Annotated in this window: 108 protein-coding genes and 1 pseudogene (2 of these 109 only partly in view); 28 read left to right on the top strand and 81 right to left on the bottom strand. The window is 54.1% G+C overall.

Annotated features, from left to right (window positions below; genetic code table 11):
• The 9 genes from cysA to HV041_RS03525 all read right to left on the bottom strand — a co-directional run.
• Positions 1–66, bottom strand: partial view of a sulfate/thiosulfate ABC transporter ATP-binding protein CysA gene (gene cysA, locus HV041_RS03565; protein WP_005121940.1) — the 5' portion only. Its footprint begins 1,032 nt before the window's first position; 66 of the gene's 1,098 nt are visible here — the first part of the coding sequence; the start codon lies at positions 64–66; its stop codon lies beyond the left edge, outside the window.
• Positions 56–931 carry a sulfate/thiosulfate ABC transporter permease CysW gene (gene cysW, locus HV041_RS03560; RefSeq protein ID WP_121584874.1) on the bottom strand — a complete coding sequence of 292 codons (876 nt, stop codon included), beginning with the start codon at positions 929–931 and terminating at the stop codon, positions 56–58. The genes cysA and cysW overlap by 11 nt, the downstream gene beginning before the upstream one ends.
• Positions 931–1,764 (bottom strand): sulfate/thiosulfate ABC transporter permease CysT, encoded by an 834-nt coding sequence (gene cysT / locus HV041_RS03555; RefSeq protein WP_003038061.1) that lies wholly within the window; start codon positions 1,762–1,764, stop codon positions 931–933. Before cysT ends, cysW begins: the two co-directional genes overlap by 1 nt.
• Positions 1,765–2,781 carry a thiosulfate/sulfate ABC transporter substrate-binding protein CysP gene (cysP, locus tag HV041_RS03550; protein ID WP_005121936.1) on the bottom strand — a complete coding sequence of 339 codons (1,017 nt, stop codon included), beginning with the start codon at positions 2,779–2,781 and terminating at the stop codon, positions 1,765–1,767.
• Positions 2,782–2,938: 157 nt separating this feature from the next.
• The gene (ucpA, locus tag HV041_RS03545; RefSeq protein ID WP_165712465.1) at positions 2,939–3,730 is read right to left on the bottom strand and encodes an SDR family oxidoreductase UcpA; all 792 of its coding nucleotides are present in this window, start codon (positions 3,728–3,730) and stop codon (positions 2,939–2,941) included.
• 172 nt (positions 3,731–3,902) lie between these two features.
• Positions 3,903–4,802 (bottom strand): porphyrinogen peroxidase, encoded by a 900-nt coding sequence (gene yfeX / locus HV041_RS03540; protein WP_165712467.1) that lies wholly within the window; start codon positions 4,800–4,802, stop codon positions 3,903–3,905.
• Between the two features lie 93 nt (positions 4,803–4,895).
• A complete protein-coding gene (locus HV041_RS03535; protein WP_016150735.1) occupies positions 4,896–5,471 on the bottom strand; it encodes an RpoE-regulated lipoprotein in 576 nt (191 codons plus the stop codon).
• Positions 5,472–5,530: 59 nt separating this feature from the next.
• Positions 5,531–5,980, bottom strand: coding sequence for a DUF2919 domain-containing protein (locus HV041_RS03530; protein WP_121584875.1), 450 nt, complete (start codon positions 5,978–5,980; stop codon positions 5,531–5,533).
• Entirely contained in the window at positions 5,967–6,392 is a 426-nt protein-coding gene (locus tag HV041_RS03525) for a GNAT family acetyltransferase (RefSeq protein WP_048210972.1), read from the bottom strand. Before HV041_RS03525 ends, HV041_RS03530 begins: the two co-directional genes overlap by 14 nt.
• A gap of 212 nt (positions 6,393–6,604) precedes the next feature.
• On the opposite strand from HV041_RS03525, the gene amiA reads away from it, so the two are divergent.
• Both amiA and hemF read left to right on the top strand, forming a co-directional pair.
• Positions 6,605–7,474 (top strand): N-acetylmuramoyl-L-alanine amidase AmiA, encoded by an 870-nt coding sequence (gene amiA / locus HV041_RS03520; protein ID WP_005121924.1) that lies wholly within the window; start codon positions 6,605–6,607, stop codon positions 7,472–7,474.
• A 2-nt stretch (positions 7,475–7,476) separates the two neighbouring features.
• Positions 7,477–8,376 carry an oxygen-dependent coproporphyrinogen oxidase gene (gene hemF / locus HV041_RS03515; RefSeq protein ID WP_121584876.1) on the top strand — a complete coding sequence of 300 codons (900 nt, stop codon included), beginning with the start codon at positions 7,477–7,479 and terminating at the stop codon, positions 8,374–8,376.
• Positions 8,377–8,450: 74 nt separating this feature from the next.
• On the opposite strand, the gene eutR is transcribed toward hemF, so the two are convergent.
• The 18 genes from eutR to maeB all read right to left on the bottom strand — a co-directional run bounded on the left by eutR (position 8,451) and on the right by maeB (position 25,684).
• Positions 8,451–9,503 carry an HTH-type transcriptional regulator EutR gene (gene eutR, locus HV041_RS03510; protein ID WP_061068308.1) on the bottom strand — a complete coding sequence of 351 codons (1,053 nt, stop codon included), beginning with the start codon at positions 9,501–9,503 and terminating at the stop codon, positions 8,451–8,453.
• A 48-nt stretch (positions 9,504–9,551) separates the two neighbouring features.
• Positions 9,552–10,082 carry an ethanolamine utilization microcompartment protein EutK gene (gene eutK, locus HV041_RS03505; RefSeq protein WP_048210969.1) on the bottom strand — a complete coding sequence of 177 codons (531 nt, stop codon included), beginning with the start codon at positions 10,080–10,082 and terminating at the stop codon, positions 9,552–9,554.
• A gap of 11 nt (positions 10,083–10,093) precedes the next feature.
• The gene (gene eutL / locus HV041_RS03500; RefSeq protein ID WP_040233508.1) at positions 10,094–10,753 is read right to left on the bottom strand and encodes an ethanolamine utilization microcompartment protein EutL; all 660 of its coding nucleotides are present in this window, start codon (positions 10,751–10,753) and stop codon (positions 10,094–10,096) included.
• A 9-nt stretch (positions 10,754–10,762) separates the two neighbouring features.
• Positions 10,763–11,659 carry an ethanolamine ammonia-lyase subunit EutC gene (gene eutC, locus HV041_RS03495; RefSeq protein WP_048210968.1) on the bottom strand — a complete coding sequence of 299 codons (897 nt, stop codon included), beginning with the start codon at positions 11,657–11,659 and terminating at the stop codon, positions 10,763–10,765.
• 20 nt (positions 11,660–11,679) lie between these two features.
• Complete coding sequence (gene eutB / locus HV041_RS03490; RefSeq protein WP_003038029.1) at positions 11,680–13,041, bottom strand: ethanolamine ammonia-lyase subunit alpha; 1,362 nt, start codon at positions 13,039–13,041, stop codon at positions 11,680–11,682.
• 11 nt (positions 13,042–13,052) lie between these two features.
• The gene (gene eutA, locus HV041_RS03485; RefSeq protein WP_121584877.1) at positions 13,053–14,456 is read right to left on the bottom strand and encodes an ethanolamine ammonia-lyase reactivating factor EutA; all 1,404 of its coding nucleotides are present in this window, start codon (positions 14,454–14,456) and stop codon (positions 13,053–13,055) included.
• Positions 14,453–15,685, bottom strand: coding sequence for an ethanolamine utilization protein EutH (eutH, locus tag HV041_RS03480; RefSeq protein ID WP_003038023.1), 1,233 nt, complete (start codon positions 15,683–15,685; stop codon positions 14,453–14,455). The genes eutA and eutH overlap by 4 nt, the downstream gene beginning before the upstream one ends.
• Before the next feature lie 27 nt (positions 15,686–15,712).
• Complete coding sequence (gene eutG, locus HV041_RS03475; protein ID WP_165712471.1) at positions 15,713–16,900, bottom strand: ethanolamine utilization ethanol dehydrogenase EutG; 1,188 nt, start codon at positions 16,898–16,900, stop codon at positions 15,713–15,715.
• Positions 16,890–17,729: an ethanolamine utilization protein EutJ gene (gene eutJ / locus HV041_RS03470; protein WP_061068310.1), complete on the bottom strand. Its 840-nt coding sequence runs from the start codon at positions 17,727–17,729 to the stop codon at positions 16,890–16,892. Before eutJ ends, eutG begins: the two co-directional genes overlap by 11 nt.
• A gap of 12 nt (positions 17,730–17,741) precedes the next feature.
• The gene (locus HV041_RS03465; RefSeq protein ID WP_048210963.1) at positions 17,742–19,145 is read right to left on the bottom strand and encodes an aldehyde dehydrogenase family protein; all 1,404 of its coding nucleotides are present in this window, start codon (positions 19,143–19,145) and stop codon (positions 17,742–17,744) included.
• Positions 19,146–19,156: 11 nt separating this feature from the next.
• Positions 19,157–19,444, bottom strand: a complete 288-nt coding sequence (eutN, locus tag HV041_RS03460) for an ethanolamine utilization microcompartment protein EutN (protein WP_005121909.1) — start codon at positions 19,442–19,444, stop codon at positions 19,157–19,159.
• Between the two features lie 121 nt (positions 19,445–19,565).
• On the bottom strand, positions 19,566–19,859 hold the full coding sequence (gene eutM / locus HV041_RS03455) for an ethanolamine utilization microcompartment protein EutM (RefSeq protein WP_005121908.1): 294 nt from the start codon (positions 19,857–19,859) through the stop codon (positions 19,566–19,568).
• A 41-nt stretch (positions 19,860–19,900) separates the two neighbouring features.
• A complete protein-coding gene (gene pta / locus HV041_RS03450; protein ID WP_048210962.1) occupies positions 19,901–20,917 on the bottom strand; it encodes a phosphate acetyltransferase in 1,017 nt (338 codons plus the stop codon).
• Positions 20,914–21,717, bottom strand: a complete 804-nt coding sequence (gene eutT, locus HV041_RS03445) for an ethanolamine utilization cob(I)yrinic acid a,c-diamide adenosyltransferase EutT (RefSeq protein ID WP_048210961.1) — start codon at positions 21,715–21,717, stop codon at positions 20,914–20,916. Before eutT ends, pta begins: the two co-directional genes overlap by 4 nt.
• 9 nt (positions 21,718–21,726) lie before the next feature.
• The gene (gene eutQ / locus HV041_RS03440; RefSeq protein WP_165712473.1) at positions 21,727–22,440 is read right to left on the bottom strand and encodes an ethanolamine utilization acetate kinase EutQ; all 714 of its coding nucleotides are present in this window, start codon (positions 22,438–22,440) and stop codon (positions 21,727–21,729) included.
• Positions 22,418–22,897: an ethanolamine utilization acetate kinase EutP gene (eutP, locus tag HV041_RS03435; protein ID WP_096756223.1), complete on the bottom strand. Its 480-nt coding sequence runs from the start codon at positions 22,895–22,897 to the stop codon at positions 22,418–22,420. The genes eutQ and eutP overlap by 23 nt, the downstream gene beginning before the upstream one ends.
• A 12-nt stretch (positions 22,898–22,909) precedes the next feature.
• Positions 22,910–23,245, bottom strand: a complete 336-nt coding sequence (gene eutS / locus HV041_RS03430; protein WP_003037995.1) for an ethanolamine utilization microcompartment protein EutS — start codon at positions 23,243–23,245, stop codon at positions 22,910–22,912.
• A 159-nt stretch (positions 23,246–23,404) separates the two neighbouring features.
• On the bottom strand, positions 23,405–25,684 hold the full coding sequence (maeB, locus tag HV041_RS03425; RefSeq protein WP_048210958.1) for an NADP-dependent oxaloacetate-decarboxylating malate dehydrogenase: 2,280 nt from the start codon (positions 25,682–25,684) through the stop codon (positions 23,405–23,407).
• Positions 25,685–25,963: 279 nt separating this feature from the next.
• On the opposite strand from maeB, the gene tkt reads away from it, so the two are divergent.
• Positions 25,964–27,958 carry a transketolase gene (tkt, locus tag HV041_RS03420; RefSeq protein WP_121584880.1) on the top strand — a complete coding sequence of 665 codons (1,995 nt, stop codon included), beginning with the start codon at positions 25,964–25,966 and terminating at the stop codon, positions 27,956–27,958.
• 82 nt (positions 27,959–28,040) lie between these two features.
• On the opposite strand, the gene HV041_RS03415 is transcribed toward tkt, so the two are convergent.
• The 3 genes from HV041_RS03415 to aegA all read right to left on the bottom strand — a co-directional run bounded on the left by HV041_RS03415 (position 28,041) and on the right by aegA (position 31,920).
• Positions 28,041–29,084, bottom strand: coding sequence for a DUF1176 domain-containing protein (locus tag HV041_RS03415; RefSeq protein ID WP_048212548.1), 1,044 nt, complete (start codon positions 29,082–29,084; stop codon positions 28,041–28,043).
• 124 nt (positions 29,085–29,208) lie between these two features.
• The gene (nudK, locus tag HV041_RS03410; protein ID WP_061068315.1) at positions 29,209–29,784 is read right to left on the bottom strand and encodes a GDP-mannose pyrophosphatase NudK; all 576 of its coding nucleotides are present in this window, start codon (positions 29,782–29,784) and stop codon (positions 29,209–29,211) included.
• Positions 29,785–29,940: 156 nt separating this feature from the next.
• Positions 29,941–31,920 carry a formate-dependent uric acid utilization protein AegA gene (gene aegA, locus HV041_RS03405; protein WP_121584881.1) on the bottom strand — a complete coding sequence of 660 codons (1,980 nt, stop codon included), beginning with the start codon at positions 31,918–31,920 and terminating at the stop codon, positions 29,941–29,943.
• 264 nt (positions 31,921–32,184) lie between these two features.
• On the opposite strand from aegA, the gene narQ reads away from it, so the two are divergent.
• The gene (gene narQ, locus HV041_RS03400; protein WP_048210954.1) at positions 32,185–33,882 is read left to right on the top strand and encodes a nitrate/nitrite two-component system sensor histidine kinase NarQ; all 1,698 of its coding nucleotides are present in this window, start codon (positions 32,185–32,187) and stop codon (positions 33,880–33,882) included.
• A gap of 184 nt (positions 33,883–34,066) precedes the next feature.
• Positions 34,067–37,180, top strand: coding sequence for a multidrug efflux RND transporter permease AcrD (gene acrD, locus HV041_RS03395; protein ID WP_121584882.1), 3,114 nt, complete (start codon positions 34,067–34,069; stop codon positions 37,178–37,180).
• Positions 37,181–37,254: 74 nt separating this feature from the next.
• Here the strand turns inward: acrD and ypfM are convergent, their stop codons facing one another.
• A complete protein-coding gene (gene ypfM / locus HV041_RS03390) occupies positions 37,255–37,314 on the bottom strand; it encodes a protein YpfM (protein ID WP_001386977.1) in 60 nt (19 codons plus the stop codon).
• 388 nt (positions 37,315–37,702) lie between these two features.
• Here ypfM and HV041_RS03385 point away from each other — a divergent pair, with 388 nt between their 5' ends.
• Genes HV041_RS03385 through HV041_RS03375 form a run of 3 tightly spaced genes read left to right on the top strand, consistent with a single transcriptional unit; the run spans position 37,703 to position 39,418 of the window.
• Positions 37,703–38,059, top strand: a complete 357-nt coding sequence (locus HV041_RS03385) for an ArsC family reductase (protein ID WP_115601680.1) — start codon at positions 37,703–37,705, stop codon at positions 38,057–38,059.
• A 3-nt stretch (positions 38,060–38,062) separates the two neighbouring features.
• Positions 38,063–39,190 (top strand): succinyl-diaminopimelate desuccinylase, encoded by a 1,128-nt coding sequence (dapE, locus tag HV041_RS03380; RefSeq protein ID WP_116360853.1) that lies wholly within the window; start codon positions 38,063–38,065, stop codon positions 39,188–39,190.
• A gap of 27 nt (positions 39,191–39,217) precedes the next feature.
• Positions 39,218–39,418, top strand: coding sequence for a YpfN family protein (locus HV041_RS03375; protein WP_003835080.1), 201 nt, complete (start codon positions 39,218–39,220; stop codon positions 39,416–39,418).
• A gap of 98 nt (positions 39,419–39,516) precedes the next feature.
• Here HV041_RS03375 and ypfH read toward each other — a convergent pair whose 3' ends face one another.
• From ypfH to dapA, 6 genes are all read right to left on the bottom strand, one after another.
• The gene (gene ypfH / locus HV041_RS03370; RefSeq protein WP_121584883.1) at positions 39,517–40,215 is read right to left on the bottom strand and encodes an esterase; all 699 of its coding nucleotides are present in this window, start codon (positions 40,213–40,215) and stop codon (positions 39,517–39,519) included.
• A gap of 73 nt (positions 40,216–40,288) precedes the next feature.
• Positions 40,289–42,304 (bottom strand): GNAT family N-acetyltransferase, encoded by a 2,016-nt coding sequence (locus tag HV041_RS03365; protein ID WP_121584884.1) that lies wholly within the window; start codon positions 42,302–42,304, stop codon positions 40,289–40,291.
• Positions 42,305–42,319: 15 nt separating this feature from the next.
• The gene (locus HV041_RS03360; RefSeq protein ID WP_048210948.1) at positions 42,320–43,186 is read right to left on the bottom strand and encodes a neutral zinc metallopeptidase; all 867 of its coding nucleotides are present in this window, start codon (positions 43,184–43,186) and stop codon (positions 42,320–42,322) included.
• A 128-nt stretch (positions 43,187–43,314) separates the two neighbouring features.
• A complete protein-coding gene (purC, locus tag HV041_RS03355; RefSeq protein WP_003835086.1) occupies positions 43,315–44,028 on the bottom strand; it encodes a phosphoribosylaminoimidazolesuccinocarboxamide synthase in 714 nt (237 codons plus the stop codon).
• A 111-nt stretch (positions 44,029–44,139) separates the two neighbouring features.
• Positions 44,140–45,174, bottom strand: coding sequence for an outer membrane protein assembly factor BamC (bamC, locus tag HV041_RS03350; RefSeq protein ID WP_048210947.1), 1,035 nt, complete (start codon positions 45,172–45,174; stop codon positions 44,140–44,142).
• Between the two features lie 16 nt (positions 45,175–45,190).
• Positions 45,191–46,069: a 4-hydroxy-tetrahydrodipicolinate synthase gene (dapA, locus tag HV041_RS03345; RefSeq protein ID WP_005121885.1), complete on the bottom strand. Its 879-nt coding sequence runs from the start codon at positions 46,067–46,069 to the stop codon at positions 45,191–45,193.
• Between the two features lie 145 nt (positions 46,070–46,214).
• Between dapA and HV041_RS03340 the strand changes: the two genes are divergently transcribed.
• Together HV041_RS03340 and bcp are read left to right on the top strand one after the other, a co-directional pair.
• A complete protein-coding gene (locus HV041_RS03340; protein WP_197081302.1) occupies positions 46,215–46,787 on the top strand; it encodes a glycine cleavage system transcriptional repressor in 573 nt (190 codons plus the stop codon).
• Positions 46,787–47,257 (top strand): thioredoxin-dependent thiol peroxidase, encoded by a 471-nt coding sequence (bcp, locus tag HV041_RS03335; RefSeq protein WP_048210945.1) that lies wholly within the window; start codon positions 46,787–46,789, stop codon positions 47,255–47,257. Before HV041_RS03340 ends, bcp begins: the two co-directional genes overlap by 1 nt.
• 153 nt (positions 47,258–47,410) lie before the next feature.
• Here the strand turns inward: bcp and iadA are convergent, their stop codons facing one another.
• The 4 genes from iadA to HV041_RS03315 form a co-directional block, all read right to left on the bottom strand.
• Positions 47,411–48,574 (bottom strand): beta-aspartyl-peptidase, encoded by a 1,164-nt coding sequence (iadA, locus tag HV041_RS03330; RefSeq protein WP_121584885.1) that lies wholly within the window; start codon positions 48,572–48,574, stop codon positions 47,411–47,413.
• Positions 48,575–48,585: 11 nt separating this feature from the next.
• A complete protein-coding gene (locus tag HV041_RS03325) occupies positions 48,586–49,047 on the bottom strand; it encodes a YjiG family protein (RefSeq protein ID WP_003037948.1) in 462 nt (153 codons plus the stop codon).
• A 1-nt stretch (position 49,048) separates the two neighbouring features.
• Positions 49,049–49,708 carry a nucleoside recognition domain-containing protein gene (locus HV041_RS03320; protein ID WP_121584886.1) on the bottom strand — a complete coding sequence of 220 codons (660 nt, stop codon included), beginning with the start codon at positions 49,706–49,708 and terminating at the stop codon, positions 49,049–49,051.
• A 166-nt stretch (positions 49,709–49,874) separates the two neighbouring features.
• Entirely contained in the window at positions 49,875–50,939 is a 1,065-nt protein-coding gene (locus HV041_RS03315) for an AI-2E family transporter (protein WP_116360859.1), read from the bottom strand.
• 226 nt (positions 50,940–51,165) lie between these two features.
• Between HV041_RS03315 and bepA the strand changes: the two genes are divergently transcribed.
• Positions 51,166–52,629 carry a beta-barrel assembly-enhancing protease gene (gene bepA, locus HV041_RS03310; protein WP_121584887.1) on the top strand — a complete coding sequence of 488 codons (1,464 nt, stop codon included), beginning with the start codon at positions 51,166–51,168 and terminating at the stop codon, positions 52,627–52,629.
• 12 nt (positions 52,630–52,641) lie between these two features.
• Positions 52,642–53,001 (top strand): arsenate reductase (glutaredoxin), encoded by a 360-nt coding sequence (arsC, locus tag HV041_RS03305; protein ID WP_003037937.1) that lies wholly within the window; start codon positions 52,642–52,644, stop codon positions 52,999–53,001.
• A gap of 34 nt (positions 53,002–53,035) precedes the next feature.
• Here the strand turns inward: arsC and HV041_RS03300 are convergent, their stop codons facing one another.
• The 4 genes from HV041_RS03300 to HV041_RS03285 form a co-directional block, all read right to left on the bottom strand.
• Positions 53,036–53,737 carry a DnaA inactivator Hda gene (locus tag HV041_RS03300; RefSeq protein ID WP_211924219.1) on the bottom strand — a complete coding sequence of 234 codons (702 nt, stop codon included), beginning with the start codon at positions 53,735–53,737 and terminating at the stop codon, positions 53,036–53,038.
• A 95-nt stretch (positions 53,738–53,832) separates the two neighbouring features.
• Entirely contained in the window at positions 53,833–55,122 is a 1,290-nt protein-coding gene (gene uraA, locus HV041_RS03295; protein WP_003037932.1) for a uracil permease, read from the bottom strand.
• A 96-nt stretch (positions 55,123–55,218) separates the two neighbouring features.
• Complete coding sequence (upp, locus tag HV041_RS03290; RefSeq protein WP_003037929.1) at positions 55,219–55,845, bottom strand: uracil phosphoribosyltransferase; 627 nt, start codon at positions 55,843–55,845, stop codon at positions 55,219–55,221.
• A 183-nt stretch (positions 55,846–56,028) separates the two neighbouring features.
• Positions 56,029–57,459: a 6-phospho-beta-glucosidase gene (locus tag HV041_RS03285; RefSeq protein WP_121584888.1), complete on the bottom strand. Its 1,431-nt coding sequence runs from the start codon at positions 57,457–57,459 to the stop codon at positions 56,029–56,031.
• 420 nt (positions 57,460–57,879) lie between these two features.
• On the opposite strand from HV041_RS03285, the gene purM reads away from it, so the two are divergent.
• The 4 genes from purM (at position 57,880) to ppx (ending at position 63,382) form a co-directional block, all read left to right on the top strand.
• Positions 57,880–58,917: a phosphoribosylformylglycinamidine cyclo-ligase gene (gene purM, locus HV041_RS03280; RefSeq protein WP_003838485.1), complete on the top strand. Its 1,038-nt coding sequence runs from the start codon at positions 57,880–57,882 to the stop codon at positions 58,915–58,917.
• Entirely contained in the window at positions 58,914–59,555 is a 642-nt protein-coding gene (gene purN / locus HV041_RS03275) for a phosphoribosylglycinamide formyltransferase (RefSeq protein ID WP_121584889.1), read from the top strand. Before purM ends, purN begins: the two co-directional genes overlap by 4 nt.
• A 214-nt stretch (positions 59,556–59,769) precedes the next feature.
• Positions 59,770–61,836, top strand: a complete 2,067-nt coding sequence (gene ppk1, locus HV041_RS03270; protein ID WP_101741994.1) for a polyphosphate kinase 1 — start codon at positions 59,770–59,772, stop codon at positions 61,834–61,836.
• 4 nt (positions 61,837–61,840) lie between these two features.
• Positions 61,841–63,382 (top strand): exopolyphosphatase, encoded by a 1,542-nt coding sequence (ppx, locus tag HV041_RS03265; protein WP_061068325.1) that lies wholly within the window; start codon positions 61,841–61,843, stop codon positions 63,380–63,382.
• Here ppx and HV041_RS03260 read toward each other — a convergent pair.
• Positions 63,362–65,632 carry a sensor domain-containing phosphodiesterase gene (locus HV041_RS03260; RefSeq protein ID WP_121584890.1) on the bottom strand — a complete coding sequence of 757 codons (2,271 nt, stop codon included), beginning with the start codon at positions 65,630–65,632 and terminating at the stop codon, positions 63,362–63,364. The genes ppx and HV041_RS03260 overlap by 21 nt on opposite strands.
• A 366-nt stretch (positions 65,633–65,998) precedes the next feature.
• Between HV041_RS03260 and HV041_RS03255 the strand changes: the two genes are divergently transcribed.
• Both HV041_RS03255 and mscS read left to right on the top strand, forming a co-directional pair.
• Positions 65,999–66,202 carry a YfgG family protein gene (locus HV041_RS03255; protein WP_071887371.1) on the top strand — a complete coding sequence of 68 codons (204 nt, stop codon included), beginning with the start codon at positions 65,999–66,001 and terminating at the stop codon, positions 66,200–66,202.
• Positions 66,203–66,565: 363 nt separating this feature from the next.
• A pseudogene (mscS, locus tag HV041_RS03250) lies at positions 66,566–67,444 on the top strand (small-conductance mechanosensitive channel MscS).
• A gap of 206 nt (positions 67,445–67,650) precedes the next feature.
• On the opposite strand, the gene HV041_RS03245 reads toward mscS, so the two are convergent.
• The 6 genes from HV041_RS03245 to HV041_RS03220 all read right to left on the bottom strand — a co-directional run bounded on the left by HV041_RS03245 (position 67,651) and on the right by HV041_RS03220 (position 73,077).
• Positions 67,651–68,349 (bottom strand): competence protein CoiA family protein, encoded by a 699-nt coding sequence (locus tag HV041_RS03245; protein WP_064157305.1) that lies wholly within the window; start codon positions 68,347–68,349, stop codon positions 67,651–67,653.
• Positions 68,346–68,534 carry a hypothetical protein gene (locus HV041_RS03240; RefSeq protein ID WP_085451423.1) on the bottom strand — a complete coding sequence of 63 codons (189 nt, stop codon included), beginning with the start codon at positions 68,532–68,534 and terminating at the stop codon, positions 68,346–68,348. The genes HV041_RS03245 and HV041_RS03240 overlap by 4 nt, the downstream gene beginning before the upstream one ends.
• A 63-nt stretch (positions 68,535–68,597) precedes the next feature.
• On the bottom strand, positions 68,598–69,422 hold the full coding sequence (locus HV041_RS03235) for a hypothetical protein (protein WP_001565717.1): 825 nt from the start codon (positions 69,420–69,422) through the stop codon (positions 68,598–68,600).
• Positions 69,423–69,607: 185 nt separating this feature from the next.
• Complete coding sequence (locus HV041_RS03230) at positions 69,608–70,615, bottom strand: PIN domain-containing protein (RefSeq protein ID WP_064157306.1); 1,008 nt, start codon at positions 70,613–70,615, stop codon at positions 69,608–69,610.
• 132 nt (positions 70,616–70,747) lie between these two features.
• Positions 70,748–72,700 carry a TraI/MobA(P) family conjugative relaxase gene (gene traI / locus HV041_RS03225; RefSeq protein WP_085451424.1) on the bottom strand — a complete coding sequence of 651 codons (1,953 nt, stop codon included), beginning with the start codon at positions 72,698–72,700 and terminating at the stop codon, positions 70,748–70,750.
• Entirely contained in the window at positions 72,697–73,077 is a 381-nt protein-coding gene (locus tag HV041_RS03220; protein WP_000896705.1) for a conjugal transfer protein TraJ, read from the bottom strand. Before HV041_RS03220 ends, traI begins: the two co-directional genes overlap by 4 nt.
• 344 nt (positions 73,078–73,421) lie before the next feature.
• Here HV041_RS03220 and HV041_RS03215 point away from each other — a divergent pair, with 344 nt between their 5' ends.
• The 7 genes from HV041_RS03215 (at position 73,422) to HV041_RS03185 (ending at position 77,411) form a co-directional block, all read left to right on the top strand.
• Complete coding sequence (locus tag HV041_RS03215) at positions 73,422–73,664, top strand: TraK family protein (protein WP_016943286.1); 243 nt, start codon at positions 73,422–73,424, stop codon at positions 73,662–73,664.
• Between the two features lie 91 nt (positions 73,665–73,755).
• Positions 73,756–73,965: a TraC family protein gene (locus HV041_RS03210; RefSeq protein ID WP_000101796.1), complete on the top strand. Its 210-nt coding sequence runs from the start codon at positions 73,756–73,758 to the stop codon at positions 73,963–73,965.
• A 2-nt stretch (positions 73,966–73,967) separates the two neighbouring features.
• The gene (locus tag HV041_RS03205) at positions 73,968–74,192 is read left to right on the top strand and encodes a hypothetical protein (protein ID WP_000844753.1); all 225 of its coding nucleotides are present in this window, start codon (positions 73,968–73,970) and stop codon (positions 74,190–74,192) included.
• Positions 74,193–74,459: 267 nt separating this feature from the next.
• On the top strand, positions 74,460–75,251 hold the full coding sequence (gene trbJ, locus HV041_RS03200) for a P-type conjugative transfer protein TrbJ (RefSeq protein WP_117051170.1): 792 nt from the start codon (positions 74,460–74,462) through the stop codon (positions 75,249–75,251).
• Positions 75,252–75,253: 2 nt separating this feature from the next.
• Positions 75,254–75,436 (top strand): hypothetical protein, encoded by a 183-nt coding sequence (locus HV041_RS03195; RefSeq protein ID WP_029402692.1) that lies wholly within the window; start codon positions 75,254–75,256, stop codon positions 75,434–75,436.
• Between the two features lie 2 nt (positions 75,437–75,438).
• Positions 75,439–77,082: a P-type conjugative transfer protein TrbL gene (trbL, locus tag HV041_RS03190; protein ID WP_085451425.1), complete on the top strand. Its 1,644-nt coding sequence runs from the start codon at positions 75,439–75,441 to the stop codon at positions 77,080–77,082.
• A gap of 2 nt (positions 77,083–77,084) precedes the next feature.
• The gene (locus tag HV041_RS03185; protein WP_029402218.1) at positions 77,085–77,411 is read left to right on the top strand and encodes a hypothetical protein; all 327 of its coding nucleotides are present in this window, start codon (positions 77,085–77,087) and stop codon (positions 77,409–77,411) included.
• A 530-nt stretch (positions 77,412–77,941) separates the two neighbouring features.
• Here HV041_RS03185 and repC read toward each other — a convergent pair.
• From repC to guaB, 6 genes are all read right to left on the bottom strand, one after another.
• Positions 77,942–78,841, bottom strand: coding sequence for a replication protein C, IncQ-type (gene repC / locus HV041_RS03180; RefSeq protein WP_085451426.1), 900 nt, complete (start codon positions 78,839–78,841; stop codon positions 77,942–77,944).
• Entirely contained in the window at positions 78,828–79,694 is an 867-nt protein-coding gene (locus HV041_RS03175) for a helicase RepA family protein (protein WP_085451427.1), read from the bottom strand. Before HV041_RS03175 ends, repC begins: the two co-directional genes overlap by 14 nt.
• Positions 79,695–79,697: 3 nt before the next feature.
• A complete protein-coding gene (locus HV041_RS03170) occupies positions 79,698–79,928 on the bottom strand; it encodes an AlpA family phage regulatory protein (protein WP_016941854.1) in 231 nt (76 codons plus the stop codon).
• Between the two features lie 284 nt (positions 79,929–80,212).
• A complete protein-coding gene (locus HV041_RS03165) occupies positions 80,213–81,421 on the bottom strand; it encodes a site-specific integrase (protein ID WP_024248387.1) in 1,209 nt (402 codons plus the stop codon).
• 308 nt (positions 81,422–81,729) lie between these two features.
• Positions 81,730–83,307 carry a glutamine-hydrolyzing GMP synthase gene (gene guaA / locus HV041_RS03160; protein ID WP_048224996.1) on the bottom strand — a complete coding sequence of 526 codons (1,578 nt, stop codon included), beginning with the start codon at positions 83,305–83,307 and terminating at the stop codon, positions 81,730–81,732.
• A 63-nt stretch (positions 83,308–83,370) separates the two neighbouring features.
• Positions 83,371–84,837 (bottom strand): IMP dehydrogenase, encoded by a 1,467-nt coding sequence (gene guaB, locus HV041_RS03155; RefSeq protein ID WP_048210934.1) that lies wholly within the window; start codon positions 84,835–84,837, stop codon positions 83,371–83,373.
• A 160-nt stretch (positions 84,838–84,997) separates the two neighbouring features.
• Here guaB and xseA point away from each other — a divergent pair, with 160 nt between their 5' ends.
• Positions 84,998–86,371 carry an exodeoxyribonuclease VII large subunit gene (xseA, locus tag HV041_RS03150; protein WP_121584904.1) on the top strand — a complete coding sequence of 458 codons (1,374 nt, stop codon included), beginning with the start codon at positions 84,998–85,000 and terminating at the stop codon, positions 86,369–86,371.
• On the opposite strand, the gene HV041_RS03145 is transcribed toward xseA, so the two are convergent.
• The 13 genes from HV041_RS03145 to HV041_RS03085 all read right to left on the bottom strand — a co-directional run bounded on the left by HV041_RS03145 (position 86,368) and on the right by HV041_RS03085 (position 106,042).
• Complete coding sequence (locus tag HV041_RS03145) at positions 86,368–86,583, bottom strand: zinc ribbon domain-containing protein (protein ID WP_048210932.1); 216 nt, start codon at positions 86,581–86,583, stop codon at positions 86,368–86,370. The genes xseA and HV041_RS03145 overlap by 4 nt on opposite strands.
• Positions 86,584–86,635: 52 nt before the next feature.
• Positions 86,636–87,670, bottom strand: coding sequence for a Gfo/Idh/MocA family oxidoreductase (locus tag HV041_RS03140; RefSeq protein WP_121584905.1), 1,035 nt, complete (start codon positions 87,668–87,670; stop codon positions 86,636–86,638).
• Between the two features lie 63 nt (positions 87,671–87,733).
• Positions 87,734–89,275, bottom strand: a complete 1,542-nt coding sequence (locus tag HV041_RS03135) for a peptide MFS transporter (protein ID WP_048210930.1) — start codon at positions 89,273–89,275, stop codon at positions 87,734–87,736.
• A gap of 289 nt (positions 89,276–89,564) precedes the next feature.
• Positions 89,565–91,037, bottom strand: coding sequence for a ribosome biogenesis GTPase Der (gene der, locus HV041_RS03130; RefSeq protein ID WP_048210929.1), 1,473 nt, complete (start codon positions 91,035–91,037; stop codon positions 89,565–89,567).
• Positions 91,038–91,155: 118 nt separating this feature from the next.
• Positions 91,156–92,334: an outer membrane protein assembly factor BamB gene (gene bamB / locus HV041_RS03125; protein WP_048210928.1), complete on the bottom strand. Its 1,179-nt coding sequence runs from the start codon at positions 92,332–92,334 to the stop codon at positions 91,156–91,158.
• A gap of 10 nt (positions 92,335–92,344) precedes the next feature.
• Positions 92,345–92,965 (bottom strand): YfgM family protein, encoded by a 621-nt coding sequence (locus HV041_RS03120; RefSeq protein WP_005120429.1) that lies wholly within the window; start codon positions 92,963–92,965, stop codon positions 92,345–92,347.
• A 13-nt stretch (positions 92,966–92,978) separates the two neighbouring features.
• Positions 92,979–94,253: a histidine--tRNA ligase gene (gene hisS / locus HV041_RS03115; protein ID WP_121584906.1), complete on the bottom strand. Its 1,275-nt coding sequence runs from the start codon at positions 94,251–94,253 to the stop codon at positions 92,979–92,981.
• Positions 94,254–94,363: 110 nt separating this feature from the next.
• Positions 94,364–95,482 (bottom strand): flavodoxin-dependent (E)-4-hydroxy-3-methylbut-2-enyl-diphosphate synthase, encoded by a 1,119-nt coding sequence (ispG, locus tag HV041_RS03110; protein ID WP_040233471.1) that lies wholly within the window; start codon positions 95,480–95,482, stop codon positions 94,364–94,366.
• Between the two features lie 26 nt (positions 95,483–95,508).
• Positions 95,509–96,486 carry a cytoskeleton protein RodZ gene (rodZ, locus tag HV041_RS03105; protein ID WP_121584907.1) on the bottom strand — a complete coding sequence of 326 codons (978 nt, stop codon included), beginning with the start codon at positions 96,484–96,486 and terminating at the stop codon, positions 95,509–95,511.
• Between the two features lie 285 nt (positions 96,487–96,771).
• Positions 96,772–97,938, bottom strand: a complete 1,167-nt coding sequence (locus HV041_RS03100) for a bifunctional tRNA (adenosine(37)-C2)-methyltransferase TrmG/ribosomal RNA large subunit methyltransferase RlmN (protein WP_003037713.1) — start codon at positions 97,936–97,938, stop codon at positions 96,772–96,774.
• A gap of 290 nt (positions 97,939–98,228) precedes the next feature.
• On the bottom strand, positions 98,229–98,660 hold the full coding sequence (ndk, locus tag HV041_RS03095; protein ID WP_003037710.1) for a nucleoside-diphosphate kinase: 432 nt from the start codon (positions 98,658–98,660) through the stop codon (positions 98,229–98,231).
• A 137-nt stretch (positions 98,661–98,797) separates the two neighbouring features.
• Positions 98,798–101,110 carry a peptidoglycan glycosyltransferase PbpC gene (pbpC, locus tag HV041_RS03090; protein ID WP_165712730.1) on the bottom strand — a complete coding sequence of 771 codons (2,313 nt, stop codon included), beginning with the start codon at positions 101,108–101,110 and terminating at the stop codon, positions 98,798–98,800.
• Positions 101,111–106,042, bottom strand: a complete 4,932-nt coding sequence (locus tag HV041_RS03085; protein WP_165712732.1) for an alpha-2-macroglobulin — start codon at positions 106,040–106,042, stop codon at positions 101,111–101,113.
• A 206-nt stretch (positions 106,043–106,248) separates the two neighbouring features.
• On the opposite strand from HV041_RS03085, the gene sseA reads away from it, so the two are divergent.
• Positions 106,249–107,100 (top strand): 3-mercaptopyruvate sulfurtransferase, encoded by an 852-nt coding sequence (sseA, locus tag HV041_RS03080; RefSeq protein ID WP_071697608.1) that lies wholly within the window; start codon positions 106,249–106,251, stop codon positions 107,098–107,100.
• A gap of 339 nt (positions 107,101–107,439) precedes the next feature.
• Positions 107,440–107,568 carry a small toxic inner membrane protein TimP gene (timP, locus tag HV041_RS24965; protein ID WP_342672938.1) on the top strand — a complete coding sequence of 43 codons (129 nt, stop codon included), beginning with the start codon at positions 107,440–107,442 and terminating at the stop codon, positions 107,566–107,568.
• A 36-nt stretch (positions 107,569–107,604) separates the two neighbouring features.
• Here the strand turns inward: timP and sseB are convergent, their stop codons facing one another.
• From sseB to iscR, 10 genes are all read right to left on the bottom strand, one after another.
• Complete coding sequence (sseB, locus tag HV041_RS03075; RefSeq protein ID WP_003037698.1) at positions 107,605–108,381, bottom strand: enhanced serine sensitivity protein SseB; 777 nt, start codon at positions 108,379–108,381, stop codon at positions 107,605–107,607.
• A gap of 70 nt (positions 108,382–108,451) precedes the next feature.
• Positions 108,452–109,735, bottom strand: a complete 1,284-nt coding sequence (pepB, locus tag HV041_RS03070; RefSeq protein WP_121584911.1) for an aminopeptidase PepB — start codon at positions 109,733–109,735, stop codon at positions 108,452–108,454.
• Between the two features lie 61 nt (positions 109,736–109,796).
• The gene (iscX, locus tag HV041_RS03065) at positions 109,797–109,997 is read right to left on the bottom strand and encodes a Fe-S cluster assembly protein IscX (RefSeq protein ID WP_003037694.1); all 201 of its coding nucleotides are present in this window, start codon (positions 109,995–109,997) and stop codon (positions 109,797–109,799) included.
• Between the two features lie 11 nt (positions 109,998–110,008).
• On the bottom strand, positions 110,009–110,344 hold the full coding sequence (gene fdx, locus HV041_RS03060; RefSeq protein ID WP_003037690.1) for an ISC system 2Fe-2S type ferredoxin: 336 nt from the start codon (positions 110,342–110,344) through the stop codon (positions 110,009–110,011).
• A gap of 1 nt (position 110,345) precedes the next feature.
• The gene (gene hscA, locus HV041_RS03055; RefSeq protein ID WP_115601662.1) at positions 110,346–112,196 is read right to left on the bottom strand and encodes a Fe-S protein assembly chaperone HscA; all 1,851 of its coding nucleotides are present in this window, start codon (positions 112,194–112,196) and stop codon (positions 110,346–110,348) included.
• A gap of 15 nt (positions 112,197–112,211) precedes the next feature.
• Positions 112,212–112,727, bottom strand: a complete 516-nt coding sequence (gene hscB / locus HV041_RS03050; RefSeq protein ID WP_003838436.1) for a co-chaperone HscB — start codon at positions 112,725–112,727, stop codon at positions 112,212–112,214.
• Positions 112,728–112,835: 108 nt separating this feature from the next.
• Positions 112,836–113,159, bottom strand: coding sequence for an iron-sulfur cluster assembly protein IscA (gene iscA, locus HV041_RS03045; protein ID WP_003037681.1), 324 nt, complete (start codon positions 113,157–113,159; stop codon positions 112,836–112,838).
• Between the two features lie 20 nt (positions 113,160–113,179).
• On the bottom strand, positions 113,180–113,566 hold the full coding sequence (gene iscU, locus HV041_RS03040) for a Fe-S cluster assembly scaffold IscU (protein WP_002913991.1): 387 nt from the start codon (positions 113,564–113,566) through the stop codon (positions 113,180–113,182).
• A gap of 25 nt (positions 113,567–113,591) precedes the next feature.
• Positions 113,592–114,806, bottom strand: a complete 1,215-nt coding sequence (iscS, locus tag HV041_RS03035) for a cysteine desulfurase (RefSeq protein ID WP_121584912.1) — start codon at positions 114,804–114,806, stop codon at positions 113,592–113,594.
• Between the two features lie 112 nt (positions 114,807–114,918).
• Positions 114,919–115,343, bottom strand: the 3' portion of a protein-coding gene (iscR, locus tag HV041_RS03030; protein WP_003037674.1) for a Fe-S cluster assembly transcriptional regulator IscR. 67 nt of this gene lie beyond the right edge of the window; only the last 425 of its 492 coding nucleotides appear in the window; its start codon lies off the right edge, out of view; the stop codon is at positions 114,919–114,921.

The following is a 115,343-nucleotide window of genomic DNA, read 5'->3' as shown; positions in this document are numbered from 1 at the left end:
CGAGATATCGTTCAGCACCTGGGTGCGACCAAAAGACTTCTTAATATTGGCAATCTCAATGCTCATGATTTTCCTCCTGCTGCGCGCGTTTCTCCTGGTTCTCCAGACGCCATTGCAACATGCTCTTCAAAAACAGGGTAATAATCGCCATCAGCGTTAACAGCGCCGCGGCGGTAAAGGAGCCGACCGTGTTGTAGTCTTGCTCCAGTAATTCAATTTGTAGCGGCAGAGACAAGGTTTCGCCGCGAATCGAGCCGGAAACCACCGACACCGCGCCAAATTCGCCAATCGCACGGGCATTAGTCAGCACCACGCCGTACAGCAACGCCCAACGAATATTCGGCAGCGTCACACGGCGGAACATCTGCCAGCCGGATGCGCCAAGCAGAACCGCCGCTTCGTCTTCGTTACTGCCCTGACTCAACATCACCGGCACCAGTTCGCGCACCACAAACGGACAGGTCACGAACACCGTGACCAGCACCATTCCCGGCCAGGCAAACATAATTTGCAGATTGTGTTCATCCAGCCATCCACCCAGCGGACCGTTAGAGCCGTAAAACAGCAGATACACCAGGCCGGCGACCACCGGCGAGACGGCAAACGGAATATCCAGTAAGGTCAGCAACAGCTGGCGTCCGGGGAAGTTAAAACGGGTCACCAGCCACGCCAGCAGCACACCAAACACCAGGTTCACCGGCACCGCAATCAGCGCAATCAGCACCGTCAACCAGATAGCGTGAAGCATGTCCGGGTCGGCCAGGTTCTGTAATACCGGCATTAATCCCTTGCTGAACGCCTGCACGAAGATGTAAATCATCGGCACCAGCAAAATAAACGCGGACACCAGCATACCGATGCCGATCAGAAACCATTTCCCCCAGTTAATGCGGGGCGCGCCATAGTGTTTCAATTGGGTAATCTCTGCCATCAGTGACCTACCACGCGTCGACCAAAGCGACTTTGCAGGGTGTTAATTGAAAACAGCAGCAACAGCGACGCCCCGAGGATCACAGAGGCAATCGCACTGGCAGCCGGATAGTCAAACTCCTGCAAGCGAACAAAAATCATCAGCGAGGTGACTTCCGTTTTCCATGCAATGTTGCCGGCGATAAAGATAACGGCACCAAACTCACCGAGGCTGCGGGTAAACGAAAGCGCAACCCCCGCCACCAGCGCGGGAGACAGCTCCGGTAACACCACTTTACGAAAGCTCTGCCAGCGCGTGGCACCGAGCGTTTCCGCCGCTTCTTCATATTCCGGGCCTAACTCTTCCAGCACCGGCTGCACAGTTCGCACCACAAACGGAATACTGGTAAACGCCATCGCCACCGCGATACCGAGCCAGGTGTAAGTCACCTTAATATCCAGCTTCGCCAGCCACTCGCCGTAGAAACCGTTGACCGAAAACAGCGACGCCAGCGTCAGACCCGCCACCGCCGTAGGCAGCGCGAATGGCAGATCCATCAGCGCATCCAGCAGCGTCCGACCCGGAAAACGATAGCGGGTTAAGATCCACGCCATCAGCAGGCCAAACACGCCGTTAAAAATCGATGCCACAAACGCCGACAGCAGCGTCACTTTATACGCCGCCACCACCTGCGGGTTGGTAATCACATCCCAGTATTGCGCCCAGCTCATTTGCGCCAGTTGCATCACCAGCGCGCTAAGCGGCAGCAGCAATATCAGGCAGACAAACAGTAGGCTGGTGCCCAGGCTTAAGGTGAAGCCGGGCAACACGCGTCGGGAAGAAACAGCAAACATTTACTTGCGCCCCGCCGCCAACAGCTTGTCCAGCTCACCACCGCTGACAAAGTGTGTCTTCATCACTTCAGGCCAGGAGCCGAACTTGTCTTCTACGCGGAACAATTCAGTCTGCGGGAATTTATCTTGCTGTTTGTCCATCACCTGCGGGTTATTCACGCGGTAGTAGAAATCGGTAATGATGGTTTGCGCCTGCGGGCTGTACAGCCAGTTCAGATACGCTTTAGCCGCTTTTTCAGTCCCGTTGGCCTGCACGTTTTTATCTACCCAGGCTACCGGGAATTCGGCGAGGATATTGGTTTTCGGGATAACCACTTCAAAACCCTGCGCTTCATACTGTTTGCGAATGTTGTTCACTTCTGATTCGAAGCTGATCAGCACATCGCCCAGGCCGCGCTCTGCAAAGGTGGTGGTAGCACCGCGGCCGCCGGTATCAAACACTTCGACGTTTTTCAGAAACTGGGTCATGAACTGTTCAGTTTTGGCTTTATCGCCACCGTCAGCTTTATCCGCAGCACCCCACGCCGCCAGATAGGTATAGCGCGCGTTACCGGAGGTTTTTGGGTTCGGGAAAATCAGTTTCACATCAGAACGCACAAGGTCATTCCAGTCATGAATATTCTTCGGGTTCCCCTTACGCACCAGGAAGCCCATGGTGGAATAGAACGGCGAGCTGTTATTCGGCAGACGACTTTGCCAGTCGGCCGGGATCAGCTTGCCTTTGTCATGCAGGATCTGCACGTCGGTGACCTGGTTATAGGTCACCACATCGGCTTTCAGCCCCTGCAGAATCGCCAGCGCCTGTTTTGATGACCCGGCATGAGATTGTTTAATCGTCAGTTTGTCACCGCCGTTATCCTTCGCCCATTGCTGTTCAAACGGCGGATTAAGGGCGGCAAAAAGCTCACGGGAAACATCGTATGAACTGTTCAGCAGTTCCGTTGCCTGCGCCTGCCCCACCAGCAACAGCATGGCTGCCAGCGTCAGTGTTCTTTTTTTCAGTAAGTTAACGGCCATTGCGCACCCTTATAAATTTAATGACTTTCTTATGGTCATCATATTTATAACCAGTGCTAAAGGAGTAACGGTTTTATATACCGTTTGATGATTTGAAAGTTGAAAAGAGAATAAGAGAATCCCTCCCCACACCGAGTGAGGAGGAGACCGGCATCAATCAGACGCCGACGCTAACGCTTTCAGGCAGGGTGCTACCGCCATCAATCACGTTTTGCGTGCCAGTTAAGTAACTGGACTCATCCGACGCCAGGAACGCCGCCAGTTCACCGACCTCAAGCGGACAGGCCAGACGACGCATCGGGATCGCTTTCGCCATTTCGACTAAAACGGATTCAGGATCTTCCGGGTTAGATTGACGCGCAATGCTTTCCGCCATCGGCGTACGAACGTAGCCTGGGCAAATGGCATTAACGCGAATGCCTGACTGCGCATATTCTACCGCCAGGGATTTGGTCAAACCGATGATTGCGGCTTTCGACAGTGCGTAGGCCGTTTCGCCCGGGTCGGCAACCATATCGCCGGTCACTGATGACATCATCACGATGCGCCCGTCTTTGCGCGCAATCATCTCCGGCAGAACGGCTTTCGTCACATTCCAGACGCCTTTAATGTTGATATCAATGTGGAAATCGCGATCTTCATCGCTCATATCAAGGAAGTTGCCGAGGCGGCATACGCCGGCATTGTTCACCAGAATATCGATTTTGCCTTCAATCTGCTTCGCGCGCATCACCGCTTCCTTGACCGACGCAAAATCTCTGACGTCAGCGTGAACGGCTGTGCAACGGTGCCCTCGCCCAGCCAACTCATCCGCCAGTTTTTCAATCTCATCGGAGATATCCAGCAGAATTAAGTTCGCACCATGGCGGGCAAACGTTCTGACGATACCCTCGCCAATACCCTGAGATGCGCCCGTAATCAATGCTGTTTTGCCCGTGAGTTTTCCCATTTCAATATTCTCCTTTTGAATATGAAGCCTTCGCTTCATTCACGCAGAAGATACAGCAATAACAAATTAGTGCTGAGGAATAGCTCACTAAATCAGGTTAATCTCAGGTAAAAAAAATCCCCGACGATGCGGGGATGTCTATTTCGTGGCCGATAACAGGATCAGCTCGCCATTACAGCGCCATTAAACGGTGCAGTGACGGTGCAAAGTAATAGCCGCCGGTTACCGGTTTGGTGAAGCGCAGCATTGCATCACGCTTACCGTCGGTGTCACCAAACATGCTCAGCAACTGTTGTTCAATGTTGTGCAGACGGGCGCAGTAGGCGCAGAAATAGAGACCATGCGTGCCGCTGGCAGTGCCGTATGGCAGGCTCTGGCGCACAATTTTCAGCCCTTTACCGTCTTCTTTGAGGTCAACACGGCTCAGGTGAGAGGTGACCGGACGATCATCACCGTCGATCTCTTCGTTGGCTTCCTTGGTGCGGCCAATCATCATTTCCTGGTCATGGATGCTCATGCGATTAAGCTGCTTCAGGTTATGTTCCCAACGCTGCACAAACACATAGCTGCCACCGGCATCCACACCATCTTTGATAACGGCGACTTCACGGCGCGTTTCTTCGCCTGCCGGGTTTTCCGTACCGTCAACAAAGCCGCTGAGATCGCGCTCTTCGACCCAACGGAAACCGTGGATTTCTTCTTTGACTTCAATACAGTCGCCAAATGCTTCCATTGCCGCCTGCGCAACGGAGAAATTCACGTCATGACGCAAAGAGAGAATATGGATCAACACGTCATATTGGGTTGCTGGTGCCAGACCTTTACCGTAAGGGATAAAGTCTTTTAACTCTTCAGCACCGACGCCGCCGCTCAATGCACGCCAGGTGTTGTTGCCAAAAGCGACAACCGCGCCCAGATGCGCATCCGGGAACTTAGCTTCAAAGGTCGCCAGCTTATCGGCGAAGGTTTTGCTGGCCGCACGCAGGGCCTCAACGTCGCCTTTAACATTGGCTTCAATCCAAATCGCCGCACGGCAATGTTCTGGCAAAATGCCACTCTGAACCTGAGACATTGTTCCTCCTGAAAAAAAGATGCCACGACATCGTGGCATTGATGGGCGCTATTCTACCTGTTTTTTTAACAAGCCGATTTGTTCAGACGCAAATTAACGCCGCCAGATAATTTTGCTTACTTTCCACGCTTTCAGCGTGTCGTCAGACGGCATTATATCCTCAGGCCCGCTCCATTCACCGGAAAAAATATAGCTAATATGTTGACTTCCTTCAGCTTTACACTCAACGCCCGCGCTGTCATCGCCGGTTGCCTTTTGGCAATTACCGAAAGCTTTAGTGTAAAGGTCGCTAAACGGTGTACCGATTTCGACACCCGCGACTGACGAAATATCGTGGTCTAACACATCAATACGACTAATGGTTCCCTGGCTGCCATTGATGACTATCGCCAGCTTGTCGTCTTTCATCGCTTCATAGAAGCGCACCACATTTCCGTTATCAGTCTTCATCCCGCTACGCAGGCGGTAATCACCGTCCAGCGCATCAGCAATGGCTTTTTCATCCAGCGGTGTCGCGCCCGTTAACGCTCCGACGCCCTGCTCTGTGACCTGCGTTGAAGAACCAAACCAGTTCCACGGATTAGCGGCAGACCAGTTCACCGAGGACAACGTTGAACATCCGGCCAGTAGCAGCGGCATCGCGCATAAAGTCAAACGCAGTGATTTCATTTCACTTCCTTCCTTATTTATCAACGTTGCTTGGAGTCCGGTTTCCCCAAAAAGTGCCGTTATTCTTTCTCAAGGGAAAAACAGGCGCGCAGACGTTGATTGGTTAACAGCCAGACCAGCGCGACAATATCCGCCACCAGCAGCGCCAGACCAACGCCGTTGACCGGATCGCCCCCCAACCACAGCATCGGCTGCCAGCACAGCAGCACCAGTTGAGCGAGAATCAATAATCCGCGCAGCCTGTGCCACAAAACGGGGAACGCAAAACGCCGCCCGCTGAGTAAAAACGCCAGCACGGCGGGAACGCCGGGGAGCAAACCCAGCCAGAACGCGTCATGATCGGGATAAAACAAATTCAGCAACGTGTTGCCCTGCTCACGGGAAGAACCCGCAATCACAAACAAAACCCAGGTGCGTGCCTGCAACAACAGTACGCACCAGAAGAGAAAAGGCAAGCGCAGACGCCCATGACCGTCATAGTCGGCGGGATGGAACTCAGTACTCTTCATCTTCGATTAAACGTTTACCCAGATGGAGTACATCGGTATGTTCATAGCCCAGACGCTCATACATACCCAGCACAACGTCATTATCGTCACGCACCATGATTTGAATCTTTGGACAACCACGGGCAATGAGCTTTTTCTCCAGTCGGTTCAGCAGCGCATTAGCAATACCGCGCCCCCTGAACTCAGGATGCACGCCAAGGTAATAGGCGGAGCCACGATGACCGTCATAGCCCCCCATCACTGTGCCGACCACCTCGCCGTTCACTTCTGCGACCAGAAACAAGCTGACGTCATGATTGACCTTGCGTTCAATGTCCATTTCCGGGTCATTCCATGGACGCAGCAGATCACAGCGCTCCCAGAGGGTGATCACCTCTTCGAAATCTTCCTGGCGAAATACGCGTATTTCCATGGTATTGGTTTCCTTTTCAGGACGTTAAAAAGCGATTATGGCGCGAACCACTGATTTAGCCAATATCTGACGCGAAGCGACGGAAAAAATGGCATAATACGGAATTGTCACGTATTGAAATGAAAAGTAAAACAATTCTTATCCCGATCCGTCGCAACGGACAACGCGATACGATATAACGTTTAGAACCTTTTTTTTACAACTCAGGCCGTATGAGCACTTTTAAACCACTAAAAACACTCACATCGCGCCGCCAGGTGTTGAAAGCCGGGCTGGCCGCCCTGACGCTGTCAGGCATGTCGCAAGCCATCGCTAAAGAAGAAGCGCTTAAGACCAGCAATGGTCACAGCAAACCGAAAGCGAAAAAAGCCGGCGCTAAGCGCGTAGTTGTCCTCGATCCGGGTCACGGCGGGATTGATACCGGCGCCATTGGTCGCAACGGTTCAAAGGAGAAGCACGTGGTGCTGGCGATTGCCAAAAACGTACGCTCGATTCTACGCAACCAGGGGATTGATGCACGCCTGACCCGCTCCGGCGATACGTTTATTCCACTGTACGATCGCGTCGAGATAGCCCATAAGCATGGCGCCGATCTGTTCATGTCGATTCACGCCGACGGTTTCACCAATCCGAGCGCCGCAGGTGCGTCGGTCTTTGCGCTGTCTAATCGCGGTGCCAGTAGCGCCATGGCGAAATATCTGTCCGACCGTGAAAACCGGGCCGATGAAGTAGCCGGAAAGAAAACCACCGATAAAGACCATTTGCTGCAGCAGGTATTGTTCGATCTGGTGCAAACCGACACCATTAAAAACAGCCTGACCTTAGGCTCGCATATTCTCAAGAAGATCAAGCCAGTACATCGTCTGCACAGTCGTAGCACGGAACAGGCCGCCTTCGTGGTGCTAAAATCACCGTCAATTCCGTCGGTACTGGTCGAAACCTCGTTCATTACCAACCCGGAAGAAGAGCGACTGCTGGGCACGACGGCGTTTCGTCAAAAAATCGCTACCGCTATCGCCAATGGCATCATTAGCTATTTCCACTGGTTTGATAACCAGAAAGCACACTCGAAGAAACGTTAATCATGAAGCCCGATGCACAGCGCGTAAAACAGTTCCTGCTTAGCCTGCAGGATGATATTTGTCAGCAGTTATCCGCCGTCGATGGCGCAAAGTTTGTTGAAGATAACTGGCAGCGTGAAGCGGGCGGCGGCGGTCGTAGCCGGGTGCTGCGTAACGGTGGTATTTTCGAGCAAGCGGGCGTCAACTTCTCCCACGTCCACGGCGATGCAATGCCAGCATCGGCTACTGCACATCGCCCGGAGCTTGCCGGGCGCAGCTTTGAGGCGATGGGTGTCTCGCTGGTGGTGCATCCGCAGAATCCTTACATTCCGACCAGCCATGCCAACGTACGGTTTTTTATCGCGGAAAAACCGGGCGCCGACCCGGTGTGGTGGTTTGGCGGCGGCTTTGATTTAACGCCCTACTACGGCTTTGATGAGGATGCGATTCACTGGCATCGCACCGCGCGTGATCTGTGCCAGCCGTTCGGAAATGACGTTTACCCACGTTACAAGAAGTGGTGCGATGACTACTTCTTTCTCAAGCACCGTAACGAGCAGCGCGGCATCGGCGGACTGTTTTTCGATGATTTAAATACGCCAGATTTCGACCACTGCTTCGCCTTTATGCAGGCGGTCGGGCAAGGTTACACCGAAGCGTATCTGCCAATCGTCGAACGCCGCAAAGCGATGAGCTGGGGCGAGCGCGAGCGAAACTTCCAGCTTTATCGTCGCGGACGCTATGTGGAATTTAATCTGGTGTGGGATCGCGGCACGTTATTCGGTTTACAGACCGGCGGGCGCACGGAATCGATTTTGATGTCGATGCCGCCGCTGGTACGCTGGGAATATGACTGGCAGCCGGAAGCGAACAGCCCGGAAGCCGCCCTTAGCGACTTTATTCAGGTGCGCGACTGGGTGTAATGGCCGGATAAGCAACGGCAAAACCCGTAGGCCGGATAAGACGTGTTAGCGTCGCATCCGGCACAATAATCTCATCACGCCCACTGACGCATGCGCTGATGCAGCGTCAGCGACGGTTTCTCCGCAAACAACTGCTGGTAATCGGTAGCAAACTGCCCTAAATGCCAGAATCCCCACTGCATCGCAGCGTCTTTCACCGTCGCACTTTGCGACCACGGGCTAATAAGCTCCCGGCGCACGGCATTCAGACGAATACGTTTTAACCAGGCATTCGGTCCGATACCGAGGATTGCGTGAAACGCGTTTTGCAGCGTGCGACGACTCACATGTAGCTGGTTGCACAAGTCGAGTACGGTCAGCGGCTCTGACATATTTTCCAGCACATATTCGCGCGCCCGCGATAGCAGGCGGCGATAGCTCTGATGGCTGATGCTTTCAGCGGTCATAATCGGCTGAGCGTCTTCCAGCATGGTGCCCATCGCCAGCAGCAGGTTATCACCCAACACTTTGCGCACCGCCGGCTGATGAAGGTTCTCAGGATTCTCGCTAAACGTCGCCAGCGCCTGTTGCACAAAGCCCCATAGCGCGGCTTTATGCTGTTCTTTTACCTCCAGCGCCGACTGGTTGCGCAGCATATGCAGCACCCTTTCCGGGTTATGCAGGAAGTTCGCCTGACGCGCAATGGTGTCTTCAGAGATAACGACCCCAAGAATGGTGTAATCATCGGGTGTGCTCAGCTCAAACTCCGTTCCGCCTGGGCGGGTCGCAATTTCAGCACTGCCAAGGCATTGCGTACCAATAAATCCCTGCTCGCCGCGGGTGGCCGGAATACCAAACCAGAACGAGTTCGGCCAGACCAGGCATGACTGGCGCAGCGCAAGACCGGTGTATTCACGGAACACCTGAATATCATCAAGCAGGATTTCCGTGAACTCGCCATGAAATTTTCCCGGATGCAGTTGATCGTAAATCTGCTGCCAGGCGGTAATCGTCAGGGCATGCTCATACACATCTGTTGTTCGCCGTTGGTGAACGTTGTCCACCTCGACCTTCGGCGTAAGTTTAACGTCTTCGGGTAATGCTTCATGATAAAGATGGTGCAGGTTTGCAGTACGGGTCTTTTTCATGATCTTTTAAGCCGGAAGCTTCAACGAAGCCCCCGGCCCTCCGACAGGTTAATTTTTTAAGCGATAGCGACTACTGCGTTTACGCAACGCTCCGTCAGAAAAGAGCTGTTCCAGCGCCTTTCTGGCTTCATCAAGTGACCAGCCAAAGTGCGCGGCCACTTCCCCTGCCGTCATTCCTTGACGGGTTGATGCCAACAACGCCAGGAGTTCATCAGAAGATTCAGATGTCACAGGCGTGTCCTGCGTCTTTTCCGCTTTGTCTTCTGGCATCATTTCTGGCTTCGGTGCGGGTTTCTTCGGCTGGCGCGTAAAACCGCCGATCAGCCACTGGGTGTCATCATCCGGCCGCCCTATCTCCTTGCGGCTGACAACACGTCCTGTACGCGCTGCGGCAGCGCTTCCGGCATCCAGCGCTGCACGACACGCGGCCAGATCGCCTTCCACCACCAGAGTCAGCCTGCCAGGATCCAGCACCTGGTGACTGAGCAGACGCACGTTCGCGGCTTTCAGCATGGCATCTGCCGCGTCTACGGCAGCCACCATGCCATCCACTTCCAGTAATCCCAGTGCATTGATCATCACAACCTCTCTTACGCGCGTTGTACCGGATTTCGGGCAATATCCAGAACAGCATCAGCGAAAGCATTACAGGCAGCTTTACAGGCAGCCTGGCTACCAGTTAAAAACGCCGCTGAGTAGTTGGTTTCTGACGGCGGCGGCACGTAGGTGACAATCTGTACATCGGCAGATTTGAGCGCAGCATCAATACCAAACGTTGCTTCCAGCGGCGGAGCCACCAGATACGCCATCGGATCGCCAAGTCGGCATCCTGCGGTCGCCGAGAGATACGAACCGGTACGCGAAACCACGTGCGCAAGGAAGGCGGTATCTTCTGCGTCATTGGCCCACTGGAACGCCGCGCCGCTTTCGATATTGGCGACCATCGCGTCCAGGCCGGCGCGAACTTCGGCCGGGTTAGGTCCACCGAGCATGATCAGCACTTCGCCCGAGGTTGGAGAGGGACTGTGCGCCGCGCCGGCATACAGCGAGCGGCCATAAACCACTTCCACCATCGCCTGTTTTGTCGCTTCGTCTGCAGCAATATACGCCACGTCATCAGAATCTGCTGTGATGAGTCCGAGACTACGTATATGTGGCGGTAATTTAAGTTCACGGGCAAAACCGTCATTTACCGAGGCAATCACGCGCATTGCGGTGACTGAAGGTCTAATCAAATCTAATGCTGGCATGATGCCTCCTTAACGGGTCATATTGATGCCGGACGCTTTTTGCTCCAGCATGCGCTTGGCCAAATCCACAATCACCGCCGCCGCTTCAACCGGTGGCGTACCGCCCTGGTGAATATTCGAGATACAGGTACGGTCAGCTTCAACGGTTGTCGCCACGCGTGGCGAATAGACGGCATAGCAAGAAAGACTTTCCGACTGGCCGAGGCCCGGACGTTCACCAACCAGCAGGATCACCGCTTTTGCACCCAGCAGTTCGCCGATCTGATCTTCAATTTTCACGCGCCCATAGCGCACAAAGAACGGCGTCCCGACCTTCAATCCGGCCTGTTTTAAGCCCGACAACAGCGGCGGCAGGATCTCTTCGTAGTTAGCGGTGATGGCGTCGGTAGACAGGCCATCAGAGATAATCACCTGCACATCCGGATTCATTACACACTGTGATTTCAGCGCTTCAATGGCTTCTGCGCTCAGACGACGCCCCATGTCCGGGCGCGTCAGATACAGGTTTTTGTCGCTGATTTCCGAGCGTACTTCCAGCAAGCCTTGCGCTTTCACCCACTCTTCCGGGACTTCTTTCAACACTGTGTCTTTTGAACGCGAGTGGTCGGCCAGGAAGCGCAGCAGCGCCTGAGTGCGCGGGCGCGGACCGGCACGACCGGTACATACACGCGCGGCGGTGCTGCGGCGCAGCTCGGTCAGCACTTCGGCACGGTGCGGGTTCTCAACGCCAATCCACGCTTTCGCTTCGGCTGAACCTAAGTCCATCGCACAGCTTTCACCCGTTGGTGCGGCGCACTGCGTAGTGCTGCATTTCGCTTCTGGTGACGGCGCTTGAGCCTGCGGCTGTGACTCCCCCATTGACGCCATTACACTGCGTACAATTTCTTCAATCTGTTTTTGATCCATCGTATGTCATCCCCGCGTCATCAGAAGAACAGTGACGGATCGCCCGCCCGTTTGGTCAGGCGACCGTTTGCCATAATGCCCATGGTTTCCAGCCAGCGTTCAAACTCCGGTGACGGACGCAGGTTCAGCAACTGACGCACGGTCGCGGTGTCGTGGAAGGCGGTGGTCTGGTAGTTGAGCATGATGTCGTCACCGAGCGGCATGCCCATGATGTAGTTGCAGCCAGCGGTGGCGAGCAGAATCATCAGGTTTTCGTTAAGGTTCTGGTCAGCATCAGCATGGTTGGTGTAGCAGCAGTCGCAGCCCATTGAGATGCCGCTCAGCTTGCCCATGAAGTGATCTTCCAAGCCCGCGCGAATAATCTGACGGTCGTTGTAGAGATATTCCGGCCCGATAAAGCCCACCACGGTGTTCACCAGGAACGGATCGTAGTGACGCGCCAGCCCGTAGTTACGCGCTTCCATCGTCACCTGATCGGCACCAAAGTTAGCGCCAGCGGAGAGCGCAGACCCTTGCCCGGTTTCAAAGTACAGGCAGTTTTCCCCGGCGATGCGGTTGAACTCCGCGCCCACTGCACGCGCCTCATCCAGCATCGCCAGCTCAACGCCAAATTCTTTTAAACCTTTCTCACTGCCGCAGATACTCTGGAAAATCAGCCCGCCCGGTGCGCCGCGACGAATCGCTTCGATCTGGGTGGTCACGTGCGCCAGTACGCAGCCCTGGGTCGGAATATTGAACTTGTCGATAACGCCATACACGGTATCGAGCACGCGGCTTAAGTTTTCCACGTCATCCGTGACCGGGTTGACGCCAATTACCGCATCGCCCGCACCGAAGGACAGCCCTTCATAGATTTGTGCAGCAATACTCTGCACGTCATCACGGGTGTCGTTCGGCTGTAAACGACAGCTGAAGGTGCCCGGCAAACCGATGGTGGTGTTAGCCTTTTTGATCACCGGCATTTTCTTACCGCCGTAGATCAGGTCCGCGTTAGAGCAGATTTTTGCTACCGCGGCGACCACTTCCGACGTTAACCCTTTGCGCGTAAACGCAATGTCATCCACGGAGGTTTCATCGCTCAGCACGTACTCGCGCAGCTCGCTGATACTCCAGTTTTTGATGCGGTTATAGGCCGTTTCGTTGACGTCATCCTGAATAAGACGCGTCACGCAGTCCTCTTCATAGGAAATCACCGGGTTGTTGCGGATATCCGCCACCGTCATTTCCGACAATACCTGCTTAGCCGCCACGCGCTCTTGCGAACTGGTTGCAGCCACGCCTGCCAGCACATCCCCCGAACGCAGTTCGTTGGCTTTTGCCAGCACCTCTTTAACATCCTTAAACTGATAAACATTGCCGAACAATGTGGTCTTTAGTTTCATAAGTCGTTCCCTCAGGAAGGAAATGCGAGTGATTTCACCGTCACCGGCACAACCGATCCGCCAAAAAGAGGCGTACCAATGTCGATATAGTCCCCCGCCCGGACAACCACCTCATCGATGACCGCCAGCGGGTGTTGCTGTAACTGTGGGCGTAACAGCATGCCCAGGGCTTTACCAAAATCCTGCTCGGCTACCACCAGCAGGGGATGCGGATTAGGATAGCGCGCGACAAAGGCCAGCAGCGCATCAATCACCGTTAACAGCGCGGCGTAGCGCACCGGTAGCGAACCGGGCAGCGCCAGCACGTAGGCGTCGGTTTTCGGATCAAGGTCGAGCTGCAGCAGCGCCTGCTGCCAGGCCGCCACCAGATCAGACTCATCAACCGGAATCGCCACCGGCAGATTGCGCAGCGGAAGCGCCACACCCTCCAGCCAGATAGTGCTGCCTGAAAGCGACAGCGTATGCGCACCGGCGCCAATCACCGTGGCGCGCACGGTTTGCGCCGGAAACTGCACGTTCATCTCACGCAGGCGCGGATGTTCATGCAGCGCCGTTGCTAACAGCGGCCCAATGTCGGAAAAACAGAACGGATCGGCAGGTTGGTTGCGGTAGCACTCGCCCACCCCGCCGGACAACGTAATCACTTCAGGCTTCACGCCAACAGGCAGCAGACCGGTTTGCATCAGCGCCTGCGCCAGCGGTGAAAGCGTGCCGTCAATCACCTCCACAATCAGCGCCGCCATCCGTCGGGCCACCTGAACAAGCTGCGCCGCATTGAGGGTTCGGGCATCAGTGCCTGGACCAAATACGTCATCAACAATCATCTGCCCCGGCTGATGCGCATGTACTACGCGCCCCTGACCGTCCGTTTCCAGTAGCCGCCCGCCGACGTTCAGGCAGGCCGAGCCGCTGACTTTTCCCGCGTCGAACAGGACGTAATTCGACGTACCGCCGCCGATGTCGATATTCAGTACGCGGCACAACTTCTGCTCGGACAGGGTTTGTGCCCCCGCACCGTGACCGGCAATCACCGATTCCAGATGCGGACCGGCGCTGGCAACCACGAAATCCCCCAGCGACTGGGAGAGCGCCATCACCGCCGGGCGCGCGTTGCGCGTTTTGGCGCTTTCCCCGGTAATGATGATCGCGCCGGAATCGACGGTCTCTGGCGCAATCCCCGCCGCCTGATACTGGGCGAGGATCAGGGCTTTCAGTTCGGCCTCTTTCAACCCGCCCTGCTTATCAACGGGGGTAAAGAACACCGGGCTTTGCCAGCTAATTTCGCGTTTGATGAATTCGTAGCGCGGCACCTGCGACACTGCCGCACGGTTAACCAGCTCAAGGCGGGAGAAGATCACCTGAGTGGTGGTGGTGCCGATATCGATACCGACGCTGAGTAGCTGGCGAGTATTCACGATTGCGCCTCCGGATTGGTTTCTGCTGGTGCCGGAACATCTTCGTCTTTCGGTACTAACAGCATAGCCACGCCAATCGCCGTCACGCCGCCGATCAGCTTGCCGACAATCATCGGGAAGATCATGGCGTTCATGTTGGCAGCGGCGAAGCCTAAGTGGTCACCCAGCGCGAAGGCCGCTGAGACCGCGAACGCGCAGTTGATCACTTTGCCGCGGGTATCCATGTTTTTCATCATGCCGAACATTGGGATGTTGTTGGCAAGCGTTGCCACCATACCCGCAGCCGCAATGTTATTGACTTTTAACAGGTTGCCGACGCTCATCAGCGGTTTTTCAAACCAGCGGGTCAGCAGCAGCACCATTGGGTAGGCACCCAGCAGCACACAGGAGATAGAACCGATAACTTCGATGGCGCGCATCACTTCACCCGGCTTGTCGCCTGGCGCCATGAAAATAGGATCAAGACCTGGGATCAGCTCCCAGCCGAGCAGGAACTTGATGACTGCCGCAGCCAGACCGAGGGTGATCAGCGCTACCAGGAACTTGGCGAAGATCTGGAAGCCGTTGATCATTTTTTCCGGGATGAATTTCAGTCCCAGCGCCACCAGCACGGCCACGATCAGCACCGGGATCATGTTCATCAGGATCAGCGCAAAGGTGAACTCCACCGGCTGACCGTTGATTTCCACGCCGGAGTACATCGCGACCAGACCACCCGCAATACAGCCAATCGGAATGGTGACGATACCGGCCAGCACGCCCAGCGCCAGATAACGACGGTCAGACGGTTCAATAATTCCCAGCGCAACCGGAATGGAGAACACCAGCGTCGGTCCCATCATCGCGCCAAGGATCAGGCCAGAGTACAACCATGCCGCCACGTCGCCGCCCGCCAGTTCTTTCGCCAGGAAGAAGCCGCCCATATCGCACGCCAGCAGCGTTCCGGCAAACATCGACGGGTTCGCGCCCAGCATTTCATACAGCGGAATAATTACCGGCCCGAGCACATGCGCCAGTACCGGCGCCAGCGCGGTCATACCGACCATCGCCAGGCCCAGCGCGCCCATTGCCATAAAGCCTTCTTCAAACTGACCGCCCGATCCCTCAATGCTCTTACCGAACTTACCGAGGAAGCGCGCCGAACCGCCGAACTGCGACAGGATCCTGTCCACGGCGGCAATCAGCATAAAGAACATCATGATGTACATGATGATTTCGTTAATTCCCATAGCCTTCACTCCCTGTCATATGTGTATTTATTGTGCCGCCGCATACAACGCGATAATTTCGGCCTGCGTGGCGGTGCGTGGGTTACTGCGAATACAAATATCCTCCAGCGCGGCGTGTGCCCATGCGCTGTAATGCTCGGGTTTTGCCCCAACGTCTGAGAGCCGTTTGGTCTGGCCCACTTCGGCGATCAGCTCGCTGACCGCGCTGATGGCGTCACGATCGTCTGATTTCTTATTGGTTAACGCCCTGCCGATATGGCTGAAGCGCTCACGACACACCATGCGGTTGAACCCCATTACCGTGGGTAGCAGCATGGCGTTAGCCTGTCCGTGTGGGATGTGCAGCGTCGCACCCGGCTGGTGCGCCATCGCGTGACACAGGCCCAGCCCCGCGCTGGAAAACGCCATTCCCGCCATGCAGGACGCCAGTAACATGCTTTCACGCGCCGCCAGATCGTGGCCGTAGCCCACCGCTTTCGGCAGCGATTTGCCGATCATCGCAATCGCGCCAATCGCCAGGCTGTCGGTAAACGGCGTCGCGTTCAGCGCGCTGTACGCTTCAACGGCATGGGTCAGCGCGTCAATGCCGGTCATTGCCGTCACGTGCGCCGGAACGCCTTCCGTTACCGCGGCATCCAGAATGGCGACGTCCGGCATCAGGGTTGCGTGGGCCAGCACTTTTTTGAGTCCGGTGGCGGCGTCGATAATCACCGTAACGTTGGTGGTTTCTGACCCGGTCCCGGCGGTGGTTGGCACGGCAATCAGCGGCAGACGCGGGCGCAGCACGCTGTGCTCGGTCATGTCAGCCAGCGTTTGCGTCGGGTTGGTCACCAGCAGCGCCACTGCTTTAGCGGCATCCAGTACCGAGCCGCCGCCAAAGGCCACCACGCCGTCACATTTTGATTCGCGCAGTTGCGCGACCGCCGCGCAGACGTCAGTGATGCACGGTTCGCCTACCGGACATGGCCACAGCGTCATCGCCACGCCTTTCATCGCCAGGCTGCGTTCCAGTGCGGCGGTCATTCCCGCCTGATGCAGGAAGCTATCAACCATGATGAACATATGCGTCAGTCCGCGCGTTTGCGCTTCCTGTCCGCAGGTGCTGAGCGCTCCCAGTCCGCATAATGTGACCGGTGGAGCGCTGAACGTTTTTACGCGTTGCAGATTCAGGGCATCGAATGCCTGAAAGAGCGCGGTCTGCAATTCAGCTTGCATAGATTCCTTCCGCTTTTACTTTTCCGCTATTGGCAATCGCCAGCGGGGTCATAAACAGACTGTGCTGCGGTAAATGCACCTGCAGCTCCGGGAAACGCTTACGAAAAAGCTCATCAACACCCGGCTGCATACAGGACCCACCGGCCAGCCATAAATCCGTTATCCCTTGTCCGGCAATATGATGGGCGACGATTTCCGCCATCTTTTCGTAAACCGGCTTAACCACCGGCCAGATTTCTTTGCCGTTGCTGCGTTTGAACTGCTCGGCTTCTTCCAGTTGAATACGACGGTTCCCGGCAAGCGTCAGGGAAATGTGGTGCCCACCGGTCGCTTCATCGGCGGAGTAAGTCACTTTGCCCTGTTTCACAATGGCGATACCGGTCGTACCACCGCCGATATCGACGACTCCGGCGTTATCAAGCGCCAGCAGATCCGCCACGGCGGTTGGCTCATCCAGCACATGGCTCACCTCAAGCCCGGCAGACTCCAGCACGTTGATAGAGATACGCGGGTCAGTGCCCGGCGGGAATGAGGTAGCCGCATGAGTAAAACGGCAACCCAGTTGTTGCTCGAGCGTATCGAGATGGCGACGAACAATGGTCACAGCACCGAAGAAATCCCAGACGATGCCATCGCGCACGACGTCAGCCCAGTCCAGACAAACCGCAACCGGCTGCCCATCGCTGTCAACAACCATCGACACCACATCACAGGTCCCCAAATCAACGCCCAGCCACAGCGGTGAATCGCTTACGGCAGGCGTCTGGTTACACAGCGATGCCGCTTTTTGCAGTCTGGGTGTGAGCCACAGTTGTTCGTCATGCGCCATCTCTTTCACTCCTTATACGATGCGAAACGCATCCACCAGCACACAGCGACGCAGGCGTACAAACGTGCGCGCACTGGTCACCCCTTCCCCGGTTGGCGTGGTAATGGTCATGGTCGTCCAGCCTTCGCCGCCAAGCCCAAGACCGGCAATGCACGGTCCGTTCTTGACGAAAATGCTGGTGTCGATGGCGTTAGCCATACGGTTCATGTTGTCGATGTTGCGTGAGTGCATCGCCGCCGTATGGTGACAACCACCTTCGAGCGTAACGGCCAGCGCAATGGCTTCGTCAACGTTAGCCACCCGCACCACCGGCAGCACCGGCATCATCAGTTCAGTCACAGCAAACGGATGCGTGGCGGAGGTTTCAACGAACAACAAGCGGGTTTGCTCCGGAACATTCAGGCCGATCGCCGCGGCGATTTTTGCCGCATCGCGCCCGACCCAGTCACGGCTGACTGTGCCTTTACCGCGCTCATCGACATTTTTCAGCAGTACCGGTTGCAGCTGTTCAGCCTGGGCGGTCGTCAGTTTGACCGCGTGCTGGCCTTCCATCAGACGCATCAGTTCATCAGCAACGCTATCCACGACAATCAGCACTTTTTCATCGGCACAGATAATGTTGTTATCAAACGATGCGCCTTTGACGATGGACTGCGCGGCGCGGGTCAGATCGGCCGTTTCATCCACCACCACCGGCGGGTTACCGGCACCAGCGGCAATCAGACGCTTGTTGGTATGCTTACGCGCAGACTCCACCACCGCTTCACCACCGGTGACGACCAGCAGTCCGATGCCCGGGTACTTGAACAGACGCTGTGCGGTTTCGATATCCGGGTTAGCAACGGTAACCAGCAGGTTTGCCGGACCACCTGCGGCGACTACCGCCTGGTTAAGCAGGCCGATCGCGCGCTGAGAAACGCCTTTTGCTGCCGGATGCGGCGCAAAGACGACGCTGTTACCCGCGGCAATCAGGCTGATGGCGTTGTTAATGACGGTCGCCGCCGGGTTGGTGGACGGCGTTACCGAAGCCACCACGCCCCACGGTGCGTTTTCAATCAGCGTCAGGCCGTTATCGCCGGTCAATACCTGTGGAGACAGGCATTCCACGCCCGGGGTACCGCGAGCCTGCGCCACGTTTTTGGCAAATTTATCTTCAACGCGCCCCATGCCGGTTTCACTGACGGCAAATTCCGCTAATTCTCTGGCGTGTTTTTCGCCCGCTTCACGAATGGCGTGAATGGCCAGTTGGCGCATAGCGACGCTTTTCAGCCCCTGCTGGGCCAGTTTTGCTGCCGCCACTGCGTCATCCAGGGAGGCAAAGACGCCCATTTCTTGAACGGCACTGACGGGTTGACTGCTGTCTTTCATTTTCAGCAGCACCGCTTTCACGACCTGTTCAATATCCTGTTGATTCATGATTTTCTGCCTTATTTGTGAAATACCACTTTCCCACCTGCCACCACTTCATCGACGATGCCAATCACGCACAGATCGACAGGCGATGAGTCGTTATGGTGCGCCTGGCGGGCTGAGCTTCCACTGACCAGCAGCACCCACTCTCCGGTTCCCGCCCCGATGCTGTCTATCGCAACAGCGCACTGCCCGTCGGGATTTCCCTGGGCATCAATCATTTCCACCATCAGCAACTTGTCGTGCGCGAGCCCCTGATGGCGAACGGTACAAACAATTTGTCCTGTGACGATTGCCAGTTTCATACCCGCCTCCGTGGCATATTTCAGGTAAAACCTCCCCCTACCCTCCGCAGAAGGTAATGTGAAAAGGAGAGAGGGTGACGCCAGCTTTCTCTTAACGATCCAGTGGCGTCACATGGACGACTTACATATCGTTGCTGTCGCCTTTGAAGCTGATCGGGAACACTTCTTCCAGATCGCCATGCGGACGCGGGATAACGTGTACAGAAACCAGTTCACCGATACGCTGCGCGGCAGCAGCACCAGCATCCGTAGCCGCTTTGCAGGCTGCAACATCACCACGAACCATGGCAGTACACAGGCCGCCACCGATCTGCTTCACGCCAACCAGTTTCACGCGTGCCGCTTTAACCATCGCGTCAGAAGCCTCAATCAGTGCAACCAGGCCCCGGGTTTCAATCATTCCTAATGCTTCCATTGTGCTTTCCTCTTAATCAAAGGGGTCCAGAACGGGACCGTTCATTCAACCAGTGTTTGCGAGACGCTTTCACGGCTCACGTCAGTCTGGCGCGGCACAGCTGCCACCAACGCCAGTTCGATAATTTCCTGTACGCTACAGCCGCGAGAGAGGTCGTGGAGTGGTGCGGCAAGTCCCTGAATCAAGGGGCCAACGGCACGATACCCTCCCAAACGCTGGGCGATTTTATAACCAATATTGCCTGCCTCCAGCGATGGGAAAACCATCACATTGGCATTGCCCTTTAACGGACTGGCGGGCGCTTTTTGCGCGGCGACATCCGGCACAAAGGCAGCATCAAACTGCAGTTCCCCATCCACGGTAAGCTGTGGAGCGCGCTCACGAACGATCTCGGTCGCCTGCTGCACGTTAGCGACATTGGGATGACGAGCACTGCCGTTGCTGGAAAACGACAGCATGGCGACACGCGGTTCTTCACCGGTAATCGCTTTCCAGGTTTCAGCGCTGGCGATGGCGATGTCCGCCAGCTGTGCAGCGGTGGGCTGCGGCACAACGCTACAATCTGCAAACCCTAATGACGGCCCGAGATACTGCGGCAGCATCAGGAAAATTGACGACAGCGTTTTGCAACCAGGTTGTAATCCAATAATGCGCAATCCTGCGCGCAGCACATTTGCCGTTGACGACAGGTTGCCCGCAATACACACATCGGCTTTACCGGCGCTGACCATCGCGGCGGCAAACATCAGCGGATCGTTGAGCTTCTCTCGCGCATCCGGCGGCGTTTTTTCGCCCGCGCGGGCCAGCCAGCGCAGAGCAAACTCTTCACGCATCTGTACATTGCTTTGTGGATCAATAACCTGAATACCGTCCATGGCTACGCGATGGCTGAGCGCAAACTGACGCAGCGCAAACGGGCTGGCGACGAGAATGGGGCGTGCCAGACCATGCTGGTGCAGGTAATTGGCGGCTTTCAGCACCCGTACATCCAGCGCATCCGGGAACACCACCCGAGCCGGCGTTTGTTTAGCGAGTTGGCGAGCACGTTCAATGATCATGACTTCTCCCCCAGTCGCTGTTGGATTTGGCTGACGCTTAGCGGATGCTTCGCTACGCTCAGAATCATCATCACGTAAACCGTGCTGGAAAGACGGTTGAGCGCCTGCAGAATGTCTGGCCGCATAACGTCAAAACTGCGGGTGATAAACACCTGAGCGGCCACCGTTTCCGTTTCGCGGACTTTGGTACGCAGCAGATTAAGCAACGCGCAATCACGTCCGTGGCTGGCTTCCGGCACCAGATGATCGTGGTCCAGGTAACGCAGCGGCTGGTGCGAGAGCCGGTGTAAATCTTCGTCGCTTAAGCCAACGATGGCCTGTGCGGCCAGCGGTTCGTCCACAGCATCAGCACGCATAATGTTGCCCAGGCGCGAGCGAATATCCGCCAGCCACGGCTGCCAGGGTTCCGCCAGTTCAATTTGCAACCACACGGCCAGACCAATGGTGCTGTCCAGCGCGGCGCGAAATCCAAGTCTGGGGTCACTTTTGGCGACCATTTTGTCCGCCGTCAGATGTGTCAGTGTGTCAGGTTTCTTCGCCACCGGTTGATGACACAGTTCACAGGTCGCCTGCGGATGTGTATCGCTGCTGGTCAAACCATGTACCGGCTGCGGCTGCTGTTCCTCGTCGTCAACAAACAAGCTTCCCTGCTCGTCGATATACTTAATGCGCAGACGACGGCTTTCCAGCAGCTCCCGGGCAGACGGCGTCAGGCGGGCATCAGCGGGGAGATGAATTTCAGCCCCTTCGCTGAGCGTATGATTCGCTCTGAGCCATGCTTCGGTAATGAAATCCTTCATACATCCGCCTTAGCAGGACTGCCAGATCGCAGGCCAGGCCACATACAGGAACTTCACTGTTGATGGCGTACCAAATTCGATGCTGGAGCCTTTCGGGATAAACATCACGTCCCCGGCTTTGGCAATCATGGTTTCGCCTTCATGGCGAACGTGCAGCTCGCCTTCCAGAATCATGTCGATTTCGTCGTAGTTCAGCGTCCATGGGAAAAATGCGTTATCCCACTGCATAAACCCGGCGGCCATGCTGCTACCGTCCTGGTCAGTGACTAAGTCGGTTAAGCCGACGCAGTGCGGTTGCGCGCCATCAAAACGGCCAAACTTCACACTGCTGCCGTCGATGACTTTCACGCCGCCTTTACCGGTCACCGAGTTAAAACTCGGCTGCATTCCGCCCTGCTCCAGCGACTGCTTTTCCTTCATCACTTTGTCCATCAGTTGCGCGACCAGACTTTCGGTAAACTGTCCTTCCGGCAGTTGTGCAATGATGGTTTCGCGAATACGTTGGCTTTCCGTTTTGCCGTCATCCACCGCAGCAGGCGCTGCTGTAGTGGCCGACACAGTGGCCGGAGCGGATTCATCGCATTCAGTGATAGTGACGCCCAACAGCGCCGCAACTTCGCGCGCCTCCGGGGTGATGATGCTGGCGCGCAGAACAACCGATACGTCCTGTTCGCCGCGTGCGTGGGCCGCACGAATATCGTTAGCTGTGATGAGTTTTTTCACCTGCCCTTTCCTCCTTTTGGCTGAGCTCAGTCAGATAATCCACCAGGTGCTGCACACTGCTTGGGTCGTGGCTATTGAGCTCAAAAATCGGCTCCTGAAACCCTATCCCGCGAAGTAATTGTCGCGTTGCGGCGACATTGGCATCCGGCACATCCGTTTTGCTGATAACGGCGATTTGTCGTTTACTGGCGCCGATATCCAACAGCCCGGCAGGTAAGCGACTTTCTAGATCATTTGCCGCATGTATATAAATCAACGTATCGACATCCTGCAGCGTGGTAATTAAGGCGTGATACCAGCGCGGATGGCTAAAATATTCTCCTGGCGTATCGATATCGCCGTTTTCATTAAACTCCACGGCCTGTGTTTTTCTGGCGAGGGAATAATTCCCCTGTAGCGCATTAAAGAGCGTTGTTTTCCCCGCCCCCACCGTACCGACGAATGCAATACGTTTCATCGCCGCCTCTGATTAACTTTTTGTCAGGTTGCACAAAGTGAAATTTAATAATCGCCCCAGACCGCTTACCGTCTGTAATAACGCTTCCTCTACCGCGCCAACCGAGCCGTAGATCACCAGCGCGCCGCTGAATCTATCGAGAAAGCCGATGTGTACATCCGCCGCTTTCATGGCTAAGTCACCAGCAATCATTGCGGTTTCACCTGGCGTCAGCGTCATAATACCGATAGCGCCCGCTTCGGGAACGCCGATCTTTTTCGCCAGTTCCTCACCGGGGTGCGCAATGAGATGCGCCAGCGTGACCTGTTTCCCCGGCACAAATTCCTGAATAATGCGTTCTTTTTCCATTGCTCACCGCCTCCGCTAAAACTGCCCCCATCGTGGCAATTTTTTGTCAGAGTAAATAACAAAATTCGGCAACCAGGTTTAAAAGGTGAAGTGGATCACTAAGAAAAGGGAAATAAAAAGGCGCGGGAGAAACCCGCGCCGGAATTAATTAAAGTGAAATTACAGCGGCTGAGTCTGTGCTTCAACGACCGCCAGCGCCACCATATTAACGATACGACGAACAGAGGCGATCGGTGTTAATACGTGAACCGGTTTCGCTACGCCCATCAGTACCGGGCCAACCGTTACGCCCTCGGAACTTGAAACACGTAGTAAGTTGTAACTAATACGCGCGGCTTCCATATTCGGCATCACCAGAATATTGGCGGAGCCTTTCAGCGGGCTGTCCGGCATCCGGTCATTACGAATACTTTCCACCAGCGCGGCGTCACCGTGCATTTCACCGTCAATCATCAGTTCTGGCGCACGTGCCTTAATCAGCGCCAGCGCTTCGCGCATTTTGCTGGCCGACGGGCAGTTAGATGAACCAAAGTTGGAGTGCGACAGCAACGCTACCTTCGGTTCGATACCAAAGCGACGCACGGTTTCTGCCGCCATAATGGCGATTTCAGCCAGTTGATCCGGCGTCGGGTCGTCGTTGACGTAGGTATCGGCGATAAAGGTATTACCGCTTGGCAGCAGCAGCGCGTTCATTGCCCCCGCCGTATGCACACCGTCACGGTGACCGAATACCGCGTTCACCACGCTGAAGTGCTCGTGGTAGTCGCCGATCGTACCGCAGATCATCGCATCCGCTTCACCGCGCTGCACCATGATCGCACCAATCACCGTGGTATTAGCAATCACCGCCCGCTGCGCCTGCTCCTGGGTGATCCCACGGCGCTTCATGATCTGATAATACTCACTCCAGTACTCTTTAAAGCGCGGATCGGATTCATTGTTGACTATTTCAAAATCAACGCCCGCTTTGATCTGCAGACCCAGTTTCTGGATGCGCATCTCGATCACGCTCGGACGACCAATCAGGATCGGCTTCGCCAGACCTAAAGTGATCAATTCCTGGGTGGCGTGCAGCACACGCGCCTCTTCCCCTTCCGTCAATACCACGCGCTTCGGCGCTTTGCGTGCCAGCGAGAAAATCGGCTTCATGAACAAGTTAGTTTTGTAGACAAACTCACTCAGCTTATCGATGTAAGCATCAAAGTCGGCAATCGGGCGCGTCGCCACGCCAGAGTCCATCGCCGCCTTCGCCACCGCAGGCGCTATTTTGACGATCAGGCGCGGGTCGAACGGTTTAGGAATAATATATTCCGGGCCAAAGCTCAGGTCCTGATCGCCATAGGCTGAGGCCACAACTTCGCTCTGCTCGGCATGCGCCAGTTCCGCAATCGCATGTACCGCGGCCAGCTTCATCTCTTCGTTGATGGCGGTAGCACCGACGTCCAGCGCGCCGCGGAAGATGAACGGGAAGCACAGCACGTTGTTAACCTGGTTCGGATAATCAGAGCGGCCGGTGCAGATGATGGCGTCGGGACGTACCTCTTTTGCCAGCGGCGGCAGAATTTCCGGTTCCGGGTTAGCGAGTGCAAGAATCATCGGCGCGCGCGCCATTTTCTTGACCATTTCCTGGGTCAGCACTTTCGGGCCGGAGCAACCGAGGAAAATGTCTGCGCCATCAATCACGTCGTCCAGCGTGCGCTTACCGTCATCCACCACCGCGTAGGCCGCTTTGGTTTCGGCCATATTCGGTTCACGATCTTTATAAATCACGCCTTTGGAGTCGCAGACCACAATGTTGTGTTTCTGCATGCCCAGCGCCACTAGCAGGTTCATACAGGCAATCGCCGCCGCGCCTGCGCCAGACACCACCATGCGCACGTCGGAGATATTTTTCTCCACCACCCGCAGACCGTTAAGAATGGCGGCGGTACTGATGATTGCCGTGCCGTGCTGATCGTCGTGGAAGACCGGAATATTCATGCGCTCACGCAGCTTTTGCTCAATGTAGAAGCATTCCGGCGCTTTGATATCTTCGAGGTTGATACCGCCAAACGTCGGCTCAAGAGCCGCGACCACGTTGATAAATTTATCCGGATCGAGTTCATCAACTTCGATGTCAAACACGTCAATTCCGGCGAATTTCTTAAACAGAACGCCTTTCCCTTCCATCACCGGCTTGCCAGCCAGCGCGCCAATGTTGCCCAGCCCCAGCACCGCCGTACCGTTGGAAATAACCGCAACCAGATTACCGCGCGCGGTGTATTTGTAGGCGGCCAGCGGGTCTTTTTCAATTTCCAGACACGGAGCTGCAACACCGGGTGAATAGGCCAGCGCAAGGTCACGTTGAGTGGCAAGCGGTTTGGTCGGAGAAACCTGAATTTTGCCTGGTACTGGAAATTCGTGGAAATCGAGGGCGCTTTGTTTTAACTGGTCATCCATCTTGTTGTTCCTTTCACGTATCGATCAAAAAAGTGTCGCAGGTAACCCTTCTATTGAGCCGCACATTATCACCTCTGTCAGCGGCGCAAACTTTGAAGGTCGCCAAACTCTCACTACTCAAAGAAAGAATTTGTTATCAATTTATAACAGCCATGTTACCTGCTTAAGCCAGCAATACCATGCCTGTCTGCTATGCTTTTTGCTGACAACGCCTGCAAATTCTCCAAAAGTGTGAATTAACACACGCTCTAACGCTTTACTTTTCAAGGAGTATTTCCTATGACCCGTAAAGAGCTTGCCAATGCCATTCGTGCGCTGAGTATGGATGCCGTCCAAAAAGCCAACTCAGGCCATCCCGGCGCACCGATGGGAATGGCAGATATCGCCGAAGTGCTGTGGAACGATTTTCTCCGCCATAACCCGACCGATCCCACCTGGTACGATCGTGACCGGTTTATTCTGTCCAACGGCCACGCCTCAATGCTGCTTTACAGCCTATTGCATCTTTCCGGTTACGACCTGCCGATCGAAGAATTAAAGAACTTCCGTCAGCTCCATTCGAAGACGCCAGGTCACCCGGAAATTGGCTACACGCCGGGCGTGGAAACCACCACCGGACCGCTGGGCCAGGGTTTAGCCAACGCTGTCGGAATGGCGATTGCCGAACGCACGCTGGCGGCGCAGTTTAACCAGCCGGACCATGAGATTGTCAGCCACTTTACTTATGTCTTTATGGGCGACGGTTGTCTGATGGAGGGGATTTCCCACGAAGCCTGTTCGCTGGCGGGCACGCTGGGGCTTGGCAAACTTATCGGCTTCTACGATCACAACGGCATCTCAATTGATGGCGAAACTGACGGCTGGTTTACCGACGATACTGCAAAACGCTTTGAGGCCTACCACTGGCATGTAGTGCACGACATTGACGGTCATGACCCTGAGGCGGTGAAAAAAGCCATTCAGGAAGCGCAGGCTGTTACCGATAAACCGTCGCTGATTATCTGCCGCACGGTGATTGGTTTTGGCTCACCGAATAAAGCAGGGAAAGAGGAAGCGCACGGCGCTGCGCTGGGCGAAGAAGAAGTGGCGTTGACCCGGCAGAAACTGGGGTGGCATCATCCTGCTTTTGAAATCCCCAAAGAGATTTACCGGGCATGGGACGCACGCGAGAAAGGCGAAAAAGCGCAACAGGGCTGGAAGGAGAAATTCGCAGCTTACGAACAAGCCTACCCGGAACTGGCGGCAGAGTTCACTCGCCGGATGAGCGGCGGACTGCCTAAGGAGTGGGAAGCAACAACCCAGAAATATATTACCGACCTGCAAGCCAACCCAGCCAAAATAGCCACCCGTAAAGCTTCGCAAAATACCCTGAACGCCTATGGGCCGATACTGCCAGAACTGCTCGGCGGCTCGGCGGATCTGGCACCCAGCAACCTGACCATCTGGAAAGGCTCCTCCTCTCTTAAAGAGGATCATGCAGGAAACTACATCCACTACGGCGTGCGGGAATTTGGCATGACCGCCATTGCCAATGGTATCGCGCACCACGGGGGCTTCGTACCGTACACTGCCACGTTCCTGATGTTTGTCGAATATGCCCGCAATGCCGCGCGCATGGCGGCGCTGATGAAAGCCCGACAAATTATGGTTTATACCCACGACTCAATTGGTCTGGGGGAAGACGGTCCCACGCATCAGGCCGTCGAACAGCTCGCCAGCCTGCGACTGACGCCGAATTTCAGCACCTGGCGACCGTGCGATCAGGTTGAGGCGGCAGTGGGTTGGAAGCTGGCAGTCGAGCGTCATAACGGCCCTACGGCGCTGATCCTCTCCAGGCAGAATCTGGCACAGGTTGAACGCACGCCTGAGCAGGTGCAGCAGATTGCCCGCGGCGGCTATGTGCTGAAGGATAGCGGCGGTAAGCCGGATGTCATCCTGATTGCCACAGGTTCAGAAATGGAAATTACATTGCTGGCGGCGGAAAAACTGACCGGTGAAGGCCGTAACGTACGGGTAGTTTCTCTGCCCTCAACTGATATCTTCGACGCCCAGGATGAGGCGTACCGGGAGTCGGTCCTGCCGGCAAACGTCAGCGCACGCGTGGCGATAGAAGCGGGTATTGCCGACTATTGGTACAAATATGTCGGCCTGAAAGGGGCTATTGTCGGCATGACCGGTTATGGGGAATCTGCCCCGGCAGACAAGCTGTTCCCGTTCTTCGGCTTTACGGTGGAGAACATCGTCGACAAAGCGCATAAGGTGCTGAACACCTGATGGCGACGCTCACGCGTCTTATCAGGCCTACGACATCTATCACCATCAGGCCGTATAAGGCGCAGTCGCATCCGGCATTAAATTAACGCGTAATCCACAGCGTGGGCCAGGCATCTGGTCCATGCCAGTTATCACAGCTTGGCTCTTGTGCGTAACGCACCAAACGAAAGCGCTGGCCGTCAAACCGCCAGCGAGTCTGGATCCCGCAGTCCGATAAACCTCGCCCTTTGGCGAGAGTGACCAATTCGCGAGATTTCTCGTCAAACGTAGCGTTGGTCAGCTCCATGTCGGTACTGTCAGCATCGGTTTTAAATGGCAGGCTCAGACGTACAGCGCGAGAGGTAAACGGTGTGGTACGAGAAACGGTCCATGCCAGATCGATCGTGTTGTATGCCCCTGCTTCGCAGCCGATCATCAGCAGAGCTTTGTCGTCCGTTAAGGCGAAAACCCGCATCTCACGACGCATGGGATCGAGTGAACAGCGGATGCCATTGATCCGCCAGTTGCCATAATCCAACAGCTCATTACGCTCCTGTTGAGTGAGTGGCGTTGGCGTGGAATTAACCACCGCCACACCTTTCAGAGCGGGAGCTGGCGGAACGCTGAGCGGCGGCTCGTCACCTTTCTCAATCCAGGCGGTTTCGCTACCGACGCGCTTTTGTTGCGCATCAATAAACAACAATGCTGCTTTCAGCCCAGACAGAGAAAGCGTTTGCGTACCTTTTTGCAGGGTAATGGCTTTCGCATCCTGCACGGCTTGTAAAAATGTAGCGATGGTAGCCGGATCATCCGTCATCAAATGCCAGGGCGTAAGACGCCAGTGTTCACCGGCCAGTGGGAGTGGCGCGCCGTCCAGCAGCAAGCGCGGCGCAATATCTGCCTCTTTGACATCAGGAGAATCCATACCGCCAAGTTCAATACGCAACACGGCATCGGTATGTGCCCCGGCGCTGCGGCTCAGGGTCATCACCAGACCGTGATGATCTCCCGTATTTCGCGCCACGCAGAAGTTTTGGTTATTGCACGTCACCTGCCAGTCAGCAAACGCCTGTTGCGCAGGCGCCGCCCACAGCAAATGGGCCGGTAGCAGGCCGAGCAGGAACACGAAAATAATGCGATAGCGCATGGACGGTACAACTCCGAAATCAAAACACACAGCCCAGGCGGTATCTTCCTTGCGCGACTAATGAGGCTCAATAAGAATCGTCGGATTGGCCTGTATCTTTGTAAAGAAATATAAGCCCTGATCGCTAATCCATAAGATGCGACGATTGCAGGTAGTTCAGTAGCAGCACCGTTTTCCCGTCGCGAATCTCGCCCGTTTTGATCATCGACAGTGCCTGTTCAAAAGGCAATTCCAGTACTTCAATATCCTCATCTTCAATACCGCCACCCGCATTTGCGCGCTGACTGTCACTGTATTGCGCGATAAAAAAGTGGATTATCTCCGTCACGCCACCCGGCGACATATATAACTCAAAAAGTTTCCGTGCTTCGCCCACTTCATAGCCAGTCTCTTCAATGGCTTCTTTACGAATGCAAACTTCCGGCTCATCGTTGTCCAGCAACCCGGCGCAGGCTTCAATCAATTGTCCACTTTCATTGCCGTTAACCCAGGTCGCAATACGAAACTGACGGGTCAGCACGACGGTTTTTTTCTCCGGGTTATACAGCAAAACTGTGGCGCCGTTACCGCGATCGTAAACCTCACGTTTGTGGCGAATGACCTCGCCATTGCTGCGGGTCAGGTCATAGGTGATATTGCGCAGGATGAAGTAGTTATCGGACAGGACTTTATCTTTGATGAGGGTGATTTTTTGCGACATACCGACTCCACGGTGAGAAGTGAGAAATAATACTACGCCGTGAAACCGGGTTTGTCCTGGAACTATGAATGCCTGATAAGCAAAGCGCCATCAGGCATTCATCCGGCACATTGCCGGATGGCAACGCTAACGCGTTTTATCCGGCCTGGACGCTGATTAGTGAGATTTGACTGATTTTACACCCAGCCAATCAATGATGCCTTGTGCGGCATGCCGCCCTTCCGCCATCGCTGTAACAACCAGATCCGCACCGCGAACCGCATCACCACCGGCAAAGATTTTCGGGTTGCTGGTTTGATAACGGTATGCGCTTTCAACATCGGCGGCAATACGTCCCCAGTTATCGACCTTCACACCCTGACTCTCGAGCCACGGCATGCCATGCGGGTGAAAACCAAACGCCATGATCACCGCATCTGCTGGCATGACAAACTCACTCCCGGCGATGGGAACCGGGCGACGACGCCCCTGCGCATCAGGCTCACCGAGCTGGGTTCGTAAGAAACGCACGCCGCTGACGCGACCGTCGGCATTCAGCACCAGCTCCACCGGCTGGACGTTAAACTCGAAATTGGCCCCCTCTTCACGCGCGTTCTTCACCTCTTTTTTCGAACCCGGCATGTTGGCTTCATCACGACGATAGGCGCAGGTCACCTGGCTTGCACCGTGACGCAGCGCGGTACGTACACAATCCATCGCCGTATCACCGCCGCCCAGCACGACCACGTTCAGCCCTGCGGTGTCGATAAACGGCTCTTCAGGCAACTCGTCCAGCCCCATCACCTGCTTGGTATTGGCAATCAGGAACGGCAGCGCGTCATACACGCCAGGCGCGTCTTCATTCGGCAGATCCGCCTTCATCGAGCGATAAGTCCCGACGCCCACAAACACGGCATCGTAGTCCTCGAGTAACGCGGCCAGCGCCACGTCCTTGCCGACCTCACAGTTCAGCTCGAAATGAATACCCATGGCGCTGAAGATTTCACGGCGACGCGTCAGCAGCGATTTGTCCAGTTTGAAGGCCGGAATGCCGAACGTCAGCAAACCGCCGATTTCGGGGTGGCGATCGTACACGGTAGCGCTGATACCGCTACGCGCCAGCACATCCGCGCAGGCCAGGCCCGCCGGACCTGCGCCGATGATGGCAACGCGTTTATCGACTTTCTGCACATGGCTTAGGTCGGGTCGCCATCCTTTGCTCAGCGCCCGATCGGAGATGTAACGCTCAATATTACCGATAGTCACCGCGCCATGCTCGTTACGCACGGTACAGGCTCCTTCGCAGAGTCGGTCCTGCGGGCACACGCGCCCGGTCACTTCGGGTAAGCAGTTGGTCTGGTGAGAAAGCTCAACCGCCGCATCGATATTCCCGGCTTTTACCAGTTCAATCCACTGCGGGATGTGGTTATGCAGCGGGCAGGTCCATTCGCAAATACTGTGGTCGCCGCATTTCAGGCAGCGGGACGCTTCCCGTTCAGCCTGCACTGTGCGAAACGGCAGATAGATCTCTTCAAAACTGGTTTTACGCGCCTCAATCGGCAGTTTATCCGGCTCGCCACGCGCAGGCGTCGCCTGCATTTGCTCACGTTTGGTGATGATATGTGGAACAAAATCGGTAGCGCTGGTATGCCATGGCTGGCTTTCCAGACTGGCGGTACGCAACCTGCGCGCTTTTGACAGACCGGTAAGCGAATTCTCCGTCACCAGTTGCAACGCCTGCGCCGGACAGTTCTCCACGCAAGCCGGGCCCTCTTCACGCCCATGACACAGGTCGCATTTGTGCGCCGTTGCTTTTACCTTTCCTTTAGCGACCGGAGTGAGTACGATCTGCATCGTACCAAAAGGACAGGCCACGGCGCACGATTTGCAGCCAATACACTTTTGCGCATTTACCTGAACGCTGTCGTACTCATGACTAATGGCCCCATTCGGGCAACTTCTGGCGCAGGGGGCATCTTCACAGTGGTGGCAGGTGACTGCACTGCGTTGTTGCTGATGCTTGATGACAGTAATCCGGGGCTGAAAATGCCGTTGGCTCAGGACATGCTGCTCGCCGTTGTGGGCCATGACACATGCGACCTCACAGGCGTGGCATCCCAGGCACTGTTGGCTATTGACCATAATAAAACGATTCATGGCTTCCTTCTTTTTTGGTTGCGAAAACCTTATTCTTTATATGACTGTTGTTATTAACCGACCCTGAAGAGGGCGGCAATGTTCATTTGCCCAGGAAGCACAACTATTTATCCAGAACCTGTGGCAGATCAATTTATTTCATCGAATATGAAATTGTGTTTCATTTAACAATCAGTTTCATGATTACTTTTTTAACATTTATCAAATACGCTGAATCGTTCAGGTTGAGTCGGAGCGTGGCGTGAATTGTGTGAGGGTGCGCAAGTGACGGTAAAGCGTCCGGTCTCAGCCAGCCTGGCTAAGGCTTTTTTCTATATAGTGTTGCTGTCGATTCTCTCAACGGGTATTGCACTGCTTACGCTGACCAGCAGCTTGCGGGATGCTGAGGCCATCAACGTTGCGGGCTCATTGCGCATGCAAAGCTACCGTTTGGGTTACGATCTGCAAAGCCAAAGCCCACAGCTCAACGCTCACCGCCAGCTTTTCCAGCAGGCGTTAAACTCGCCCGCATTACAAAATCTGAACGCATGGTATGTCCCGCAAGCGGTAAAAAGCCGCTATGGCCGCCTGCATGCCAACTGGCTGGAAATGAACGCCCGTCTGATCGATGGCGATTTAAAATGGTACCAGGCCAATATCAATAGCTATGTCGATCAAATCGATCTCTTCGTGCTGGCACTTCAGCATTATGCCGAACGCAAGGTGATGTTGGTTTTTGGCATATCGCTGGCGGGGGGGATCGGCATCTTCACCCTCGTCTTCTTTACGCTACGGCGTATTCGCCAGCAGGTGGTGCGTCCGCTGAATAAGCTGGTGATGGCCAGCCAGCATATTGAACACGGTCGGTTTGATATCTCACCGCTGGATACACAACTCCCCAACGAACTGGGATTACTGGCAAAAACGTTTAGCCAGATGTCGAGTGAGTTGCATAAGCTGTACCGTTCACTGGAAGCCTCCGTCGCCGAGAAAACCCACGATCTCCACGAAGCCAATCGCCGTCTGGAAGTGTTATATCAATGTTCCCAGGCACTGAATACCAGCCAGATTGATGTGTACTGCTTCCGCCATATTTTACAGATTGTCCGCGAACATGACGCCGCGTATTTCCTGGAGCTCACCGTCGGTGATAACTGGCGAATCAGCGAAGGAACGGCAAGCCCTGAACTGCCAATGCAGATCCTGCCCGTCACGATGCAAGATACAGTTTACGGTGAACTGCACTGGCAAAGCCCGAATGTGAATGCTTCCACACCACTGCTCAACAGCGTATCAACTATGCTCGGGCGCGGGCTGTACTTCAACCAGGCGCAAAAGCATTTTCAGCAACTGCTGCTAATGGAAGAGCGAGCAACTATCGCCCGCGAGCTGCACGACTCGCTGGCGCAGGTGCTCTCTTATTTACGTATTCAGCTTACGCTACTGAAACGCGCTATTCCGCAGGATAACGTTCCGGCGCAAAGCATCATGGCGGACTTCTCCCAGGCGCTGAATGATGCTTATCGCCAATTGCGCGAACTGCTTACCACCTTCCGCCTGACCTTACAGCAGGCCGATTTGCCTTCTGCCCTGCATGAAATGCTGGAAACGTTGCAAAATCAAACATCGGCTAAACTGACTCTCGATTGTCGACTGCCAACACTGGCACTGGACGCGCAAATGCAGGTGCATCTGTTACAAATCGTCCGTGAAGCGGTGCTGAATGCCATTAAGCATGCCAATGCCAGCGAAATTGCTGTCAGCTGTGTTACCGCGCCGGATGGTAATCATACCGTTTATATCCGTGATAACGGTGTCGGTATCGGTGAGCCTCATGAGCCTACGGGGCACTACGGTCTGAATATCATGCGTGAGCGTGCAGAGAGACTCAGCGGTACGCTGACCTTCTCGCAACCTTCCGGCGGGGGAACGCTGGTGAGTATCAGTTTCCGTTCAGCTGAATCAGACAGTGAGCTAACGTAAAGAACCGCAAAGCGCCGTCGGGTCTGGATCCAGGCCTGATGGCGTTGGCACGAAAGGTATGCTGTAAACGGGCATGATAATTTACATTATCTTCTTTTTTTCTCCACGTTTGACCCGTACCTTGCCGCTAAAGTGAAGCAAGCCATACCCATAACGATACGCAGAAACACGAGGTCCTCTTTTAATGGCGAATTTTTTCATCGATCGCCCCATTTTTGCCTGGGTGTTAGCTATCCTGTTGTGCCTGACAGGAGCCCTGGCTATTTTTTCGCTGCCCGTTGAGCAATATCCCGACCTGGCACCGCCAAACGTGCGGGTCACCGCCAACTATCCTGGCGCATCGGCTCAGACTCTGGAAAACACCGTCACCCAGGTGATCGAGCAGAACATGACCGGTCTCGATAACCTGATGTATATGTCGTCGCAGAGCAGCGGGACAGGCCAGGCTACGGTGACGCTTAGCTTCGTTGCCGGAACCGATCCTGACGAGGCCGTCCAGCAGGTGCAAAACCAGCTGCAATCGGCAATGCGTAAGCTGCCGCAGGCGGTACAGGATCAGGGGGTCACGGTGCGTAAGACCGGGGACACCAATATTCTGACAATCGCCTTCGTCTCCACCGATGGCTCAATGGATAAGCAGGACATCGCCGACTACGTGGCGAGTAATATTCAGGACCCGCTTAGCCGTATTAACGGTGTAGGGGATATTGATGCTTACGGTTCACAGTACTCGATGCGTATCTGGCTCGACCCGGCCAAACTTAACAGCTTTCAGATGACCGCCAAAGATGTGACTGACGCTATTGAATCACAGAATGCGCAAATTGCGGTTGGGCAGCTTGGCGGTACGCCTTCGGTGGACAAACAGGCGCTAAATGCGACGATCAACGCCCAGTCCCTGCTGCAAACGCCGGATGAATTCCGTGCAATTACGCTTCGCGTTAACCAGGACGGGTCTGAAGTTAAACTGGGCGACGTCGCCACGGTTGAAATGGGTGCGGAAAAGTACGACTACCTTAGCCGGTTTAATGGCAACCCGGCTTCCGGTCTGGGGGTGAAACTGGCCTCCGGCGCCAATGAAATGGCAACGGCAGAGCTGGTGCTTAACCGCCTTGACGAACTGTCACAGTATTTCCCGCACGGGCTGGAATACAAGGTCGCGTATGAAACCACCTCCTTTGTTAAAGCCTCAATTATCGACGTGGTGAAAACGCTGCTGGAAGCCATCGCGCTGGTATTCCTCGTGATGTATCTGTTCCTGCAAAACTTCCGCGCCACGCTTATCCCGACCATCGCCGTTCCCGTCGTCCTGATGGGCACCTTCTCCGTGCTTTATGGTTTTGGCTACAGCGTTAACACCTTAACAATGTTTGCAATGGTGCTGGCAATTGGCCTGCTGGTCGATGATGCCATCGTGGTGGTGGAAAACGTCGAGCGTATTATGAGTGAGGAAGGCCTCTCACCGCGTGAAGCGACGCGAAAATCGATGGGGCAAATCCAGGGAGCGCTGGTCGGTATCGCCATGGTGCTGTCGGCGGTGTTTATCCCGATGGCCTTCTTCGGTGGCACGACAGGGGCTATTTACCGCCAGTTCTCAATTACTATCGTCTCCGCAATGGTGCTGTCTGTTCTGGTGGCGATGATCCTGACCCCTGCCCTGTGCGCTACGCTACTTAAACCGCTGCATAAAGGTGAGCATCATGGTCAAACAGGCTTCTTCGGCTGGTTTAATCGGATGTTTAACCGCAACGCTGAGCGTTACGAAAAAGGCGTTGCGCGGATCCTGCATCGCAGCCTGCGCTGGATACTGATCTACGGACTGCTGCTTGGCGGCATGGTGTTCCTGTTCCTGCGCCTGCCAACGTCCTTCTTGCCGTTAGAAGACCGCGGGATGTTTACCACCTCGGTACAGTTGCCGAGCGGCTCCACGCAGCAGCAAACGTTGAAAGTGGTTGAGGAAGTCGAGAAGTACTACTTCACCCACGAAAAAGACAACATTATGTCCGTCTTCTCCACGGTCGGTTCCGGCCCTGGCGGGAACGGTCAAAACGTGGCGCGTATGTTTGTCCGCTTAAAAGACTGGGATGAGCGAGATACCACTACCGGTACCTCCTTTGCCATTATCGAGCGTGCAACCAAAGCCTTCAATAAGATTAAAGAAGCCCGCGTCTTCGCCAGCAGTCCTCCGGCGATTAGCGGCCTCGGAAGCTCTGCCGGTTTCGATATGGAGCTGCAGGACCACGCCGGTGCAGGCCATGACGCGTTAATGGCCGCACGCGACAAATTAATTGAGCTTGCCGGGAACGACTCTTCACTGACCCGTGTTCGTCATAACGGCCTGGATGACAGTCCGCAACTGCAAATTGATATCGATCAGCGTAAAGCTCAGGCGCTGGGCGTTTCCATTGATGACATCAACGACACATTGCAAACGGCGTGGGGCTCCAGTTACGTAAACGACTTTATGGACAGGGGCCGCGTGAAGAAGGTTTACGTCCAGGCTGCGGCAAAATACCGCATGCTCCCGGACGATATAAACCTGTGGTACGTGCGCAACAATAGCGGCGGCATGGTGCCTTTCTCGGCCTTTGCCACATCGCGCTGGGAAACCGGTTCACCGCGTCTGGAACGCTATAACGGCTACTCCGCCGTCGAGATCGTCGGCGAAGCCGCCCCCGGCGTCAGCACTGGTACTGCGATGGACATCATGGAATCGCTGGTGCGCCAGTTGCCGACCGGATTCGGCCTCGAATGGACAGCGATGTCTTATCAGGAACGGTTATCGGGATCTCAGGCTCCTGCCCTGTACGCTATTTCACTGTTGGTCGTGTTCCTGTGTCTGGCTGCGCTATACGAGAGCTGGTCGGTTCCCTTCTCCGTTATGCTGGTCGTACCGTTGGGTGTCATTGGCGCGCTGTTGGCGACCTGGATGCGTGGTCTGGAAAACGATGTGTACTTCCAGGTCGGGTTACTCACCGTTATCGGGCTATCGGCGAAGAACGCAATATTGATTGTTGAATTCGCTAATGAGATGAACGAAAAAGGACACGATCTGCTCGATGCCACACTGCATGCCTGTCGCCAGCGCTTGCGTCCGATTCTGATGACGTCGCTGGCGTTTATCTTCGGGGTACTGCCGATGACAATCAGCAGCGGTGCTGGCTCCGGCGGTCAGCATGCGGTGGGAACTGGCGTAATGGGCGGGATGATTTCAGCCACGATCCTGGCGATTTACTTCGTGCCTCTGTTCTTTGTGCTGGTACGCAGACGCTTCCCGTTGAAACCACGCCCGGAATAATCGGGCACAAAAAAGGCGACTTACGATGAGTCGCCTTTTTCATCCTTTGCAGGATATGAATTTCTTCCAGAAAATTATTTACGAAGCATCACTTCGATAAAGTCTTTCCAGTTCCCCAGTTCACGTTCAATCATAACAACCTCTCTTATTATTATGAGCATTCTACGAAATCATCCTCATTAAAAGAAGATAATTTAACCGATGGTTGTGATTACATCCTCCAGTGCTTGGGGTCATGTCATCACTATGCGCTATACCCATAAATTTTATGTGACTCACTGCAATATTTTGAAATATTCACACATAATCTACGACTTTGACAATTTTGATGGAAAAACAGACTGATGCAAACAGGTTAATTCTGAAATACCGATCGACGTGAAATTTTGGAACTTTCAGGAATCATTATTCACCGTTGTTCAACAATGTTATATTTTTCTATAACGAATGAATGACAATATGTATTATCAGAAACGCGAGAATACAAGAATAAGTATTCAAAATACGTTAATAAGGATTCACATGATCACCCTCTACGGCATTAAGAATTGCGATACAATTAAAAAGGCCCGACGCTGGCTGGAAACGCAGGGTATTGACTACCGCTTCCATGATTATCGTGTCGACGGTCTGGACAACACGCTGTTACAGTCCTTTATCAACGAGTTAGGCTGGGAGGCGCTGCTCAATACGCGGGGAACCACCTGGCGCAAACTGGATGAAGCAACGCGTAATCAAATCACTAATGCCACTGCTGCCGCCTCATTGATGATTGAAATGCCTGCAATTATCAAACGCCCATTGCTCTGCGCGCCGGGTAAGCCTATGCTGCTTGGTTTCAGCGAATCCAGTTATACGCAGTTTTTTAATGAGGTGTAATCTATGTCGTGCCCGGTTATTGAGCTGACACAGCAGCTTATTCGCCGTCCATCTCTGAGCCCGGATGATGCCGGGTGCCAGGCGTTAATGATTGAACGCCTGCGTGCGGTAGGTTTTACCGTTGAGCGAATGGATTTTGGTGACACACAGAATTTTTGGGCATGGCGCGGAAAAGGTGAGACCCTGGCATTTGCCGGTCACACCGACGTAGTGCCCGCAGGCGATGTTGATCGGTGGATCAATCCGCCGTTTGAACCGACCATTCGCGACGGCATGCTGTTCGGACGCGGTGCGGCCGATATGAAAGGTTCGCTGGCGGCAATGGTCGTGGCCGCAGAGCGTTTTGTCGCACAGCATCCAGACCATCAGGGTCGTCTGGCGTTTTTGATAACCTCTGACGAAGAAGCCAGCGCTAAAAACGGCACCGTGAAGGTGGTTGAAACGCTGATGGCGCGTAATGAGCGGCTGGATTATTGCCTGGTCGGTGAGCCGTCCAGCACCGAAATCGTCGGTGACGTGGTGAAAAATGGACGTCGTGGTTCACTGACCTGCAACCTGACCATTCATGGCGTGCAGGGCCACGTAGCCTACCCACATCTGGCCGATAACCCGGTGCACCGGGCTGCGCCAATGCTCAATGAGCTGGTGGCGATTGAGTGGGATCAAGGCAATGAGTTCTTCCCGGCAACCAGCATGCAGATTGCCAATATTCAGGCGGGCACGGGCAGCAACAACGTCATCCCTGGCGAACTGTTTATTCAGTTCAACTTCCGTTTCAGCACCGAATTAAACGACGAAATGATTAAGTCGCGGGTATTGGAACTGTTGGACAAGCACCAACTGCGTTACACAATAGACTGGTGGCTTTCCGGTCAACCGTTCCTGACCGAACGCGGTAAACTGGTGGATGCAGTGGTGAACGCCATTGAGCACTATAATGAGATTAAACCGCAGTTACTGACGACAGGCGGGACATCCGACGGGCGCTTTATTGCCCGCATGGGGGCACAGGTGGTGGAACTTGGGCCGGTCAATGCCACCATTCATAAAATAAATGAATGCGTCAATGCCGCCGACCTGCAGCTGCTTGCCCGTATGTATCAACGTATCATGGAACAACTCGTCGCCTGATGAGTGTTCCTGCAAGAGGAAATGAGCATGGACTGGCTGGCAAAATATTGGTGGATTTTAGTGCTGGTGTTTCTGGTGGGGGTACTGCTGAATGTGATCAAAGATCTTAAGCGTGTCGACCACAAGAAGTTTCTCGCCAATAAACCGGAACTTCCCCCGCATCGTGATTTTAACGATAAATGGGACGATGACGACGATTGGCCGAATAAGGATCAGCCGAAGAAATAATTTGTAGGCCGGATAACACATATCACGTTGCTATCCGGCACTATCACTGACTGTCATGCCGGATGGCGGCTTCGCCTTATCCGGCCTACGGTTATCAATCAGATCATTTCAACCACATCATCATCGTGAGGCTTACCACCGCTCAGCGCTTCATCAAAGTAGTGCTTCGGTACGGTAAAGCGCAGATGATCAAGCGCGAACTGCATGCTGTGCTCATCAATGGCGTGCCCCAGATTTTCGACGATATCCAGAGTCACATCCCCACCTGCACGAATTAACGCTTCCTGCGCAGCAACCGCATGAGATAACTCAATCACCCGATCTTCACCGCCGTGAATCAAATGCACTGTGGTCGCGGTGGTAGCGGCTTCCGGCAAGGTGGCGTAACGACCATTAAAGGCAATGACCCGCGATGCCAGCCCTGGCTCAGCTTTAATACTCTCGAGTGACATAATCGCCCCTTGCGAAAAGCCAATCAGCGCGGTGGCCTGAGGTGACACACCACTCTGTTTCTGCCAATAGCGAACGGTTTCGATAAACACCGGCATGATGGCATCAATACGCGCCTGACGGTTCTCTTCTGTTACACCCTGAACAGAAAACCATTGACGCCCACCGGCAGCGCTATAAGGCTCAGCGCCACCAATACTGACAATCAGCGCGTCCGGAAACAGTGGTGCAAACCAGGAACCAATTTCGCCCATGGCAACCGGGTTATCGCCGACGCCATGAAACAGCAACAGTAGCTGTTGAGCGGGTTTATCGGGACTTTGAACAACAAAATGGTCATGTTTCATGGCGATCTCCTTAACTGATGAGAATTATTCTACGCCGCTTAACCGCAATGACCATGCCAGGAAATTGAAGAAGTTAGTGAAAAAATTGCCATTGCATAATGCGATTACGTAACCGTTGCTGACGTTCGGTATCCAACTGCGCTAACGCCTGTGCCGCCTCCTCACGCTGAACCAGCAGCAATGCTTTGCGCCCCGAGACCTTCAGCCGCTTGCACAGTTCTGCGTCACTGCATTTTTCCTGTAAACGCCCACGCAGCGCCGGGAGAGGCTGTTCACAGTGCTGGAGAAGACGGCTTAAGCAACCGAGTGAGGTGAGTAACGGCCGATGCGCGAAGGCAAACCCTGCCAGCTCATCCCAGTCATCATCATTAAGCGTAGACTCTTTCAGTGGGACGACCGGGATACACTCATCATTCCATTGTGCGAGGATCGCCGCATCGCGACGCAATCGCTGATGCTCCCGCTCAGCCAGACGCTGCCCGGCATCACTGATGGGAAGCAACGCCATTGCCGTATAGCACCCGCTGCTGGCTTCACGATGATTCCCCATTCGCACCATGACAAAACCGCATCGCTGCCAAAAACGCCACAATTCGGCCGTATAACCAAAACTGACGGAAAGATAGTCACACTGCGAGGAATACTGATGGGCCTGCATAATCAGCTGTTGCCCGATACCTTCCCGCTGGCGAGCGGGATGAACCGCAATTCGACTAACTCGTCTCCCGACGAGCGTCGCCGCCAACGGGTCACCACCATGCGCCGCCAGTGACTGCGCAACCAGATTGCCTCTTGGCCGGCGATATCCTGCCCAAACGGCCTGGCTTAATTCTGCGGATAATCCCCCTTCATCGACCAACCAGACGGCTCCCGCGACCGAGCCAGCAGCCGAAGCATGCAGAAAATGCTGACCTGGTGCATCCATCATGCGTCGCAGGTCCAGCGGTGAGGTACGGTAATGCGCCCCGGAAAGCAGTTGGTAGACCGCCAGAGGCAGATGCGGATTGTGATGCCAGGCGGTCGACTCAAAGGCAGAGAAGTGGATATTGCCCTGAGGGGGATGCGAAAAGGTTTCGTCGTCGAACACCAGTGCCTCACTGACGATTTTTTCCAGCGGGCACCCCAGAGCCCAACGCGCTGGCTGCTGCAACTCATAGCGTCGCAGATTCGGAAAGCGGGCGCAGAATTTTAGCAAAAAACCTCTGCCGGTCCCCTCGTAGCCCTGTACGGTGGTGGTTAACAGCGTGCGGGGAAAACGCGCCACCAGTTGGTGTAGCAGCGGCGCGGGGATCGCGGCGGCTTCATCCACGATCAGCCAGTCTGCAGTTGCAGTACTGCTTAACAGCGCGTCCGGCGCCATAAAGCAGTAGCGTTCCCCAGCAAATTGCGCCAGTACATCCGTTGCCGCTTTCGCCGGAGCGGTAACAATAGCCGTCCCCGTCATGCGCGAAATCAACTGTCCTGCCAGCGCAGATTTACCCCGGCCACGCGCGGCGGTCACCGCAACCACACCCGGAGGCATATCCAGCAAATGATGTAAAATCTTCGCCTGTTCCGGCAGGGGATCGCCGTTTGCCGCCTGCCAGTCTGCCCGTACAGGAAAGTGCGGATAGGATTTCGCCTGATGCTGTTGCCAGTGCAACGTTTCCCCTTCACGAGTCACGGCTCGCCTGAAGTGTTCAACAAAGTGCGGTGTTGGGATAGGTTCGGCGCAGTCGCTCCAGCGCAGGGAATCCATGTCCGGAGACGTTTGCCAGGCCTGCCAGGGTGGGGTCAGCAACACCAGCCAACTCCCGGCGCGGAGCGTGCCGCTGAGTGCGGCAAACGCCGCCGCGTCAAATCCCTGTCCGGCGTCGAAAACCGCATGACGAAACTCGCGCCCCAGTAACGTTTGCAGCGCCTGTGGTGTGCAACCTGGCTCTGCGGGGGCTGTTGCCCCTACCCACAGCCAGTCGCCGGGCAATGTTTTGCGTAGCGCTAACGCTTGCGCCTGGCACCAGTTTTCTTCGCCGCTGATGACCAGCAGACGACGGATTCCTTCTCTGGCCATGCGTTCAGTGAGCGCACTCAGTGCTGCATTGTCAGACATCCCTGCCTCAATATCTTAAATGCCTTTGCCAAAAGTATTACATTGTCCCGGATCGCCACTGTCAAAGCCGCGTTTAAACCAAGTGTAACGTTGCTGCGAGGTTCCGTGAGTAAAACTATCGGGCACAACGCGCCCTTGCCCCTGCTGTTGCAAACGATCATCACCAATGGCCTGAGCGGCGTTTAGCGCCTCTTCCAGATCGCCAGATTCAAGTACACCCTGCTGCTGCATACTGTGACCCCAGACACCGGCAAAGCAATCTGCCTGCAGCTCCATACGAACGGAAAGGCGATTCACTTCGGCCTGAGAGGCATTTTGCTGCATCTGACGAACTTTCGGTTCAATGCCCAGTAGTTTTTGCACATGGTGGCCTACTTCGTGCGCGATGACATAGCCCTGAGCAAAATCGCCATCAGCGCCCAGCTTGTTTTTCATGTCATCATAGAATGAGAGGTCGATATACACCGTACCATCCGCCGGGCAATAAAACGGCCCCATCACGGACTGGCCCGCACCGCAGCCGGTACGCGTCGCGCCACGATACATCACCAGCTTCGGCTGTTGGTAGGTCCGGCCCATTTTTTCAAACTGCTGCCCCCAGGTATCTTCGGTCGTTGCCAGTATCACCGAGGTGAATTTTGCCGCTTCATCATCATTTGGGCTAATGGAGTGTGATGATTGCTGTTGGGATACAGGTTGGCCGGTCATTAATCCGGTAAGATCCACGCCATAATAGCCCGCGACAAGCACCACAATCAGCAGGATGATGCCGCCTTTACCACTGGGCAAACGAAAACCCGGTCCGCCCATAGAAGGGCCGCCGCCGGCGCTGTTTCGTCTGTCTTCCACATTGTCACTTTCACGACGCCCTTGCCAGCGCATAATCACCTCAACTTTTTATTCATTATGATGATGATCGTAGGCGGTTCGGAACAGGATTACCATAAGAAACAGTAATCAAAATCGGCGGGATTGATGAGCCGGAGAGCGATCGCCGGCTCAGGGGGGCGTTAGTCTAACTTCACACCCAGACGATGCGCGACAGCTTCATAGGCTTCGATCAGGCCGCCCAGACTCTGGCGGAAGCGATCTTTGTCCATTTTATCCAGCGTTTCTTTGTCCCACAGACGGCTACCGTCCGGTGAGAATTCGTCGCCCAGCACGACTTCGCCTTTGTACAAGCCAAACTCAAGTTTGAAGTCGACCAGAATCAGACCAGCATCATCAAACATCTTTTTCAGCACGTCGTTGGCTTTGTAAGTCAGCTCTTTCATACGTGCCAGATTCTCTTTGCTCACCCAACCAAAAGTTTCGCAATAGGAATCGTTAATCATTGGATCGTGCATAGCATCGTTTTTCAGGAACAGATCAAACAACGGCGGATTCAGTTCAATACCTTCCTCAACGCCTAAACGCTTAACCAGTGAGCCTGCCGCGCGGTTACGTACCACACATTCAACCGGTACCATCTCCAGTTTTTTCACCAGACATTCAGTATCGGATAGCAGTCGCTCCATCTGGGTAGGAATGCCTGCTTCTTGCAGTTTGGTCATAATGAAATGGTTGAATTTGTTATTCACCATACCTTTACGGTCAAACTGTTCAATGCGCGCGCCATCCCCTGCTGACGTATCATTGCGGAATTCGAGCACCAACAGGTCCGGGTTTTCCGTGCTGTATACGGTCTTCGCTTTACCACGATACAACTCAGCTTGCTTTTGCATCTTTATTACTCCTGGGTGTGAATTAACGATAAATATTGCGTTTTTCTGCCGACGCACACGTTTGCGTATCATATCAGAAAAAAAGGGCTGGAGTTATCCAGCCCTTTATTTTTACTTACTGAACGCTGCCTGGAAGACGGCGACCAGCGCGTCGTTCTGGCTTTGCGTCAGGGTATGCCCCTTAGGATCGATAAACTGCAAACTACTGCGGTTGTCTAAATCACCGACCTGCAGTTTGTAGTCGCCGGATACCAGACCCGGATCGCTCGCGCCCAGCTCCTGCCAGTTACTGTCTGACAGTGGTTTGTAAGTCACAGCGATGCTGCCCTGAGAACGGGTGCTGTCGGTCACTTTCATCCCCACTTTTTCCAGCGCTGCCGGCAGACGCTGCCATACCACGTTGAACGGTCCACGTACCACCAGCATCGGTAAACCGGTGTCATCTGCAGCACTCTGAACGTCCATAGTCGCGGCAGAACGGTTCTGCGCGGCATTCGCGGCGTCGGTGGCGTTCTTATCCAGACCAGCAGAGATAACGTTCATCATCTCAGCGCTGTAACGCTGCATTGATGCCGCATCGGCTACCGGTTTACCTGCCTGCTCGAGGTTAATCAGTTTCACCGTCACCGCTTGCTGATAGCCCTGCGGTTTAACCGAGATTTGATAACGCCCACGGTACTGTTCGTCTTCATCCAGACGGTTCCAGTCAACCCAATCGGTAGTCAGCGTCTGGCTGGCATCATCACGTTTGGCGATGGTGTAGTTTTTAGACTGAACAACGCTCACGACCTGCGGCCACAGCGTGTTGCCACGACCATTTTCCACCAGCAATGTCGCTGTATCGCCCGCGATCTGAGTACGGGCGCCAGTAACTAATGCTAACGGCTGAGCCGGTGGGCGAATATCCAGCGCTTTACCCACGGCACCGCTGCCGTTGGTTACCGGGATGTTATAGTCGCCGGTCATAACCGGCAGAATCATCCCAGCTGGCGCGTGAAGCTCAGCAAGCGGTGCGGCCTCCAGATAGGATTCATCACCGCTCACCTGGCGCTTATAGCGCGAGTCAGAACTACAGGCCGCGAGCAACATAACAAGCGAAACACCCGCAACCTTGGCCAGGCGCGACTTTTGTACTGAGTAAGCCATCAAATCTCCCTAAACTTTACAGCAAACCGGCATGCTTAAGCGCCGCTTTGACGATATCACGAGCATTGTCCGTGATTGGCGTCATCGGCAAACGTAGCGTATCGGTCGCCACAAGTCCCAACTCCTTACATGCCCATTTCACTGGGATAGGATTGGGTTCGACAAATAGTTTGTTGTGTAACGGCATCAGACGTTGGTTGATCACCCGCGCCTCGGCAAAATGCCCTTCTGCCGCCAGTTTGCACATTTCGGCCATATCGCGTGCCGCAACGTTAGCCGTTACGGAAATCACGCCATGACCACCAAGCTGCATGAAGTCCAGTCCGGTCGCATCATCACCGCTAAGCAGAATAAAATCGTCTGAAACCAGCTCTTTGATCTGGTGAACACGACTTAAGTTCCCTGTGGCCTCTTTGATAGCGACAATATTTTTTACCTTCGCCAGGCGACCCACGGTTTCCGGCAGCATATCGCAGCCAGTACGGGACGGCACATTATACAGAATTTGCGGCAGGTCAGTATGTTCCGCGATGGCTTTGAAATGCTGGAACAAACCTTCCTGAGTTGGGCGGTTGTAGTAAGGCGTCACCGTCAGGCAGCCGACAACACCGCTGTCGTTAAAACGCTGCGTCAGACTAATGCCTTCTGCGGTCGCATTGGCGCCCGTTCCGGCAATAACCGGAATACGCCCATCGGCCAGCTCCAGCGTCATCATTACCACATCGCCATGTTCATCATGACTCAGGGTAGCGGACTCACCGGTGGTGCCAACCGAAACGATCGCCGAGGTGCCGCTGGCGACATGATAATCAATCAGTTTTTTCAGGCTCGACCGGCAGACTTTACCTTTCTCATCCATCGGCGTAATAAGCGCGACAATACTTCCCGTGAACATGGGCCATCCTCTGTGCAAACAAGTGTCTCAATGGTACGTTTGGTACGACAATAAAAGCAAGCGACCATAGCCCTTCTGATTGTTGTATGCATGTTTTTTTTATGCTTTCCTTATGATTACCTCACCGCTCAAAGGAAGAACAGGTTTGACATCGCCATCGCAACACTATCTGGTCATTACTGCGCTGGGTGCTGATCGCCCGGGAATTGTGAACACTATCACCCGTCATGTCAGCAGTTGTGGCTGTAATATCGAAGACAGCCGACTGGCCATGCTGGGTGACGAGTTTACGTTTATCATGCTGTTATCCGGAACCTGGAATGCCATCACCCTGATTGAATCAACCTTGCCGTTGAAAGGCGCAGAGCTGGATTTATTGATTGTGATGAAGCGTACGACCGCGCGTCCCCGTCCGGCGATGCCCGCCACGGTATGGGTACAGGTCGATGTCCCCGACTCGCCTCATTTGATTGAGCGCTTTACCGCCCTTTTTGACAGCCATCAAATGAATATTGCGGAACTGGTTTCGCGCACACAGCCGGCTGAAAACGGCAAGACTGCACAGTTGTTTATTCAAATTACCGCACATAGTCCTGCGTCACATGATTCGGCAAATATTGAGGATGCGTTTAAAGCACTCTGTACAGAACTCAATGCGCAAGGCAGTATTAACGTCGTCAATTACTCACAGCATGATGAACAGGATGGAGTTAAGTAATGAACCCACTGAAAGCCGGTGATATCGCACCGAAATTTAGCTTGCCGGATCAAGACGGAGAACAAGTAAATTTAACCGACTTCCAGGGACAGCGTGTTCTGGTTTATTTCTACCCGAAAGCCATGACGCCCGGCTGTACCGTACAGGCCTGTGGCTTGCGCGATAACATGGATCAGTTAAAAAAAGCCGGTGTTGAAGTGCTGGGGATAAGCACCGATAAACCAGAGAAGCTTTCCCGATTTGCGGAGAAAGAAGTGCTTAACTTCACGCTCCTGTCTGATGAAGATCATCAGGTTTGCGAGCAATTTGGCGTCTGGGGTGAAAAGTCATTTATGGGTAAGACCTACGATGGCATCCACCGCATCAGCTTCCTTATTGATGCCGAAGGCAAAATTGAACATGTGTTTGATGATTTCAAAACCAGCAATCACCACGACGTGGTACTGAACTGGCTGAAAGAGAACGCTTGATTTACGTTTTGCTGGAAAAAGCCTGATGGCGCTTCGCTTATCAGGCCTACGCAGCTTATTAATATTGCGAAACTTGTAGGCCGGGTAAGGCGTAGCCGCCACCCGGCATAAACGTGAATCTGTACTTTTTCAGGCTGACATCCGCATAAGCGTTTATTCAAACGTCCCTTTTACGCAGGCTTTCTTCTCTTTCACCATGGCTTTCCCCTTTGCCCAAAGGTAATTCACTTCCAGCGCGTCGTTCAGCACCAGAATGTCCGCATCGCATCCCACCGCCAAACGCCCTTTATGCTCTAGTCCCAAAAATTCTGCGACCGTACGCGTCAGCGGACACAGCGCCTGCTCCAGCGGTACGGCATGAACCTTCACCAACTGGCGTACCGTTTCCGCCAGTGATTCAAATCCTGCGACGCCAATCCCAGTCAGATTACCGGACGCATCAAATTCCGGTTGGCTACCGTTGCCATCCGAGCTCAGGGTAATACGCGACAGCGGCACGTTCTGGCGCAACGCTGTAGCAATGGCCATGGCCGGATCGACTGGCTCATCAATGCTGCTGGTAATATCGATATAACCGCCCTGGCGGGCATACTCCAGCGCCGCCTGGAACAGCGGTTCCGCACGATTAACATGCGTTGGCAACAGTTTGGTAATCGGGACATCACAGCACTCGAGGATGTTGTACAACGGCTCCAGCATGCGCGGGCTGTCACCCATGTGGAAAACGCTTACCCCCGGTTTGCGCCCTAACAATCCACCTACCCGCGACTGCGCCGCCATGTTCGCCAGCGCCGAGGTGTCCGGGGCAGAGGAACGATGGTCCGAAACCGCACATTTCACGCCAATAACTTTATCGATCAGCGCCACGTCGCGATCGATACTGCCGGTGATGGTCGGAGATGGCAGAGAATAGGCCCCGGTCAGCATCCATGCGCTGATGCCTTCAAACTCCAGCGCACGTGTTTTCGCCAGCAACGACTCAGGATGACGGGTAATCCCGTCCGTTCCCAATAATCCCACGACGGAAGTGATACCGGCTTCCACCAGTCGTGACAAGCGCACTTCCGGCGTGCGGGTATGTGGCCCTGCCTCTCCGCCACCGCCAATCAGATGGACGTGCTGATCGATAAACCCCGGGCACACAATCGCACCGTCAAGATGGATGCACTCGCAGCCGGGGAAGTCTTCAGGAGAAATCGACGGCGCGATGGCAACAATTGTACTGCCAGACACCAGAATATCCTGGCGGCCTAAATCTTCCGGCGCGTACACGTGTCCCTGCTGGAACAACGTCAAATTAAGAATTGAACAGTTCATAACCTTCCTTGTCAGGCAATTACCTGCATAACCCAAATAGAGAGCAGCGCATTAATGACGCATACCGCAATAATCAGCGGGTAGTAACGAGGATGGACCCCCGCAGTCCCCAGACAGCGTCCCACATTTTGCACCGGATTGCCCATCAGGTAGATAGCCGGTAGCAATACAGTCGCATCATGCCCCGAAAGCGTACCAGCAACAACCAGACTGGCACAAACGCCGACGCCGCCTCCCATACTCATCACCGCCGCCAGCAGCACGGTGGCAGATTCCCCCGGTAGCCCCCACAACGCCATCACCGGTTCGCACACCCGCCCGACAATCTCGAGCAATCCCGTCACCTTCAGCGCCTGAATAATCACAAACGCCATCACCACGTTAGGTAACAGGCTGGTTGTAGCAATTGTAAACCCGCGCCGCGCGCCATCGATAAACATATCCATGACGTTTTTACGTACCTGCGTTGTCATCTCAGACCTCCTGCTGCAGACGGCGATTTTCCAGCTGCGCAATCCACAAACGCAGCAGATTCGCTCCCACAAATTTGAAGACAAGGATCACCGCCAGCGGCGTAATCACCGGAACGGTAACCACCGTAAACAGCGCAGCGCCAGAGGAAAAATAGTTGGTAATACACGCGCTGCCGCTGGTTTGCCAGCAGGCAAAAATGGCACGCTCCTGTTCAGTAATAATGCCCTCTTCCGCCATCTCTTTGGTCATCCCGGCCGCGGCATCGGTATTTTGCAAATTCGCAATTAGCGCCAGCGAACAAACTCCCGGAATACCGAGTAACGGGCGCAGGACCGGCGTCATCAGCTGTTGTGCCGCACGTAAACCACCTAACCCTTCGGTGACGGAAATAATCCCGAGTGAAAGAATGACGGAAGGTGCCAGCTCAAGCGCGAATAAGAAGCCGTCTTTGGCTCCCATCCCTCCAGAGCCGCGAAAAGAGACCGCTGTATCGCCTGCGGCATTAATCTGCCCAAACGCGCCGTTGAGGACGGTGAAGTCAAAGACCCGCCACCATTCGGTACTTTTCGCAAACATGCCGGAAAAAAGGATAATCGTAATAAAAAAAGCGAGATAACCGCTCCATCCCACCTTTTGCTGCGTGTGTGTGTTGTGGCCCATTTTGTTCTCCTGTTGGTCTTATTCCTTGCGTGACAGAAAGACATCACGCAGGTCAAGTTAAAGACAAATGCGGAGAAAAACGACAGCAGAAGAGATGATTCAGAAAGTGTGGATAGAGGTCAGACAAGTTCGGATCCGGCGACATGATATCGCCGGATCTTGCAGATTAGGGTTCGTCAACGACCTGACCATCCGGCCAGGCATGCACCACGGCTTTGATTAGCGTCGCCAGCGGAATGGCAAAGAAAACGCCCCAGAATCCCCACAGGCCACCGAATATTACGACTGAGAGAATAATGACCAGCGGATGCAAATTTACGGCTTCGGAGAAGAGTACGGGAACCAGCAGATTGCCGTCCAACGCCTGGATTATCAGGTACACGGCGAAACAGCTCCAGAACTCGGTGCCAAGCCCGAACTGAAACAGCGCCACACCAACAACCGGAATCGTCACCACAAACGCGCCGATATACGGGATCAGCACAGAGAACCCCACCAGCACCGCCAGCAGCAGAGAGTAGTTAAGGCCAAACATCAGGAAGCCCAGCCAGGTTGCAACACCGACCACCACCATCTCCAGTACTTTACCGCGGATATAGTTGGTGATTTGCTGGTTCATTTCTTTCCAGACCTGTCCTGCCAGTCCACGATTTCGCGGCAGCACCCGGCGCACAGCATTCAACATCTGGCTTTTATCCTTCACCAAAAAGAATACCATCAGTGGGACAAGCACCAGATAGACCGCCAGCGTCAACAACCCAACCAGAGAAGCCAGCGAATATTTCACCACTGAATCGCCCATGGTGAGCATCCGGGAACGCATATTTTCCGCCATCGCATCAATGATGCCCGCATCCATCAGCGCCGGATAACGTCGCGGTAAGGTGGCGGCAAAGTCAGACAACTTGTTGAGCATGCCAGGCATATCGCGTATTAGATAGATGCCCTGCTGCCATGCAACGGGCATCACCACAAACGCCATCAGCAGTAAAATACCGACAAACACCACCAGCACAATTGACGTCGCCCAGCGCCGCGAGCAACCGATATTTTCCAGCCGGGCGGTAGGCCATTCCAGCAGATAAGCCAGCACAATCGCGACCAGCAGCGGCGCCAACAGACCACTAAAGAAGAACAGGATGCCAAAACCGGCAACCAGAATAATCAGCAAGGCAATAGCCTCTGGGTCGCTAAAGCGGCGGCGATACCATTGCGTCAACATTTCGAGCATAAAACCTTCCCTGAACCTCAATAGCGGGATTGCGATCCCGAATTGTATCGAAATGTCACAAAAAAGACTTCGCTTTTTATGACTGATTACGCAAAGTGAAAAGACATTTTTCCTGGGTGTTCATCGTCAGGTTTCACAGTTACACTCCGTAAGCTTGCGGAGTGTGAACGATACTTCACGGCATTGGTCAAATGGCTATCTCAAAAAAGAATACAGGACAGAGGTTATGTTCAGGCAGTTGAAAAAAAACCTGGTTGCTACCCTCATTGCCGCACTGACCATCGGTCAGGTCGCGCCCGCATTTGCAGACACCGCGGACACCCTGCCTGATATGGGAACCTCGGCAGGGAGTACGCTTTCCATAGGACAGGAAATGCAGATGGGCGATTATTACGTACGCCAGTTGCGCGGTAGTGCGCCATTAATTAACGATCCACTGCTGACCCAATACATTAATTCTCTGGGTATGCGTCTGGTTTCGCACGCCGACTCGGTAAAAACGCCCTTCACCTTCTTTTTGATTAACAACGATGAAATCAACGCCTTTGCTTTCTTTGGCGGCAACGTTGTTTTGCACTCCGCGCTATTCCGCTATTCCGATAACGAAAGCCAGTTAGCATCGGTCATGGCGCACGAAATCTCCCACGTCACGCAGCGCCACCTGGCGCGCGCGATGGAAGATCAGAAACGTAGCGCACCGCTGACATGGGTTGGCGCATTAGGCTCGATTTTATTAGCAATGGCCAGCCCGCAGGCAGGGATGGCGGCGTTAACCGGTACGCTGGCGGGTACTCGCCAGGGGATGATTAGCTTTACGCAACAAAATGAACAGGAAGCAGACCGCATCGGTATTCAGGTACTGCAACGTTCGGGCTTTGATCCTCAGGCCATGCCAACGTTCCTCGAAAAACTGCTCGATCAGGCCCGTTACTCTTCGCGTCCGCCGGAAATTTTGCTGACTCACCCCCTGCCTGAAAGCCGCCTGTCGGATGCCCGTAACCGCGCCAACCAGATGCGTCCGGTGGTCGTCCAGTCGTCAGAAGATTTTTATCTGGCTAAGGCACGAACCTTAGGCATGTACAATTCAGGCCGCAACCAGTTAACCAGCGATCTACTGGATAACTGGTCGAAAGGCAACGTACGTGAACAACGTGCAGCACAGTATGGCCGGGCATTGCAGGCGATGGAAGCCAGCAAATATGACGAAGCACGTAAAGCGCTACAGCCGCTGCTGGCAGCAGACGCGAACAATGCCTGGTATCTCGACCTGGCAACGGATATCGATCTCGGCCAGAAGAAAACCAGTGATGCCATTAACCGCCTGAAAAACGCCCGCGACCTGCGCACTAACCCGGTACTGCAGCTCAACCTGGCGAATGCGTATTTACAGGGCGGACAAGCCAAAGAGGCGGCGACCATCCTGAATCGCTATACGTTTAACCATAAGGACGACCCTAACGGCTGGGATCTGTTAGCGCAAACGGAAGCCAACCTGAACAACCGCGATCAGGAGCTGGCGGCGCGGGCGGAGGGGTATGCCCTCGCTGGACGTCTGGATCAGGCGATTTCGATGCTCAGCAGTGCAAGCTCTCAGGTGAAACTGGGTAGCCAGCAGCAGGCCAGATACGATGCCCGTATCGACCAGCTACGCCAGCTGCAAGAGCGCTTTAAACCGTACACCAAGATGTAACAGGAAAGAAAAATGTCAGACGCGATTAAAATCTACCATAACCCACGCTGCTCCAAGAGCCGTGAAACGCTGGAATTACTGAAGTCCAATGGCGTGGACCCGGAAGTGGTGCTGTATCTGGAAACCCCGGCTGACGCCGCGACCCTGCGCGAACTTCTGCAGATGCTGGGTATGTCCAGCGCGCGTGAGCTGATGCGCCAGAAAGAAGATCTCTATAAGTCGCTTAACCTGGCGGACAAAAACCTGAGTGAAGATGCGCTGATTCAGGCAATGGTAGAAAACCCGAAACTGATGGAGCGTCCAATTGTGGTTGCCAAAGGCCAGGCGCGAATTGGACGTCCGCCGGAGCAGGTACTGGAAATCGTCGGTTAATCTTAAGACTGCCGCAGTTTTCCGGCTGCGGCGCTTACAGCTTCAGAATTTCTTTTACGAACGGAATGGTCAGCTTTCGCTGGGCGGTGATCGATGCGTGATCAAGCTGATCCAGCGTCATAAACAGCGTACGCATTTCCCGATCCAGACGCTTAAGCAGGAAGCGTCCCACATCTTCCGGCAGTTCAAACCCACGTAGCCTGGCGCGTAATTGCAACGCCTGCAGTTTATCTTCATCAGAAAGCGGCTGTAGCTTGTAGATTTGTCCCCAGTCCAGACGCGAGGCGAGATCCGGCAATCCCAGATTTAGCTGTCTTGGCGGGCGATCGCCGGTGATCAGCAGGCGTGTTTTCCCCGACTCCAGGATACGGTTGTAGAGATCAAAGATCGCCATTTCCCACAGCGAATCACCGGCCACACATTCGATGTTGTCGATGCAGACCAGCGATAAATGCTCCATCCCGTCGAGCACCTCGGGGACGAACCAGGTGCGTTTGTCGAGCGGCACATAGCCTACCGCATCGCCGCGCGCGGACAGTTCCGCACAGGCTGCATGCAGCAAATGGCTACGGCCAGCGCCTTCACGCGACCAAAGATAAATATACCCGCTATGTTCCTGACGCAGCACGTTTTGCAGTGCAGCCAGTAAAGAGGAGTTATCCCCCGGCCAGAAACTTGCGAAAGTTTCGTCGTCAGGAAGATAAAGTGGCAAAGAGAGCTGTGCCGGTGTGTTCAGAGATACCTCAACCCAGGATTTCATAAAATCGCGTTGAGTTTAACACAGAAATGCGTCGCGATAGAACCGGGCAGCATCGCCGCCCGGTCAAAGGTTTACTGTTGCTCAGTGTCGGCATCTTTGGCGTCGAGCACCACTTCTTCCGGACGCAGCAGGCTGATAACTTTGAAAATCAGGCTCAGACAGACACCCACAATGGTCGCCAGCGCCATGCCTTTCAGCTCAGCAGCACCAATGTGAACTTTCGCGCCGCTGACGCCGATGATCAAAATGACCGAGGTCAGGATCAGGTTCTGTGCTTTGTTGTAGTCAACTTTTGACTCGATCAGTACGCGAATACCGGAAGCGCCAATCACGCCGTACAGCAGCAGAGATACACCGCCCATGACCGGCAGTGGAATAATTTGGATCGCCGCAGCCAGTTTACCCACGCAGGAGAGCAGAATGGCGAAAATCGCCGCGCCGCCAATAACCCAGGTACTGTAAACGCGGGTAATCGCCATGACGCCGATGTTTTCGCCGTAGGTGGTGTTAGGCGTCGAACCGAAGAAGCCGGAGATCACCGTCGACAGGCCGTTAGCAAACATAGAACGATGCAGGCCAGGATCGCGAATCAAATCTTTTTTCACGATATTCGCCGTTACCACCAGGTGGCCGACGTGTTCAGCAATAACCACCAGCGCCGCAGGCAGAATGGTCAGAATAGCGACCCATTCAAAGCGCGGCGTGTAAAACGTTGGCAGAGCAAACCAGTGGGCCTGCGCTATCGGCGTAGTGTCCACGACGCCCATCACAAAGGAGAGCGCGTACCCGGCCAGCACCCCAATCAAAATCGGGATAATCGCCATAAAGCCACGGAACAGTACGGAACCAAATACCGTCACCGCCAGCGTCACCATTGAGATGATGATGGTTGTTGAGTCTGGCGCTTGTCCTTCAGCAGGCAGTAATCCCGCCATACCCGCAGCGACACCCGCCAGCTCCAGACCGATGACGGCAACGATTGCGCCCATCGCCGCAGGCGGGAACATCACATCCAGCCAGCCAGTACCAGCTTTCTTAACGATGAACGAAACCAGGCAGAACAGGATGCCACACATAATGAAACCGCCCAGCGCCACTTCATACCCTAGCGGCAGCAGCAGCAGAACCGGGGAAATGAACGCAAAGCTTGAACCGAGGTAAGCCGGAATTTTTCCTTTACAAATAAAGAGATACAGTAACGTACCAATGCCGTTAAACAGCAGAACGGTAGCTGGGTTGATATGAAACAGGACTGGCACCAGTACCGTTGCGCCAAACATGGCGAACAGGTGCTGCAAACTAAGCGGGATTGTCTGTAAAAGCGGCGGTCTTTCACTCACCCCGATAGCACGGCGCGTCATAGTGTTTTCCTCTGAGTGTTGTTTGTTATTAGCGATTGGGTTGTTTTATTCAAAAAAAAGCCGACTCTTAAAGTCGGCTTCTTTTCACTTATTCGTTTACTTGGTACCAAAAATCTTATCGCCGGCATCGCCGAGCCCCGGAATAATGTATCCGTGCTCGTTCAGTCCCTGATCGATGGAGGCAGTGTACAGCTCAACATCCGGGTGCGCTTTTTCCAGCGCCGCGATACCTTCCGGCGCTGCAACCAGCACCAGGACTTTAATGCTGCTGCAGCCTGCTTTTTTCAGCAGGTCGATGGTCGCGATAACGGAACCACCGGTTGCCAGCATCGGGTCAACGATCAGCGCCATACGCTCATCGATGTTAGAAACCAGCTTCTGGAAGTACGGAACCGGCTCCAGCGTCTCTTCGTTACGGTACATCCCCACCACGCTGATACGCGCGCTCGGAACGTTTTCCAGTACGCCTTCCATCATGCCCAGACCCGCACGCAGGATTGGCACAACGGTGATTTTTTTACCTTTGATTTGGTCAACTTCAACCGGACCGTTCCAGCCTTCGATGGTCACCTTTTCGGTTTCCAGACCAGCGGTTGCTTCATAAGTCAGCAGGCTGCCAACTTCCGAGGCGAGTTCACGAAAGCGTTTAGTGCTGATATCGTTTTCACGCATCAGTCCCAGCTTGTGTTTGACGAGTGGGTGTTTGACTTCCACGATCTTCATACTCTTCTCCTTTCCTCAGACGAGTGGCAACCACAAAAAAAATCGCCGGATTATACCGCTTTTCGTCTCTGGCGCAACACTGCATACGCTTGATATGGATCAACCAAAATCGTTTGCGTCCGGATGATGAGTATAAAACAAGCCCCGCTTTGAGTGCGGAGCTTATTATCAACATCATGAATTTTATAGATTTTCAGCATTGTTCTGGATGACGTTTCTATACCAGGAAAAAGATTTCTTCGGCGAGCGTGCTAATGTCCCACTCCCGTCATTATTTTTATCAACATAGATAAAGCCGTAGCGTTTTTTCATCTCCCCCGTCCCGGCTGAGACTAAATCAATACAGCCCCACGGGGTATAGCCCATCAGATCCACGCCATCTTCCACCACCGCTTTTTTCATTTCGCGGATATGTGCGGCCATATAGTCAATACGATAGGAATCATCCACCGAGCCGTCAGCCTGCTGCACGTCAATCGCGCCAAAGCCATTTTCTACAATAAACAGCGGCAACTGATAATGATCCCAGAACCAGTTCAGCGAATAGCGCAGGCCAACCGGATCAATCTGCCAGCCCCAGTCCGATTTCTGCACATACGGGTTGGAAACCAGGCTTTTCGACTCGTCGTAATCCAGCTGTGGGTTGTCCGCCGTTGCCTGGGTCGCGAAAGACATATAATAGCTAAAGCCGATGTAATCAACGCAGCCCTCGGTCAGCGCCTGACGGTCTTCCTCGGTGATATCCAGTTCAAAGCCACGACGGGTAAAGTAATTGAGAAGATGCTGCGGGTATTTGCCGCGCACATGGACGTCAGTAAACCAGTAACGCCGGTGCATAGCGTTCATCGCCATCATCATGTCGTTCGGCGCACAGGTCAGCGGATAAATTGGGCACATCGCAATCATGCAGCCAATTTGCAGCGTCGGGTTAATTTCACGCGCGACCTTTACCGCCAGCGCGCTGGCCACCAGCTCGTAGTGCGCAGCCTGAAACATGACCGGCTCGCGGTCTTCGCCGGACTGGTATTTCAGGCCAGAGTTTGTAAAGGGCGCAAAGTCTTCGTGATAATTTGCCTGATTGTTAATCTCATTAAACGTCATCCAGTACTTCACTTTGTGCTGGAAACGAGTGAAAACCACCCGGGCAAAACGGACAAAGAAATCGATAAGCTTACGGTTGCGCCAGCCGCCATATTCCGTCACCAGATGGTAGGGCATCTCGAAGTGCGACAACGTAATCACCGGTTCAATGCCATATTTCAGACATTCGTCGAACAGATCATCATAGAACTGCAGGCCAGCTTCATTGGGTTGCGCTTCGTCACCTAAAGGGAAAATCCGCGTCCAGGCAATAGAAGTGCGAAAACATTTAAACCCCATTTCGGCAAACAGCTTGATGTCGTCTTTATAGCGATGATAAAAATCGATGGCATCGTGGTTAGGGTAGTTTTTACCGGCAATCACACCGTCAGTAATTTCACGCGCCACACCATGCGCCCCCGCCGTCATGACATCGGCAACGCTAATGCCTTTACCGCCCTCCTGCCAGCCACCTTCCAGTTGATGAGCGGCGACAGCGCCACCCCACATGAAATCTGCTTTAAATCCTGACATCCCCTTCCCCTATCGTGATGAGTCTGCGCAAAACGCTCTATACCCGTCATACTTCAAGCTGCATGTGCGTTGGCTTTTCTCGCTCACTCCAGTCACGTACTTATGTACGCTCCTGGAGATTCGCTGCGTCGCCGCCTTCCTGCAACTCGAATTATTTAGGGTATAAATGAGCTCCGCAACAGAAAACTGAAACCGGTTTCAGTACGATACTGTGCATTCGGCTGGCAGGTTTCAAGCACAAGACTGTACCCGGTTTCATTTTCGTGGCGCAGTTCAAACAAATAGATAAATGATTGTAAAATGCTGAAAAAACCAGCAGATAAAACTTGATGCAGAGCAGGCTCGCAAACGTTTGCTTTCCCTGTTAGAATTGCGCCGAATTTAACTTTTACTGCAAGTAAACATGTGGGGAAGCAGGCAGTGACCGATAAAACCTCTCTTAGCTACAAAGATGCCGGTGTTGATATTGATGCAGGTAATGCTCTGGTTGATCGAATCAAAGGCGTAGTAAAGAAAACGCGTCGTCCGGAAGTTATGGGTGGTCTGGGTGGCTTCGGTGCGCTGTGCGCATTGCCGCAAAAATATCGTGAACCGGTACTGGTTTCCGGCACTGATGGCGTTGGTACAAAACTGCGTCTGGCGATGGATCTGAAACGCCACGACACTATCGGCATTGACCTCGTCGCAATGTGCGTCAACGACCTCGTGGTTCAGGGCGCTGAGCCGCTGTTCTTCCTCGACTACTATGCAACCGGCAAACTGGATGTGGACACCGCAGCCAGCGTCATTAACGGGATTGCCGAAGGCTGCCTGCAGTCTGGCTGTGCGCTGGTCGGTGGGGAAACAGCTGAAATGCCGGGGATGTACCACGGCGAAGATTACGACGTGGCAGGTTTCTGCGTTGGCGTCGTCGAAAAATCAGAGATTATCGACGGTTCAAAAGTGGCCGACGGTGACGTACTGATTGCGCTCGGCTCCAGCGGTCCGCACTCTAACGGCTACTCTCTGGTGCGTAAAATTGTAGAAGTCAGCGGTTGTGACCCAGAAACCACCGAGCTTGAAGGCAAGTCGCTGGCCGATCACTTGCTGGCTCCGACCCGCATTTACGTAAAATCCATTCTGGAACTGATCGAGAAGGTTGATGTGCACGCCATTGCGCACCTGACCGGCGGCGGCTTCTGGGAAAATATTCCACGCGTTCTGCCAGACAACACGCAGGCCGTGATCGACGAGTCTTCATGGCAGTGGCCAGCCGTCTTCAACTGGCTGCAAACGGCGGGTAACGTCAGCCAGCATGAGATGTATCGCACCTTTAACTGCGGCGTAGGTATGGTTATCGCCCTGCCAGCTCCGGAAGTGGACAAAGCCCTTGCTTTGCTCAATGAGAAAGGTGAAAACGCATGGAAAATCGGTATCATCAAAGCTTCTGATTCCGAACAGCGTGTGGTCATTGAATGAAAAACATTGTGGTGCTCATTTCCGGTAACGGAAGCAATTTGCAGGCGATAATAGACGCCTGCGAACAGAAAAAAATCAATGGCACCATACGTGCAGTATTCAGTAATAAGGCCGATGCGTTCGGCCTTGAGCGCGCACGCGAAGCGAATATTCCGGCACACTCGCTGGAAGCCGTCCAGTTTGCCAGTCGCGAAGCCTTCGACCGCCAGCTGATGCAAGAAATTGACGCCTGGGCGCCGGATGTCGTGGTGCTGGCCGGTTATATGCGCATCCTCAGCCCGGCGTTTGTCGCGCACTATTCTGAACGATTGCTGAATATCCACCCGTCTTTATTGCCAAAATATCCCGGCCTGCATACGCACCGCCAGGTACTGGAAAACGGCGATGAAGAGCATGGTACCTCCGTCCACTTCGTCACTGATGAACTGGACGGCGGACCGGTTATTCTCCAGGCCAAGGTTCCGGTATTTGAAGGCGATAGCGAAGATGACGTCACGGCGCGGGTTCAGGCCCAGGAACATACCATTTACCCGTTGGTGGTAAGCTGGTTTACCGATGGCCGTCTGAAGATGCGTGATAACGCTGCATGGCTGGATGGCGTTCGTCTGCCGCCACAAGGCTACGCCGCCGACGAATAATAAAATCCAACCTGTAAGCCGAATATCACCATCCGGCTTACAGGCATAAATACCTTTTCCGGTTAACATCTCCGGTATTCATCTACGCTCCCCCTTTCTCTTTGCTATCAGACGGTTTATTGTCATATTTTTCTGGCACAGTTGGACATCTGAGAGCAATGCTCGCCATAATTAACCGGTAGTGTCCCGTGAATGAAACGGAGTAAAAGTGGTAATGGGTCAGGAAAAGCTATACATCGAGAAAGAACTCAGCTGGTTAGCGTTCAACGAACGCGTACTCCAGGAAGCTGCTGATAAGTCAAACCCGTTGATCGAACGGATGCGTTTCTTAGGCATCTATTCCAACAACCTCGACGAATTTTACAAGGTGCGTTTTGCCGAACTGAAGCGCCGAATCATTATTAGCGAAGAACAGGGTTCAAACTCTCACTCCCGCCATCTGTTAGGCAAAATCCAGGCTCGGGTATTAAAAGCCGATCAGGAATTTGACGGCCTGTACAACGAGCTGCTGCTGGAGATGGCGCGCAACCAGATTTTCCTCATCAACGAACGTCAGCTATCAGCCAATCAACAGAGCTGGTTACGCCACTACTTCAAGCAATATCTGCGTCAGCACATTACGCCGATCCTGATTAACCGCGAGACGGATTTAGTCCAGTTTCTGAAAGATGACTACACCTATCTGGCGGTGGAAATTATCCGCGGCGATACAATCCGCTACGCGTTGCTGGAAATCCCTTCTGACAAGGTTCCCCGTTTTGTGAATCTGCCGCCGGAAACCCCGCGTCGCCGCAAACCGATGATCCTGCTGGACAACATCTTACGTTACTGCCTTGACGACATTTTCAAAGGTTTCTTTGATTACGATGCGCTGAACGCCTATTCGATGAAAATGACCCGTGATGCCGAATACGATTTGGTGCACGAGATGGAATCGAGCCTGATGGAACTGATGTCATCCAGCCTGAAACAGCGTCTGACCGCAGAGCCTGTACGTTTTGTTTATCAGCGCGATATGCCCAATGCGCTGGTTGAAGTACTGCGTGAAAAGCTGACGATCTCTCGCTACGACTCCATTGTCCCCGGCGGGCGTTATCATAACTTCAAAGACTTTATTAACTTTCCCAACGTTGGCAAAGCTAACCTGGTGAACAAACCCCTGCCGCGTCTGCGCCATATCTGGTTCGATAAAGAGAAGTTTCGTAACGGCTTTGATGCCGTACGTGAACGCGATGTGTTGCTTTATTATCCGTATCACACCTTTGAACACGTTCTTGAACTGCTGCGCCAGGCCTCATTCGACCCGAGTGTGCTGGCGATAAAAATCAATATTTACCGTGTGGCAAAAGATTCGCGCATCATCGACTCGATGATCCATGCTGCGCATAACGGTAAAAAAGTGACCGTGGTGGTGGAACTGCAGGCGCGCTTTGATGAAGAAGCCAACATTCATTGGGCCAAGCGTTTGACCGAAGCGGGCGTTCACGTCATCTTCTCCGCACCAGGACTGAAAATTCACGCCAAGTTGTTCCTGATTTCGCGTAAAGAGGGCGATGACGTCGTGCGCTATGCACATATCGGCACCGGGAACTTCAACGAAAAAACAGCGCGTCTGTATACCGACTACTCGTTGCTGACCGCCGATTCACGCATTACCAACGAAGTCCGTCGGGTGTTTAACTTCATCGAAAACCCGTATCGCCCGGTAACGTTCGATTATCTGCTGGTCTCCCCGCAGAACTCACGGCGCCTGCTGTACAGCATGATCGACAAAGAGATCGCTAATGCACAGCAAGGGTTGCCTTCTGGCATTACCCTGAAGCTGAATAATCTGGTCGATAAAGGGCTGGTTGACCGCCTGTATGCGGCTTCATGTTCAGGTGTCCCCGTTAATTTATTGATCCGCGGTATGTGCTCACTGATCCCGAATCTGGAAGGCATCAGTGACAATATTCGCGTCATCAGCATTGTTGACCGCTATCTCGAACATGACCGGGTCTATATCTTCGAGAACGGGGGCGATAAGCAGGTGTATCTCTCCTCTGCTGACTGGATGACCAGGAACATCGATTATCGAATTGAAGTTGCCACACCGCTTCTTGACCCACGCCTTAAGCAGCGCGTGCTGGATATTATCGATATCCTGTTCAGCGACACGGTGAAAGCCCGCTTTATTGATAAAGAACTGAGTAATCGCTACGTACCGCGCGGAAACCGCCGTAAGGTTCAGTCACAATTAGCGATTTACGACTACATCAAATCACTCGAGCAACCTGACTAACTCTATGCCAATACACGACAAGTCTCCACGACCGCAGGAATTTGCTGCGGTCGACCTTGGTTCAAACAGTTTCCATATGGTCATTGCCCGCGTGGTTGATGGCGCAATGCAAATTATCGGGCGACTGAAACAACGCGTACATCTGGCGGACGGCCTTGGCGCGGATAACAAGCTAAGCGAAGAAGCGATGGAACGCGGATTAAGCTGCCTGTCGCTGTTCGCCGAACGTCTGCAAGGCTTTCCCCCGTCAAGCGTATGCATCGTGGGAACCCATACTTTGCGTCAGGCGCTGAATGCGCCAGATTTTCTCAAGCGAGCGGAAAAAGTCATCCCCTACCCGATTGAGATTATTTCCGGTAACGAAGAAGCCCGACTGATTTTTATGGGCGTGGAGCACACCCAGCCGGAAAAAGGTCGCAAGTTGGTTATCGATATCGGCGGCGGCTCAACAGAACTGGTGATCGGCGAAGATTTCGAGCCTAAACTGGTCGAAAGCCGCCGTATGGGCTGCGTCAGTTTTGCCCAGATGTACTTTCCGGGTGGTGCGATCAGCCGGGAAAACTTCCAGCGCGCCCGTATGGCGGCAGCGCAAAAGCTGGAAACGCTCACCTGGCAATTTCGAATCCAGGGCTGGAACGTTGCACTGGGAGCTTCAGGCACCATCAAAGCAGCCCATGAAGTGCTGCTGGAAATGGGTGAGAAAGATGGTTTTATCACCCCTGAACGTCTGGACAAGCTGACAACAGAAGTCCTGAAGCATGCGTCATTTGAGGCACTCAGCATGCCGGGGCTGTCAGAAGAACGAAAGGCGGTTTTTGTTCCCGGTCTGGCAATACTGTGCGGTGTTTTTGATGCCCTCGCTATTCGTGAACTCCGGCTTTCCGATGGCGCGCTGCGTGAAGGTGTACTGTATGAGATGGAAGGCCGTTTTCGCCACCAGGACGTTCGTAGTCGTACCGCCAGCAGCCTGGCAAACCAGTACAACATCGACAGCGAACAGGCCCGGCGCGTGCTGGAAACGACCATGCAAATGTACGACCAGTGGCATACACAACAGCCCAAACTGGCCAATCCTCAACTGGAAGCGTTACTGCGCTGGGCAGCGATGCTGCATGAGGTTGGGCTGAACATCAACCACAGCGGACTGCATCGCCACTCGGCTTATATTCTGCAAAACAGCGACCTGCCAGGTTTCAACCAGGAGCAACAGCTGATGATGGCAACCCTGGTTCGCTATCATCGTAAAGCGGTTAAGCTGGATGATTTACCCCGCTTTACGCTGTTCAAGAAAAAGCAGTTCCTGCCGCTAATTCAGCTGTTGCGACTTGGGGTATTGCTCAACAACCAGCGCCAGGCAACCACTACGCCGCCGACGCTCACGTTGATTACCGACGATAACCACTGGACGCTACGCTTCCCGCACGACTGGTTTAGCCAGAACGCGCTGGTGCTGCTCGATCTGGAAAAAGAGCAGCAATACTGGGAAGCCGTCACAGGCTGGTGCCTTAAAATTGAGGAAGAAAACTCACCCGATATCGCTGCGTGAGTGATCGACAGGTGCCAGCGTGACTGGCACCTGTTCTTCCAGAGTTTTATGCAGCGGTCGCGGCTCACCAATCAGATAGCCCTGCAAATAATCAATCCCCAGAGAAATCACCGCACTGCGTATTTCTTCGCTTTCAACATACTCCGCGACCACCAACATTTTTTTCATCCGCGCCAGGTGACAAATCGAGGCCACGATTTGGTAGTCGAGACTATTTGAGACAATGTTACGGATAAAGCTTCCGTCAATCTTCAGGATGTCGGCACTCACATTTTTCAACCGCGCATAGCTGGCATAGCCGGTACCAAAATCATCGATTGCAATCTGACAGCCCAATGATTGCAGCTGCAGTAACGTTGCCTGTGCCTGTTCCGCATTGGTTAAGGCGTTGCTTTCCGTGACTTCAAAAATCAACTGCCACGCTTCAACCTTGTACTTAACCAGTAGCTGGTTGATGTCATGCGGAAGTCGGGCGCGACATATCGACGTGGGTGACAAGTTAATGGCAAACCGATGAGCGGGCATTTTCTCCCGATTCTGCGCCATAAATTTCAGCGTATTTTCAATGACCCACAGATCAATGCTGGATGACAAGCCAAACTCATGGGCTACCGGTAAGAAATTATCAGGAGCAATCGTTTCACCTTCATCGCCCTGAAGACGCAGCAGGATTTCATGATAAATATCGCCGCGTACGCCAGAAATCGGCTGTGCCATCAGGAAGAAGCGATCATGCTCCAGTGCCTGCTGCAAACGATTCATCATTGCCACTTTATCTTTCAGATCCCGCTGCAGGTGCATTACGCCACGTCGCTGCAAACTCTCCGGCATATTGGTTGCCAGCGAGAGCTCGGCGATGGTGCTTAACTCCCCCAGTAACAGATAAATGTGGTTAACGGGTGAGCGAACATAGCAAAAACTGATCCCAACCTGCGGTTGCAGGGGCATGCCATCCCAGACAAAACGGAATTGCCTGATATGTTTGTCCAGCGCTTCAATACGCTGCTGATGTGACTCAGTATTAAAACGCAGTATTAAATCATTACCGGATAATTGAAAAACATATTCGTCTTGTTCCAGCAACGGCGCTATCCAATGTGAGAGTTTTTGCTTGTACTGGATACGCAACATAATACCGTAGTTTTTCACCAACAGTTCCATGCCCGGTATACGCAGAAAACAAAGCACTGACCATGGTGCTTTTTTCAGCGCTCGGTTCAATGCCCGCAGGTTTGGCAAATGCACCATCGGATCAAAATATGCCAGACGATGTGTGCGTCGGGTGACAAATCGCTGACGCGTTGCCAGCACGGCAATGTAATTTACGATGAAAGAAAAAACGAGGTAACTCGAAGAGGTAATTGCAAGTTGTGTATCGTAACCCGAATACCAGGGCATATAGCGCTGATAATAATGAATGGCAGTTATCAACACGACTGTCCATATCATTGAAATAAATCGGTAACCGTAACGCATTGCGCCCCATAACATGACGGGCAGTAACAGAGACAAGGTATAATTTGTGCTGAATATCGAACTCTGTTCATTTAACGGCATACACAACAGAGCCATCAATAAAGTCAATATTATCAACCAGACAGCAAACTCTGTTCGCGTTACTTTGGTGTCAAATTGCTGCTTTAATTGCGAAAAATAGCCCCGTATATGCAGCGGGTTTCGAATGGTTCGGATGATAAAATAGCATAGAGGTATACCAACAAGGTTCCCTACCAGCATAGCCTGGTAGTTGATCAACGTTCCGGTATTAAAGGGCATGACGCCCACCATACCTGATTTGCTCTCGTATACACCAACAAACGCAGCGAACTGGAAGAGAATCAGGAATAGCGTTGCCGGACAGAAAACCTGCCAAAATATTCGCTGAAACATCAGATGGGAGTCGCCGTGCGCCACGTTGTTTCTCCGGGGAGCAAAAACTTTATATCCGCCCCAACTAAGCACCACTGTAACTATAAAGTGCGTAATAATTGACAGCGTTTCAAATAACCCAACCTGCGGATATTTGTACCAACCGATAGCAATGATTATTCCTGGCAGTGCCGCCCAACTAAAAAACAACATCAGGCTAATCATCAGCGCTAAAGGCAGGTAAAAAAGGATGACTGTACCGGTACTAATATGTGCGTAGGTATTGGCAGTGCTCAATAACGGCAACAGTAAAGATGGTAAGATGAGGGGCAGCGCCCACCATTTATCTCTAATATTTATATAGTTTTTATTGAGTTTCATAGATGCTCAGTAGAATCCCTCACATCATGTAGGGGTATTTTCTGTGAAGGGCATTCAGACAGGCATCCCACCTGACTTTAAAACTATGATGTAATACACATCACAATGACTCATCAATTTTAGTTACGGATAACCGACGGGGTTTGATATATGTCAAAAAAAATATCCCCCATTAATCAATTATTACCTTTTTCTTTATTTATGATCGTTTATTCATTATTAATGCAAATAATAATATTAATTTCCATAACATAAGTGGATAAAACCGTTGATGCAATTTTACATAACGAAGAATTGACCATTCCCTCTTAGTGTGCCTTAATGTAAGTATCGCCCACTGGTTGGGTACACTTTAAGGAACCTTTTGTGAGCCAGGTTACCAGCCTACGCAAACGACACCGATTTAACAGTCGCATGATCCGGATCGTACTGCTTATCAGCTTCATCTTCTTCTTCGGACGCTTCGTCTACTCTGCTATCGGTGCGTGGCACCACCACCAGGACAAGAAAGAATCCCAGCAGACCACCTTGCCGCAACAGACTTCTCCTGCTCAAACTGACGAACGCTGAACGCTCGTATCTGTGATCCCCTGTCTTAAGATTCCTTACCGGATGGCTAATCGCCTGACATTTAACCATCCGGTAAGGGATTTGAGCGATGAAACAATACGCTGTCTTACCCACCACACGCACTGAGTTATCGGATAAAAGACCGTGTTTTTCGCACAAATGCACAATCTTTTAATCCCACTTCACCGCACTATTCGCGCTCATTTTTACGTTCCGATTTACTGGGTATAAAAAGACACACTGTGTTCAAATAGACGTCAATTAATATCACCAAAAAATATCACAGACGAAAGCATTAATATTATGTATGAAATTAAATGCTTATTTGAATCATTACCATTTTAAATTCTACAGGGTAATACCATGAGTGGTTTTTCATTATTTCCGAAAATAAGCAGCGGTCTTGAATGGATCGCTGGACACAGCGATGCGGTTATTCAATTCGGCTGGAATATCGTTGCCGCCGTAATTTTACTGTTTGTCGGTAAATTTGTCTCTCGCATGATCTCCAGTGGTCTGGAAAAATTACTGTTAAAACGTAAAGTTGACCGAACCATTATCCAGTTCTTCACCGCGCTGGTACGTTACATTACCCTCGCCTTTGCCGTTGTTGCCGCATTGGGTCGCGTCGGTATCGAAACATCTTCCATTATTGCCGTCATTGGTGCCGCCGGGTTGGCCATTGGACTCGCGCTACAAGGATCGCTTTCCAACTTTGCCGCTGGCGTACTATTGGTCTCCCTACGTCCATTCCGCGCCGGAGAAGTGGTATAAATTGGGGCAGTCACCGGAACGGTGGAAAAGGTGCATATTTTCTCCACCACCTTGCTCACCGCCGACAGCAAAGAAGTGGTCATTCCAAACGGTAAGATCATCGCTGACAATATCATTAACTATTCCCGCCACCCTTTCCGCCGTATCGATCTGGTGATTGGCGTCGGCTATCAGAGCCGGATAGCTGACGTTAAGCGCGTGATTAACCATATTATCGAGCAAGATACCCGCATCGATAAGCAACGTGGGGTAACCGTTCGCCTGGGAGAACTGGGCGCTTCAGCATTGAATTTTTACGTCCGCGTATGGGTACCCAACATCGAATACTGGAATACCTATTACGATCTGCTGGAAAACATTAAAGAAGCCATGGACGCCAACCATATCTCCCTGCCGTATCCGCAGATGGATATTCGCGTTGAGAACGTAGCCCCCCAATCTCAACCCCAGCTACAGTTGGTTGATTAATTCACAGCGCTTCGGTATGAGCGCAATAAAAAAACCCTCTATAAAAAGAGGGTTTTTTTACATATTACCGGTTCAGAAACCGCTAACAGAAAGGGTTATTATTCCCACTCAATTATTAAAATCTATAAAAATTCCTTATATATCAATAGCTTAATTACTAGACAGTTTCACAATACCATGAATAATGCCATGCCGCGCATCTAAGATCAGTCAAGATTCCACGAGCCGCCGCGATATTGGTATGCACCATTGAGGATGCCTGCCAGCCAAACAGGAACAGTCGCGCTCTTGAACCCGCCGAACTGAACCAGTTGCTCGCCCTCGGTGTCCAGCATCGCCACCGGCAGCTCGGGCAGCATGCCCGTACCAATTCCACTGGGCGGAAACACGTTGCCGAAATCACGCTTCAACAGCAGGCGCGACGTGGCCTTGCCTAAAGTCATGAATGTCTCCTTGCGGACCAGCCAGTAGCACTCAACGCCCGATGCAGTGTACCGCTCCTGACGACGTGTGAAGTCGCGTAGATGCTGGTAGGAGCGTTGCAGCTCGATTACGATGGTGCGACCGGAAACCGAAAAGAGAACATCAGCCTCCCACTTGTCGCCGCTTGGTGATCGGCCCGGCACCTCGTCGCGGTTCTCGATACCCATGCCGGTTAAGGCGGCCATCACTGCGGTCTTACCCGACTTATGCCATTTTGTCTCGGGCGCAGTACTGCACTCGTCCGACAGATGGGCGAAGAAAGGCAAGCCATTGATGCTTGTCTTGAGTACTGCCGGTGCCTTGCAGCAAGGCATCATGAAGTCACCTAACTGCGCCGCCGCCTTCAACGCCTCCCACTCGGCGCCGGGAATAGAAGCCGCATCCACCGGCCGACCATCGCGGGTCCAAGCTGCTTGCGTCATAGTTGCCTCGTTGCAGAGCCGGAACGCGTGCAATCGTCCCCGAACGCCTCGTGCATCTGCCGCAACAGAATTGCCAGCTCGTCCGGGTTGCCGCCGCGACGGACTTCGGCAAGCAACTCCGCCGCATAAGTCGGATCGGCCCGGAATTGCTCGGCCATCGCCTCTCTATGTGGTCTGTCTTTCATTTGATGCCATTCTCCTAGCCAAGGTCATGATATCTGCACCATCCTTACCCCGATAATAGACGTCTATTCGTCCTCCATCACCTTTTCGTAGGTACAGCCCCGTCTGATAGAGGCCTCTTGGATTGTGAACTTCGGGCCTAATTCTATCTGTAGCGCATGCATACGCAGACCAAAGAAATCGAAATGTTGAAGGTCTGTCTTTAATTCATCAATAAATGTAGATTTATAGGCGTTTGCATCAAACCCTTGAAACGGCACTCCAGCCGTATCCAATGCAGCAAAAACTCTCGAAACCGCAGAATTAAATATCGGCAACAAGTCCAAATACACCTGCTTGGTAGGATAGCGATCTTTTTTTGCTTTGGCCCACACTCTCTCGAAGGCAAGGCCATTTTCCAGAGTGATAAATCTAGATAAAGCATTGCTCTTACCCATTGGATTTATGTGCACCGATTCACGACGTGGGTCGAGGCGACTGTATATATCTTCCAACTTGATCAAGTGCATCATCGGCGGGGGATTGCCACCCGTCGTTCGATGCCTAGCCATTAAATACTCCGCTCCAAGCAGACGCTCTGGCTCCCCGTCCAACCAAATAGTCTGAAGAAGACTATGGAACAAAGGATGGTCACGATGATGAAGAGCATTACGAATAGCAATTAGGAGACTGGTATCCGGATGAGCATGAAAGTCAAACATCCCTTGCGATACATCATATAACGTATGAAAACTCTCAAGATTTTGCTCAAATGCTCGGTCGAGGTTGTGGATAGCCTCTTCACGGTCGATTGCTGCCAGCCCTCGATATCTGATGAAGGCTTCACCATAGAGCCGCATGGCGTTGGCAAAACGCCCAATAGCATTGGTAATAATTGTTACATTGCCCATTTGCGTCCTCAGAACGGCAGTATTTATAGACTAATTATTATGAATGTTCGATTGGATTGCACAATCCAATCGAACATCTGACAAATGAAATCGCTGGATATACGGCCATCGACATAAAATATCGGGACACTCACGCTCTCGATTGGATTTGCATTGGGATAGATAAGAAGCGATATCATCCTTACTTACGTGTCGAGCATGTCCCACTCATCCCCCAAGACCCATCGCAGGGCAGAGAGCTTCCCATTGAGCATCCCCCATTCAAAGTCGCTCCAAGGCCCAGTATCTTCATATTTATCCCTGACCCGTTGAGCTGCAATTTCTGCTTGGCCGAGGATATCTTCGTGAATCACATCATTGCCGTAGCGTTTTGTGCCAGCGGGGACGATCTCTATGTCACCATTATCTAGGTGATACATCATGTTCATATGGCGGTTGTACCAAACTTTATCGAACAACTCGTCCATCGCAGACATGATTTCCTGAAGCCCACGAGTTTCGTCCTCCCAAGAAAAGCTATTCTCATAGTGAAATTCTTCAAGATCGAGCAAATCCTCGATGGCAGAGCTTGTGGCGTTAAAGAATAAAGAGCTGCTGCCGTCAAAAATATCTGCGAAATCGTCGTGTGGCTGCCTGTGGTCTTTGCCGGAAAAATCCGTGACATTATGAGTGACAAATCTAAAGGTTTCGTACTCACTTGCGTGTGACACCCGAAACTCTTGGAAAGTCTCTGCTAACACTGCGTCAGCAACACTATTCTTCTGCTTATGGAACGGTGCCTTCTTAGCGATAGCCCGCTCTGCTGCTCTGATTTTTGCGACATCAGAGATTACAACTTCGTGGGCCATGTCAAAAAGTTTGGTAACACGATTTACTGTGTTTTGATTTACTTCGGAAAGAATAGGCAGCCTGTGATTAACATCATCCAAGGTTTTGAGCGCAGTCTCTTTACCTTCACCGCCAAACGACTCAACCACCCCTTTAATTACTCGAAATTCACTGGCGAGCCGTTTTCGCGTAGCCTCAATCACCCTATCTTTATTTCGTTCGTACTCGGCACGTATCAGATCGGGCAGTAGTATTTTGATACTCCCATCCTGCACCAGATGTTCTATGGCAGTAAGCATCGGCAATTCAGCTTTTTGAGACGAAATATCAAGCCAAACACATGTATCGAGCATTATTAGATGCATTAAAGCTCCTACTAATTATTCTTTCCAAGATTCAACCCATACACTTTATGGGATAATGCCTCGTCAGCATAGAACAGTGCCAATAACGCAGGACAACCTACTTTCTGACGAGTCATTGAACGATGTTTTCAGCTATATCAGTCCATTAGAGCGGTCCTTCGGTTGCATCTGCCTACGCTGTGGGGCCACGCCTGGCATATCGCTCGCCTCTCCCTTTTTGGTGTCCTTCGGAGCGTATACCTCGGTCTGAAAGGCCTTCTCCATTTCCTTATGCTCGGCCGTCTCGCGGCGCATACGCTCCATCGCCGGATCGGTGAACGTGACCTTAAGGCCGTGCATACCGGCGAGCTGGGCGACTTCAAGCCGGAACTCGTCTGTGCCTTCCACGATGAGGGCTTGGCCCTCGAACCGCTTGGACGCCAGTTCGAGCGCAACCAGTGCCGCGCCGGTCGTGGCTTTCTGCGCCTGAACGTGCGTCTTCCGGTCGATCACCATGCCGCCGTCGATGGTACTGTACGCCATCGTCCCGTCTTTCCGGGCCTTGGGCTTGAGCTTGTCGAGAACAACAGCCTTGGCCTTGTCGGCCCGGTCGGCGGTCAGTAGCTCCCCGTTCCAGCGGCGTGTCCGTTCCTCGCGGTCGCGCAGCACGGCCAGCGCCTCGGCGTTGCCGCGCTCGGCCTGCTGCGTCAGCCAGTCGGCCCAAGTGGGCATCGTCGTCTGTTTGAACAGCGCCTGACGGCGAGCGTCTGCGCTCTGCCGGTTCTTTTGGCGCGAGGCGTCGGCCTGCTGTTTGATAGTGCCGTACATCAGGCGTTTGGTCGGCCCCTTGCCCGCGACCTTCAAAAGCATTCGCTCTGTCTGGCTCCACTGCTTAACCTGCGCATTGAAAGTTGCACTCTCGCGCTTGATCTGGTCGAGGCCCTGACGGCGGGCCAGAATGGCCGCCTGTCGCTCGCGCTGGTACTGATTGAACAGGCCCGCTGTCGTCGGGTTATCTGGCCGCCGGGGTCGTGGCTCGTACCGCTTGCGGTTCGCCTTCGCCTCGGCCTGCCGTTCGGAAGGCTGGAACGGGCCAAGACGGTCAGTTAGGGCCTTCATGGAAAGGTCGCGGCCGACGTTGCTGGCCTTCGCCCAAATGCCTGAATCTGGCTCGCCGATGACAAGGCCAGCGCCGCGCTGGCGAACCTCTAGGCCGTGTTCGGCCGCTGCGCCGTGCAGCTCCTGCCAGCTCGTCGCCTGTCGCATCGCCGGGGCCAGCTCGCGGGCCGCGTACCCGGTCAGCGTCTCGATGCCGGACTGCGCCTCCACGCTGGCCACCTTCGCGCCGATGCGGACTGGCTCCGCTTTATCTGCTGACTGTCTCTGTAGACGGGTATCGGACAGCTTGCGCAACCCGTTCAGGGTTTTGGCTTCAGGAGGCTTCGATATGCTGAGGTCGTAAGCGTTTCTAAGGTGTTCACGGAATAGGCTGTCGCGCTGCTCTGGGGCTTTCGCTGGCAACAGCTCAATGTCGCGGTTCTGATGCCGCTGCTTTGCCTCCAGACCATGAAACGTTCTTTGCAAGCCGTGCTCTACCTCAAGACGCTCACAGGCCTCCATCAGGCGGAACTGATCGTAATAGGGTTCAATGTTCTGTAACCCGGTCGGGTGAACCTTGTTGATGGCCACATGCACATGCAGGTTATCGGTGTCGATATGAACCGCTGATACACGCTGGTGCTCATCGAGGCCGATGGCAGCGCATAGTTCGTCTTCGATGGCGTGCAGCGTCTCAAGGTCTGGCTGCTCGCCGGGCGGGAAGGAATAGACAAAGTGGTAGGTCTTTTCCGCCTTCGACCTGGTGTTAGCCGCTTGCGTGGCTTGGATCAAGATTGCGGCATCTGCCGGATCATCCGTGCCGCAGTTGGTAACGCGGTAGCTGGCGACCTTCTCGCCCTCGGTCGTGCCATTGGCGGAATCCAGAATGTAATCGGCCGTGCGCTCCCAGCTCGTCGGGTCAATGCCGCCCTTGGCCGCCACCATATACTTGATTAACCGGGCTGGGCTTGAGGCCTTGCGTTCACGGTTGATGCGATGTGCGATCATTTGGAAATCCTCCCCATGAGCGCCCGCATGTCCTCTTGGATTGCGCGGAAATCCATCATCATCGCTTCTACGTCAATCGGTCGCGCGCCCTGACCGCGTTTCTCAGCGAGCCACAATTTCAGCAATCCGGCCACCCGGCCGAGGTCGCCATTCACCTTTGCCAACTGGCGGACAGCTTCCAAATCGGCCCGTGAACCTATAGGCAGATTCAGCCCAACAGCGCGAAGGAAAGCGGCATTCGACAACCCCGCCTGATCGGCCCTTTCGGCTAACTCTTTTTTCTCATCAATGCTGACCCAAACCTCAATTCGCTCCCGCCGTGGACGTGTCCCACGCGAATGCGGCTTGATAGCCTCAATCGCATTTTCACCGGCCATAAGCCTTTCCTCTTTGGTGTAAATGTCGCGGAGCGACTGACAGCCTCGCAGAGCAAGATGCCGTCGAACCGCAGGTGAGTAAGGGGCGGTGTTGGACTGGTGCGGGCTTGCCCGTACCGGTACAACACACATCTTGCCGTACTGCTCAGTGCAATTTTAGGCAATTTAACGCTAATGGCCAGCTTCGCTAACATCAGTTGCGTTCATTTTCCTATAATTGCGCTAATTTTCCTTAAAACGCGCAGCGTCGCGTTATTACGAGCGCAGAATTGCGTAAAATTGCGCTAATTTTCTTTGCTTGGATATACTGGTTTGGACCGAACGTCGAGAACGGAGAAAGGCACATGACCGACCATCAAAATGCAAATACTGAACGTCGCCCTCAACGCCGTGGCCGCGCATCGTTCGTGGCGGTACTGGATGAGGTGCGGAAGGAGCACGAACGCGGGGTACCACTGGTATGGATTTATGAGGCATTCGCGGACCGGCTCGAAATGGGATACACCCAGTTCACCAAATACGTCACACGATACATCAAGCAAGGTCAGCCAATCCTCGCTCCCTACAAGCACGACGGGAAGCGATGATCCTGTTATGGCCAAACATGCCGACGGTCGTTAGAATGCAATTACATTCAACGGCGTAAAGCTAAAATGGCACCAAAGAGGAGTGGATAAATTGGCCAGAAAGACACTTTCAGAGCGGCGAGCTGATGCGCTTTCGGAGCTTGAAACGGCAAAAGCAAGGCTGGCAAAACTTGACAATGAGGCAGCCGAAAGAATCGGAAGAATTGCAATAAAGTCAGGATTGGTTAATCTTGAGCTGACGGACGATCAAGTCCGGGAAGAATTCGACAGAATCGTGGAAAGGATCAGCAAGGGGAATTGATCATGAAGACAGCTCACCGCATCAGCGCATTGGCCAATCAACTCAACGAACTGCAAGCCTGCCTCGGTCGAGCCAGTGGGCGGCCTAGCAAGAGCGTTATGGAAGCCCAGCGCATTGCGGCCGAGCTGGCTTCTTTACTCGAAGAGTGGCACCTTGAAACGTTGCACATCCCTGAAACAGAGCGTGACCTCTATCGCGTACAGAATCCCTATTACGCGGCCCACTGACGCCACGCACCGGCTTATCAAAAGCTCACTTCGGTGGGCTTTTTTTGTCCGCAAAACGCATCAAAACGGACAGCCAAACTCGTTCCGCTCGTCTTGAAAAACGCGATCAAAATCATAGTGTTGAGAAACAATCTCGTGAAAATGACGGACAGTTTACGGACATAAATCATTGAATTCTATGCGGATACAAGATTATCCGCATATTTAAAACCGCTCCATATCGGTCAATAATCAAACCTCGGACGATGACAAAATGAGGTATTCGGTATGGAAATGGAATCGCAAAAAACGTCGGCTTATGCCGCCCGAAAATTCGGTCGAGGCGCGGCGCTCGCTCTGGCAATGGCAAGCGCAGGCCTTGGTGTAAGTCTCTACATGGCACCGGCTCCGGCCTATGCCATCTACTGCTCGAACTGCTCGACGTTCTATCAGCAGATGTACGAGTACGCCGAAGCGGCCAACACGCAACTGAACACGGCCCAGCAGTTGCAGACGCAGATCCAGCAGTACGACAACATGATTAAGCAGGGCATGTCACTGCCCAGCCGCATGTTCAACACCATCACTGGCGACCTTCAGCGCGTGGCCAGCGTCTACAACTCGGCGCAGTCGCTCGGCCGCAACATCAGCAATCTGGACGAACAGTTTCGCCAGCAGTTCAAGGGCTATGACAGCTATCTGAACTCGATTGGCCAAGGGCAAAACAACATGCCGCAGCGCTATCGGGACTGGGCACAATCCGGCTTCGATAACGCCCGCACGGCCATGCAGGCCGCTGGCGTAAATACCAGCACATTCGAGGATGAGAACGCGATGCTGGATCAGTTGGTGAGCCGTTCGCAGTCGGCCGTTGGCCGTCAGCAGGCCATTCAAGCCGGGAACGAGATTGCGGCGCAGAACGTGCAGCAGCTCCAGAAACTGCGCGATCTGGTGGCCACGCAAATCACCCTGCAAGGCAACTACATGGCGCAGCAAAACGAACGACAGTCCGTTAGCGATGCCTCCGAACAGCAATTCCGCAGCCGTGAAAATACACGCGGCCCGTCTGAGGGGTTCTAACCATGATGATTTCTAAGGCGCTGATTGCCGCCCTCTGCCTCGTCTCGGCGCTTGGTGGGTCGGCACTGACGGCCGTAGTCGTCACGAACACCGCCGCGCCGGAATGCGCAGCTGTCGTCAATGGCCATCAGGATGACCAATTCCGCAGCCGCCCAAACACTCGCGGCCCGTCTGAGGGGTTCTGACTATGCGACGTTCAACCGTTTTCGCGCTTGTCGGCGCTGTGCTCTTGCTATCTGCAACTAGTGCGATGGCTGCCGGGGTCGATTTGGCGCAGAGCAACACGTCTATGAACAGCCTTCTGCGGCTGATTCAGAACGCTTCAAACCAATGGGCACCGCGCCTGCATGACTACGCCTTGTGGCTCTTGGGATGCCTTGCCGTCATCCAGTTAGTTTGGACTTTTGCTCCTTTGGTCATGCGCGGAGCTGAACTGGGCGACATCCTCCATGAGCTGGTGAAATTCATCCTCGTGATAGGGTTTTTCTATGCGATGCTCGATCACGCGACCGAGTGGGGCGGGGCCATCGTCAACAGCTTCCGGCAGGCCGGGGCGCACGCGGCAGGGTTGGGTAGTGCGGAGCTGATGCCGGGGGATATGTTCTCAACTGCTGTGGACTTTTCACGGCAGGTGCTGACGGCCGGTGTTTCGATGTTCAGCCCAATCACATCGGTTGTAGTGGCCGTATCTGCATTGATCGTCCTGATGTGTTTTACGTTTATAGCGGCTCTGGTGTTCGTGACGCTGGTAGAGGCCTACGTCATCATCAATGCCGCCGTCCTGTTTATGGGTTTCGGTGGCTCTCAATGGACACGCGAATATGCACTGGCTCCCATTCGCTATGCCGTTGCGGTAGGTGCCAAGCTGTTTGTCCTGACTCTGATTGTGGGTCTGATCATGCAGGTTTCCGCAGAATGGTCGGCAGCCTACACCAACGACGAAGCGTCGTTGATGACCTTGGTCGGCCTGTCTTTGGTGTGCGCCTACCTGACCAAAACCATCCCTGAACTGATCGGCGGCATGATTAGCGGCACGTCGATGGGCGGCGGCTCTGCAATTGGGGGCATGGCCGCAGCCGGTGCAGCCGGTGCGGCGGCCGCAGTCGCTACTGTTGCAACAGCAGGGGCAGCAGCCCCGGCCGCAGGAGCACTAGGGGCCGCAGGAACTGGCGGAGGCGCTGCCAGTGCCGCGGGTGGTGGACTGGCCTCCGCACTGAACGCCAGCATGGCAGGCGGCAGTACCGCAGGGGGCATCGGTGGTGCGACGGGCGTCAGCAGCGCTGGAATTGGCGCAAGCACAGGAGGGGGCAGCGGTGCGGCCGCAAAGGCCGCAGGCTCTCGCGTCGGGGGTGGTGCCGCGTCAAGATCGGCGAATCCAGTGTCGGCGGCCGCTTCGCCAGCTAGCCAAGAAGCAGGCAGCGGCTTGAAACAAGCCGCCAAACAGACCGGAAGAGCGGCCAAGGGCGGTAACGACGATACGGATCAGCAGGCCGTCGCTCAGCAACGGCAGATGACACCAAAAGAAGGGACCGGCGGCAACGGCAAGGCTTTTGCGCAGGGCGCCGAGGTGGCCACACGGGCGCTTGGCGTGCTGGGCGCTATCAGCGTACCCGGTATGGAAAGCTCCCACGGGCTTTCGCTCGGGGGCACCGGGTCTCCCCCTCCAGTCCCCGGCGGCGACAGTCCAACGCCTGACGACGGCGCAGAGCCGACTACACAAGCGGAATCCAACATTATTCGTCCGACATCGGACACAGCTAGGACCGGAAATGTCGGCGCGCTCAATGTGCCCGGCATGGATTCTGGCATTAACTCTCAATCGGAGGCGTAATCATGATGAACGATGTATTTTTGGGCCTGATGATGCTCGGCGGCTTTTTTGTTCTCGGTATTGGTATGTGGGCGCTTGGCCAATGGCTCCGACGCAAAGGCTTTGGCCCGCAGCTCGATGCACTGGATAAGCAGTACACGGCACTACAGCATCGGGTGAACCGATTGGCTCTGCCTGCCGCTGCGCATTTCTACGGCGGCATGGGTATGCTTAATCGCATGCCACTTTTCGGCAGCAAGAATCAGGTGGTATTGGTAGAGCGTGTGAGAATGGCCATCCTTCAGATGGAAGAGGAAGAACGGCAGCGACGCAGGGTCATCAATCGCTGACGCGCACAGCCAGTTCCATCACCCACAACCCCGCCTGAGTGCGGGGTTTTGTTTTCCTGCCGCAGCATCTCCGTCTATTACACACCGCAAAAACGGCCTGTATCGCTCTGTGAGAAGTTTTCACACATGACAGCCACAACCACATTCCGACACTGAAAAAACGTCGCCACGGCCCATACAGAAGGGATTTTTGACGCTTTCGCAGGCCGTTAGAGGCCTTATGTCGATTTTGGCCCTGCCCTTCCCTTTTTGGTGCCTGATCGTCTTTTTGCCGGTTTCAACGGCTCGACCAGGTGCTGCGACCGGTGGGTAATCCACGGAACTAGCCGCGTCGGCGACGGCAGGCCCGCCCTACCTTTTTTGGTGCCCAACGGCCGTAGGCCGACCAAGAGCAGCAAGCTAGGAGCTGCGCCATCAAGGCGCGGCACTTAGCGCGCATGCTGGAGATTCTTAGAGAATCTTGGATGGAATTTGCGAACGGCCCGCAAAGGCCCGCCGTTGCTGGGTTTTCCGAAACCGGCCGGGTGCCGTTAAACAGGGGGTTGGGTACTGTTAAACAGGGGGTGGGGTGCCGTTAAACAGGGGGGAGCAGCGTTACAGTCGGATGCCTTGGGTCGCCCGATTTCCCATTTGCCCTTAGCATACTCGTCCAGCTTCCAACCCACGGCAGCAAGCTCGGCCAGCGCCTTGCGTGCCGTCTGGCGGCGTTTTTTGATGGTATTCGGGTTCGTCGGTTCATCCGGCCAAACATAGCCGCATAGCGTGTCCAGCTCTACCCGCCCCGACTTACCGAGGTCAATCCAGCCGCATAGTCGTTGATGAATCAGGCGGGCGGGGTCGGTCTGTAGCTTCCTAACTTCGGCCATGTCTATGCGGATGTGCTGCCCACCCATGATTGCGCGAGCAATAAGAGGGTTCAATGCCACATACAGCTTGCCGTTCTGCTCATCACTTGCGTACTCGGACAGCAAACGGAAGCCCTGCCGCCTCCTTCCATTTTGCGCAATGATAGAGACTTTCCAGAGCCTCTCAATGCAATCGCGTACAGGCCTAGTATTGTCGATATCTGCATAGCCAACCTCACGGGCCAGCGACCGATAGCTACCCTTGACCACCATCGCATCCTGCTGGACGGCTTCCCACTTGGGTTCGAGAAATAGCCGCAGCTGCCGACCGGCTTCTGTCTGAGGATCGGGAGAAAGCACAAGGCCAGAAGGTCCAGCCATTGCTACCAGTCCTTGCAAAATGCGGAGATCGTCGGCCCCCAGCGGTTCCGGCCCACTGAACTCGATACGCTTGCCGTTGCCGTAGTCATATACGACGTCCAGCTTGCTACGCTTGCGTTCGCCACGTTTGAGGCTACGGAACAGACCGGGGGCCAGACAATGCACCGGGTCGTGCCGGGCGTGAGTCAAGTCATACTTGCTCACGTTGACGCCCCTTTCCGCTGCCCTGCTTGGCGTCCAACAGCTCCACCGGCAGCAACACACCGCCATCCCGCCGTTCATACCATTGGTCATGCGGGGTAGAGTCGTAATTCTGTTTGCTGACACCAAAACGGACAAAGAAGCCGCGCCGGTCGTTGCCGATGGGCTGACGGTCATAGGCGCGGTCGCTGAGGCTCTTGGCCTCGTCCTCGGTCATCTTTGCGACGAAGCCGCACCAGCGGGCATTGTCGATTAGAGCGGATGCGCCTCGTGCCGCTTGCTGTTGATCCGTCTGCCCATCGCGGGCACTGCCCTTGCTGACATGGTGCAGATACAGAACTGACGCCCCGGTACTGGCCGCAATATGCTCAAGAGTGGCGACAAGCCTTGCCATGTCACCATTGCTGTTCTCGTCCCTATCATGAATGCGGCTCAGGGTATCCAGTACGATCAACCGGGCACCGGCGCAAAATTCAATGACGCGAGCAAGGTGCCGCTCATCCATCACGTTCAAGCGCCTACCCATGATCGGCTCAAGAGTGAGGTTCTGCGCGATGGCTTCGCGTGACTGCGGGTTCAGGTGTTGGCCAATGGAATGAATGCGGCGCACAAGTGCGACTTTCGGGTCTTCTCCGGCGCAATAGACCACGCGGCCAGTACCTGCCGGGGAAAGCCTTAAAAGATCGCCACCGGCAACGCTGCACGCGATGGCCATTGCCGCTTCCAGCGCCCAGAAGCTCTTACCCGTGGCTCCGGGAGCCACCAACGCTCCTACTGTCCCAGCAAGGAAGCCCGGCCAAATAAAGTCTAGTGTGGGCGGTTCGTTCTCGAACGCTGCCCGTAAGTCAATCGCCACAATTCAAGCCCCCATTCCGGGACGAGGGGCCGAGCCGGAATGTTTGCATGCATCAATCCATGCCTCGACCTCGGCTAAATCCCACACGACCTTGCGGCTACTAAGTGCGATGCGCTGAGGGAATTTCCCCTGCTTTTCGAAGTTGTAGATCGTGCGCTCGCACAGTGGAATCATCTCCAGCAGCTGCTTTTTGCTAATGAGAACTTTACTCGCTCTCCTTAATTCTCTTTCCACACCGAATACCTCGTTTTGTCATCGTCCGAGGTTTAATTATTGCTACACAATGCCGGTGTTTTCCAGCATTAATAAGCTATTTTTTCGTGCAAAATCAATAAGTTAGCTGTCCGACAAACGTATAGTTTCGGGACGACTACAATCGCACAATCTTTTGTTTTTTCGGAAGTTTTCTTAAGGAAATTCAGGAGAGGAAGAGTGTCCAGCAAACGTCTATTTCGGGACAAAAAAATGCCCACCGAAGTGGGCATTTCGCTACAGAATGCAGGTCTCTAGGCTCCGAATCAGTCCTTGAGGCGGGTCTTCCTGATTGTCCACTCGTCGATCATGTCGGCCCAATCTTGGAGCATCGCCCGGCGCTGATCGCGGTACTCGGCCTTGTTGTAGATGGCACGAACGCCCTTCTGTTCGTGCGCAAGGCACTTCTCGATCCAGTCGGTGTTATAGCCCGCCTCATGCAACAGCGTGCTGGCTGTGCGCCGCAAGTCGTGCGGTCCAAACTTGCCAAGTGACTGCCCTTCCTTCTGGGCCAGCCGATAGGTAAGGGTAAGCACCTGATTGAGCGTTGCGCTGCTCATCGGCAAGTCTGAGTCATAACGTGATGGCAGAATGTACTCCGAACCGCCGGCGAAGGTCTTCAGCGCGATGAAAATATCCAGCGCCTGCCTCGACAGGAACACCAAATGGGGATTGCGGCGCTTCATCCGCTCCTTGGGGATTGTCCAGAGCGCGTCGGTGAAATTGATTTCGTTCCACGTTGCGTTGGTCAGTTCGCTTTTGCGAACCATCGTTAGCAACAGCAGCTTGGCAGCCGCTCGAATTGAAGGTGTGGTGCCGATACGCTCCATGTACTGGTACATCAAGCCAATTTCCTCGGGCGTCAGTGCTCGATCTCGCGGCTCAAACTTGGCGATAGTTGACGGGCGCACCAAATCGGCCGGGTTCTCAACCTTCTGTCCGCGTTCGATAGCCCAGCGGAAGACCTGCATCATAATTTCGCGGCAAAGCACGGCCGTTGATGGCCTGCCTTGTTCCACGATGGCATCAGTCAGCGCCCGCAAGTCCTCGTGGGTAATTTCTATCAGTTTCCTGTTGCTGAATTTCGGCTTTAGCTCTCGCTCGTATGTTCCACGGCGCATGTCGCGGGTGGAATCTGCCATTTGATAGCCGCGCAACCACTTCTCGGCCCACGCGCCGAATGTCTCAGCATCCTTGACGCGGGCTTTGTCCCGCGCTTTCTCCTTGGCTGGAGATTTCCCTGCGGCGATCATCTTCTTGGCTTCGCCCAGCCGTTCGCGAGCTTCCGCTAGCGTGATCCCTCCGACACCATAGCGGCCGAAGGTGATGGTCTCTTGCCTGCCGTGGATCGAGTAGTTGTAGCGGAACGAAATCGAACCCGCAGGGGTGATGGCCACGTAGAGGCCGTCACGGTCATTCACTTTGTAGAGCTTGTCCTTTGGCTTGAGGTTGCGCAGCTTGGTATCAGTCAGCATGGTCGGGTTGGGTTTCCTCTCAAAAATACCATGCTCAAAAAGCCCCACAAATCCTCAAAAAACTTCTTTAAGGACAATGCGTTACCTAAATTCGATACCATGAGCACCCCATCAGAGGCGGCATGGTATCGAGTGCCGAACATGGCATCAGGTTCAAATCGTACCATCTACCATGCCATAGAAACGGTGTGCTTGGCGATGCGAAAATTTGCCAGACAGTGCTACGCCAAGAACGAAAAAAGCCCGCAATTACGCGGGCTTATGGGTGTTTTAATGCTTTTTGGTGCCAGTCTATGCCGGACGCGGGATCACTCCCACTCAATGGTAGCCGGCGGCTTACCGCTGATGTCATACACCACGCGGGAAATACCGTTCACTTCGTTGATAATGCGGTTAGACACGCGGCCTAAGAAGTCATACGGCAGGTGTGCCCAGTGCGCGGTCATAAAGTCGATGGTTTCAACAGCACGCAGGGAAACAACCCAGTCGTATTTGCGGCCATCGCCCATCACACCAACGGAACGTACCGGCAGGAACACAGTGAACGCCTGGCTGACTTTGTTGTACAGGTCGGCTTTGTGCAGTTCTTCGATGAAGATAGCATCCGCACGACGCAGCAGGTCGCAGTACTCTTTCTTCACTTCGCCCAGCACGCGTACGCCCAGCCCCGGTCCCGGGAACGGGTGACGGTACAGCATGTCGTACGGCAGGCCCAGTTCCAGACCAATTTTACGCACTTCGTCTTTGAACAGTTCACGCAACGGTTCAACCAGACCCATCTTCATCTCTTTCGGCAAACCGCCCACGTTGTGGTGAGATTTGATGACGTGCGCTTTACCGGTGGCGGAAGCGGCAGATTCGATCACGTCAGGGTAGATGGTGCCCTGTGCCAGCCACTTAACGTCTTCCAGCTTCAGCGCTTCTTCGTCGAACACTTCAACGAATACGCGGCCGATGATCTTACGTTTCGCTTCAGGATCGTTCTCGCCTTTCAGCGCGTCGAGGAAACGCTGTTCGCCTTCAACGTGAACGATGTTCAGGCCGAAATGGTCACCAAACATATCCATTACCTGCTGGGCTTCGTTCAGGCGCAGCAGACCGTTGTCGACGAACACGCAGGTCAGGTTTTTTCCGATTGCACGGTGCAGCAGCATCGCAGTCACAGAGGAGTCAACGCCACCGGACAGACCGAGGATAACTTTATCATTGCCAACCTGCTCACGAATGCGGGCAACGGCGTCATCGATAATTTTTGCCGGCGTCCAAAGCGCTTCACACTGGCAGATGTCGCGCACAAAACGCTCCAGCATGCGCATGCCCTGACGGGTGTGGGTAACTTCCGGGTGGAACTGCACGCCGTAGAAGCGTTTTTCTTCGTGCGCCATGATAGCAAACGGGCAGCTGTCAGTGCTGGCAACAGTCACGAAACCTTCCGGAATGGCAGTCACTTTATCGCCGTGACTCATCCATACGTCCAGCAGAGGTTTGCCGTCGGCGGTCAGGGAGTCTTCAATACCGCGGACAAGCGCGCTGTCAGTCTGAACCTCTACCTGCGCATAGCCGAATTCACGTTCGTTAGACCCTTCAACATGGCCACCGAGCTGCATTGCCATGGTCTGCATGCCGTAGCAAACGCCGAACACCGGCACGCCGGCATTGAACACGTACTCTGGCGCACGCGGGCTGTTTGCTTCGGTGGTACTTTCCGGACCACCGGAAAGAATAATACCGCTTGGGTTGAATTCGCGAATTTGTGCTTCCGTAACATCCCATGCCCACAGTTCACAGTAGACGCCCAGCTCACGTACGCGGCGTGCGACCAGCTGAGTGTACTGCGATCCGAAATCGAGGATGAGAATGCGATGTTTATGAATATTGTCTGTCATTGACGCTAATTCCGAGGCAAGTGAAACAAATTCGCCCGGCACAGAGCCGGGCGCGGAAACTTATCAGGAGCCCATGCGGTAGTTAGGGGACTCTTTGGTGATGGTCACATCGTGAACGTGACTTTCCTGAATACCCGCACCGCTGATACGGACAAATTCAGCCTGAGTACGCAGCGCGTCGATAGTACCACAGCCGGTCAGCCCCATACAGGAGCGCAGCCCGCCCATCTGCTGGTGAATGATCTCTTTCAGGCGACCTTTATACGCCACGCGGCCTTCGATACCTTCCGGGACCAGTTTGTCGGCGGCGTTATCGCTCTGGAAGTAACGGTCGGAGGAGCCTTTGGACATCGCGCCCAGAGAGCCCATACCGCGGTATGATTTGTAAGAACGGCCCTGGTACAGTTCGATTTCACCCGGGGATTCTTCGGTACCCGCCAGCATGGAGCCAACCATGACTGCAGCAGCACCTGCAGCAATCGCTTTCGCGATGTCGCCGGAGAAACGAATACCACCATCGGCGATAACCGGAATACCGGTGCCTTCCAGCGCTGCAACCGCGTCAGAAACAGCGGTGATCTGCGGTACACCTACGCCGGTAACGATACGGGTAGTACAGATGGAGCCTGGGCCGATACCGACTTTCACCGCGCTGCAGCCGGCTTCCGCCAGTGCGCGAGCACCAGCGCCAGTTGCCACGTTACCACCGATTATCTGCAGATCAGGATATTTAGCGCGAGTTTCACGAATACGCTGCAATACGCCTTCAGAGTGACCGTGAGAGGAGTCAATCAGCAGTACGTCAACGCCCGCGGCAACCAGCGCATCAACGCGCTCTTCGTTACCTGCACCCGCACCGACAGCAGCGCCAACGCGCAGACGACCATGCTCGTCTTTACAGGCGTTAGGTTTACGTTCCGCTTTCTGGAAATCTTTAACCGTGATCATGCCGAGCAGGTGGAAGCTGTCATCAACAACCAGCGCTTTCTCAACGCGTTTTTCGTGCATTTTGGCAAATACGACATCGCGCGCTTCGCCTTCGCGAACGGTCACCAGACGCTCTTTCGGCGTCATGTAAACGCTCACTGGCTGGCTGAGATCGGTCACAAAACGTACGTCACGACCGGTGATGATGCCGACCAGTTCGTTATCTTCAGTCACAACCGGGTAGCCTGCAAAACCGTTACGCTCGGTCAGTTCTTTCACTTCGCGCAGCGTGGTGGTTGGCAGAACGGTCTGCGGGTCGGTCACCACGCCAGATTCGTGTTTTTTCACACGTTTAACTTCTTCGGCCTGGCGCTCGATGGACATGTTTTTGTGGATAAAACCGATGCCGCCTTCCTGGGCCAGGGCAATTGCCAGGCGCGCTTCCGTCACGGTGTCCATTGCCGCGGAGAGCATAGGAATGTTCAGGCGAATGGTTTTCGTCAACTGGGTGCTAAGATCAGCAGTATTCGGCAGAACGGTAGAATGAGCGGGAACGAGGAGGACGTCGTCAAACGTCAGGGCTTCTTTTGCGATACGTAGCATGGGCAATATCTCACCTGGGAGGTTATTAAATATTGCCGCGGCATTATACAGAGCGTAACCGATTGCATCCACACTTTTTTGCAAAAAAACCTTGCGCTCCTCTGTGAGCATGTTACTTTCGACTGAATAACCTGCTGATTTAGAATTTGATCCCGCTCACATGTTATCCTCTCAGACCACCTCAATTTTTACCGTAAGCCGCCTGAATCAGACGGTTCGTTTGCTGCTTGAGCAAGAAATGGGGCAAGTGTGGATCAGCGGTGAAATCTCCAATTTCACTCAGCCGTCCTCGGGTCATTGGTACTTCACGCTCAAAGATGACACCGCTCAGGTTCGCTGCGCGATGTTTCGCAACAGCAACCGCCGGGTAACGTTCCGCCCACAGCACGGGCAGCAGGTACTGGTACGCGCTAACATTACATTGTATGAGCCGCGTGGGGACTACCAGATAATCGTCGAGAGCATGCAGCCAGCTGGCGAAGGGTTGTTGCAGCAGAAATACGAGCAACTGAAGGCGAAGCTCCAGGCCGAAGGCCTCTTTGACCAACAGTTCAAACAGCCGCTCCCCTCACCTGCGCACTGCGTTGGGGTCATCACCTCGAAAACCGGCGCCGCGCTGCATGATATTCTCCACGTGCTGAAGCGTCGTGACCCTTCCCTGCCCGTGATTATCTACCCAACCGCCGTCCAGGGCGACGATGCGCCGGGACAGATTGCGCGCGCCATTGCGCTGGCGAACGCGCGGGGCGAGTGTGATGTACTGATTGTCGGTCGTGGTGGCGGCTCGCTGGAAGATTTATGGAGCTTTAACGACGAACGGGTAGCGCGGGCGATCTTTGCCAGCCGGATTCCAGTCGTCAGCGCCGTCGGCCATGAAACCGATGTGACCATCGCTGACTTCGTCGGCGATCTGCGCGCGCCAACGCCATCTGCGGCGGCCGAAATTGTCAGCCGCAACCAGCTTGAACTGCTGCGTCAAATTCAGCAGGGTCAGCAACGTCTGGAAATGGCGATGGATTACTATCTCGCCAACCGAACTCGCCGATTTACCCTGCTTAATCACCGCTTGCAACAGCAGCACCCTCAATTGCGTCTGGCCCGTCAGCAGACCGTGCTGGAACGACTGCGTCAGAGAATGAACGCCGCTCTTGAGAATAAGATCAAACAGGCAAATCAGCGTCAACAGCGCATGCTGCAGCGTCTGAATCAGCAAACCCCACAGCCGCGTATTCACCGCGCGCAAACACGTATTCAGCAACTGGAATACCGACTGGCGGACAATATTCGCTCGCGCATCAGCCAGCAACGCGAACGTTTCGGCAATGCGGTCACGCATCTGGAAGCCGTCAGCCCACTGGCAACGCTGGCGCGCGGCTATAGCGTCACTACCGCGACAGACGGCAAAGTGCTGAAGCAAACCAAACAAGTGAAGGCCGGTGATGTTCTCACCACCCGACTGTCAGATGGTTGGGTAGAGAGCGAAGTGAAAGGCGTAACGGCGGCAAAGAAAACGCGTAAGAAAAAGCCGGATTAAACCGGCGCAAACTCCACGCGTTTTTTCGAAATAAGGCCATGGCCGTTCTGGCAGAAATAATCCACTGCGCCGCAGGCTTTTAACACTTGCAGTGGCAGATGGCACTCCGGACAGCGCGCTTCTAACGGAATAACTTTTTTGCAGTTTTCACAGTGCGCCACACCGTTTTGCTGTTCCAGTTCTGCGTGACATTCCGGGCAGTTCATTGACATGATGACTCCTATAAAGGGCGTTCGGCTCTGCGCTAATTTTACCACGATACGCTTAGTGTGGGCCACGCAGCTGTTGCTGCAAGGTGAGTAATCGTTCAACCTCCTCCAGTCTGCGCTGCGTTGTGCGCCTCACCTCCTGTGGGTTGCGTTCAAACAGACTTTGCGCCCCCAGAATATGTTCCGCCAGACAATGGGCATAAATCGTGCCAGGAAGCTTCCAGCGACGCACAGCATCACCGTCAATCACTTCCAGTACATCTTCTGTACCGCGCCGATCATGACTGATGATACGACCATCGCTCAGATACAGACGCAAACCTTTTTGACCGCCAGTTGGACCCGCGTACTTATTCAGCCAGATATCCAGCGGTATGCCGCTAATCTGCCCCTGAAGATGAGCTTCACCCTCTGCCGTGGTCAGGTCACTCTGGGGGATATCACGCCCCAGACGGTCTTTAGCACTCACTAACCGCAGCACCATCTCATTATTCCCTCCCAGATACCGTACCGTTTCCCGCAGCATTGCTAACACGTGCGTACCGATATCCAGAATCACGCCATCCGGGTGGCGAAGTTCACGCGTGTCCGGTTCACCGGTGGCAAAGTTAAGCGCTATCGGCTCCCCTGCGGTGTTAAACCCGCTTGGCTCCTGCAAGAAACCTTCGATTTTCACAATCTCGGCAAAAGTGCTGACCAACCCTCGTTTCACCGTTTCGATGCGCGCCATCCAGTGGTCTAGCGCCAGCACGCGATCAGCAACGCCGGGTTGAACCAGCAGCATTTTCAGTTTTTCAATTTGGGAAAGCGTGGCGACAATAGGTTTTTCAACCACGATACGTGCAATGGGAGAGGCCAGGGATTGTTCAAGCACCTCAAGGTGATGTAGGGATGCGGTCGTGATAAACAGGGTATCAAGAGGCTGAGTAAGCAGCTCTTCGAGCGACGTACAACGCGTCACGCCTGCTGGCTGTTTTGTGGGTTGAACGTCAAATCCCACGCAGCGTAGTGAATCACCGAACATGTTACGTAATGCAGGCAAGTATGCCGTTTCAACGACTGCGCCAAGTCCAACAAACCCAAACAGCATGTTCTTACCTCGAAAATTAAATGGCCGGGACATAACGTCTGCCCCGGCACAATCGAAGTGTTATCAGGCGCTGGTCACCGGTTTAGTTTGTGTATTCTCCAGCATGCGACGAATCGGAACAATGAGGACGATCAGTACTGCAGCGCAGATCAGCAGCGCAATCGAACAGCGCGCGAAGAGATCCGGCAGCATATCCAGTTGGTCAGCCTTCACATGGCCACCAATCAGACCCGCGGCCAGGTTACCCAGCGCACTGGCGCAGAACCACAGACCCATCATCTGTCCACGCATTCTTTCCGGCGCCAGCAGCGTCATGGTTGCCAGACCAATCGGGCTCAGACACAGTTCGCCAAGCGTCAGCATCAGAATACTACCCACCAGCCAGAATGGCGAAACGCCTGCACCACCATTATTCAGCACGTTTTGCGCTGCCAGCATCATCAGGCCAAAACCCGCTGCGGCACACAGAATACCGATAACGAACTTGGTGATGCTGCTCGGGCGAATGTTCATGCTGGCAAGCTTCGGCCATGCCCAGCTGAACACTGGTGCCAGCAAGATGATAAACAGCGCGTTGATCGACTGGAACCACACTGCCGGGATTTCAAAATCGCCGATCATACGATTAGTGTAGTCGTTAGCGAACAGGTTAAACGACGTTGGTTTTTGCTCAAATGCCGACCAGAAGAAGGCCGCGGAAACCAGCAGAATAAAGCAGACCAACAGTCTGGCGCGCTCTTTACGGTTCAGCCCCGCAAAGACAAACAGGTAGATGAAGTAGAGGGCTACGGATGCCGCAATCACATACACCAGCACGCTGGCTACCGCGACCGGGTTAATCACAATCACGCCCTGCGCAATCAGCGTAACGATAACCGCCACACCCACAGCAAGCGCCAGCAGCCACGTGCCCACACCGTTACGCTTCACAACCGGGCTGTTCCAGGTAGAGTCCAGCCCGACTTCGCTGTCGTAGCGTTTCATCGCCGGAACAGCAAATACGCGGAAGATAATTAACGCGACCAACATCCCGATGCCACCGATTCCAAAACCCCAATGCCAGCCATGAGATTTAATCAGCCACCCGGAGATCAACGGCGCGATGAAGGAGCCCATGTTGATGCCCATATAGAACAGCGAGAAACCGCCATCACGACGCGCATCGCCTTTTTTATACAGCGTGCCGACCATCACCGAGATACAGGTCTTGAACAGACCAGAGCCGAGCACGATAAACATCAGGCCGATAAAGAACAGGTTGTCACCCATGATGGCCGAGAGCGCAATCGACAGGTGACCAAGTGCTATCAGGATGGAGCCATACCATACCGCCTTTTGTTGGCCGAGCCAGTTATCCGCCAGCCAGCCACCCGGCAACGCGGCAAGATACATCGTACCGGCAAAGATACCGACAATCGCCGAGGCATTTTCACGCGCCAGCCCCATACCGCCGTCATAAACGGTAGCCGCCATAAACAGGATCAGTAACGGACGAATGCCATAAAACGAAAAACGCTCCCACATCTCAGTAAAGAACAATGAGCCGAGCGGATAAGGATGACCGAAGAAAGTTCGGCTTTCTTTTTGATTAACAGAGGATTGCATAATTCTCCCGAAAAGATATGTCGTGTGCTTGTAAACACCGTGATGTACGCCGGCCAGTTACGTAGCTGGTCGATTTTTTACATACGGCGAAGAGTTATTTAACCATTTGATAACCTGACAGTAGTTTTGTCTAGTACCAACCGGGTGACTTTAAGATGAAAATTCGACAATTGTCTACTTTCTTAGATTTAAACTTGGTAAAAAGCGAATAGTCATTGACAGCAAACAGACAGGTACAGGAGAAAAAAAAGCCCGCGATTTACGCGGGCCTCTATCGCCATCAGCAAGGTTACTTACTTTTTTTGATGTGCTTAATCAAACGCTTACGCTTACGCATCTGCGTTGGTGTCAGTGTATTACGTTTGTTGGCAAACGGGTTTTCCCCTTCCTTGAACTGAATACGGATTGGTGTACCCATGACTTCCAGTGATTTGCGGAAGTAGTTCATCAGATAGCGCTTGTATGAATCCGGCAGGTCTTTCACCTGGTTACCGTGGATCACCACAATCGGCGGGTTATAACCACCGGCGTGTGCGTACTTAAGCTTCACACGGCGACCACGCACCAGCGGCGGCTGATGATCTTCTACTGCCATGGTCATGATGCGAGTCAGCATCGCGGTGCTGACGCGACGGGTTGAGCTGTCATACGCTTCGCGCACGGATTCGAACAGGTTACCTACACCGCTGCCGTGCAGCGCGGAGATAAAGTGAACACGGGCAAAGTCGATAAAGCCCAGACGGAAGTCCAGTGTCTCTTTTACCTGTTCTTTCACTTCCTGCGTCAGGCCATCCCACTTGTTGACGACGATAACAAGTGAGCGCCCACTATTGAGGATAAAGCCCAACAGCGAGAGGTCCTGATCGGAGATCCCTTCGCGAGCGTCAATCACCAGCATCACCACGTTGGCATCTTCAATTGCCTGCAACGTTTTGATTACGGAGAATTTTTCTACCGCTTCGGTAATTTTACCGCGCTTACGTACACCCGCAGTGTCAATCAGCACATATTCGCGCTCATCACGCTGCATTGGGATATAAATACTGTCACGCGTGGTCCCCGGCATGTCGTAAACCACCACGCGGTCTTCGCCAAGAATACGGTTAGTCAGTGTGGACTTACCTACGTTCGGGCGCCCGACAATCGCCAGTTTGATCGGCAGATCCTGCGGATTGAAGTCGTCTTCAGGCTCTTCTTCGCCGTTTTCCTCGGCTTCCAGTTTCGCCCAGTATTCCGCATCTTCATCCACTTCTTCCTGCGGTGCGATATCATCCATCCACGGCAGCAGAACATGCTCCAGCAGGCTGAGGACGCCGCGACCATGGGACGCCGCGATGGGGTAAATTTCGCCCAGCCCCAGTGAATAGAAATCGACAACAGCCTGATCCGGATCGAGTCCGTCAGTTTTGTTGGCAACAAGGAAGGTTGGTTTCTGGCGCGCACGCAGATGCTTGGCAATGGCTTCATCTGCCGGCATCAGGCCAGCACGCGCATCCACCATAAACAGCACAACGTCCGCTTCTTCGATAGCCAGCAACGACTGCTCAGCCATACGGGTTTCAACACCGTCTTCGGTGCCATCAATACCACCAGTATCAATGCAGATAAACTCGCGGCCTTCAATTTCCGCACGACCGTACTTACGGTCACGAGTCAGACCCGGGAAATCCGCAACCAGCGCATCTCGGGTGCGAGTTAGACGGTTAAATAACGTGGATTTGCCAACGTTAGGGCGCCCGACAAGCGCGACCACAGGTACCATGTTTAAAGCCTCATTTAAAAAATCATCAGACAACGGACGCTATTTTTGCGCCATTGTTAAAAACAGTAAAACGGCCCCTGCACCAGGAGCCGTTTTTCAAAGCGAGCGGCCAGGACGATTAACGCGTAATGGAGTACAGCGTACCGTCTTTCGCCTGGATCAGCAGTTTACCATCAGCAGCGACCGGCTCGGTCAGGAAACCTGAGCTATCGACTTTCTGCTGAGCGACAAAGCGACCATCTTCAACGTTAATCCAGTGCAGGTAGCCTTCGCTATCGCCTACGACCAGGTTACCGTTATACAGAGCCGGAGACGTCAGCAGACGGTGCAGCAGATCGCTTTGCGTCCACAGCGTCACGCCGCCGTCGGTGGTCAGCGCCAGCACACGGTCATTCTGATCAACCAGATAGATACGATTACCATCGACGATGAAATCATTCACCGAGCCGAGCTCACGTTTCCACATGATCTGGCCACTGCGCAGATCCAGCGCCGTCAGGTTACCATTATAAGCCAGTGCGTAAACTACGCCATTGACGATAACCGGCGTGGTATCGACATCACTCAGACGATCGATTTCGGTTGGGCCAGTGGCCTGAGAGATACGCTGCTGCCAAATCATCTGGCCCTGCTGCATCAGTACGGCACTTACGCGACCATTATCGCCACCCACAATAGCTGCGCCAAAGGCGGTCGCTGGAGCAGATTCGCCGCGCAGTGACAGAGAAGGCATATCGAGGTTAACGGTCCATTTGATGGCGCCATCAGCTTCGTTCAAGGCCTGCAACTGGCCGTTGCTGGTGTGGATTAACACCATGCCATCGCTCACCACCGGGCGAGACAGCGCTTCCCCGGCAACTTTCGTCTGCCATGCGGTTGTGCCGTCGCTGGTGTTCAGCGCATAAACTTGTGCTTTTTCGCTGCCAATATAAACATGGCCACCGGACACGGTGACTCCGCCAGAAAGCTGAGCAGATGCACGGGAGAACCAGCCGTCTTTCTCACCCAGATTAACAGACCAGACTTCTTTGCCGTCGTCTGCGTTCAGCGCTTTCACCACACCGGCGCGAGAGGCAGCATAGACCACGTTATCCGCCAATGCAGGATGAAGGTTGGAGTAGAAATCACCAATACCGTTGCCTACAGAAGTGCTCCAGGCAGTAGACGGAGTAAACTGGTTTTCGACCACCGGTAACGGGGACATCTTAACGACATCTTCTTCGCCACTAAACAGTGAACAGCCGCTCAATAGGGTAACGGAAAGCAGCCCTGGCAGAAGTAATTTACGCAATTGCATCGGGTCCCTCTCAGATGGACAAATTATTGATTTTCATCTGCATCATTTCGCTCAGAGCAGGAGAGGCATCGCTTTTCACACCCGCTTCCCATGCGCTACGCGCACCTTGTTTGTCGCCTTTGCTCAGCAACGCTTCACCACGCAGATCGGCCACAATTGCCGCCCACCCTTCACCTTTAATGGTATCGAGTGTTTTCAGCGCGGTATCAGCCTGCTTAAGCTGAACCTGAACACGAGCAAGACGCAGATTAAGCACCGCTTTGAGATTCTCATCGCTGGTGGCAGCCAGGCCTTGTTGTAACTGGGCCGCGGCTTTCTCTAGTTCGTTTTGGTCAACAAACTGCTGTGCCAGTTCCATTGACGCTAATGCGCCGTAAGTATTTTTGTTCTCTGCGGCAAATTTCTCTGCGGCAGGAATGCTATCAGGCTTACCTGCGCTAACCGCAGTCACCGTATTTTGATACGCCAGAGAAGCAGAGCGTGCGGACTCCGTCTGATGACTGGTCCAATAACGCCAGCCGACCAGCGCGCCAACCCCTAAAATTACCCCAACAACCAGCGCTTTGCCGTTTTCAGCAAAGAAGCGTTTTACCGCATCAACCTGGTCGTGTTCGTTCTCGTAAATTTCCACGCTGTCCTTCTCCTTAGCCCAGTAGAGTGCGCAAATGCGTGGCAACGCTATCCTGCGCTACTGCCGTTTGCTCACCAGAGCGCAAATCCTTCACTACAACGGTACTGTCAGCCACTTCGGACTCACCCAGTACCAGTGCAACGCGAGCGCCCCACTTATCGGCGCGGGCAAACTGTTTCTTAAAGTTGCCGCCGCCGTGGTTTGTCATCAGTTTCACACCAGGAACTTCATCGCGCAGACGTTCTGCAAGCCGCATTGCCGCCGACTGCGTGTCTGCCCCCGAAGCGACCAGGTATATATCGACAACAGGATCGGCGTTAAATTCCGGATTAACTGCCTGAACTAACAAAACAAGTCGTTCCAGGCCCATGGCAAAGCCTACGGCCGGCGTTGCGCGGCCGCCAAGTTGCTCTACCAGACCGTCATAACGGCCACCTGCACAGACGGTACCCTGTGAGCCCAGGCTGGTGGTGACCCACTCAAATACGGTGCGGTTGTAGTAATCAAGACCACGAACCAGACGCTGATTGACGGTGTAGGCAATACCTGCGGATTCCAGCAGTTTGCACAAGCCCGCAAAATGCTCGCGCGAGTCGTCATCCAGATAGTCGCCCAGCGCAGGCGCGTCGTTCAACAGCGCCTGTACTTCCGGGTTTTTGGAGTCGAGCACGCGCAGTGGGTTGGTGTACATGCGCCGCTTACAGTCTTCGTCCAGTTTATCTTTATACTGTTCCAGATAAGCGACCAGCGCATCGCGGTAGTTCGCACGGGCTTCAAGCGACCCAATGGAGTTCAGCTCAAGGCTGACATGCTGAGAAATCCCCAACGCACGCCACCAGCGGGCGGTCAGCAGAATGAGTTCAGCATCGATGTCCGGGCCTTGCAGGCCAAACACTTCGCAACCCAGTTGATGGAATTGACGATAGCGTCCTTTTTGCGGACGTTCGTGGCGGAACATCGGCCCGATATACCACAGACGCTGTTCCTGATTGTACAGGAGACCATGTTCGATGCCGGCGCGTACGCAGCCCGCAGTGCCTTCAGGGCGCAGGGTCAGGCTGTCGCCATTGCGGTCCTCAAAGGTATACATCTCTTTTTCAACGACGTCGGTGACTTCACCGATCGCGCGTTTGAATAACGGGGTCTGCTCTACAATCGGCAAGCGGATTTCACTGTAACCGTAGCTGCCGAGCACGTTTTTAAGAGTGCCTTCAATGCGCTGCCAGATGGCGGTTTCGCCAGGCAGATAATCGTTCATGCCGCGAATGGCTTGAATGTTTTTTGCCACGTTTATTCTCTTTATGGATATAAAAATGAACCCTCAGCGCTAACCCGGATAATACGGGCGCCATGCGGGTTCAATCATACACGGGAAGCACGCCGCTTCCCATCACGTTATTATTTTTCAAGCTGCTGCACGTCAATGCGTCGCGCTTCGTCGAGGATACTCGCTTTGGCGCGAATACGGGCTTCGAGCTGCGTGATCATGTCGTCGTTATCGAGTCGGTCCTTACGCACGCCGTCTTCATACAGGCCGCTTTTCTTGTTGCCGCCCGTCACGCCCAGCGTGGAAACCAGTGCTTCGCCAGGGCCGTTTACCACACAACCGATGATCGAAACGTCCATTGGCGTAATAATATCTTCCAGACGTTGCTCCAGCGCGTTCACTGTACCGATAACGTCAAACTCCTGACGCGAGCAGGTTGGGCAAGCGATAAAGTTGATGCCACGCGCACGAATGCGCAGCGATTTCAGGATGTCGAAGCCAACTTTGATCTCTTCTACCGGATCGGCCGCCAGAGAAACGCGCAGCGTATCGCCGATCCCTTCAGACAGCAGCAATCCTAAACCGATCGCGGATTTTACCGAGCCGCTACGCAGGCCACCGGCTTCGGTGATCCCCAGATGCAGAGGTTGATCGATCTGTTTCGCCAGCAGGCGATAGGATTCTACGGCAAGGAAAACATCAGACGCTTTAACGCTGACTTTGAATTGATCGAAGTTCAGACGATCGAGGTGATCCACATGGCGCATTGCGGACTCCAGCAGCGCTTGCGGCGTCGGTTCACCGTATTTTTCCTGCAGATCTTTTTCCAGCGATCCGGCGTTGACGCCGATGCGGATAGGAATGTTTTTATCACGAGCGCAGTCCACCACCATGCGAATACGCTCTTCATTACCGATATTACCTGGGTTGATACGCAGGCAATCAACGCCGTATTCCGCCACCTTCAGCGCGATACGATAGTCGAAGTGAATATCGGCAACCAGCGGGACATTAACCTGCTGTTTGATAAGCTTGAACGCTTCTGCAGCATCCATTGTCGGTACAGAGACACGAACAATGTCTGCGCCTACGCGTTCCAGCGCTTTAATCTGATTAACCGTCGCTTCCACATCCGTGGTACGCGTATTGGTCATCGACTGTACGGCGATGGGCGCGCCATCGCCGATCGGCACGTTCCCAACGTAAATGCGTGTCGATTTTCTACGTTGAATTGGAGCCTGGTTATGCATTAAAAAATCTCCCGCATTGCCGTCTGTTACTGAGCCGGTGATTGTTCGGCATTAACGGTCAGACGCGCAACCTGGTTAGTTCTGATAAAACGACTCAGGTCGACAGGTTTACCCTGGAACTGAATCTGCACTGCCGCCGGAGCGCCAATTTTCAGTTTATATGGCGCCTGACCGACCAGATTCAGATTGCCATCTTTACGCTGCATGCCGCTGAACAGTTTTTTACCGGTTGCGTCGGTCACTTCCAGCCAGCAATCAGCGGTGAAATTCATCACCAGCGCGTTAGGATCGCCAGCCGGTGTAGTGACGCCAGCCTGGTCAGTCGGCAGCGGTGCCGCTGTCGCCGGTGCAGTGGGTGTGGTCGCTGCAGTATCAACATTGGCCTGAGACGGAGCCACAACGGCGTTTTGATCTGCGCCAGAAGCCGGAGTCGCTGCGGTATCCGGCGTTTGAGCGGCATCATCCGGAGCCGGTGTACTGTCCTGGCTTGCAGAGGCGCTGGTATCCAGTGGCACACTCTGTGCGTTATCTTTACCAGCATTCAGCTCAGCAGAGGATTGATCGGCCATGGTGGTGATCTCTTCCTGCTGCGCTTTATGGTTCTGCCACCACCAGGCACCGGTCAGTCCGACAACGACAAACAGTACCAGCCAGGTAAAGGTCATTAGCCAGCCGTCGCGTTTCTTACGACGCTTACCGAGCGAAAAACTTTGCATCGGTGCGACGTTGGCAGGACGAATCGGAGCCTGTTTTTCCAGCCCTGGCAACAGTTCTTCTTCAGGAATATGCACCAGACGCGCATAAGAACGGATATACCCGCGCAGGAATGTTGAAGCGAGATCGGCTGGTGCCTTATCTTCTTCAATATCGCGTACCGTGGAAACCTTCAGGCAGAGTCGTTCCGCGACCACCTGTTGGCTGAATCCGAGTTGTTCACGGGCATTGCGCAGACGAACGCCGGTGGAGAGTGCTTCATTTTTGTCGTGCGTGGCTTCAGTATTCATTCGCTACAGCTGCGTAATATTTGGGTTCTGATGCCGGCGAGCCACAATGCTCACCCACACCGCGAAACATCTGGTCAGTTAACCTTCGTCAGACAGTATAAAACCGTCAGACCATCAATGACAAAACAGCGTAAACCTGAGGGCTAAACGCTTGTTGCGCCGTTACATACTGCCTTAAAGTCGACAAAAACGCACCGTTATTATTGACCTGACGACAACAACAAAGAACCTCATCTGGTTTACGTTGCACTACGGTACATGAATTATACCGTAGTGCACTCAACATCAAACGGTCTTGATGTCGATAGCATCACCCTGCATACGCTTACGCAGAGTACGCTTGGTACGGTCAATAACGTCGCCCGCCAGCTGACCGCAGGCTGCATCGATGTCATCGCCTCGTGTTTTACGCACGATGGTGGTGAAACCATAGCTCATCAACACTTTGGAGAAACGATCGATACGGCTGTTGGAGCTGCGACCATACGGCGCGCCCGGGAACGGGTTCCACGGGATCAGGTTGATCTTACACGGCGTATCTTTCAGCAGTTCTGCCAGCTGATGAGCATGCTCAGTGCCGTCATTGATGTGATCTAACATCACATACTCAATGGTCACACGGCCCTGATTCGCATTGGATTTCTCCAGATAACGGCGCACAGCCCCGAGGAACGTTTCGATATTGTACTTTTTGTTGATAGGTACAATTTCGTCACGAATTTCATCATTTGGCGCATGCAAAGAAATCGCCAGCGCGACGTCGATCATATCGCCCAGTTTATCCAGCGCAGGGACAACGCCCGAAGTGGACAGCGTAACGCGACGCTTGGACAGCCCAAAACCAAAGTCGTCCAGCATGATTTCCATCGCCGGAACGACGTTGGTCAGGTTAAGCAGCGGCTCGCCCATCCCCATCATCACCACGTTGGTGATAGGACGCACGCCCGTTGCTTTCACCGCGCCGACGATTTTCGCCGCACGCCAGACCTGACCAATGATTTCCGACACTCGCAGGTTACGGTTAAAGCCCTGCTGCGCCGTAGAGCAGAATTTACACTCTAATGCGCAACCGACCTGTGAAGAAACACACAGGGTGGCGCGATCGTCTTCCGGGATATACACGGTTTCTACGCGCTGATCGCCAACCGCGATGGCCCATTTGATCGTACCGTCAGAGGAGCGCTGCTCTTCCACCACTTCCGGGGCGCGAATTTCAGCCACTTCTTTCAGCTTGTTACGCAGCACCTTATTGATGTCAGTCATGTCATCAAAGTTGTCGCTGCAATAGTGGTACATCCACTTCATGACCTGATCGGCACGAAACGGTTTTTCGCCCATCTCTTTGAAGAATTCGCGCATTTGCTGACGGTTCAGATCCAGCAGGTTAATTTTTCCATTTTTATTTGGAACCGCAGGAATGACGACTTCAGAGGTGTTAACTAATTCAGACATAATTTTTTCCGGCCTCGTTGTTACACGTTGTGGCCCGTGGAGGGTTAAAAAGAAACGCCCCGGCAAGCGATCTGCTCTTCCGGGGCGTTGCATTGTACAAAGTCTGGCGCAGGGATGCCACGTTTGCACGAAGCATTAGCGAAAATAATATGTAAATCGCTAATTCATCTCCAAAGGATTTCACGTCGCAGGAAGGCGGCAAGTTCAAGCATCCCCGGGAGCATAGAAAACTATGTGACCGGGGTAAACGAATGCAGCCAACGCATCTGCAACGTGAAAGACGCGGGAGATTAGCGAGTGCGCGGGCAAACCTCGCCTTCCCCAAAGAAATAGGCGATTTCACGCGCCGCAGATTCAACGGAGTCAGAACCATGGGTGCCGTTCTCAGTAAAACTGTCAGCGTAATCTGCGCGCAGCGTACCTGCCAGCGCATTTGCCGGGTTGGTTGCACCCAGCAGATCGCGGTGGCGCTGTACGGCATTTTCGCTTTCCAGCACAGAAACAACGATCGGACCAGAGGTCATGAATTCAACCAGACCGTCAAAGAACGGCTTGCCATCATGCTCGGCGTAGAAGCCGCGTGCCTGCTCAACGGTCAGGTGCAGCATTTTAGTACCGACAATCTTGAACCCTGCTGCTTCAAAGCGCGCAAAGATGCTCCCAATAACGTTTTTTGCCACCGCGTTTGGTTTGATGATGGAAAAAGTACGTTCAATAGCCATGATTACCTCTGAAAAAGATGTTTTGTTGTGGTTTACCTGGCGCGGATTATAAAGAGCATCCCGGCAATTGACTATTGACGAAGATAACATTTCTTTAAAATAAGATGAATTTTAGCAACAAACAGTAACCAACTGGTCTACTGCAACGAAAATCTCACCGCCGCCACCTGTCCGGCGTCATCCATCACCAGCAGTTGATAATCCCCTTTAGTCGCCAGCCGTAGCGTAAGACGACGTCCGCGTTCATCCAGCCTTTCACCGTTAAGAAACCACCAGCGTTCACCGCTCCCACCGCTGGTTTGCACCGGCAATGAGGCTTGAGCAGAACCGGGTAAACGCTTCACAATCGCGCCATCACGAATGCCTGTCAACTGCAACGGCTGCGAAGCATCCTGTCCCAGCGGCGGACACGTGGCAGAAACCGGCGGTAGCCTTGCCCCACGGCGCTCTGACTCCGGTAACCATGGCTCCAGCGGCAACGGCCAGACGATTAACGTTTGCTCGTGCGCCTGGGGGCAATCCGCCGCCACACGTTTGCCATCATCATCCAGCCAGACAGGAAAACGAATGCCATTAACCCCTTCCTGCTCGGGCAATAATAACGTTGGCGGCTGACTGCCATCCAGTAACCAGGTTGCCAGACGGCGACGGCAGTTGCTGTCACTGGGGGCAAGAGATTGCCCGCCCGGCCAGCACACCACACCGCGACTCACGGATTCAGGGCGTGGATCTTCCGGCTGATTTGTCCCGCGAGAGAGCAAAAGATTGTTGACCTGATTGAGCAACGGCACGGCGCTGGCAAAACCAAACTGTCCCACCACCGGCGTACCGTCTGGCCTGCCGGTCCAGATGCCAATCACATAACGGGCGTTAACACCAATCGCCCACGCATCGCGATAGCCATAGCTGGTGCCCGTTTTCCACGCCAACGGCACCACGCGGCTCAGCGCGTTATCCGGCAGCGGTTGCGCTTCGTCAGCCATAATGCGGCGAATAATCCACGCCGCGCCCGCCGACATCAACGGACGTTCCAGCAGCGGATCGTCTGGCTGCAGACGCAGTTTTCCCGCTTTTCCCTGGCGGGCAAAGGCGCTGTACGCTGCGGCCATATCTTCCAGCCTTGCCCCCGCACCACCTAAAATCAGCGACAGATTCGGTGCGGCCCCTGCGGGAAGATACAGCGGTAAGCCGACGTTACGTAACGATGCGGCAAAACGCTTCGGGCCATAGGCTTCGAGTACCTGCACGGCGGGTAAATTCAGCGAGCGCACCAGCGCTTCGCTCATGCTCACCGGGCCATGAAAACCGCTGTCAAAATTCCCTGGTCGATAATCCCCGGTTCGCCGCGGTACATCCTGCAACAATGAAGCCGGATGAATGAGTCCGTCATCCAGCGCAAGACCATAAACAAACGGCTTTAGCACCGAGCCCGGCGAACGGATCGCATTCACCATATCCACATGACCAAAACGGGAGTCGTCATTCATATCTACCGAGCCGACCCAGCCACGCACGCTCATATCGGTGTGATCGACCACAATCATCGCCAGCGAACTGCGCGCAGGTAAGCGCCCTTTCCAGTTTTGCGCCAGCTCTTCCAGTTGACGCTGCAATCCGGCATCAAGGGTAGTCACGATTTTATCGCTTCGGCTTTTTCCCAGCATCATACGCGAGAATAACGGTGCTAACTGCGGCATTTGCCGGGGCGCCAGCCAGACCGGTTCTTCACGCGACTCCTGCACCTGTCTGGCAGGCCAAATGCCCTGGGTCGCCATACGTTCGAGCACTTTATTACGCGCCGCTTCAGCGCGGTCCGGCCAGCGATCCGGGCGCAGGCGGCTCGGTGCCTGCGGCAGCACGGCCAGCAGCGCGGCATCGGAATAACTCAATTGCGCGGGTGATTTACCAAGATAAGCCCAGCTTGCCGCCCCCACGCCCTGCAGCGTACCGCCGAACGGCGCACGGTTGAGATACAGTGTCAGGATGTCGCGTTTGGAGAGATGCCATTCCAGCTGCAATGCGCGCCAGAGCTGGCGAAACTTGCCGCCGAAGGTTCGCGGATGGGGATCGAGTAATCGTGCGACCTGCATGGTGAGCGTACTGCCGCCCGAAACCACACGCCCAGAGGAGAGGTCTTGCCATGCCGCGCGCAGTACTGAAAAAGGATTAACACCAGGATGTTTCCAGAACCAGCGGTCTTCGTAGTTAATTAACGCCTCAAGGTAGCGGGGCGACACCTCATCAATCGTTACCGGATACCGCCAGATACCATCCGCATCGGCGAAGCGCCAGAGCGGCGTACCATCATAGGCCACCACGACACGCGCCGGATCGACTTCGTGAAGCGGCAGCGGCCAGATTTTATCTGCCACCCAAACCGCCGCCGCAAGCAGTAGAGCAACGGCTGCCAGCCGGAACCAACAGCCGCGTTTACCCAACCCGCGCATCATTTACGGTCTGACAATCAACAGTCCCTCTGTCGCACCGGTCGAGCGCCACTGCGGAACATACATTGACTCCACCTGCGGCACAGGAACCTGATAGGTCCCCGGCGTTACCGCCCGCGCCAGATACACCAGCGTCACCGGCTGTCCTTCGTTAACCGCCACCGCGGCGACAAAGCGATCGTCACGGAACTCAACGTGCTGGATATCCGCCTGCTGCATCTGATTGAGCAGATTCGCCACTTCGCTGCCGCTGTCCTGCAGGCTGGCGCTGCCGTTGGCCAGATTCTGGTTTTCCAGTTCCAGGCCCGCTGGCAGTAAGTCGACCACCAACGCATCCGGTACGTTCTGGCTGGCTTTCACCTCCAGCCAGACCAGCACCAGTTCGCCGCTGCGCAGAGAATCCAGCGATTTGCTGTTCCCGTCGAGCCCCAGGATCTGACGCTCAATATGCAAAACGTTGCTGACAGGCGTTGGCGAGGTTTGCGGATAACCGCTCACATCCAGACGCAACCACAGAGGCAGATTACCGGTATTGTTCACGCTCAGCGTAGACAGCGCATCGGCATCCAGATTACGCGTCTGTGATTTCTCCCCGGCTAACGGTTGTTCAGAGAGTGACGTTTGCGCCTGCCACGTACCAGGCAAATCCTGTAACGTACGCGCGGCAAGGAACAGCGCATTATTTTCCTGAGTCGAGAGCCAGCGCTGTCCAAAGGCCTGTTCTGACAACGTGTTCAGCAGCGTATTCTGCACGTCAGGTTTGATCTTGTTCTCTTCGAGTAAGGCCAGCATCAACGCGTTATCCCGTAACGCACTGCCGTAATCCGCCATCCACTGTTGCGTATTGCGGCGCGGTGTATTCAGGGCCAGCGTCAACGCCTGTTCACTGCGGTTGGCATCGCCCATGTTTTTCAGCGCGATCCCCAGTTGTAACAGCGGTAAACCAGAGGCTGCTTGCGCACGACGCTCCCAGATCTCACGCAATGCGCCGAGCGGAGCTTTTTGCTGATGCGCCAGAACCAACGCGGCGTAGGCTTGTACGGCAAACCGGCTTGCTGAAGAGTCGTCGGTATAGCGAATCGACATCATGCCCGGATCCTGCAAATAGCGCAGTAGCCGCTCGTTGCCCCGGTTAATCACCTCTACCGGGACACTGTAGCCCTGTTCATTTGCCCGGACGAGGAAATCCATGACATACGCGGTCAGCCAGTACTCTTCCGACCCGTTTTTATCCCACAGCGCGAAACCGCCGTTATCACGCTGCATCTGCACTAAACGGGAAATCCCAATATCGACTGCCGCGCGACGTTTTTCATCGCTGTCGCCTACAATACCTAACGCCTTCAATTGCGCAGCGTTGGTGTATAAGGATGGGAACAACCCGCTCGCCGTTTGCTCAAGGCAACCGTAAGGGTAAGCTTTCAGTTCACGGATGTAGCGCGCCAGATTCAGCGGCGGTTTACCACTGAACAGCAGTTGTCCCTGCATCGTCGCTGGAGAGAAATTCGTCAGTTCTTCGCCCGGAAGTTGCCAGCTTGCGCCCGGCTGAAGTGCGACACCGTTATTAACGGTTTGCGCCGGGAACGCCGGACGCACGCCAATCTTCCACTGTTTATGCTGAACAGGCAGCGTTTCACCCGGTAAAGTCAGACCGCTAATTTTTGCCTGAATTTCGCCATCGCCAAACCCCTCCCGCGCGCGCACCGGAATAAACAGCGTAGTCCTTACGCCTGGCGCCAGATTTACCGGCGCGGGATCTTGCCCCATCAGCTCCAGTAAACCATTGGCCGCGAGCTTAATATTCAGCGTTTGCGGTTTGTCAGTCAGGTTAGTCACGTCCAGCGTCAGGCGCGAGGTATCGCCTCCCGCCAGAAAACGCGGCATATTCAGTTCAGCAATTACTGGCGCGGCAACAATCACCTTGCTTTCGCTGCTGCCAAAGTCATCCGCCGTCCAGGCTTGCGCCATCACCCGCAGCTCGCCGTTAAAATCACCGATAGGTAACGTCACCGTACCTTCGCCCTGCTCATTAAGCGTGACCGGCAGCGCCTGTTGCGCCACGATATTGACGTGATTAACCGGTGGCTTACCACCGCGTTTTAATTCATCGCCATCACCACCAAAACGCAGCGCCGCCAGGCGTCCTTGCCCTTCGATCACCTGGCCGTAAATATCATAAATATCCGCGCCATAGCGTTTTTGCCCGAAAAACGCCTGCCACGGATCCGGCGTGGCGTAATCGGTAATATTCAGCACTCCGCTGTCAACGGCAGAGACCAGCACGTTAACCTGTTTTGGTACGTCGCCATTTTTGACGCTGGCTTTAATCTTGACGGTCAACGGCTGGTTTGGACGTATTTTCGACGGGTTTTCCAGCGCCAGCGCCAGACGACGGTTTTCGTCACCTAACGGCAAATGCAGTAAACCGACCGCACGTTTTGGCGTTGCCGAACGGGACTTGTCGCCAGGACGAACCACCAGCGCACTAAGATACAAATCGTGGCGATTCCAGGTTTTATCGATTGGGATGGAGATATCGAGACCATCCGCCGGTACGTCTATTTCTTGCCACCACAGCGGGCCTTCGCTGGATTCCACCATCGCATAACCTTTGCCAGCAGCGGGAGCGGCAACGTGCAGCTTCATGGTATCACCGGGACGATAGCTGGGTTTGTCCAGTTTCAGCGTCACGCGATCGGGACGCACAGCCCCACTGCCGTCGCTATTATCCTGCCAGCTATAACCGGCCCAGAAGCGTACGCTGCTCACCGCATCATTAGGGGCTTTCACTTCCAGACGATAGGCGCCCCACTCAACCGGGAAGCTGACTTTACCGGTTTCATCGGCCTTAAGATCCAGAGTCTGCTCACCTTCAACCAGATCCTTTTGATCGAACTGTGATTGCCAGCCCTCGCCTTCAGACCAGTTCCAGTAATAATCTCGTCGCTCGCGGATCAAACGCACCTGCAAACCCGACACCGCTTTTTTCTCGCCTTGCGCATCGGCATACACAATGTCGAAAGCGGCGTTGCTGTTTTCATCAACGATAGGCTGATTCACGGTGGTATCGGTGCGGTAGTCATAGACAGCTTTTGCCGCAAACTGCGGACGAATACCCGGCAGCGTATCCGCAGGCCAGATGGCTTGCTCAACCCGACGCGTCACCGGGCGGCCACCTGACTCCAGCAGGCTGGCTTGCAGGATCACCTGTAACGGCGAATGCGTCTCCTGCCATTGGCTGTTGGTGGTCACTTCGCCGCGTCCGTGGTCATCCAGCGTAAGCTGAACTTCATCGAGGCTGCGGGAAAGGTTTTCTTCGGCGATATTCCCAAACTGGAAGCCCGGTAACGCCTGTACCGCATCCCGCAATGGACGCAGATAAAGCTGGCCTTGCAGCGCATTGCCGTTGGCGGGCGCGCCGTACAGGTAGTAGCCCACCACCGAGAACTTCACTTCATCAGTTGGCTCCACCGGCATCTTACTAGCGGCGAGGTTAAGCGCCATCCGCTCCGGCATAAAATCCTCGACGTGGAAATCCCACATCCGCGACTGGTTGTCGCCAGTATTGGCACGAATATGCCACATGCCGGTTGGCGCGCTGCTGTCCAGCGGCCAGCTAAAACGGTACAGGCCGTTTTCCGGTTGGCTAACTACCGAGCGTAATACCTGTCCGTCGGGTTTCACGACTTCCAGCTTCACCGGTTGGTCGGGCAATGTTTTGCCGTCGCTGTCACGCAGTAATCCGTTGAGGATCACCGTTTCGCCAGGACGGTAGAGGTCACGAGGACCGAACATAAAGAACTGTTTGCTGTATCCCGGTGCACCGGCAATATCAAATTCAGCCAGATCCAACGCCGGGAGCTTCAGGTCCAGCAGCGTGGTTTGCCCATCTTTGCGGGCCAACAATAAGGCGGCATCTTTATCCGTCTCGAGCTTCACGTGTCCCTGCGCATCGCTGGTCGCCTGCGCCAGCGTCTGCCCTTTCTCATTGAGTAAGGTGACCTCAATAGCCTGCTGCGCAGCGCCATTTTCCAGACTCTGCGTAAAGACATCCAACTGGTTATGATAACGGTGCGCAGACACACCAATATCGCTGAGCGTGAACAGCGTGGCGGCATTGCTATAGTTGTACTGCCCGGCCTGGTTCATCACCGCAATGTAAACGCCCGCCTGCTGTAGCGGCTTAATATCGCTAAGCAGCAGCAGCAGTTTCTCGCGGGTATTGCGCGCAGGATTAAGGTCAAAGCGCCCGGTATAAACCAGTTCCGCCATTTTCAACAGATTGTCTGACTCCCAGTTTGACAGCGAATTACGATATTCCCACTGGCTGACAAATGCACCGAGCGACTCGGGCTTCACGCGAAAGAAGTTCACATCCACGCTGTTGACGTTAAGGGCCATCACCGGCAGCCCTTCAATCACTTTTCCCGGCAGCAGCGAGCCGCGACTGGCAAACCCTACGCTTGGCTGGACGTCGCGAGTGGTAATGTTTTTTTCATAATCAATAGCGAACGTCGCTTTATTCAGCGCCAGCAAATCACGCTCAATGGTAACGACCAGTTCCCGGTTAGGTTCGAGATGGCGTAAGCGCAGCTCTTTCAGGTTTGGCGCCAGCTCCCAGGCCCCATCCACTTTGCCGCTTTTTTTATCGACAGCGTGCAGTACGCGAGAAAAATTTTGTTCAGGATCGAGAGGAATAGAAAAAGTCAGCACCAGCGTCGCCGCACCATCCAACTGGAGTTCTGAGGCATCCAGCAGCGTCAACGGCTTGCCCTGGCTTTGCTGCATCAGCTTTTGTAATTGCGCCGGATCTTTTGCCGGCGTGGTCTGTGGGGCGGGCGTATCATTTTTTGCCGTCGTCGACGGCTTATCGTTATTATCGCACCCCGCCAGCGCCAACATCAGCATACAGGCCACTACGCGTAAATGTTTCATTTTTCATCCCTGGCCGTAGTGGCCCGTTAGCTACGTAGAACAACTATTATGCGTCAGATTTCCGGCGGTGGAAGTCAGTAACTGAACAACGTTGTCTTAATTTTAGTGATTAATGTGGATTCACCTGACAAATCAGCCTGTTTTACTTGTCGCTTTACGGTAAACATCCGACAATTTGCCAAAACCTGGTAAAAATGGAGATGCCTATGACCACCGCCTTCTTTGTCGCTGCCGACTGGCTTGCCGAACACATTGACGACCCGGAAATACAAATTCTTGATGCCCGGATGGCACCTCCAGGACAGGAAGATCGCGATGTTGGCGAGGAGTATCGTGCGGGCCATATTCCTGGCGCAGTCTTTTTTGATATTGAAGCGCTTTCAGATCATACCTCACCGCTACCGCATATGATGCCGCGCCCGGAAGCTTTTGCCGTTGCGATGCGCGAGCTGGGCGTTGATCAAGATAAGCATCTGGTTATCTACGATGACGGTAATCTGTTTTCCGCGCCACGCGCATGGTGGATGCTGCGGACATTTGGCGTCGAAAATGTCTCCATTCTGGCGGGCGGTCTGGCAGGCTGGAAGCGCGATGATCTAATGCTCAAGGAAGGCGATGAGGATTTACCTGAGGGTGAATTTAACGTGGCCTATACGCCTGACGCAGTAGTGCGCGTTACCGATGTACTGCTGGCCAGTCATGAAAAAACGGCGCAGATCGTCGATGCCCGTCCGGCTGCGCGTTTTAATGGCGAAGTTGATGAGCCGCGTCCAGGTCTGAAACGTGGTCATGTGCCGGGTGCGCTTAACGTACCCTGGACAGAGCTGGTTCGTGACGGCGAACTGAAAACCACCGATGAACTGGATGCTATTTTCTTCAGCCACGGCGTGAGCTTTGACCGCCCTATTATTGCCAGTTGCGGCTCCGGCGTAACGGCTGCCGTCGTGGTGCTGGCACTTGCCACGCTGGGCGTTTCTAACGTCGCATTGTATGACGGCGCATGGAGCGAGTGGGGTGCTCGCAACGATTTACCGGTAGAACCATCTGAGGCTAAATAAAATCTGATTTATTCATCTTTTTCGTCCACAAAAAAACCGCTCAAATGAGCGGTTTTTTTGTGCTGGTCCGGTTCGCGGCCTTTCCAGCAGGCTGTGTTGCCATAGCAACGCAGGCACATCGTAGCGAATTAATACTCCCTTTTAAGGGAGAAAAAGTCAAGTTGATTAGCTGCAAAATTATTCAGTATATGAGGTATTATCCTCCGTGGCCCTTTTCGCCGCCTCGCAAGCGGGCACTGGTCTTGGGAAAGGACTTTTCATGGCCGTAAGCGCAGGCACATCGTAGTGCTTGCTATCACGGCATGATCGCCAGTGGTGCTGTCGTGATGCGGTCTTCGCATGGACCGCGCAATGAAGATACGGTACTTCTGTATCGTGCTTGTTGTATCTGGTGCATTGTGTCTTCACGGGGATCGGAGTTACTCAGGTAATTCTGCACGCGTGACGCTCAGCGCCCAGGGCAAGTAAGCCAGGTAGCCGCCTTTCGGGGCGGCTTTCCTTCACTTAGATAATCCGGTTCTGTTTAAAGTCGCGCAGGAAACCGCCCCAGCGACGTTCGTAGAACGGTGCGATGTGCTCAGTGATAAAGTGGCTCACGCCCTTCTCACCTTTCCTCACCTGGCAGATGTCAATGGGTTCATCACCCGGCAGTGTATCGGTCGCGACGCTGCCCGCAGCGTGGATGATCTCTTCAATATCCCCTTCCGCTTCAATACCAATCAGCAGATTCGGCTGGGCTTCCGCGCTTTCTTTGATTGAGCAGAGAAACGCGCGTTTTACCGGCTTAATGGTTTTAAACAGCGTAGTCAGCGAGTCAATCATCTGCGCCGGAGGTTCAGCGACTTCAGAGAGGATCAGCGATTCACCGCCTTCCAGTACTTCCTGGGTGCTGAGCGGATTCCCCTCTTCCCCCATCAGCAGGCTGATTTCACGCGGCATAAATTCTTTGCCGGTCGGCAGTTTCGCGTTGAGAAACAGCGTTTCGCCGAGCGTCATTTCAAACAATGTACGCACTGGCATGACGACAAATGCCTGCTCATCTTCAACCGCCTGCTGCAGAGCTTCCAGGGAGGTGAAGAACGGGATCACGGTGGTGCCGTCTTCTTTTTCCCAGTGCTGAAGATCGAGGGCGCTGTCTTCAACCACCGCCTCGCCTTCTGCGGCAGTACCCGGCACCCAGACGGTAGACTCCAGTAAAGTACGGAAAAATGCCGGACGATGCGCAGGCTCTGTCGCCGCTTGCTCCAGCAGGGTTTCTAATTCGTTTTTTGTTTCAGACATAAGAACCACAAATTGGATGAGTACGTGTAGGCCGAATGCGCAAAACGCTATCCGGCCATACAGTCATAAATTACGCGGTCAGCAGGTTGGCAATCGTGCGCACACCCAGACCGGTTGCGCCCGCAGACCACTGCTCAACCGGCGCTTTGCGATAGGTTGCAGAGCAGTCGATGTGCAGCCAGCCCTGCTGATAGTTTTCCACGAAATGGGACAGGAAGCCCGCCGCAGTGCTGGCACCCGCCGGATAAGCCGCGCTGCCGGTATTATTCAGCTCGGCAAAGTTAGACGGCAGCTGGCTACGGTGGAACTCTGCCAACGGCAGACGCCAGAACGGTTCGTTTTCTTGCGCCGCACTTGCCAGCAGGCGAGCAGCCAGTTGATCATCAAAGCTAAACAGCGCGTGGTAATCGTTGCCCAGTGCCGTTTTCGCCGCGCCAGTCAACGTGGCAGCATCAATGATCAATTCTGGTTTTTGCGCGCTGGCGTCAATCAGGCCATCGGCCAGTACCAGACGTCCTTCGGCATCGGTATTCATTACTTCAACTTTTTTACCGTTGCGATAGTGAATAATATCACCGAGCTTAAAGGCGTTGCCGCTGATCAGGTTATCCGCACAGCACAGGTACAGCTTCACACGCTTGTTCAGGCCACGGGTGATGGCGAACGCCAGCGCGCCGGTCACCGTTGCTGCACCGCCCATATCAGACTTCATCGAGTCCATAAATGCGCTTTGCTTGATGCTGTATCCGCCGGAATCAAAGGTAATTCCCTTGCCAACCAGACAGGCATAAACCGGCGCTTCTTTATCGCCAGTTGGATTGTAATCCAGCGCCAGCAGTACCGGAGGACGTTCAGAGCCACGACCTACGGTATGCAATCCCATGTAGTTCTGCTCGCGCAGATCTTCGCCTTTAGTGATCCGGTAAGAGACGTTATCGCAGGCAACAGAGCACAGCATGTCTACTGCGCGTTGCGCCAGCTGTTCCGGGCCCAGCTCTTCTGCCGGGGCGTTAATGGTATCGCGCACCCAGTCAATAATTTTCAGGCGGTTATCCAGCTCTTTGCGCTGCGCCTCATCCAGAGCGGCCCACTCAACTTTGCGGGTGCCTTTTGGTCCTTTGTAGCCCTGCCAGAACACCCAACTACGTTCGGTATCCCAGCCTTCACCATCCAGTTGGACATGTTTAATACCCAGGCCGTCAATTTTACGGGCGGCGCGCTGGATAAGGCCGAGGTCATCTTTTCCGTTCAGGTGCAGGGTAATACCGTCATTATTAATGCTGTATGTCGCCTTTTCACCCCAGCGGGCATCGGCGGGTTGCGTGGAAAGCGTAATTTTCATGGCTTCTGTCATTTTATTTATCCTTATTTTCGCGCATACAGGAAAACGGGCCGCCCGTGGGCAGCCCGTTGACTTATTCGGCTTCGTCCAGCCAGACCAGCAAAATGGCCTCAAGGATTTTTTCGTTCGATGCCTGTGGATCATCATCGAACTCTTCCAGGTCACAGATCCACTGGTGCAGATCGGTGAAACGAACGGTCTTGGGGTCGAGATCGGGGAACGCGTCGTACAGCGCTTCGCCGATTTCACGGCTATCGGTCCACTTCAGTCCCATACTACCCTCTGTTAATGCTCACGTGCATGATTGATTGTGTAACGTGGGATTTCGACCACTAAATCGTCCTCGGTGACACGTGCCTGACAGCTTAAACGGCTCTCCGGCTCCAGTCCCCAGGCTTTATCCAGCATGTCGTCTTCTTCTTCTGTGCTTTCCGGCAAAGAATCAAAACCTTCACGTACGATGCAGTGGCAGGTTGTGCAGGCACAGGATTTTTCACAGGCGTGTTCAATCTCGATACCGTTACGCAGGGCAACGTCAAGAATGGTTTCGCCGGTCTCAGCTTCCAGAACTGCGCCATCGGGACAGAGATCCTGATGAGGCAAAATAACAATCTTTGGCATATTAAACCTCGTCCACGGAATGGCCTTTCAGCGCGCTACGGACGGATTTGTCCATGCGGCGAGCGGCGAATTCCTGGGTTTGTTTGTCTACGTTTTTAATGGCTTGTTCTATCGCGTCAACATCGTCACCCTGTGCAACCTCGCTCAAGTGCGCGGCGGCGGTGTCGATAGCCTGACGTTCTGCGGCGCTTAACAGCGCGGCATCAGCGTTCAGCGCACCGGATAAACTTTCCAGTACGCGTGCCGCTTCGACTTTCTGTTCTGCAAGCCAACGGGCTTTAACGTCCTGCTCGGCAAAACTCATCGAATCCTGAATCATGGAGGCGATTTCACTGTCGGTCAGACCGTAGGACGGTTTAACCTGAATTGAGGACTCAACGCCGGTGGATTTCTCCATGGCGGTGACGCTCAGCAGACCATCGGCGTCCACCTGGAAGGTCACGCGGATATGCGCGCCGCCTGCTGGCAGCGCCGGAATACCGCGCAGCGCAAAACGCGCCAGTGAACGGCAGTCCTGTACCAGCTCACGCTCGCCTTGCATCACGTGAATGGACATCGCGGTTTGGCCATCTTTAAAGGTGGTAAAGTCCTGCGCGCGCGCCACCGGAATCGTGGTGTTACGTGGGATCACTTTCTCCACCAGACCGCCCATCGTTTCAAGGCCGAGCGACAGCGGGATAACGTCCAGCAGCAGCATTTCGCTGTCCGGTTTATTGCCGACCAGAATATCCGCCTGAATTGCCGCACCAATGGCGACCACTTTATCCGGATCAATAGAGGTCAGCGGCGTACGGCCAAAAAATTCACCAACGCGTTCACGCACCAATGGCACGCGAGTTGAACCACCGACCATCACCACTTCCAGCACATCCTGCGGCTCCACGCCCGCATCTTTCAGCGCGCGACGGCAGGCCAGCAGCGTACGCTTGACCAGTGCGGAAATGAGTTCATTAAAGATTTCACGGGTGATTTCACCCTGCCATCCCGCCACGTTAACTGTTACAGAATCAGCGTCGCTAAGCGCGATTTTCGCTGCAATAGCGGCATCCAGCAGTTCGCGCTGTACGCGGTTATCGCTACGATCGGCAACACCCGCCTGCTCGCGAATGTAATCCGCCAGCAGATGGTCAAAGTCGTCGCCGCCGAGCGCGGAATCACCGCCGGTCGCCAGCACTTCGAATACGCCGCGACTCAGGCGCAGAATAGAAATATCAAAAGTACCGCCGCCAAGATCGTAGACCGCAATCACGCCTTCCTGACCGGAGTCCAGACCATAGGCAATCGCAGCTGCGGTCGGTTCGTTCAGCAGACGTAATACGTGCAGGCCCGCCAGACGCGCGGCGTCTTTGGTCCCCTGACGCTGTGCATCGTCAAAGTAAGCCGGAACGGTGATCACCACGCCGTCCAGTTCGCCGGACAGTGATTCGGTTGCCCGCGCGGCCAGCGCTTTCAAAATATCAGCGGAGACGCGCACCGGATTAAGCAATCCGGCAGCGGTTTCAATCATCGGCAAGCCGTTTTCGCTTGCCTGGAACGTATATGGCAGATGCGGGTAACGCGCCTGGATATCCGCCAGAGAGCGGCCCATCATGCGTTTTACCGAACTGACGGTGTTTGCCGTATCCAGCGCAGCATTGGCGCGGGCATCGTAACCGACAGAATAACCCTGCTGCTGATAGTGAACCACTGACGGCAACAGGTGGCGACCTTCATGATCTGCCAGCGTTTCGGCCTGGCCGCTGCGTACGGTCGCAACCAGGGAGTTGGTGGTGCCTAAATCGATACCTACCGCCAGACGACGCTGGTGCGGCGCGGCGCTCAGACCAGGCTCACTAATTTGTAATAAGGCCATTTTCGCTTCCGGAAATTAAAAATCGAGCAGTTTTTCTTCGAGTTGTTCTGCACTGCTTCGCAGTTTATCGAGAAAACGCAGCTTACGCACGGTATCTGCCGCCGCGTCCCACGTCTCGCTATCCAGCTGTTCCACCATCAATTGATGGCGAACGTTATACATTTCGCTGACGCGCTGCATAAACGCATCTAAACGTTGACTGTCTTTTGCCTGTTCAATTTCGTCCAGCTCTTCGCGCAGCTCCAGCTGTTCCATCAGGAACGCGGTATCGCGCACCGTGTGCTGCTCGCTACGGATGTCAAAGCCGTGTAAAGACAATAAGTATTCGGCGCGCATCAAAGGATGACGCAGCGTTTGCCAGGCCTGATTAATGGTAGCGGACTGCGAAACCGCAGCAAGTTGTTCCGCCTGGGAACCGCTGGCGAATTTATCAGGATGATACTGACGTTGTAGATCCTGAAAACGTAGGCTCAGCGCCTGAGTATCGAGCTGATAACGGGCCGGTAAGCCAAAGAGGGTGAAGTAGTCCATAACATTCTCAGGGCATCGATTCTCTGTTGTTCGATGAGGCAAAACCAGAGAGTCAGGTAAAACAAACCCCACGCGCAGGCGACCACGGTGGGGTTATCAGTAAGCGCGTTACACGTGGAAGCTTTCGCCGCATCCACATTCGTCTTTCACGTTCGGGTTAGTGAACTTAAACCCTTCGTTCAGACCTTCTTTGACGAAGTCTAACTGCGTACCGTCGAGGAATTGCAGGCTCTTACCGTCGACCACAACTTTTACGCCTTTGTCTTCAAACACGGTATCTTCAGCCGCCGGCTCGTCAACAAATTCCAGTACATAGGCCATACCTGAGCAGCCGGAGGTTCTCACGCCCAGACGCAGACCAAACCCTTTACCGCGGTTTGCCAGGAAGGTATTTACACGCGCTGCTGCACTGTCGCTTAAGGTAATCGACATAATAAAACCTCAACTCTTAATTATTTTGCTTCACGTTTGCTTTTGTAATCCGCAATCGCGGCTTTAATCGCGTCTTCAGCCAGAATAGAGCAGTGAATTTTCACCGGTGGCAGTTCAAGCTCGTCGGCGATATCGGTGTTTTTAATCGCCTGTGCTTCGTCCAGAGATTTCCCTTTTACCCATTCGGTAACCAGAGAGCTGGAAGCAATAGCGGAACCGCAGCCGTAAGTCTTGAAACGCGCGTCTTCAATGATACCCTCATTGTTGACTTTGATCTGCAACTTCATCACGTCGCCACAGGCTGGTGCACCCACCATGCCGCTGCCTACGTTCTCGTCGCTGTTGTCAAAAGAACCCACGTTACGTGGATTCTCGTAATGATCGATTACTTTTTCGCTGTAAGCCATGCTGAATTCTCCTTATCGGTACCGATTAGTGATGTGACCATTCAATGCTGTTCAGATCCACGCCCTGTTTGAACATTTCCCACAGCGGAGAAAGGTCACGCAGGCGGCCGATGGAGTTGCGAACCAGATTAATGGCGTAGTCAATCTCTTCTTCGGTAGTGAAACGACCTAAAGAGAAACGAATTGAGCTGTGTGCCAGCTCGTCGGTCATCCCCAGCGCGCGCAGCACGTAGGATGGCTCCAGGCTTGCAGAAGTACATGCAGAACCGGAGGATACCGCCAGATCTTTCAGCGCCATAATCAGCGACTCGCCTTCAACAAAGTTGAAGCTGACGTTGAGAATGTTCGGTGCGCCCTGCTCGAGGTCACCGTTGAGGTACACCTCTTCCATATCTTTCACGCCGTTCCACAGACGGTTACGCAGACTGCGCAGGCGCGCCATCTCGGTTTCCATCTCTGCTTTAGCGATACGGTATGCTTCACCCATGCCGACGATCTGGTGCACAGGCAGCGTACCGGAACGCATGCCGCGCTCGTGACCGCCGCCGTGCATCTGGGCTTCAATACGAATACGCGGTTTACGACGCACGTACAGCGCACCGATACCTTTCGGGCCATAGATTTTGTGACCGGAGAAGGACATCAGGTCCACTTTCAGTTGGCTCAGATCGATAGGCAGTTTGCCCACGCTCTGGGTCGCATCAACGTGATAGATGATGCCGCGTGCGCGGCACATTTCGCCGATAGTCGCGATATCCTGCACCACGCCGATTTCGTTATTCACGTGCATGATGGACACGAGGATGGTGTCGTCACGCATTGCCGCTTCAAGTTCTTTCAGGTCGATAATGCCGTTACGCTGCGGGGCGAGGTAGGTGACTTCGAACCCTTCGCGCTCCAGCTGACGACAGGTGTCCAGCACGGCTTTGTGTTCGGTTTTGCTGGTGATGATGTGCTTGCCTTTTTTCTGATAAAAGTTGGCTGCACCTTTAATCGCCAGGTTATCGGATTCAGTCGCACCGGAAGTAAAGACGATTTCACGCGGGTCAGCGCCCACGAGGTCAGCAATCTGGTTACGGGCGATATCTACCGCCTCTTCAGCCTGCCAGCCGAAACGGTGTGAACGAGACGCTGGGTTACCAAAGTTTCCGTCCAGGGTCAGACACTGCATCATTTTCTCGGCAACACGCGGGTCCACCGGCGTGGTTGCGGAGTAGTCGAGATAGATCGGTAATTTCATTGCTCTATAAACTCCGTACATCGCTTCAATGCAAGGAATCAGGCAACCGGCTGGATGTACGACCGTGTTAACGGGGTGTGTAACACCCCGGCCTGATTCTAAAATACTTTTATTATGCGCGTAACTTAACGTCGATCGCGTCTTGAGCACGATTAGTGCGTGGAGCATCATGGGTATGCTGGCGACCAGACACATCCAGGACTTCCTGATTATTCACCAGTTCGCCCAACGTAATGTTGTTGAGGAAACCGGTCAGACGATCGCTCAGATCGCGCCACAGCGCGTGGGTCAGGCATTTATCGCCGCCCTGACAACCGCCTTTGCCCTGGCAACGGGTCGCATCTACAGACTCGTCCACAGCGCTGATTACTTCACCTACTGCGATGCTGCCGGCATCTTTACCCAGCAGATACCCGCCGCCTGGTCCACGTACGCTGGAAACCAGACCGTTTTTACGCAAACGGGAAAACAGCTGCTCCAGATATGACAGGGAAATTCCCTGACGTTCAGAAATATCAGCCAACGGTACCGGGCCCG

Origin of the sequence: Citrobacter sp. RHBSTW-00029 (assembly GCF_014104295.1) — a bacterium.
GTDB lineage: Bacteria > Pseudomonadota > Gammaproteobacteria > Enterobacterales > Enterobacteriaceae > Citrobacter > Citrobacter youngae.
Note: the sequence above shows the minus strand (reverse complement) of the source record. Positions and strands in the feature narration are given on the sequence as shown.

Excerpts from the sequence above, each read along its gene's own strand:
- cysW (WP_121584874.1), bottom strand. The coding sequence starts at position 931 with ATGGCAGAGATTACCCAATTGAAACACTATGGCGCGCCCCGCATTAAC.
- cysT (WP_003038061.1), bottom strand. The coding sequence starts at position 1,764 with ATGTTTGCTGTTTCTTCCCGACGCGTGTTGCCCGGCTTCACCTTAAGC.
- cysP (WP_005121936.1), bottom strand. The coding sequence starts at position 2,781 with ATGGCCGTTAACTTACTGAAAAAAAGAACACTGACGCTGGCAGCCATG.
- ucpA (WP_165712465.1), bottom strand. The coding sequence starts at position 3,730 with ATGGGAAAACTCACGGGCAAAACAGCATTGATTACGGGCGCATCTCAG.
- yfeX (WP_165712467.1), bottom strand. The coding sequence starts at position 4,802 with ATGTCTCAGGTTCAGAGTGGCATTTTGCCAGAACATTGCCGTGCGGCG.
- HV041_RS03535 (WP_016150735.1), bottom strand. The coding sequence starts at position 5,471 with ATGAAATCACTGCGTTTGACTTTATGCGCGATGCCGCTGCTACTGGCC.
- HV041_RS03530 (WP_121584875.1), bottom strand. The coding sequence starts at position 5,980 with ATGAAGAGTACTGAGTTCCATCCCGCCGACTATGACGGTCATGGGCGT.
- HV041_RS03525 (WP_048210972.1), bottom strand. The coding sequence starts at position 6,392 with ATGGAAATACGCGTATTTCGCCAGGAAGATTTCGAAGAGGTGATCACC.
- amiA (WP_005121924.1), top strand. The coding sequence starts at position 6,605 with ATGAGCACTTTTAAACCACTAAAAACACTCACATCGCGCCGCCAGGTG.
- hemF (WP_121584876.1), top strand. The coding sequence starts at position 7,477 with ATGAAGCCCGATGCACAGCGCGTAAAACAGTTCCTGCTTAGCCTGCAG.
- eutR (WP_061068308.1), bottom strand. The coding sequence starts at position 9,503 with ATGAAAAAGACCCGTACTGCAAACCTGCACCATCTTTATCATGAAGCA.
- eutK (WP_048210969.1), bottom strand. The coding sequence starts at position 10,082 with ATGATCAATGCACTGGGATTACTGGAAGTGGATGGCATGGTGGCTGCC.
- eutL (WP_040233508.1), bottom strand. The coding sequence starts at position 10,753 with ATGCCAGCATTAGATTTGATTAGACCTTCAGTCACCGCAATGCGCGTG.
- eutC (WP_048210968.1), bottom strand. The coding sequence starts at position 11,659 with ATGGATCAAAAACAGATTGAAGAAATTGTACGCAGTGTAATGGCGTCA.
- eutB (WP_003038029.1), bottom strand. The coding sequence starts at position 13,041 with ATGAAACTAAAGACCACATTGTTCGGCAATGTTTATCAGTTTAAGGAT.
- eutH (WP_003038023.1), bottom strand. The coding sequence starts at position 15,685 with ATGGGAATTAACGAAATCATCATGTACATCATGATGTTCTTTATGCTG.
- eutG (WP_165712471.1), bottom strand. The coding sequence starts at position 16,900 with ATGCAAGCTGAATTGCAGACCGCGCTCTTTCAGGCATTCGATGCCCTG.
- eutJ (WP_061068310.1), bottom strand. The coding sequence starts at position 17,729 with ATGGCGCATGACGAACAACTGTGGCTCACACCCAGACTGCAAAAAGCG.
- HV041_RS03465 (WP_048210963.1), bottom strand. The coding sequence starts at position 19,145 with ATGAATCAACAGGATATTGAACAGGTCGTGAAAGCGGTGCTGCTGAAA.
- eutN (WP_005121909.1), bottom strand. The coding sequence starts at position 19,444 with ATGAAACTGGCAATCGTCACAGGACAAATTGTTTGTACCGTTCGCCAT.
- eutM (WP_005121908.1), bottom strand. The coding sequence starts at position 19,859 with ATGGAAGCATTAGGAATGATTGAAACCCGGGGCCTGGTTGCACTGATT.
- pta (WP_048210962.1), bottom strand. The coding sequence starts at position 20,917 with ATGATCATTGAACGTGCTCGCCAACTCGCTAAACAAACGCCGGCTCGG.
- eutT (WP_048210961.1), bottom strand. The coding sequence starts at position 21,717 with ATGAAGGATTTCATTACCGAAGCATGGCTCAGAGCGAATCATACGCTC.
- eutP (WP_096756223.1), bottom strand. The coding sequence starts at position 22,897 with ATGAAACGTATTGCATTCGTCGGTACGGTGGGGGCGGGGAAAACAACG.
- eutS (WP_003037995.1), bottom strand. The coding sequence starts at position 23,245 with ATGGAAAAAGAACGCATTATTCAGGAATTTGTGCCGGGGAAACAGGTC.
- maeB (WP_048210958.1), bottom strand. The coding sequence starts at position 25,684 with ATGGATGACCAGTTAAAACAAAGCGCCCTCGATTTCCACGAATTTCCA.
- tkt (WP_121584880.1), top strand. The coding sequence starts at position 25,964 with ATGACCCGTAAAGAGCTTGCCAATGCCATTCGTGCGCTGAGTATGGAT.
- HV041_RS03415 (WP_048212548.1), bottom strand. The coding sequence starts at position 29,084 with ATGCGCTATCGCATTATTTTCGTGTTCCTGCTCGGCCTGCTACCGGCC.
- nudK (WP_061068315.1), bottom strand. The coding sequence starts at position 29,784 with ATGTCGCAAAAAATCACCCTCATCAAAGATAAAGTCCTGTCCGATAAC.
- aegA (WP_121584881.1), bottom strand. The coding sequence starts at position 31,920 with ATGAATCGTTTTATTATGGTCAATAGCCAACAGTGCCTGGGATGCCAC.
- acrD (WP_121584882.1), top strand. The coding sequence starts at position 34,067 with ATGGCGAATTTTTTCATCGATCGCCCCATTTTTGCCTGGGTGTTAGCT.
- HV041_RS03385 (WP_115601680.1), top strand. The coding sequence starts at position 37,703 with ATGATCACCCTCTACGGCATTAAGAATTGCGATACAATTAAAAAGGCC.
- dapE (WP_116360853.1), top strand. The coding sequence starts at position 38,063 with ATGTCGTGCCCGGTTATTGAGCTGACACAGCAGCTTATTCGCCGTCCA.
- HV041_RS03375 (WP_003835080.1), top strand. The coding sequence starts at position 39,218 with ATGGACTGGCTGGCAAAATATTGGTGGATTTTAGTGCTGGTGTTTCTG.
- ypfH (WP_121584883.1), bottom strand. The coding sequence starts at position 40,215 with ATGAAACATGACCATTTTGTTGTTCAAAGTCCCGATAAACCCGCTCAA.
- HV041_RS03365 (WP_121584884.1), bottom strand. The coding sequence starts at position 42,304 with ATGTCTGACAATGCAGCACTGAGTGCGCTCACTGAACGCATGGCCAGA.
- HV041_RS03360 (WP_048210948.1), bottom strand. The coding sequence starts at position 43,186 with ATGCGCTGGCAAGGGCGTCGTGAAAGTGACAATGTGGAAGACAGACGA.
- purC (WP_003835086.1), bottom strand. The coding sequence starts at position 44,028 with ATGCAAAAGCAAGCTGAGTTGTATCGTGGTAAAGCGAAGACCGTATAC.
- bamC (WP_048210947.1), bottom strand. The coding sequence starts at position 45,174 with ATGGCTTACTCAGTACAAAAGTCGCGCCTGGCCAAGGTTGCGGGTGTT.
- dapA (WP_005121885.1), bottom strand. The coding sequence starts at position 46,069 with ATGTTCACGGGAAGTATTGTCGCGCTTATTACGCCGATGGATGAGAAA.
- bcp (WP_048210945.1), top strand. The coding sequence starts at position 46,787 with ATGAACCCACTGAAAGCCGGTGATATCGCACCGAAATTTAGCTTGCCG.
- iadA (WP_121584885.1), bottom strand. The coding sequence starts at position 48,574 with ATGAACTGTTCAATTCTTAATTTGACGTTGTTCCAGCAGGGACACGTG.
- HV041_RS03325 (WP_003037948.1), bottom strand. The coding sequence starts at position 49,047 with ATGACAACGCAGGTACGTAAAAACGTCATGGATATGTTTATCGATGGC.
- HV041_RS03320 (WP_121584886.1), bottom strand. The coding sequence starts at position 49,708 with ATGGGCCACAACACACACACGCAGCAAAAGGTGGGATGGAGCGGTTAT.
- HV041_RS03315 (WP_116360859.1), bottom strand. The coding sequence starts at position 50,939 with ATGCTCGAAATGTTGACGCAATGGTATCGCCGCCGCTTTAGCGACCCA.
- bepA (WP_121584887.1), top strand. The coding sequence starts at position 51,166 with ATGTTCAGGCAGTTGAAAAAAAACCTGGTTGCTACCCTCATTGCCGCA.
- arsC (WP_003037937.1), top strand. The coding sequence starts at position 52,642 with ATGTCAGACGCGATTAAAATCTACCATAACCCACGCTGCTCCAAGAGC.
- uraA (WP_003037932.1), bottom strand. The coding sequence starts at position 55,122 with ATGACGCGCCGTGCTATCGGGGTGAGTGAAAGACCGCCGCTTTTACAG.
- upp (WP_003037929.1), bottom strand. The coding sequence starts at position 55,845 with ATGAAGATCGTGGAAGTCAAACACCCACTCGTCAAACACAAGCTGGGA.
- HV041_RS03285 (WP_121584888.1), bottom strand. The coding sequence starts at position 57,459 with ATGTCAGGATTTAAAGCAGATTTCATGTGGGGTGGCGCTGTCGCCGCT.
- purN (WP_121584889.1), top strand. The coding sequence starts at position 58,914 with ATGAAAAACATTGTGGTGCTCATTTCCGGTAACGGAAGCAATTTGCAG.
- ppk1 (WP_101741994.1), top strand. The coding sequence starts at position 59,770 with ATGGGTCAGGAAAAGCTATACATCGAGAAAGAACTCAGCTGGTTAGCG.
- ppx (WP_061068325.1), top strand. The coding sequence starts at position 61,841 with ATGCCAATACACGACAAGTCTCCACGACCGCAGGAATTTGCTGCGGTC.
- HV041_RS03260 (WP_121584890.1), bottom strand. The coding sequence starts at position 65,632 with ATGAAACTCAATAAAAACTATATAAATATTAGAGATAAATGGTGGGCG.
- HV041_RS03245 (WP_064157305.1), bottom strand. The coding sequence starts at position 68,349 with ATGACGCAAGCAGCTTGGACCCGCGATGGTCGGCCGGTGGATGCGGCT.
- HV041_RS03240 (WP_085451423.1), bottom strand. The coding sequence starts at position 68,534 with ATGAAAGACAGACCACATAGAGAGGCGATGGCCGAGCAATTCCGGGCC.
- HV041_RS03235 (WP_001565717.1), bottom strand. The coding sequence starts at position 69,422 with ATGGGCAATGTAACAATTATTACCAATGCTATTGGGCGTTTTGCCAAC.
- HV041_RS03230 (WP_064157306.1), bottom strand. The coding sequence starts at position 70,615 with ATGCATCTAATAATGCTCGATACATGTGTTTGGCTTGATATTTCGTCT.
- traI (WP_085451424.1), bottom strand. The coding sequence starts at position 72,700 with ATGATCGCACATCGCATCAACCGTGAACGCAAGGCCTCAAGCCCAGCC.
- HV041_RS03220 (WP_000896705.1), bottom strand. The coding sequence starts at position 73,077 with ATGGCCGGTGAAAATGCGATTGAGGCTATCAAGCCGCATTCGCGTGGG.
- HV041_RS03215 (WP_016943286.1), top strand. The coding sequence starts at position 73,422 with ATGACCGACCATCAAAATGCAAATACTGAACGTCGCCCTCAACGCCGT.
- HV041_RS03205 (WP_000844753.1), top strand. The coding sequence starts at position 73,968 with ATGAAGACAGCTCACCGCATCAGCGCATTGGCCAATCAACTCAACGAA.
- trbJ (WP_117051170.1), top strand. The coding sequence starts at position 74,460 with ATGGAAATGGAATCGCAAAAAACGTCGGCTTATGCCGCCCGAAAATTC.
- HV041_RS03195 (WP_029402692.1), top strand. The coding sequence starts at position 75,254 with ATGATGATTTCTAAGGCGCTGATTGCCGCCCTCTGCCTCGTCTCGGCG.
- trbL (WP_085451425.1), top strand. The coding sequence starts at position 75,439 with ATGCGACGTTCAACCGTTTTCGCGCTTGTCGGCGCTGTGCTCTTGCTA.
- HV041_RS03185 (WP_029402218.1), top strand. The coding sequence starts at position 77,085 with ATGATGAACGATGTATTTTTGGGCCTGATGATGCTCGGCGGCTTTTTT.
- HV041_RS03165 (WP_024248387.1), bottom strand. The coding sequence starts at position 81,421 with ATGCTGACTGATACCAAGCTGCGCAACCTCAAGCCAAAGGACAAGCTC.
- guaA (WP_048224996.1), bottom strand. The coding sequence starts at position 83,307 with ATGACAGACAATATTCATAAACATCGCATTCTCATCCTCGATTTCGGA.
- guaB (WP_048210934.1), bottom strand. The coding sequence starts at position 84,837 with ATGCTACGTATCGCAAAAGAAGCCCTGACGTTTGACGACGTCCTCCTC.
- xseA (WP_121584904.1), top strand. The coding sequence starts at position 84,998 with ATGTTATCCTCTCAGACCACCTCAATTTTTACCGTAAGCCGCCTGAAT.
- HV041_RS03145 (WP_048210932.1), bottom strand. The coding sequence starts at position 86,583 with ATGTCAATGAACTGCCCGGAATGTCACGCAGAACTGGAACAGCAAAAC.
- HV041_RS03140 (WP_121584905.1), bottom strand. The coding sequence starts at position 87,670 with ATGCTGTTTGGGTTTGTTGGACTTGGCGCAGTCGTTGAAACGGCATAC.
- HV041_RS03135 (WP_048210930.1), bottom strand. The coding sequence starts at position 89,275 with ATGCAATCCTCTGTTAATCAAAAAGAAAGCCGAACTTTCTTCGGTCAT.
- der (WP_048210929.1), bottom strand. The coding sequence starts at position 91,037 with ATGGTACCTGTGGTCGCGCTTGTCGGGCGCCCTAACGTTGGCAAATCC.
- bamB (WP_048210928.1), bottom strand. The coding sequence starts at position 92,334 with ATGCAATTGCGTAAATTACTTCTGCCAGGGCTGCTTTCCGTTACCCTA.
- ispG (WP_040233471.1), bottom strand. The coding sequence starts at position 95,482 with ATGCATAACCAGGCTCCAATTCAACGTAGAAAATCGACACGCATTTAC.
- rodZ (WP_121584907.1), bottom strand. The coding sequence starts at position 96,486 with ATGAATACTGAAGCCACGCACGACAAAAATGAAGCACTCTCCACCGGC.
- HV041_RS03100 (WP_003037713.1), bottom strand. The coding sequence starts at position 97,938 with ATGTCTGAATTAGTTAACACCTCTGAAGTCGTCATTCCTGCGGTTCCA.
- ndk (WP_003037710.1), bottom strand. The coding sequence starts at position 98,660 with ATGGCTATTGAACGTACTTTTTCCATCATCAAACCAAACGCGGTGGCA.
- pbpC (WP_165712730.1), bottom strand. The coding sequence starts at position 101,110 with ATGATGCGCGGGTTGGGTAAACGCGGCTGTTGGTTCCGGCTGGCAGCC.
- HV041_RS03085 (WP_165712732.1), bottom strand. The coding sequence starts at position 106,042 with ATGAAACATTTACGCGTAGTGGCCTGTATGCTGATGTTGGCGCTGGCG.
- sseA (WP_071697608.1), top strand. The coding sequence starts at position 106,249 with ATGACCACCGCCTTCTTTGTCGCTGCCGACTGGCTTGCCGAACACATT.
- timP (WP_342672938.1), top strand. The coding sequence starts at position 107,440 with ATGGACCGCGCAATGAAGATACGGTACTTCTGTATCGTGCTTGTTGTA.
- sseB (WP_003037698.1), bottom strand. The coding sequence starts at position 108,381 with ATGTCTGAAACAAAAAACGAATTAGAAACCCTGCTGGAGCAAGCGGCG.
- pepB (WP_121584911.1), bottom strand. The coding sequence starts at position 109,735 with ATGACAGAAGCCATGAAAATTACGCTTTCCACGCAACCCGCCGATGCC.
- iscX (WP_003037694.1), bottom strand. The coding sequence starts at position 109,997 with ATGGGACTGAAGTGGACCGATAGCCGTGAAATCGGCGAAGCGCTGTAC.
- fdx (WP_003037690.1), bottom strand. The coding sequence starts at position 110,344 with ATGCCAAAGATTGTTATTTTGCCTCATCAGGATCTCTGTCCCGATGGC.
- hscA (WP_115601662.1), bottom strand. The coding sequence starts at position 112,196 with ATGGCCTTATTACAAATTAGTGAGCCTGGTCTGAGCGCCGCGCCGCAC.
- hscB (WP_003838436.1), bottom strand. The coding sequence starts at position 112,727 with ATGGACTACTTCACCCTCTTTGGCTTACCGGCCCGTTATCAGCTCGAT.
- iscA (WP_003037681.1), bottom strand. The coding sequence starts at position 113,159 with ATGTCGATTACCTTAAGCGACAGTGCAGCAGCGCGTGTAAATACCTTC.
- iscU (WP_002913991.1), bottom strand. The coding sequence starts at position 113,566 with ATGGCTTACAGCGAAAAAGTAATCGATCATTACGAGAATCCACGTAAC.
- iscS (WP_121584912.1), bottom strand. The coding sequence starts at position 114,806 with ATGAAATTACCGATCTATCTCGACTACTCCGCAACCACGCCGGTGGAC.